We start from the raw sequence: 114,381 nt of genomic DNA, 5'->3' as shown, positions 1-114,381 counted from the left end.
CACCGTCGACGAGGCGCTGCGCTTCACCGCCCAGCTGCGCCTGCCCGAGGACACCGGCGACGCCGAGATCGCGGCGCGGGTCGAGCGGGTGCTGGCCGACGTCGACATCGAAGACCGCCGGACCACGCGCATCAGCCAGCTGTCGGGCGGCCAGCGCAAGCGGGTCTCGATCGCCGCCGAGCTGCTGGCCGACCCGAGCCTGTTCTTCCTCGACGAGCCGACCTCGGGGCTCGACCCCGGGCTCGAGAAGCGGCTGATGTACACGCTGCGCCGGCTGGCCGACGGCGGGCGCACGATCGTGATGGTCACCCACGCGACCGCCAACATCCATCAATGCGATCACATCGCGTTCATGGCCGACGCGCGGCTGGTGTGGTTCGGGCCGCCGGCCGAGGCGCTGCAGCACTTCGGGGTCCGCAGCGGCGACTTCGCCGACATCTACACCAAGGTCGAGGGCGACGCCCACGAGTCGCACCCGCTGGTGCTCGGCGAGCTGCGCAGCGAGTACGCCCGCTGGCGCGAGGCCCACGAGCGCGGCGAGCCGTCGCTGGCCGAGCTGTGGGAGCTGCGGTTCCGCCGCTCGGACGCCCGCACGCGCTACATCGTCGAGCGTCTGGCCGGCGAGGCGCGCGGGCCCGCGGTCAAGCCGAGCAAGCTGCACAGCACGCAGAGCCGGTCGTCGATGACGATGACGGCGATGAAGGTCGGCGGCACCACGCCGGAGGACCGGCCGGAGACGGCGCGGGTGTCGGCGTGGCAGCAGTGGGTGATCCTGGTCCGCCGCAACATTCGGCTGCTGGCGGTCGACCGGCGCAACCTGGCGACCTTGCTGCTGCAGGCCCCGATCATCGGCGCGATCCTGGTGCTCGTGGCTCGCCAGGGCGCGCTGCAGGACCTCCAGAGCTCGCACGGGCGCCTGGTGCTGTTCCTCGTCGCCCTGGTCGCGGTGTGGTGCGGGATCCTGTGCTCGGCGCGCGAGCTGACCAAAGAGCGGGCCATCTACCGCCGCGAGCGGCTGGCGAACCTGCGGATCGGCCCGTACCTGCTGGCCAAGTTCGTGGTGCTGGCGGCGATCTGCCTCGTGCAGTCGATCGTGCTGCTGACGGTGCTGGCGGCCAAGGTCGACTTCTCGGCGGCGGTGACGACCTTCACCGCGAACGGGCCGGTGTCGGTGGTGCGCGGGGTCGCGGGGCTGGGGTTCTTCGGCAGCCTGCTGGTCACCACCTTCTTGAGCTCTCTGTCGGGGCTCGGCATGGGCCTCCTGCTGTCGAGCACCTCGACGACCTCCGACCGGGCGATGAGCGTGGTGCCGCTGGTGCTCGTGCCGCAGCTGCTGCTGGCGATGGCGCTGGTGTCCTTGCCGGCCGGGCTCGCGCCGCTGTCGTACGTCACCAGCGCGCGCTGGGCCATGGAGGCGTTCGGCTCGGTCACCCATTTGCAGCCGCCGCGGGACTTCGCCGCTTGCACGATCCCCGGCAACCCGCTGAGCTGCCCCGTCTACCCGACCGTCGATTACGACCCCTCGACCGCGCACGTGCTCGAGGTCTGGGGCGTGCTGCTGGCGTACACGGCGCTGTGCGTCGGCATCGCGGCGGTGGTGCTGGCGCGGCGCGACCGCGAGCGCTGACGGTCGGCCGCGCGCGGGCCAATGTGCAGACCCGCGCATATGATCAATATGTCCTGATGGACATATGTACATACTGCCGCCCGCCCGCCGCGGGCGGCCCGCCCGGCGCATAATTTCGCGGCAGAGCCTGCTCGACGGCGGCGCGGACCAGGCTCATGGTTCCCGGCACCCGTCGCATTGGACGCGACGGGTGCCACGTTGCGCGTGGATGCGAACATTCGATCGTGAGAGGAGAAGGTGTCATGATGATTTTCAATGCACTGTTCAGTGCGTGGGCCGCTCTTGCGGCGCCCGAGCAGCCGGTCGAGGCGCTGGCCGAAGAGGCGGCGGCCGCCCTGGCCGACGTCTCGATCGACGAGTTCACCGACGAGGTGGACCCGAGCGAGGCCTCGCGGTGGGAGTGTTACGACGACGACGATTTCCACGTGCGCGGCTACTGCCTGGCCCGCTGCGAGCGCGGCAATCGCTATCACCGAGTGACCGACAAGGTCCGTATCCGGGGCAACCGCGACCTCTGCGTCCGGCGCGCGAAGCAGTTCTGTCGCGGCCGCGGCGGGGTCGAGCACCGCTGCTTCGGCGAGCGCGATTGAGGTGAAGGGATGCGGCGGGCGTGACCGAGACGACCAGTGTCACGCTCGCCCGGCAGGTCCGGCGGGGGCGAGCTGCGGCTCGCCCTCGTCGGGCCTGCATTTATTCTTGGGTGCGCGGCGGCGGCGACGAATCGCGCGACCGCCGATCGCGGTGACTGTCACTCGGCCGCTTGCGGGGTGGCTTCGACGGCCATCAGCGTGGCGAGCAGCAGCTGCGCCAGCAGGTCGCGCAGATCTTCGCGGGGGAGGTCGCGGCGAGCCAGCCAGTCGAGGCTCGAGCCCTCGACGCAGCCGACCCACCCGCGCAGGGCCAGGCGCACGCGCGGCGGCATCTCGGACAGGCCGAGGCGGCCGGCCAGGCGGGCGACGAAGCGGGCGCGCGTGTCCTCGACGATCGCCGCGACCTCGGCGTCGTGGCCGACGCCGCTGCGCATCAGGGCCACGTAGGCGCTGGCGTGCTCCTCGGCGAACTGTAGATATTGGTCGAGCGCGGCCAGCAGCGCCTCGGGGTCGGGGCCGTGCCCGGCCGGGTCGGTGCGGGCGAGCAGCGACTCGGCGGCGCTGCGCACGGTCGCGGCGTAGAAATCGCGCTTGCTCGAGAAATAGTGATAGAGCAGCCCCTTGGAGATCCCGGCCGCGCTGGCGATGTCGTCGATCGACAGCTCGTCGTAGCTGCGCTCGCTGAACAGGCGCAGGCCCAGCGCGACGAGCTGGGCCCGACGCTCGTCGACCTGCAGCCGCGCGCGTTCGCGGGTCTCATCCGGTTCGCGGCGGGGCGCCCTGGCCACGGTCCACGGTACCCGAAGACGCGGCCGGCGCGGGCAAGAAGTCGCGCGGCCGATTTCGAAGTTCTCCGACGGATTTAGCGGGCTCTGCGCTGATCCCGAACATCGACACCGTCAGGACGATCATCACGCCCGCGAACACGTGGAGGCCCATGAAGACCCCGATGCCGGCGTGCATCGCCGCGACCGCGGCCACCCACCCGCGGCGCGTGACCGCCGGCCAGACAAACACCGCGTAGCCGATCTCGACGACCAGCACCGACCAGCCGGCCACGGTCGCCAGCCACGGCACGTGGGCCAGCCAGGTGAAGTCCAGCAGCGCGTAGCCCTGGGCCACGAGCGAGCGCCAGATCGCCTCGCCGTCACGCCATTGCTGCCCGAGCGCCTTTTCCAGGCCGGACAGCAGATAGGCGAGACAGAGGTGGAGCTGCATCACGCGGATCGCCAGGCGCGTGCCGGCGGTCGGGAGGTCATGCGCCCGACCGGCCCGCCGGTCGAGCGACAGCGCGGCGCCGCCGGGGGCGACGGTCGAATAGAACAGGAAGATGTTGGCGAAGTCGTCGGCGCCGTAGTTGGTGTGCGGGGCCAGGCGCATGAACACGAAGTGCAGCAGCCAGGCGGCGCAGGTGCTGGCGCGGGTGCGCCAGCCGAGCAGCATGCCGACCAGGCTGGCGACGTAGAGCGCGCCGAGGACCGCCAGGACCTGCGACTCGAACGGCGACGCCAGCAGCTCGCCGAGCCGCGGCAGGTGGCCGGACACGAAGCTGTCCTTGAGCGGGCCGCGCAGCAGGCCGCGGTGGTGATAGAGCGCGTGATAGAGCGGCGCGATCTGCAGCGCCTGGGCCAGCAGGACCGCCGCGAGGCCGATGCGCAGGGCCACCAGCGGGGCCGGGCGCGCGGGCGCGAAGCAGAAGCGATCGACCGCGCGGGCGAGCGCGTGAAGTCGAGCCTTCATGGTTCACCTCCGCCCGGGCGGACCACGCGGGCCCGGTAGACCGAGCGCCAGCGGGTGGGGGCGCCGCGGCTGGCGGCCACCAGCGAGGGCACGCGATGAAAGCCCATGTCGACGGTGACGCTGCGCGCCGACGGGTGGCGCGAGAACAGCTCCGCGGCCCACGAGGCGGCCAGGCGGGCGCGCACGGCCTCGTCGATGCGGCGGTTGTGGAACACCTCGATGAGGTCCTCGACGCGGATGTCGGCCTCGCGGGTGATCCGCGGCGCGAGGCTCTCGAGGCGGGCGCGGCCTTCGTCGTCGACGATCGTCAGCGTCAGGGTCGGCGGGTCGCCGACCGAGGGCGCGTAGAAACCGTAGCCGCTGTCGGCCCCGGTCAGCGCGGCGTAATACGTCAAGAGCGGCCCGAGCGGGCCGGCGCCCCACAGGCAGAAGCCGAGCCCGCCGAGCACGACGAGCGCGAGGTGGAAGGCGGCGGCGCCGAGCAGCAAGATGCGGGTCCGGAGGATCATGCGGTGTCTCCGACGAGGCGACGGCCGGCCGCGCCCGCGATGGAGATCGCGGGCGCGGTCGGCCGCAGCGTTCGTCTAGTGGCGACCCCACCCGTCGCGACCGCCGTGGCGGCGGCGGCCCCAGCCGTCGTCGTCGTGGCGGCGCCGACGGCCCCAGCCGTCGTCGTCGTCGTGGCCGTGACGCCGGCGGCCCCAGCCGTCGTCGTCGTCGTGCCCGCGGCGGCGCTCCTCGTCGGCGCTGACCTCCTCCTCGTCGTCGGTCAGCTCGTCGACCGTCTGGCCGTCGACCTGACCCGCCTCGGGTTCGTCTTCGTCGACCGGCTCGACGGCCAGCGCCTCCTCGTCGATCGCCTCAGTCTCGTCGCACGCGGTCGTCGCGAATGCGGCCGCGAGCGCGAAGATCGTCGTATGAATCCAGGTGTATTCGTTGATTCTCATTCGCATGACAACTCCTCCTCCACCCATTTGCCAGTGGCGGACCGGTAGCTTCTATGCGTCGGGTCGAGGGCGGCATCAAGCGGGCTCAGTCGCGAATCATGGCACCAGGCGAGCGAGCATTCGGCGGACGCTCGCTCGGATGGCGGCCCCGCCGGGCAGCTCGCGCGGGCGCGAAGGCGAGGATGTACGCGCGCGAGGGCGGGCGCGGAGCGGGCGGGCTGCGTCGCCGACGATCGGCGCTATGCCGCCGGCCATGCCCAGGCCCGTCGCCTCGCTGTTGCCGCTCGCCTCGCGCCGGCTGTTCGCCACCGTCGACATCGCCTCGCTGGCGTGCTTCCGGGTGCTGTTCGGCCTCCTGATGTTCGTCGAGGTGTGGCGCGACCTGCCCGACATCGGCCCGCTCTACATCGAGCCGGAGTTCCACTTCACGTTCTTCGCCCTCGACTGGGTGCGGCCGCTCGCCGGCGACGGCATGCACGTGGTGTTCGGGGTGCTCGGGCTGGCGGCGCTGTGCGTGACGATCGGGCTGTGGTACCGCACGGCCGCGGCGGTGTTCTTCGTCGGCATCTCGTACGTGTTCCTGCTCGAGCAGAGCTGTTACCTCAATCACATCTATCTGCTGGCGCTGGTCAGCTTCTTGATGATGTTCGTGCCGGCGCACCGGGCCGCGTCGGTCGACGCCTGGCTGCGGCCGCGGCTGCGCGCCGATACGGCCCCGGCGTGGGCGCTGTGGCTGCTGCGGGCGCAGATCGGGATCCCGTACTTCTACGCCGGGCTGGCCAAGCTGAACCCCGACTGGCTGCGCGGCGAGCCGATGCGCACGTGGCTGGCCGAGAGCGCCGACCTGCCGCTCGCCGGGCCGCTGCTGCGCGAGTGGTGGGCGCCGTACTTCTTCAGCTGGGGCGGGCTCGGGTTCGATCTGCTGGTGGTGCCGGCGCTGCTGTGGCGACCGACGCGCGCGCTCGCCTACGTGCTGGCGCTGAGCTTCCACCTGATCAACGCGGCGGTGTTCTCGATCGGCATCTTCCCGTGGGTGATGATCGCGGCGACCACGATCTTCTTCGAACCGGACTGGCCGCGCCGGCTGTGGAACCGCGTCGCGGCCCGCGTCGGCGCGCCGCCGTCGCCGGCGCCGATCGTCGCCGGTCCGCCGGCTCACCTCGGGCGCGCGCAGCGGGCGACGCTGGTGGCCCTGGGGCTTTATGTCGGCTGGCAGCTGCTGTTCCCGCTGCGCCACTGGCTTTATCCGGGCGACGTGGCGTGGACCGAGGAGGGCCACAAGTTCGCGTGGCGCATGAAGCTGCGCGACAAGAACGGCTACGTCCGCTTCTTCGCCAGTGATCCCGAGCTCGGCGCGTCGTGGAAGATCGACCTGGCCGGACGTCTGCCGGGCTGGCAGCGCCAGGAGATGAGCGGCCGGCCAGAGATGATCCTGCAGTACGCCCGCTTCCTCGCCGACGACCTGCGGGCGCGCGGGCACGCGGCGATCGAGGTCCGCGTGGTCGCGCTGGTGTCGCTCAACGGGCGCAGGCCGCAGTTGATGATCGATCCGTCCGTCGACCTCGCGCGGGTCGAACCGTCGCTCTGGCCGAGCCTGTGGATCGTGCATCCGACCTTCGACGACTGAGGGCGGTTTCGCGCGCTGTGCTGTGACGGGGGCGCTGAGACCCGCCACAGAGGGTTCCGAGCGGCTATTGACTCTGATTCAATAGGCGGTACGCTCGATGCGCACAGGAGGTTCTCGATGCAGCACGCCCCCGCCGACCTGGGACCCATCAAGCCGCGAGCGATGGAATTCGACCTCGACGATCTGCCGCGCCACTGGATGGCCGGGCTGCCGGTGTCGACGGCCATCGGCAACGCGCTGCACCTGATCTTCCCGATGGGCGAGCGCTTCTTCGTGCGGGCCGTCCGCCACTACATGGGCGCGATCGACGACCCGACGCTGCGCGAGCAGATCCGCGGGTTCTTCGGCCAGGAGGGCCGCCACGCGCACGAGCACGAGCGCGTGTTCGAGATCTTGCGCGGCCAGGGCTACGACATCGACACGTTCCTGCGGGTGTACAAGCGCGTGGCGTTCGACTTCATCGAGCGCATCAGCCCGCCGGCGCTGCGCCTGTCGGTGACGGCGGCGCTCGAGCACTACACGGCGATCATGGCCGAGGGGGCGCTGACGGACCAGGGCACGCTGGCGGTGGTGCACCCGAAGATGCAGCGGCTGCTCCGCTGGCACGCGGCCGAGGAGATCGAGCACAAGGCGGTGGCCTTCGACGTGCTGAAGCAGGTGCGCCCGAGCTATGCGCTGCGGATGGCCGGGATGGCGCTGGCGACGACGCTGCTGGGGGCGTTCTGGCTGGCGGGCGCGGTGATGCTGATGCGCCAGGAGAAGGACCTGAGCCTGCGCGAGGCGCTGCGCCAGCTGCGAGCGACGCAGCAGCGCGAGCCGATCATCCGCCGGGTGTTCCTCCGCGGGCTGCGCGAGTACCTGCGCCCGAGCTTCCACCCGTGGGACAACGACAACCTCGAGCTGGCCCGCCGCAACTTCCGCCTGCTGGAAGACGAGGCGGCGTGACGCCGCGGCGGCCTGTCCCGCGGGACAGGTCGTAACTGCGCATCACATGTCCTGCGGGACATGTCGTCGGCGCGCGCTCGTGCGCGTCACGGCGGCCCCGCACGCCGCCGAGCCGCGCGGCGGCGACGGCTCGCGCGCGCCGGGTCGGCGTTCGCCGGGCGCGACGCGAGGCCGGCTTGACGGTCGCGAGGTCCCGGTCCACGAACCGCGACGACCGCAGGGTCGGGAGGGGTTCATGGCGCAGGGCGCATTCGTGGTGGACGCGAGGAAGCACAGCATCTCGGGCGGGGCCGCCCTCGACACCGCGATCGCGCTGTCGCCGGGGCAGCTGCTGGTGATCCACGTCGATCCCGAGGACACGTGGAGCGCCGGCGTGGCCGACCGGACCTCGAACGCGAACGGCCTCGGCAACCCGCTGGGCGGCGACTACGGGCTGTTCGGCCGCGGCGCCCAGGCGTTCTTGTACGGCGCGCTGGTCGGCAGCCTCGACGGCGGCGCCACGTTCTTCGGCGTCGGCACCCACCTGAGCATGACGATCCTGACCGAGGGCACGCTGCTGTTTTATTATTGGGACTCGAACCACGAGGACAACTCGGGGCAGATCCGCGTCAGCGTCCAGGTTTACGACGGGCCGCGGAGCTGAAAGACATGGCCCCGAGGTGGCATGTCCTCGAGGACATGCCCTGAAGGACATGCATCAGCGCTTGCCGCCGAGGCCGATGACGACCACGCCGGACAGGATCACCGCGGTCGCCAGCCAGGTCAGCGGGCCGACCGGCTCGCTGGCCAGAGCGGCGCCGAGCACGATGGCGACCACCGGGTTGACGTAGGCGTAGCTGTTGGCGACGGCGGGCCGGGTCCGGCGCAGCAGGTAGCCGTAGGCGGTGAAGCCGATCAGCGAGCCGCTGACGACCAGGTGGAGCACGGCCGCCATGGACCTGGCCGAAGGGACAGCCGGTGCCTCGCCCAGCAGGGCGGCGATGCCGGCCATCATCACGCCGCCGGCCAGCATCTGGGTGGCGGCGGCCATCGGCCCGGCCGGCAGCGGGCGAGAGCGGCCGAGGACCACGCCGAGGGCCCAGCAGACCGGGGCGAGCAGGACCAGCAGCGCGCCGAGGCCGGCGCCCGCGAGCTCGCCGCCGAGCTGAAGGATGGCGACGCCGGCGAAGCCGAGGCCGAGGCCCAGCCACTCGCGGGTGGTCGGCGGCTGCCCGGCGGCGCGGCCGAACAGGGCGGCCCACAGCGGCATGGTCCCGACCACCAGCGCGACCAGGCCGGAGCTGACCCACTGCTCGCCGAGCACCACGAAGCCGTTGCCGGCCACGAACAGCAGCGCGCCGGTGAGGAACGAGGTGCGCCACTCGGCGGCGGTCGGCTTGGGCGCGCCGAACAGGCGCAGCGCCGCGTAGAGCCCGCCGCCGGCGATCAGGAACCGCATGGCCCCGAGCGAGAACGGCGGGATCGTCTCGAGCGCGACGCGGATCGCCAGGTAGGTCGAGCCCCACAGGAAATACACCGCGAGCATCGCCGCGACGATCATCATCGGCGGCCTCGCGCGCGCCGGGCGGGTCGCGGAGGCGGCGGCCCGGTCCCAGGCGATCCGCACGGGCGGGGCGATCCAGACGCCGGAGGAGGAAGCCATGGCCACAGCATGGGCCGGCGACCCCGACCGTAACAGATGCAGAAGGACCGAGATGGTACCGGTACAGTTGCAGTTCGCTGCAACTGTGCCGGCCGGGCGCCGGCCGGGCTGTGCTGGTCCCACCCGCCGCGGCGAGGTAGGCTGGTGTCGTGGACGCGGGGGCGTTGCTCTACGAGCGGGTGGCGGCCCACGTGGCCGGGCTCATCGAGCGCGGGGCGCTGCGCCCGGGCGACCGCGTGCCGTCGGTGCGGCGCCTGAGCAAGCAGCAGGGCGTCAGCGTGTCGACGGTGATCCAGGCCTACCAGCACCTCGAGGGCAGCGGCCTGATCGAGGCGCGGCCGCAGTCGGGCCACTACGTGCGCCGGCGCTGCGCGACGCTGCCCGAGCCGCGGGCGCCGCGGACCTCGACGACGGCCTCGAAGGTGTCGGTGGCGAGCCTGGTGGCCAAGGTCTACGGGGCCACCCGCGACCCGCACATCGTGCCGTTCGGGGCGGCCACGCCGAGCCCGGAGCTGCTGCCGACCGACCGCCTCAACGCCACCCTGGCGCGGATCGCCCGCGCGTCGGGGGCTGTCGGCGTGTCCTACGATCCGCCGCCCGGCTGCCCGGCGCTGCGGCGACAGATCGCCCGCCGCGCGGTCGAACGCGGCTGCGCCGTCACGGCCGACGACGTGGTCACCACCGTCGGCGCGATGGAGGCGCTGGGCCTGTGCCTGCGCGTGGTGGCCCAGCCGGGCGACACGGTGGCGATCGAGAGCCCGCTGTACTTCGGCCTGCTGCAGCTGATCGAGGGCCTGCGGATCCGCGCGCTCGAGATCCCGTGCCAGCCGGGCACCGGGATGGATCTCGACGCGCTCGAGGAGGCGCTGGCGGCCCACAAGATCAAGGCGGTGCTGTGCTTGCCGGTGGTCAGCCAGCCGCTCGGAGCGTCGATGCGCGACGCGGCCAAGCAGCGGCTGGTCGAGATGCTGGCGCGCCGCGACATCCCGCTGATCGAGGACGACATCTACGGCGAGCTTTACTTCGGCCAGGCGATGCCGCGCCCGGCCAAGGCGTTCGACGAGGCCGGGCTGGTGATGCTGTGCTCGTCGTTCACCAAGACGCTGGCGCCCGGCTACCGGGTCGGCTACGCGATGCCGGGCCGGTTCCGCGAGCAGGTCGAGCAGCTCAAGTTCGCCAACAGCGTGGCGACGCCGACGCTGCCGCAGCTGGCGATCGCCGACTTCGTCGAGAACGGCGGCTACGAGCACCACCTGCGGGCGATGCGGCGCAAGCTGCAGGCCCAGGTCGAGCAGGTCAGCGCGGCGATCGCCGAGCACTTCCCCGCCGGCACCCGGGTGTCGCGCCCGGCCGGCGGCTTCGTGCTGTGGGTCGAGCTGCCGCCGGGCACGCCGGCGCTCGAGCTGCACGCGCGCGCCCTGGCCCACGGCATCAGCGTCGCGCCCGGGCCGATCTTCTCGGCCAAGCCGCGGTTCGCCAACTGCATCCGCATGAGCTGCGGCTACCCGTGGTCCGACCTGCTGGCCCACGCGGTCCGCACCCTCGGCAAGCTGGCCCGCGAGGTCGCCGAACGCCCCGGACCCGAGCTCGGGTAATGATTTGAAGAGTGTCTGTCAGGACATGTTCTCGAAAACATGTCGTAATGACCCTGTCCTTTGGGTCATGTCTTTAAAAACATGTAGAGCGTGCTCGGCGAGGTGCGGCGGGCCACGGCCAGGCGGGCGCCGCCGGCGGTCAGGGCCACCGCGGTGCTGGTGGTCCGGCCCTCCCAGCGGAACGTGAACGGCTCGGCGTCGCCGGCGAGGGCGGCCGCGCTGACGCGCAGGTGGGTGTCGGAGTCGCGGGCGGTGACTGCGACGTGGCTGCCGTCGGGCGAGACGGCCAGGTCCTCGGGGAAGCGGTCGCCCCACAGCGCGCGCAGGCCGAGCGGGCGCGGCTCGGCGGCGCCCCATTCGAGCAGCACGAGGTCGGCGTGCTGGTCGCTCACGGCCACGAGGCCGCCCGGGGCCGCGCGCACGGGGCTGTAGACGAACACCCCGGGCAGCGGCCGGATCGGCGTCGGTCGTAGATCGGAGCCGGCCGGATCGAGGTCGATCGTCTGCAGCTGGAGCGGGCTCGAGACCCGGCTGGTGAACCATAGCTGGCCGCTGTCGGGCCGGAAGCCGAGCTCGACGAGCACGCTGGCGCGCACGCTGGCGCGCCGGGTCGGCTGCGCATCGCCGAGGTACCACAGCTCGAGATCGTCGAGGTGCTTGTGCAGCGCCAGCCAGCGGCCGTCGGGCGAGGCGGCGATCTGCGTGAGGCCCTTCTTGTCGCCGTCGATCGAGAGGGTCGCCTTGCCGACGCCGGCCTCGGCGAGCTCGTGGCGCTGGATGGTCTTACCGGCGACGAACAGCGCGCCGTCGCCGGCGAAGGCGAGGTCGTGACGGAGGAAGCGCGGGGCCCCGAGCGGCGCGAGGTCGCTGCACTGCAGCAGCTGCACGCTGTTCTTCTTGTCGCCGGTCAGCAGCGCCAGGCGCTCGCCGTCGGGCGAGAAGCGCAGCTGCGCGATCGCGGTGTCGATGGGCCGCCGGTGCTCGAGTCGGTAGTGCATCGTCGCGGCGACGACGCTACCACGGGCCGGACGGCCGCGCCGTCGCAGGCCGCGGCAGCAGTCGCTCAGTCGCTTCATGGAAGTCACACCGGAATAGCGACAGCTAACCCGAGGGGCCGCACAGTGTGCGCAGGGCGGCGGGGCCGATCGCGCGGGAGGGCGGCGCGGGAGCGCAGTGGTAGCTGTCCGCAGGGACAGGTCAGCCCGAGGCCGCGAGCGGCGTCACGGGGTCAGGGCGCGGACCCACGCGCGCGCGCCCGGGCGGGCGGCGGCGCGGGCGGCCACGAGGTCGGCCTCGACCTGCGACATGTCCGTCGGGACAGGCAGGCCGGCGAGCGCGGTGACCTCGAGCAGGCGGGCGCGGGCGCGCAGGCCGAGGCCGGCGAGGGCGCCGACGAGGATGTCCCGCGGGACAGCCTGTCCCGAAGGCAAGGCGGGCGCGCCGAGGGCCGCGCGCCGGGCCGGGTCGGCCAGCTCGGCCGTGGCGAAGGCGCACTCGATCCACGCCAGCGCCTCGGCGAGGGCGAACCGCACGCCCTGGTCGTTCCACGCCTTGTGCCCGCGGAGGCCGCGGCCGAGGGCGACGACGGCGTCGGCGAGGGCGACGAAGGCGGTGAAGCCGACGCCGCCGTCGATCGCGTCGAGGGCCCGGGCATGGGCCGAAAGATCGAGGTGACGCACCGGGGCACGCGCGTCGCCGAGCGCCGCGAGCGGACGCGGGGGCGCGGCGAACATCGCGGCGACCCGCGGCAGCGTCGGCTCGACCTCGTCGCGGGCCTTGACGATCTGCGGCAGGCGCAGGCTCAGGTCGGTCAGCATCAGGTGGCTGGTGCCGTCGAACACCCCGTAGAGGGTGACGTCGCGGACGAACTTCTCATAAGGGCGATCGGCCAGCAGCGCGCGACTCGAGACGACGCGGCGGCCCTGCTCGACCGCCTCCTCGGCCAGGGCGCAGCAGGCCAGCTTGGCCGCGGCGGTGTAGATCGCCGCGCCGATGCCGAGCGCGTTGGCGGCCACCGCGGCCTTGACCGCCATCGCCGCGGCGACGAGGTCGAGCTCGGCGTGCACGACGAGGTGATCGGCGATCGCGTCGAGGCCGACGATCGGGGCGCCGTAGACGTCGCGGGTGTGGGCGTAGTGCAGCGCCAGCGCCAGCGCCCCCGAGGCGCAGCCGGACGCGAGCCCGCTGATCCCGCCGCGCGACAGGGTGAGGGTGCGCTGGACCAGGCTGAAGCCGTCGCCGAGCTTGCCGACGAGGCTGTCCTCGGGGACATGTGTGCCGTGGAACCGGACCCCGGCGATGTCGGCCGCGCGCGCCGGCAGGGTCGACCAGCGCGGCAGGGCCTCGACGCTGTCGTCGCGGTCGACGCAGAACACCGAGAAGTCGCCGAACGCGACCGCGCCGCCGCGGGCGGTCCGCATCAACGAGACGAGCACGTCGTGGCGGGTGGCGCCGTTGATGAGGTGCTTCTCGCCGGTCAGGCGGTAGCCGCCCTCGGGGTGCGGCGCGGCGGCGGCCTCGTTGCGCAGCAGGTTGGAGCCGTGATCGAGCTCGGTCAGCAGCATCGCCGCGAACGCGCCGTCGTTGATCTTTTTGAAGGTGCGGGCGCGCAGCTCGGGGCTGGCGCCGAGGTGCACGGGCAACAGCGCGAGGGCGTTGACGCCGAGGGTGATCGCCAGCGAACCGTCGACGGCCGCCGCGATCGCGTTGAGGCCGCAGAGGTGGAACACCTCGGCCTCGTCGGTGAAAAGGCGAGCGACGCCGATCCGCCGCAGCGCGGCGACGACATCGGTGGGGTAGGTGCCCGCGCGCTGACCCTCGTGCAGCGCGGCCTGCACGTCCTGGCCGGCCAGCAGCTCGGCGACGCCGGCGATGACCGGGTGACGCAACACGTCGACAGGGCAGAGGCGGGTCCAGACGGGCAGGCCAGGCACGCGCGGAGCTTCGCACGTCCGCGTCCCCGCGCGTCGTCCCGGCGGGCGTGAGACCACGCGGACCCGGAGGCCGCCCGGGGAATGGCCGCCCCCGCGTCGCGCGTTGCCGGGGGTGCGCGCGCTCGCTCGTCGTCGGTCCTCAGGCGCCGGTCCTCCACGGGGTCGATCGAACATGTCCCTGGGGACATGCCGCGGTGAGCCGCGCAGGTCGGCCGGCCGAGCGCGGCGGCTGGTGAAGGCCCCGGAAATTTCTGCCGGCAGGACCTCCGGGGTCGATCTCCCGCGCAGAGCCGTGGGTGTCCCTTCGGACATGTTCTTTTGTTCGCGCGGCCGGGTGCTGCGGAGGTTGGCGATCGTGATCGCCGTCACCGCGGTCCTGGCCGTGGCGATCGGTTGTCGCATGCCGCTGTGAGCCCCCGGGCCGGGGCTCACGCGCGCGACAATTGTGACCGCGTGCGCGCGCGGTGCTAGGTTGCGCGCGATGCTCCGCCGCGCCGCGCTCCTCCTCCTCGCGCTGATTGCCTGCCATCCGGCAGCCGAGCCGGCCGTGATCCGGGCGCCCGACGCGGGCCCCGGGCTCGACGACGCGGCGATCCGGGCGATCGTCGAGGACCCGGCCCGGCCGCCCGCGGAGCGGGAGCTCGACGCGGGGCGGAGGCCCGAGGAGCTGCTGCGGTTCCTGGCCCTGCGCCCGGGCATGCGGCTCGCCGACCTCGGTGCGGGGCGCGGCTACACCACCTTCTTGCTGGCGCGTGCGGTCGGGCCTGACGGCGTGGTGTATGCGCAGAACAACAAATTCGTGACGACGCGGTTCGTGGAGCCGGCGTGGACCGAGCGGCTGGCGACGCCGGAGCTGCGCAACGTGGTCCGCGTCGACCGCGAGTTCGACGATCCGCTGCCGTCCGAGGCCCGCGAGCTCGACGGCGTGATCAACGTGCTCTTCTATCACGACACCTTCTGGATGGGCACCGACCGCGCGCGCATGAACCAGGCCATCTTCGCCGCGCTGCGCCCCGGCGGGTTCTACGTCATCGTCGATCACAGCGCGCGCGCAGGGGCGGGCGCCGGCGAGGCCGAGTCGCTGCACCGCGTCGAGGAGTCGACGGTCGTCGACGAGGTGCTACAGGCGGGTTTCGAGCGCGCGGGGTCGGCGGAATTTCTCCGCAACCCGGACGACCCGCGCGACTGGAACGCGGCGCCGACGGCCGCGGCGGCGGCGGGGAAGCGCGGCACGGCCGATCGCTTCGTGGTGCGCTTCGTGAAGCCTGCAGCACCCTGAGCCGAAGGCCCACGCGCGCGGCCCGTGCACCCGCATCCAGGTCTGGCCCCAGGCCCGCTCGACCTCACGGTCGTGCAGCCGGTCGCGCCGCCGCTCGAGCGCCTCGCCCAGCGGCGCCACCAGCAGCAGCGGCATCAGCAGCATGGCCAAGAGCGCCTCCATCCCGTTCAGTGTGAAGCCGAGGCCGCCACCGGGCCAGTCGCCCCAGTGACGCGTCCGGCTCGGCGCGGCCACGCGCGGGGCGCTCGTGCTCCTGGATGTCCCAAGAGGCATGTCCGTGAGGACATGTGCAAAGAGACATCCGCGCCGCCGCGCCAGCCGTTCGCGCCACGGTCGCGTCCGCTGGCGGCGCCGGGGCCGCTGCCCGGGCGCTTGACAGCGCGGTGTCGTCGGTCACGGTTGCGTTCGGAGGACCCGCCCATGGCACTATCCAAGCCGCTCATGGACTCGCTCATGTCGCAATACCGCGGCGAGCTGTCCGCGATCGAAGCTTACGACCGCGCGCTGCAGAAGTTCGCCGGTCAAAATGAGGAGGCCGAGCTGGTCCGCCTGCGCGAGGACCACGTCAGCGCGGTCAACCGGCTCGGCGCGATCATCCGCCAGCACGGCGGGCTCGAGCCCGAGAGCTCGGGCGCCTGGGGCTCGCTGACGACCGGCCTCGAGCGCCTGGCCTCGATCGTCAACGACGAGGTCCCGCTGCGCGTGCTGCACCGCGGCGAAGTCGTCGGCTACGAGGGCTACGCCAAGCTGCTGTCGGACCCGCAGCTGGACGCCGACATCCTGCGGGAGATCCAGGGCCTGCTCGACCACTCTCAGGACCACCTGACGCGCCTGGAGCGGATGCTCGAGCAGCTGCCCGCCGCTCCCAACCGGCCGATGATCTGAGCCGCTCGCCCGCGTGAGCACGCAGTCCGTGAATGCGCGGACGGCGGAGTCCGCGTCCTGCGCGGAAGGTGACGCGCTCGGTCGTGCGGTCGAGCCTGGCAGCCGCCATGGGCCTGTCCTTCGGGACAGGCCCAAGCAAATTTCCATAACTCCGTCGGAGGATGTCCCCGGGGACAGGTCGCCTCAGCCGAGGATCACGCGCGCCACGTCCTCGGGGACCGCCATGCGGGCGGCGAGGGCGAGGAACAGCTGGCGGCCGACGGCGCCGTGGTTGCTGCCGCGGATCAGCCGGGCGATCTCCTCGAGCGCCTGGCCGCGGCGGGCCGGGTCGGCCAGCTGCAGCGCGCCGGCGAGTTCGTCGAGCGTCGGCTCCTGATCGATCAGCCGCAGGGCCCGGTTGCGGCGCGACTCGGTGAGCGGCAGCTGGGCCAGCAGCGCGCGGAACTCGGACCGGCCGGCGTCATCGATCGCCTGCCTCGGCTCGCGCGCCGCGTCGGCGCGGCGGTGCAGCATCAGCGCCGCGAACGCGGCCACGTACTGCGCCAGCTCGCTCGCCTCGCCGGTCCACGCCTTGCGCCACGCCGTCAGCTGCTCGCGGTCGACCGCCAGCAGCTCGCCGACGCGGCCCAGCACCTCCGCCTCCTCCGCGCTGCCCTCGCCGTCGACCAGCGCGATCGACCAGGCGCGGCGCAGGATGTCGGGGGCTCGCTCGGCCGGCGGGCGCGGCAACCGGCGCGCGTGATCCCACAGCGCCGTCGCGTCGGCGAGCCGATCGATCCACGCGTCCTGCTCCTCGGCCGCCAGCTGCTCGCTGGCCAGCGCCAGGATCCGCGTCGCCTCGCCGCCCTTGAGCACGCCGTCGGCCAGCGCGACGAGGCCGGCCGAGGTCAGAGTCCACGCTTGTTCGTCGGTGAGCGCCACGGGCCCACGTTACCAGCTTCTCGGCGTCGCTCGCCGCGCGAGCTTCGGCGCGGACCCGTGAGCACGTCGGGCCCCACGCGCGCGACCCACCAACATATCCGACTTCGTGCGCGGATGAAAAGTGGTTTCGCGCACTCGCGGCCTTGGCTGCTGCCCCGGCCGCTTTGGACGTTTTTTGACGCTCGTGTCGGGGAGGCGTCCGGGCCCAAGTCGCGTGCGGCCGAGGCGGGACGCATGGGCACTGGAGGGGACTGAAGAATACGGAAGGGGACTTGTGGGGACATGGCGAGCTCGGGTATGATCGCGTGCAGAGCGAGGCCACGCATGGACTTCAGGCAGCGGACTCGACACGAGATCACCCGCGACGTCCGCATCACCGCCGCGGGGTTTGCCCAGGAGCTGGTCAAGACCGCCGTCGCGTCACTGCAGCGCGCGGCCGTCAGCGAGGGCGACCCCGACGTCGCGCGGCTGTTCGACGAGGTCGACGCGCTCGTCGATCGCTTTCGCAGCCACCACCGCGAGCTGAGCAACGCGCGGGTGCTGCGGCGCGGCAATCGACTGGCGCGGCCCAGCGACCCGGGCGTGCCCGAGCCGGCGCGGCCGTTCTCCTACGTCGGCGCCTACTTCGGGGCCTACAGCGATTTTGCGGCGTTCGCCCGCGGCGCGCTCGGCTTCACCGGGCAGATCCACCCGCGCACCGACCTGGCCGGCATCGGCCTCGACATGCACCTGCAGCGGCACTTCTGGACCGTCGAGCGCGAGGGCACGCTGTACGCCTTCCGCCTCGGCGACGAGGGCGGCGAGGACGAGGCGCAGCAGGCCGAGCACGTGCGCGGGCTCCTGCGGGCGCGCTTCGGCGACAACGGCGTCAACGAGGCGCTCCCGGTCTACGCCGGCAAGTTCGCCAGCCTCCCCGAGTTCGTCCGCGATTTTTTGTGGCGCCTGCCCTTTCCGACATGGCTCTTGATTCATGTCGACGTGACCACTCTCGGCTACGAGTGGAGCGTCGACCGCTCGATCTTCACCGTCGCGGCCGGCGAGGGCGGCATGCACGTGTTCATCCGCCGCGACCCGCTGTCACACTGGCGCTATCAGCTGCCGGTGTGACCCGCGGCGCCGCGGGCGAACGGCGGGCCTGCCGGGCAGGCCCGCGGCGAGCATCAGCGGCGCGCCATCACCACCAGGCCGGCGACGAGCAGGCCGAACGGGATCAGCGAGCCGAGGTCGCCGAGCTCCGCGGTCTCGCCGAAGTTGATCGCGTGCTGCACCGACGGCGCGAGCGCCAGCAGGGCCAGGCCGATGCCGGCGATCGCCCCGCCGGCGATGAGGCCGCTCGACATCAGCACGCCCGGGCTCGACTCGGCCTCGAGCTCGCTCTCGGCGGCCATGCCCGCGGACACGCGCCGGCGCTGGCGGGCGCGGTCGGCGAAGTGACGCACGAGGCCGCCGACGAAGATCGGCGCGCTGGCGGCGATCGGCAGGTACACGCCGACGGCGAACGGCAGCGCGCTGACACCTGCCAGCTCGAGCGTGGCGGCGATCATCACCCCGAGGATGACGAGCACCCACGGCAGCTGCTGGGTCAGGATGCCGTCGGTGATGAGCGCCATCAGGCTCGCCTTGGGCGCGTCGTACTTGACCACCGGCGTGTCGTCGTCGCGCTTCTTGACGCGGCCGTTGATGCCGGGGTCGACCAGGTACTTGATCGCGCCTGTCTCATCGACCAGGTACTTTCCGGCCGGGATGCCGTCGCGCGGCTTGGGCAGCTGCAGCACCCGGTAGCTGGCCGCATCGGCGAGCGCCTCGGGCCCGCGCAGCGGCTCGGCCGGGCCGAGCGGCACGTCGGCCGGCGCGTGCACCCCGGCGGCCTCGTGCTTGAGGGTGTAGACGGTGCTGGCGTTGTTGAGCAGCAGCAGCGTGAAGCCGATCACCAGCGCCGAGGTGGCCGAGCCGATGATCATCGTGATCTGCTGCCGCCGCGGGGTCGCGCCGATCAGCGCGCCGGTCTTCAGCGACTGCGCCGTGGTCCCGCCGACGCTGGCGGCCACGCAGACGACGCCGGCGATGGTGAGCGCGCCGAGGCGGTGCTCGGGCCCGACCCAGTCGGCGGCGAGGAAGATCAGGCAGGTCAGCAGCAGGGTCGCCACCGTCATGCCGGAGATCGGGTTCGACGACGAGCCGATCTCGCCGGTCAGGCGGCCCGACACGGTGACGAACAGGAACGCGAACAGGCCCATCAGCAGCGCGCCGAGGAAGCCGACCGGGAAGAACGGCGACAGGCTGATCGCCGCGATCACCGCGAGTGCGCCGAGCAGCACTGTCTTCATCGACAGCTCGCGCTCGGTGCGGAGCACCTCGGTCTTGCCCTTGCCGCTGCCGAGCGACGACAGGCCGGCGCGCAGCGACGTGAAGATCGTCGGCAGCGAGCGCGCCATGCTGATGATGCCGCCGGCCGCGACCGCGCCGGCGCCGATGTAGAGCACGTAGGCGTTGCGGATGTCGTCGATGCCCATCGACGCGATCGGCTTGGTCGCCGGGAACACCAGCGCGTCGGGGCTGGCGCTGCCGAAGAACTTGATCATCGGGATCAGCACCAGGTACGACAGCACGCCGCCGCCGAGCATGATCCCGCCGACGCGCAGGCCGACGATGTAGCCGACCCCGAGCAGCTCCGGCGAGATCTCGGCGCCCACCGAGCCGCCCGGCAGTACTCCCGGCGTGCTCACCGTGAGGTCGCCCTGCGGCGTGGCGACCGTCTTGATCCCACCCGAGACCCACGTCGGCACCTCTTTCCACAGGTGCGCGCCCGCCATCGCCAGCTTGTAGAACAGGCCGACGAAGAAGCCGCTGAACACGGTGCGGGCGGTCGACCCGCCGCGCTCGCCGACCTTCAGCACCTCGGCGCAGGCGGTGCCCTCGGGGAACGCCAGCGTCTTGTCGGCCATCATCGGCCGGCGCATCGGCGAGAACAGCAGCACGCCGAGGATGCTGCCGAGGATGGCCACCAGCATCACGCGGCCGATGTCCATGTCGTAGCCGAGGATCATCAGCGCCGGCATGGTGACGCCGACGCCGAACGCGATCGACTCGCCGGCCGAGCCGGCCGTCTGCACGGTGTTGTTCTCGAGGATGGTCGAGCGGCGGGTCCCGAGCGCGCGACTGAGGGCGCGCAGGACGGTGATCGCCAGCACCGCGACGGGGATCGACGCCGAGACGGTGAGGCCGACCTTGAGGGTGAGGTAGATCGACGAGGCGCCGAACACGATCCCGAGCAGCACCCCGAGCAGCAGCGGCCCGCGCGTCAATTCGGGCGGGTCGAGTTCGGGCGGGACGGGGATCGGGAGCGCTTCGCCTTCAGCCACGCGGCGACGGTAGCCGATCCGCGCCGGGCGGTCACCTGCACGGCCACGCGCGCGGAGGACGGCGAAATCACCACGCTCGGTCAGCCGCGCCGCGCAGCGCGTTGCGCGTCGCGGGCGCTCGCTTCACGGCCTCACGCGGCCCTGGCGTTGCGCTGCTTCAGCTCGAGCACGAGGCCGAGCAGCAGCGTGAGGCCCGTCAGCGGCAAGGCGACGTAGCGCATCGCCATGCCGTAGGTCGCCAGCGCCTCGTGCTGCTGCGACGCGAGGATCAAGTAGGCCGTGTAGGCGACGTAGTAGAACAGGAACAGCGCGCCCTCCCAGCGGGCCAGGCCGCCGCCGGTGAGGAACAGCGGCAAGCAGGAGATGGCGACCGCGGTCATCACCGGGATGTCGAAGGCCAGCGCGGCCGGGGCCACGGTGACGCCGCCTGGGGCGACCGCGGCGCTGATGCCGAGGACGCAGAAGATGTTGAAGATGCAGCTGCCGACGACGTTGCCGACGGCGATGTCGCGCTGGCCGCGGATCGCCGCCAGCACCGACGTCGCGACCTCGGGCAGCGAGGTCCCGGCGGCGACGATCGTCAGGCCGATGACCAGCTCGCTGACCCCGAACAGGCGGGCGAACGCGACCGCGCCGTCGACCAGCCAGCCCGAGCCGAGCACCAGCATCGCCAGGCCCGCCACCAACATGGCCAATTGGACAGGCACCTTCGCCGTCGCGCTGCCGGGCTTGGCGAGCGGCACCTCCTCCTCGCTGCTGTCGCCGGCGCGGCGGGCGATCCGCAGCAGCATGAAGGTGTAGACCAGCAGGGCGGCGAACAGGAGGATGCCGTCGACGCGGCCGATGTTGCCGTCGAGCGCCATCAGCCAGCACGCGCCGCTGGCGACGATCATCAGCGGCACGTCGAAGCGGACCAGCTGGCGCTGGACCAGCAGCGGCGCGATCAGGGCCGAGACGCCGAGGATGAACAGGACGTTGAAGATATTGCTGCCGACGACGTTGCCGAGCGCCACGTCGGCGCCGTCGGCCGACATCGCGGCGCTGACCGAGACGGCCAGCTCCGGCGCCGAGGTGCCGAAGGCGACCACCGTCAGGCCGATGACCAGCGGCGAGATGCCGAGGCGCGCGGCCAGGCGCGCGGCGCCCCCGACCAGCAGCTCGGCGCCGACGACGAGGAGGACGAGGCCGAGGACGAACAGCGCGATGGTGACGGCGGACATCGGTGGCCGGGAGGATACGCGACCGAACCGCTGTCCGCCGCCCGCAAACGCCTGCGCGCGGACGGGAGGGGCGTGACGGAGAGGGATGGAGGCCGCCCTGGAGAAATCGCGCCAGGGCGCGCGCGGCGGCGCTCGCCCTTACTTCTTCTTCTTCGCGTCCTTGGCCTCGGCGTCGCCCTCACCCTCGCCGTCTTTGAACTTGTTGACCGTGAGGGTCTCGTCCTTCTCGATCTCCTCGAGCGCCTTGTCGAGCCCATCGAGCTCGGTGCGCGCGTTCTTGAGGGCCTCGGTGAACCCGGCCTCGCTGGCGATCGCCGGCCCGAGGTTGTTCGCGACCTCCTCGAGCGGGCGGAACAGCTTGTTGTAGCTGGCCTGGGTGTTGCCGCCCTTGGTGCTGCGCTCGGACAGCTTGTCGATCTGCTTGATCAGCGCCTTGAAGCGGTCCTGCAGCGGCTTGACGCCCTTGTCGGCGGCCTTCTGCGGGTCCTTGGCGGCGGCCCACTTGCCGGCCTCTTTCTCGACGTCGTCGATGAACTTGCGGGTGTCGACGTCGAGCTGCTTGTACTCCTTGATGCGCGTCTTGATCCACTCGCGCTCGGACTTCTCCATCTCCTTGGCGTTCTCGGCCGCCAGCTCGGCGTCGACCTCGGACTTGGTCTTGAAGCCGGCCTCCTTGCGGCGGCGCGCCAGCTCCTCATCCGACACGCCGCTGTCCTGCTTGAGCTCCGACAGCTTCTTGGTCGGCGGACCGATCTGGTCGGCGATCGACTTGCGCTCGCCGCCGTCGCAAGCGGGCGCGGCCAGGAGCGCCCACGGCAGGGCGAACATCAAGCTGCGCGTCACGACATGGCCCGAGAGTACAGAACGTTTGGACATTGAGCAGATCCCCCAGCCGGCACGATACGAGCGCCGGCGCGGCGTTGTCAAATATCGCTCGGCGCCCGCTGCGGCTCGCCGGCTCGCTGCGGATTACTGCGGATCACTCCTTCTTCTTGAGGATGAAACGCAGTTCCCCGGACTGCAGCGTGAGATGAGCGACGGGGGCGCCCGGAGGCCCGAACTCGGCGATCGTGGCCGACGGATCTTTGAAGAAGAACCGGTCGTCGCCCATGAAGTGCATCCATTTGTCGCCGTGCTCCGGCACGTTCATCCACAGGCGGTCGCCGGTGCGGAACACGCGGACCTGCTCGATCGCCAGGAGCTCGCCGTCCTCGACCAAGCCCTTCAGCTGCTTGTGCGACGTCTCGGTCAACGCGAAGGTGCCGACGTAGCGACCGAGCTGCGCGCTCGAAAGCCGGATCTCGTCGTACTCGCGCGGCGGCGCGACGTCGCCGCCGTGGGCGATCTGCGCCACGTCGTAGGCGATCGCGCGGGTGTCGACGGCCTCGGTGTTGGCCAGCACGAACACGGTCACGCCGTCGCCGAGGAAGCGGGCGATCGTGGCGTTGTAACCCTCGACGCCGCCGGGGTGCCAGGCGATAGGTCCGGTGGCGTCGGTGCGCACGAACCAGCCCATGCCGTACTCGTCGCGCACGACGGTCGTCATCTCGTCGAGGCTCTTCTGCGCCAGCACGAGGCCCGGGGTGCGCAGGGCGCGGTCCCAGCGGGCCAGGTCGGCGGCGGTCGAGACCATGCCGGCGGCCGCGCCGTAGGCCGAAGGATGGCGCTGCGCCGCGGGCACGAGCACCTCGTTCTCGTCGAACTCGTGGCCGAGCGCGGTCGCGGCGAGGCCGACCCCGCTGTTCTTCATACCCGCGGGCGCGAGCACGTTCTCCCGCAGGTAGTCGGCGAACGGCTGGCGCGCGACCTGCTCGACCAACAGCCCGAGCATGAAATAACCCGAGTTGCTGAGGTCGAAGTCGGTGCCCGGCGCGAACTCCAGCTCGATGTCCTGGAAGATCGCCCGCACGTCGGCGGCCGCGACGGCGCGCGTGTGCCCGACCGCGAACACGGCCGCGTCGGTGTAGCTGGGGATCCCCGAGGTGTGGGTGAGCAGGTGGCGCACGGTGATCCGGTTGCCGAGCGCCGGATAGTCGGGGATGTACTTGCGGACAGGTGCGTCGAGGTCGACGAGGCCGCGGTCGCGCAGCTGCAGCACCGCCACTGCGGTGAAGGTCTGGGTCAGCGAGCCGATCTTGAACTTCGTGTCGGCGTCGATCGGGCTGTCGCGCTCGATGTCGGCCCGGCCGTAGCCGCGGGTCAGCACCAGCTCGCCGTCCTTGACCACGCCGACCACGCCGTGGAACTTGAAGGCGTCGCCGTAGTTGCGGCCGAACGCGCCGACGTAGGCGTCGACGCGGTCCGCGAGGTCGGCCGGCAGCGCCAGCGCTGGCGTCGGCGGGCCCGGGGGCAGAGCCGCGGTCACCGGGGCGTCGTCGCGCGCGGGCTCGGCGGGCATGACCTCGGGGACATGTCGCGAGAGACCTGTCCATGCGGGCATCCAGCCGGCGGACGCGGCGGCGACCGCAGCGACGGCGACGGCGACGACCCCGGCCGCGGCGACGCCGGCGAGGCGGGGCCAGCCGAGGCCGAACAGGCGGCCGAGCGGGACATGTCCGGGCTCGCGCTGGCCCTCGGCGGCGACGGCCGCGAGCACGCGGTCGGCGAAGTCGGGCGGCGGCTCGGCAGCGGTGAACGCCGCGAGGGCGCGGCGCTCGGCGTCGGTGCGGGGTTCATCGTGCACGGTACACCTCCTCCAGGGCGCGGCGCAGGGCGGCGCGAGCGCGAGACAGTCGAGACTTCACGGTGCCGAGATCGACCTGCAGGTTGTCGGCGATCTCGGAGTATTCGAGCTCGTGGTACTCGCGCAGCATAAAGGCGGCGCGGAACTCGGGGGACAGATCGTCGATCGCGTGCTGCAGGGCAGCGGCCAGACGCACGCGCTCGGCGTCGGCGTCGGCGGCGGCGTGGCCCGCAGGCTCGGCGGACGGATCGATCGGGGCGACCTCGGGCCGGCGCCGCCGCAATTCGTCGATCGCCAGCCGGCTGGCGATCGTCAAGATCCAGGTCGAGAGCCGCGCCGGGCCGCGGCGATCGAAGCCCTCGAGGGCGCGAAACACCCGCAAGAAGGTCTCCTGGGCCAGGTCCTCGACCAGCGGCGCGGCGGCTCGCCCGTGCAGCATGCGCGACAGCAGGGCGAACACCGGCCGCTGGTAGCGCACCACGAGGTCCCTGCGCGCCCTCGCGTCACCCCGCTGCGCGCGGGCCAGGGTGAGTTCGTCGAGCTCGTCGGGCGGTGGTCGGGGCTGCACGGCGTCAGGGTCCCGCGAGGCGAGGGCGGTCACGGGAGGGTGTCACGGGCGGGGCCGCCGCGGGTTCCCGATCGGCGCAAAAAAGCACGAGAAGGGCTGTTTGGCGGGGTTCCAGGGCCATGCGCGCGTGCGCCCGTGGCCCCGAGCCGCTGACGATCTCCGGAGATGCGCGTCGACCCGCGGGTCTCGTAAGTCGCGGGCGTCGGCGGATCGAGGCAGGCGACAAGATCACAGGCCCGGGAACTCCGCGCTCGCGGGCTCGTGAGACGGAGCGAACAGGAGACACGACATCATGCGCAGATTGTTTTCAGCAGGGCTCATCACCACGATCGTGACGGCGACGGGCCCGGCCCAGGCCGGCGGCGTCCCGCTCGACAAGGAGGAGATCCGCGAGGTCGTGCAAACGCACCTCCAGGAGGTCCGCCAATGTTATGACGAGGGCCTGGCGCGCAAACCGACGCTGGCCGGCAAGCTGACGGTGGACTTCGAGATCGTCCCCAGCGGGGAGGTCAGCAGTAGCCAGATCCAGCAAGGCTCGACGATCGCCGACGCGAAGGTCGAGAGCTGCGTGGCGGCGGCCGTGCAGACGTGGAAGTTCCCGGCGTCCAGCGACGGCTGGGTGCAGGTGAGCTACCCGTTCGAGTTCGTGCCCGGCTGAGCGACCGCTCGTCGGTCGAGCGCAAGGAACCCGTGCGAGCTCGGGTGCCGAGCTCGCACGGGTCAGGTCAGATAAGCGATATGTCCTTCAAGCCATGTCTTTAAAAATCAGCCCCACAGCTGGAGGCCGATGGCGATGAGGCCGCCGAGCACGGCGCCCCACAGGCCGCCGAGCACGGCCCCGGCGGCGCCGCCGACGAGGGCGGTGTCGCCGATCGGCGGCTCGTCGGAGGTCCCGGGCGGCTCGCCATGGGGTTCGCTCGCGGCCGGCTTTTTGTCGACGACGACCGCGGGCGCCGGTGCGGAGGTTCGCCTCGGCACGCGCCGTGGGGTCGGCTTCTGCACGCAGCGCAGGCAGCCCGGCAGCAAGGCGGTGACCTTGGGGTGCGGACGGACGGCGTCGATGTCCCAGGCGCCGCGACCGTCGTCGCAACCGAACCGCGAGAACGCGAGCTTGCGGCGGCAACGATGACAGAAGCCCTGAGTGGACGCGTAGATCGAGTTGAGGGTGTCGCTGTCGAAGGCCATGGTGTTCGCCCGGGGTTGCAGGGCTCGTATACGCGAGCTGCGTTATCTGGAGCGGACCATCCGAACCGGCGGGGAGGCGCCCGCCGGGGCCGCTGGAGGGCGTTTTGCGCGAGGTCGTCGCCGCGGGCGCTGGCGCGCGATTGGGCGGGGACGAGGCGCTCGCTTTCATGCCGTCGGCGGCGAGCGGACGCGGCGGTGGGCAGGTCCTCGCGGGGTGGGCCGGTGCCGTTCGCCGAAACATGGGATGGTCGACGGGACATGTCCCATCCGACATTCTCGTCGCCGTGCGCGCCTGCTCGCGGGAGAGGTGCCGAACTAAAACATGTCCCATGAGACATGAAGTTCGACGACCGCGGCGGCGGCTTGAACCGCGGGCCCGGGTCGGCTAGGGTGGACGCGACATGATGATGTTCACGATCGCTTCGGCCTTCTTCCAAGGCGTTTGAAGCCCCTCGCTTCGAACCGGGCGCCCGGCGCCCACGGCTGAACTGCCGGCCCTCACGCGCCCCGCGGCGCGGCGGGTCGGCGCGATCGGAGAGACTTCACATGACTGCCCACGACAATTCCTTCCGCGCGCTCGGCGACGCGGACATCGAGAAATTCATCAGCGACGGCTTCGTCCGCATCGACCACGCCTTCCCGCACGAGCTCGCCGACGAGGCCCGCGCGATCCTCTGGCGCGACACCGGCTGCGACCCCGACGACCCCACGACCTGGTCGCGGCCGGTGATCCGGCTCGGCATGTACGGTCAGCCGCCGTTCGTCGCCGCCGCGAACACGGCGGTGCTGCGCGACGCCTTCGACCGGCTGGTCGGGCGCGGTCGCTGGTCGCCCTGCGGGATGCTCGGCACGTTCCCGGTGCGCTTCCCGTCGCCGACCGATCCAGGCGACGCGGGCTGGCACGTCGACGCCAGCTTCGGCCTCGCGAACCCGGACTTCATGGCCTGGCGCACCAACATCGCCTCGAAGGGGCGCGCGCTGCTGATGTTGTTCCTGTTCTCCGACGTCGGCGAGGACGACGCGCCGACGCGGATCCGGGTCGGCTCGCACCTGGCGATCGCGCAGCAACTGGCGCCGGCCGGCGAGGCGGGGCTGAGCCTGGGCGAGCTCGCGGCCGACGGGTTCGCCGGGTCGGCGCATCTGCCCGAGGCGCTGGCGGTCGGCGCTGCCGGGACGGTGTACCTGTGCCACCCGTTCCTGGTCCACTCGGCGCAGCCTCACCGCGGGGCGCGGCCGCGATTCCTCGCGCAGCCACCCCTGTTGCCGCGCGAGCCGTTCCAGCTCGAGCGGGCGGACGGCGACTACGTGCCGGTCGAGGCGGCGATCCGCCGCGCGCTCGGTCGCGGTTGAGAGGAGCGACGGGCCGTCGCGCGAGGCCTCGCGCGGCGGCTCGTGCGCGACGCGGACGACGCGTTGCAACTCCGGAGAGCGACGAGGAGTCCGCGGCTCGGGGACGCAGACGGTCTCATTCTTTGAGACATGTCACGAGGGACATGTTCTTGAGGATATGCTCTTAGGAGCATGTCTTCGTAGACATGTCACGGCCAGGCTTGCGTCGCCCTTGGATCGGGCGAGGCGGCGAGGCCGTCGCTGGCGCGCTGGACCGCCTCGTGGGTGGTGAAGCTGAAGCGGTCGGGGCCGAGCTCCGCCGTGAGGCCGCTGCGGGCCAGGACGTCGCGCACGGGGCCCTTGAGGTCGGCGAAGTACAGGTCGATGCCGTGCTGGCGCAGCTCGCCGAGGAACTCGCGCAGGTTGGCGAGCGCCGAGACGTCGATGTCGTGCACGCCGCCGGCGTCGATCACCACCGCGCGCGCGCGCTCGGCGGCGATCCGGCGCCGGATCTCGTCGATCAGGTAGGTCGCGTTGGCGAAGTACAGCGGCGCGTCGAGGCGGATGATCACGACCCCGCGCACGGTCTCGGCGTCGGGGAAGCGGAGGACGTTGCGGTAGACCTGCGTGCCCGGCAGGCGGCCGAGCAAGGCGGTGTGCGGGCGGGTGGTGCGGAGCACGAACAGCAGCAGCGAGGCGCCGACGCCGAACGCGAGGCCGAGGCCGACGCCGAGCGCGAGGGTGGTGGCGAAGGTGATCGCCAGCGGCAGGAGCTCGCGGGGGCGAGTGCGCCGGAGCTGACGGACGAACGCGACGTCGACCAGGCGCGCGACGGCGACGACGATGATCGCCGACAGCACGGCGCGCGGCAGCGTGGCGAGCAGCGGGGCGAACAGCGCGAGGGTGAGGGCGACGATCGCGGCCGTGACGACGCCGGCGAGCGGGCTGCGAGCGCCGGCCTGGGCGTTGACGGCGGTGCGCGACAGGCCGCCGGCGATCGGGTAGCCGCGCACGAGGCCGGCGGCGATGTTGGCGAAGCCGAGCGCGAGCAGCTCCTGGTCGGGCTCGACGACCTCGCCGCGGCGCGCGACGGCGAGACCGGACGAGAACGCCTCCATGAACGAGATGAGGGCGATCAGCGCGGCCGCGGGGGCGAGGGCGAGCAGCAACTCGCCGTCGACGGCGGGCCACGTCGGCACGGGCAGGCCCGAGGGCACCGGACCGAGCAGGGCGAGGCCGCGGTCGTCGAGGGCAAACAGGTGCCCGGCGACGGTGGCGAGCACGACCACGAGCAGGGCCTTGCCGCGGAAATTGCCGAGGGCGACGAGGGTGAGCACGGCGCCGAGGCCGAGGGCGACGGTCGGCAGGTGCACGGCCCGCAACTGCTCGGCGAGGGCGACGAGCAGCGGCCACATGGCGGCGCTGCTCGGCAGCCGCAGCCCGAGCAACGAGCCGAGCTGGCTGGCGATGATGAGGATCGCGGCGGCCGAGGTGAAGCCGCGCAGCACCGGCAGCGAGAGGAAGTTGACGACGAAGCCGAGGCGCAGGGCGCCGGTCAGCGCCTGGAAGCTGCCAGCGAGGATCGCCAGGGCGGCGGCCGCGGCCACGTAGGTGCCGAGGTCGCCGCCAGCCAGCGGAGCAAGAGCGGCGGCGGTGAGCAGCGAGTCGAGCGCGACGGGGCCGACCGCGAGCCGCCGCGAGGTGCCGAGCACGGCGTAGACGAGCGGCGGGGCGAGGGCGGCGTAGAGGCCAGCGATCGGCGGCAGGCCGGCGAGCATGGCGTAAGCCATCGCCTGCGGCACGAGCAGCACCGCCGTGGTCGCGCCCGCCAGCAGGTCGGCGGTGAAGTCAGGGCGCGTGTAGCCGACGGTCCAGCGCAGGAGCGCGCGGCGCTTGGGCTCGAGGGGCGACATGCGGGCGCGGGCGAGTGTGGCACGTTGTCGCGCCGGCTACAGCGGGCGGCCGGCGAACCCCGTCCGCGGGGCCGCCGGGGCCAGCGCAGGGCCGCAGCGGCCTGCCGAGCACGCCGGGGCTCTCGGGGGCGAGCCGCGGCGACTCGAATAAAAGTGTCCCGAGGGACATGCGGCGGATGGCGCGGCTGGTGATGTCTCGAAGGACAGGTCGCCCGCGCGGCGGCGCCTGTCCCTCGGGACATATATTGGCCTGGATGACCGAGCTTACTGCGCGGCGGCCTGCAGCGCCGCTGCGATCGCGGGCTCCTGCGCGTCCATCGTCGTGAGCAGCGAGTTGCAGGGGACGTAGTCGTCGACGGTGATCTGCGACTCGGGCCACTCGCGGAAGCCGACGGTGTCGGCGCGGAGCTGGACCTTGCCGACCCAGGGGACGATCTTGGTCGGCGACACACCGGGGCGGGAGATCAGGGCGATGACCAGGCAGCCCTGGCCCTGGCGCGAGAGCAGCAGACCGACCGACACGCCGGCGCAGCCATCCTTGGGGCACACGCGCTCGGGCTCGGGGCGGAAATCGATCGGGCGGCCCGGCAGGTGCTTCTCGACGATGCGCTGCATCTGCTGCTGCAGCGCCGAGGCGAGGCCGCGGTTGTCGTCGACGATCTCCCGCGGGATGATGCGCGGCCACAGCACGGTCACGCCGCCGGCCGTGCCCGCCGACGTGGAGACGTTGCGCTCTTCGAGCGAAGCCGGCGCGGGCTGTGGGGCCGGCGCCGGCGTGGTCGGAGGCGGGGCCGAGGTCGCGGGCAAGCCCGGCGCGGGCGGTTGGCTGGGCGGCGCGTCGGCCGTTACGGGCGTGCAAGCGAGCAGGGCTGCGAGCATGGAGGCGAAGCGCGTGCGCATGTCGCGAGTGTATCAAAGCCGGCGCGCGCTCGCGCTCGCGCGCGTGAGGCTTCGGCGGGTGCAGGCGGCCCGCGAAGTCGGGGTTCCAGCTAGAGTGCTCGGCGATGCGAAGGGTCGGAGTCCTGGTGGTCGCGCTCGCGGGCTGCACGTTCGATGCCTCGGGGCTGGGCGAGACGCCGGAGACGAGCGGCGGGGCCGGACCGACCTCCTCGGGGACGACGACCGGGCCGGCGCCGACGAGCGAGGACGGGCCGACGGACACGAGCGAGACGACGCTCGGCGTGTCGGGCTCGGAGTCGATGAGCGAGGGCACCGGCGATCCGAGCGGCGATCCGACATCGATGCCGGCGACGACGACGACGGCGACGACCTCGACGACCGAGCCCGACACCACGACGGAGCCGGTGAGCAGCACGACCGGGCCAGGCACGACCGGCTGCCCGCTGGTGATGGCCTACAAGGACTTCGACAACGACAACTACGGCGACCCGAACATGCCGATGCTGGTCTGCGAGGGCGAGCAAGGCTGGGTGCCGGACAACACCGATTGCAATGACATGTCGGCCAACGCGCATCCGGGGATCGAGGAGATGTGCGACGGGATCGACAACGATTGCGACGGGTCGTTCGACGAGTTCGAGCCCGAGCACAACAACAACGAGTGCAAGAAGTGTCGCTTCCGCGTGCGTGAAGATCGGCTCTATTACTTCTGCACCGAGGGGAAAAATTGGCTGGACGCCGAAGCGTTCTGCGTGGCGGACGGGCTGCACCTGGCCAAGGACGACGGCGGGGCCGAGCACGACTTCTTCCTGCAGGAGATGGGCAACACCAATCAGTGGTGGCTCGGCGGCAACGATCGCGAGACCGAGGGCACCTTCAAGTGGGTGTCCGACGGCACCGCCGTGGCCGGCGACGGGTGGGGCAACAACGAGCCCAACAATCAAGAGTGGCTGCTGTGGGAGAACGCGGACTGCATGCTGGTGCTCGACAGCGACGGCGTGTTCGGTTACCCCGGTGAGAAGGGCAAGTGGGCCGATCACATGTGCGACCACAGCTTCAAGTTCATCTGCGAGGGGCCGCTGCCGTGATGCTCGCGCCGGTGGCACGCTGCCGCTGGCTCGCATGTTGACGCAGCGGATTCGGGGCGCGGTGGGACGGCATGTCCCAAGGGACATGATCTCCGACGCGCCAAGAGCGTGACCGCTCACCCGCCTGCGGGTGACGATCGGCCTGCAGGGCTGGTGTCGCTGTCGCGATGCTGCTCGAGCTGACGAAGATGCCGCCGCTTGGACGGTTTACATGTCTTTGAGGACATGTTTAAATCGTGAAGTAGTGAAGATCGGGTGCTGTCCTTTCCGCCAGGTCGATCTCCGAACCGGGCGGAGCGGGGCGCAATCGCCCATGAACATGTCTTGAAGGACATGTGATGCGCACGGTCGCGCCGGGCGAATGTGCGCCGCGCGGAAGGGCGCGTGGCGGGCCGGCGAGGGCTGGGGCATAGAGGGGACGTGAAGGCCGTGAGTGCGGGGACGGGGCCGAGCCGGTGGGCTCGGCAGGCGGCGACGCTGCTGGCGCAGGTGCGGGACGACGCGACGCGCGACGACCTGCGGCTGCGCTTCGACGAGCGCGCTGCCATCTGCGAGGTCGACGGCGAGCTGTCGCGGACGGAGGCCGAGCGGGTGGCGTTCGAGTCGCTGGTCCAGGCGCTCGAGCGCCTGCGCAGCCGCAGCTAGCGGAGGGGCTGCGCGATCGGCCAGGGAGCTGACGAGGACGCCGCGCTCTCACGCGGCATGCCCATCCGAAAATTCAGGCGGAAGGGACAGGTTCTTGCGGCCATGTCCCTTGGAGCAGGTGGATGACCAGGCCGACGTGGGACAGCGGGCGGCTGAGGTCGTCGGGGTCGGGGTTGGTCTCGTAGTCGAGCAGGACGACCGGGCCCTCGGCGCCGAGGCGGCGCAGTTCGGCGAGCTCGGCGCCGAGGTGATGGTCCAGGACCCAGCGGTAGGTGGGCAGGTAGATCTGCCGGCGCGCCTCGCCGTACGCCAGCAGGCGCGCGCCGCCGAGGCCGTCGCGGTGGCCGAGGCAGGCGCCCAGGCGCCGCACGGTGCGCTTGAGGCCCTTCATGGCGGTGACGTCGAGCTTGCTCGGGTCGACGTCCTCGGTGGCGAACACCTTGAGCGCCTGCCACACGCCCTCGACCGAGGCGGCGGTGCGGCCAGGGGTGAACGGCAAGGGGATGGCGCCGTGCGGGTAGAAGGGGCTGAACCTGACCCATGGGTCAGGTCCGCGCGAGGTCAGGTCGAGGACGGTGGCGCCGGGGAAGCGCTTGCCGACGTGGGCCTGGGCGTGTCGGTTGTAGAGGTGGAAGCTCATGGCGCGTGCACGGCGGCCAGCGCGTCGAGGTCGAAGCCGCCGCTGCGACCGGTGCATCACTGGCCGGCTGGATCGTACACGTCGCCGACTTCGATGTGGCGGACGTGGCGAGCGCGAGGCCGAGCGCGGGGTGGCGATCGAGGCCGTCGTCGCCAGCGAGGCGCAGGCGAGCAGCGGCGCGCGGCGGCTCAGGGGTCTGGCCGGGTGGCCGCGGCGATGGCGTCGCGCAGGGTGCTGTCCATCGCCCGGCCCTGGTGGACCCAGCGGATCTGCCCGAGCGCGTCGACCAGCACGAGGTGGGGGTAGACGGACAGGCGGAAGGCGCGGGCCAGCGCGCCGCGGTCGAGCACGATGCGGAAGGGCAACTGCTTGTCGTCGCGGTAACGGGCGGCGATCGCCCGCTGGTCGCCCTCGCGGTCGCAGTTGACGCCGACGACCTCGAAGCCGCTGCTCGCGAGGTCCTGATGAAGCGCGACATACTTGCTCATCTCGTCGTTGCAGACGCCGCACCAGCTGGTGAAGAAGACCAGCAGGCGCGCCCCGCCGCGCAGGTCGGCGGTGGTGAAGTCGGCGCCTTCGAGGTCCTCGGCATGGAAATCGGGCACGGCCTCGCCGACGGCCACGGGGGCGAGGGTCTGCCAGTGGGCGGCGAGGTCGGCGGCGTCGCGGCCGGCGCTGATGAGCGGCAGCAGCAGGACGAGGGCGCCGACGAGGGCGGAGGCAGGGCGGCGGGGCGCGGGGGCGGCTGTCTCCGGGGACAGGCACACGGCGGGCCGGACCCACAGCGCGAGGCCGGCGGCCAGCACGGCGCCGGCGATCTCGAGGCTGTACTTGGGGACAGGTAGCGGGTGGCCGAGGCCGGCGGCGAGGCGCGCGAACACGACCGCGAGCAGCATCGGCAGCATGCAGAGGGCGGCCCGGAAGGACCGCAGGGGGCCGAGGATGGCCTCGACGGCGAGGGTGGTGACGAGCCAGGGGATGAGGACGGTGAAGCCCGCCAGCAAGGCGGGGAGGGCGGCGAAGCTGGCCATGGCGGAGAAGTCGGCCACGGCGTCGCCGAGCGGCAAGAGGTGGGCGCCGACGGCCAGGAGCAGGATGAAGACGAGGCCGTCCCGCGCGCCGTCGTCGGGCGAGAGGGCGGCGACGGTGGCCCGCGGACGCAGCAACATGCCGCCCCAGCGCGCGAGGGCGATGCGGAGGCGATTCATGGGCAAGGCCTCCCGGGGCGGGCAGCGCGAGAGGAGAGCGACGAGCGGAGCATGCGGGACGGGTGAGTCATGATGGGCCGAGCCTCCGGCGGGCGGCGGCGACGAGCGGGCGGGGGAGGCGGCGGGCGTCGGCGACGCGGCGCAGGTCGGGCCGACGCAGGCGCCACAGCAGGCTCATCGCCAGCGGCAGCGGGGTCGTGGGATCGAGGACGCAGGCGACGCCGGCGGCGGGCGGTGGGAGCGATCTGGCGGGCGCAAGCGGCAGAGGGGCGAGCGCGGGCGCGAGCGGGACCGGCAGGTCGTCGACGGGCGGATCGGGCGGCAGCGGCGGGGCCGGGTCGAGGTCGTCGCCGGCGCGCGAGCGGAGGGCGGCGAGCTGGCGCGCGGCGTGATCGTCGGACCTGTCGTGAGGGACATGTCCCGAGAGCAAGGCTTGCAGCAGGCCGCGCAGGCCGGGGGCGCGCTCGCGGGCGCCGAGCTCGACGGCCGCGTGGAGGATGGCGCCCGGGCAGCGCGGGTTGCGGGCGAGGGCGGCGAGGATGGCGGGGGCGGCGAGCATGCGCGCGTGCGCGAGGGCGATCGCCTCGCAGGCGCGCGGGGGGCCGCAGCGGGCGACCAGCGCGAGGGTGTCGGCGTCGACCTGCGGGTGGCGCACGAGCACGGCGAGCTCGTCGGCGTGGGTGAGCCGGCGGCGGGCCATGAAGTCGAGCGCGGGGGCGGGCAGCAGCGGGTCGGCCAGGGCGGCGAAGATGGCAGGGCCCGGGAGCTCGACGGCGGTGCGACCGGCGATGTCGGCGTGCGGCGCGTGCCCGAGCGCCCACAGGTGATAGAGCGCGAGCCAGGTGTCGCTGCCGGAGGCAGGCACGAGGGCGCGGGCGGCGAGCTCGCGCTGCGCGGGGCCGGCGTCGGGGCCGACCAGCCGGTGCACGCGGGCGCCGAGGCGGGCGTCGCTGAGGGGCGGGTGCAACATGGCCGAAGGGTCAGGTCGGCGGCCGCGGGAAGAACAGCCGACCGACCGGCAGCTCGATGGCCTCGAACGGCGGGACGCGGGCGACCTCGGTGTCGTCCCAGGCGCCGGCGCGCAGCCACTGGCTGTCCCGAAGGACATAAGCCTCGAGGGTCCGCTCGGCCGGGTCGATCAGCCAGTAATAAGGGACGCCGTGCTCGGCGTACAGCCGGGCCTTGAACACGCGGTCGTGGCGGGCGTTGGAGGGCGAGAGGACCTCGCAGATCCAGTCGGGGACGACGTCGATCGGGCGCATGCCGGCGGGAGCGGGCAGCCGGGAGCGGCGCCAGCCGACCAGGTCCGGGCGGGTGACGTCGTGGCGCGTGAAGCGGACGTCCATCTCGAGGAAGATCCACCAACCGTCCGGGCCGTCGGTGTCGTCGTCGAAAGGGCCGCCGATGAAGCGGCTCATGCTGCGCTGCACGCGGCTGTGATCGGACAGGCCGCCGGGCTGGGCGATGATCTCGCCGGCGAGCAGCTCGGCGCGCACCTCTTCGGGGATCGCCAGCAGATCCTCGTAGGTCTTGAGCTTGCGCGCGGCCTCCACGGCTCGAACCGTACCACATGCGGGTGGCAGGGGCCCGCGGCGGGGGCGCCGTCAGGCGGCGGGCGGGCGATGGAGGCCGTGGACGATGCGCAGGCCCTCGAGCACGAGGGCGTCGTCGACGACGTCGATCACGTCGGTCTCGCGGGCGACGTCGGGGGCGAAGCCGCCGGTGGCGACGACGGTGACGGGGTGATCGAGCTCGCCGCGGATCCGGCGGATCATGCCCTCGACCAGGCCGACGTAGCCGTACAGGAGTCCGGACTGCACGGCCATGATCGTGTTGGTGCCGATGACGCGGGCGGGGCGGGTGATGTCGACGCGCGGGAGCTTGGCGGCGCGGGCGAACAGGGCGTCGGCGCTGATGCCGATCCCCGGGGCGATGACGCCGCCGAGGTACTCGGGCGCGGGGGTGACGACGTCGAAGGTCGTGGCGGTGCCGAAATCGACGACGAGGACCCCGCACGGCGGCTCGGAAGCGCCCGCCGTGCCGCGCGCGCCGTAGCGGCTGTGGGCCGCCACGGCCGCGACGATCCGGTCGGCGCCGACCTCGTGCGGCGGGTCGTAAAGGATCGGCATGCCGGTCGGCAGGCCCGGCTCGACGACCAGGGCCTCGAGCCCCGCGTAGTGCGACAGGGCCCGCAGGAGCGGGCCGACCACCGGCGGGACCACGCTGGCGACCACGGCGTCGCGCAGGTCGGCGAAGCGGATGCCGACGAGCGCAAGCACGCGCTCGACGGCGACCGCGAGCTCGTCGCGGGTCCAGTTGCGCTGGGTGGCGAGGCGCAGCTCGCATCGCAGCTCGGCCCCCGCGAACACCCCGATGGATGTGTTGGAATTGCCCACGTCGATGGCCAGCAGCATGGCCGGGGCACTCTAACCCCAGCGGCTCGACCTCTGCTACCGTGGCGCCCGTGGACGACGAGCCGAAGGCAGCGCAGGGGCCGCAGCCGCCGCCGCAGCGACCGCAGGAGCCGAGCGTGTCGCCGACCGCGGTCACGCGCGAGGAGAAGCTCGACGACACGCTCCACGCCAGCCGGTCGATGATCCTCCGCCGGCTGCCGGTCGACGGCCAGCCGCGCGAGGCGGAGATCCGGCGCCGGCAGCAGGCCCGCGGGCAGTACCGCCTGGCCCTCAAGACGTGGTCGGTGCCGCTGGTGATGATCGGCGCCGTGGTGGTGGTGTTCTACCTGCTGTCGTTCTGGCTCAACGTGCTGTCGTACACCGGCGCCGACGAGCTGAGCCTGGTCGACCGGCTGATCCACCAGGACCTCGAGAAGGCGCAGAACACCGTCGGCGGGCTCGGCGAGGTGATGGCGGCGGTCCTCGGGCTGGCGCTCACCGTCTCGAGCATCATCGTCCAGCTGGCGGCGACCCGGTTCACGCCGCACATCACGGTGCTGTTCTTCCGCGCGCGCACCAACATGCTGGTGCTCGGGTTCTTCGTCGTCTCGACGCTGTTCGTGGTGTGGGTGAACTTCTCGCTCGACGGGGCCGACTACGCCGGCCCGCGCTGGGACGTGATGTTCTCCATGGTGCTGATGACGGCCAGCCTGCTGCTGCTGTTCCCGTACTTCGCGTACGTGTTCGACTTCCTCGACCCGAACAAGATCATCGGCCGCATCAAGACCAACGGGCTCGACGCCTGCACCACCAAGCTCGGCCGTCAGTCGATCACCATCGAGCAGCGCCAGCGCAGCGCGGTCGAGGCGGTCGAGCACCTGACCAACATCGGCCTCAACGCGCTGCAGCAGAAGGACAAGAACATCGTCTCGACGACGATCGACGCGCTGCGCGAGTTCTGCGTCGAGTACGGCGAGATGAAGAACGGCATGGTGCTCGAGTGGTTCAAGATCCCCGACCGCCAGAGCCCTGACTTCGTGTCGCTGTCGCCAGAGGCGATCACCGACCTCCGCCACCGCCGGACCTGGCTCGAGTGGAAGGTGCTGCGCCAGTACCAGATGCTGTTCACCGAGGGGCAGAGCCAGATCAAGGACATCTGCTACCTGCTCGCCATCAACACCCGCCGCCTCGGCGAGGCCGCCTCGGTCTACGGCGACCTGCGCGCGCTCGACCTGACGATCAAGTTCTTCAACACGTACCTGCGCGCGACCCTCAACGCGTCGGACATCCGCACCGCGTACAACATCCTCCACCAGTACCGCCAGCTCGGCGAGACGGTGCTCGAGATCGGCAAGCGGTCGAAGCCGACGGTGATCGACCGCGACAAGACGCTGGCCGACCGCGCCATCGAGATCGCGCACCGCATGCGCTACTACTCGGGGGTGGCGTTCCAGCGCAACATGGCGTTCGTGGCCGAGGTGATCGCCCACGACATCGGCACGATGTGCCAGCGGGCGTTCCAGCTCAGCAGCGAGTGCCACGACGATCTGCTCAAGATCTTCCTCGCGGTCGACGACGCGACCGAGTCGTCCGACAAGGCCAAGGCGCTGCGCGGGGTGCGAAAGGCCCAGATCAAGCTGGCGACGCACTACCTGGTCTACGGCGCGTCGTCGCTGGCGCGCCGGATCGCCGAAGACATGCGCCTGGAAGACCCCCGCCGCCTGCGCTCGATGTGGATCGAGCTGGCCAACCTCGATACGCCCGAGTTCTGGGAGGTCAACGACCGCGGGTCCAACTTCGACTACCTGACGCCAGACCAAAAGGCGATGCTGCCGAAGTTCTTCCAGTGGTTCGAGGGCCTGCAAGCCGACACCCCGGCGCTCTACGACTCGCTGGTGACGCGCAGGGTGTGATGATTCGGGACATGCCCGAAGGGGCATGTCCCGTCGGGCATGTCCGAACGGCTAGGGGATGTCCTGCAGCGAGACCAGGCGCAGCGGCACGGCCTCGTCGGCGGTGAGCTCGAATCCGGCGGCGAAGGGGGTGCTGGCGGCGAGCCGGCTCAGGACCTCGGCGCACAGCGCCGGGGCGCAGTCGACCTCGGTGTCGATCATGCGCAGCCGCTCGCCCGAGGCCACGAACCAGCCGCTGTCCGGCGCGCTCTCATGGAAATTGAAGTCGTACCGGGTGCCGACGGGGTCCTGCGCTTCGCTGACGATCTCGTCGGCGATCCAGTGCTCGCTCGGAGCGTCGGCGTCGGGTTTTTCGACGGCCTCGACGTGGTAGCGCAGGCGCGTCTCGACGCCCCAGCGGTGGGTGAAGTCCTGGATGCCGGAATAGTGGGACTTCAACTCGCCGCCGTCCTCGGCGTAGCGGAGGCAGAGCATCGGCTCGAGGCCGACACAGGGGCGACGCACCGAGGACACCACCATCTCCTCCAGGGCCTCCTCGGGGTCGCAGGCAGGGGCGAGGGCGGCGAGGGAAAGGGCGAGCAGGTGGCGGGATCGAAGCTTGAACTGCGGCATCGATGGCGTGCGGTGCAACAATCGCACCGCGGCGCGGGTACAGGGTTTTCTCGCCCCCGCGGACCCTCGAACGCCGGACGCGGCGCCGACGTCACGACATCGGCGCCAGCCTTCGAGGCAGACACGGGACGGCCGCGTCCGCTGCGAGGCGGCGTTCGGGGCTTCTCGCGGCGGGCGCGGTCGTGGCACCCTCGCGCGCCCATGAAACAAGCCCCCAGGTCCCTCGCGCTGCTGTTCGGGTCGTTCGCGCTGGCCTGCGGCGAGACCACGAGCCCGCCGCTCGTCGCCAGGCCGGAGCTGCAGGTGAGCAAGACGACGCCGCCGCCAGCGCCGGAGGCGAAGCTCGAGGCGAAGGACGAGACGAAGGACGCGACGAAGGCCGAGCCGCCGGCGGAGCCGGGCGAGCCGGCGGCGACGCCGACACCGACGTCGCCGCCGGCGCCGCAGGTGCCGGGGCCGGCGTTCTTCGCCATCGACAAGAAGGGGATCGTGCGGCTCGATCAGGGCAAGTTCACGCCGCTGGCGAACGGGCCGGACAGGCTGATCAAGAACCTCCACGTCGCCGACGACGGGGCGCTGTGGGTGGTCGGGTTCGAGACGATCTACAAGCTGCCGACGCTCGCCGCCGACGAGTTCAAGGAGGTCGCGCGCGGCGACTTCAAGGAGACCGGGACGATCGACGAGCTGTTCGTGACCGCCGACGACGACCTGTGGGTGGCGGGCTTCGGCGGGGTGTCGCACTGGGACGGCAAGGCGTGGACGCGCGAGGAGAAGGCGACGATCGGGGCCGGCGACGACATGGTCAAGGCGATCGCGGTCGACCGCGCGGGCAAGGTGTGGGTCGCTTCGTCGAACGGGATCCACGTCAAGGACAGGGGGACGTGGAGCACGCTCGACCTGGGGAAGATCAAGGACCGGCTGTTCATGGAGGGGATCGAGCGCGCGGCCGACGGGACGGTCTATGCGCTGGCGTCGGCGACGCTGATCAAGCTGGGGCCGGGGCCGGCCGACGCGGTGGCGGTCAAGCTCGGCGGCGGCAGCATCCCGTCGTACAGCGACCTGGCTCTCGGGACAGATGGCACGATCGCGGCGCGCAACCTGTTCGACCTCGTGATCTCGACGCCGACGACCACGAAGGTGTGGCGGAAGAAGGACTACATGTCCGAGGGCGTGCGAGCGCTGGCGGTCGACGCGGCGGGGCGGGTGTGGGTCGGGAGCGAGATCGGGGTGACGATCCTCGGGCCGGGTGACGCGAAGATCGAATGGCGGTCAGGCGCGGTGCCGGAGCTGTCGGGCGAGGTGGTCGGCGTGGCCGTGGCCGGCGCGGGCCCGGCCGAGCTGCCGACAGCCGGACCGATCCAGACGGGCGGGCTCAAGGGCAAGCTGCTGCGCGGCGGGCAGCCGGTGGTCGGGATCGAGGTCGAGCTGTGCCCGAGCCCGAGCATGATGTTCACCAAGTCACCGTGCGCCGACAGCTCGGTCAAGTTCGCCGGCAGGACCGACAGCAACGGCGAGTGGACGTTCGCGGAGGTGCCGCTCGGCGCGTACGGGATCGCCATCAACTCCGAGGGCAAGTGGCGGATCACGATGGGCTCGGACCTGGGGGTCGAGATGAAGCCCGGTGAAGTGTTCGATGTCGGCTCCGTGTCGCTCGACAAGAAATAGCAGCGAGGGGCCGCCACAGGACCGTTGGCGGTGCGCGGCCGGCTCCGGCGGCGAGCTCGCCCGCGGCGCCGCGGCAACGATCCCGCGGGGTTAGCCGCGAGCGACGAATCGCCGTTTGTAAAGCGAGGTGCCCGATCGCCGAGGTCGTCGCCGATGTAGGCGATTGCGGCAGCGTGCGCTTCGGGTCGCGATTGTGGAGACCCGCACGGGCGGCCCAGCCGCCGTCCGGAGCGCGCCGCGCTCGGCGATAACGGTGTTCCTCGGGCGATGGGCAGGCTTTCGCGGGCTTCTGGGGGGCGCGGGCGTCGCCCCGGGGTTGCGCATCTCCACACCGTCTCGTGGCAGTCGCGGACGAGGGGCGAAATATTCGGACCATGCGTCCCGGCGAATGGCCGGCGACCGAAGGAGCGACGAGATGCTGCGATTTGTCATGGTGTCAGCGACTACTTTTGGGTTCGCATTGCCGTTCGTGCTGTCCCAGGTGACCGCGGCGCGGCCGGCGACGGCGGAGCTACCGGAGGCCGAATTTTGCGGGGCCGACGATTGCAGCGACGACGAGCCGCCCGGGCTCGACCTCGCGCGGTGCGCGGGGCTGCAGTTCGGGTTCGAGGCCCGCGCGTGCGAGGTGCGGAAGGGGCCGGCGTGCCTGGTCTCCTGCACGTTCGACGCGGTCGGCCAGGGGTGCCTGAACGAGGTGGGCGACCGGGCGACGCCCCGCGACCTCGCGGCCTGTCAGACCGAGACCGTGGCGGTATGCCGCAGCCAGTGCGAGGTCGCCGGGGCCGCGTTCTGCGAGCGCGAGCGACCGAGCCAGGCATTCGCCGGTTGCGAGGAGGGGGACGAGGACTGCGTCGATTCGTACGCCGGCGGTGATTCGGCGGTGTTCGTCGATCTACTCGCGTGCATCGGCCCCGGCATCGAGGCCGGTTAATCGCCCCGGGACCGGCGCGCGCGCGTGACGGGTCCGCGTCCTGCACGCGGACGACGGGCCCGTCGCGGGCGGCTCCGGGGCCAGCGCGACCTGACGTCCTGGGGAGTGCGGACAGGTCGGGGGCCTCGGCGTCCGCCCGGGCGCGCGGCGGAGCGGGGGCCCACCCCCGCGTTTCGAGGCGAATCATCGCGGCCGCAGGGCGCTGCGGACGGAGTCGGCCGGGGGCGTCGGAATGACGCCCCCGGCGGCGCCGTCTTCGGCGCTCGCGGACTTTGGCTGAATGTCGAAAGTCGTGTGACGACTATGATCATTCGTGCGGGTCGCTACAGGCCGCGGTTGCGCGGCGAGGTCGTCGGCGTAGGATTCGGGGCGGCTCCGGAATGCACACCGGCGCCGCTGCGAAAGGACTCACCATGATGCGTAAGATGATGATGCTCGCCCCGCTCCTCGCGTTCGCCCTCCCGTTCGCGATCTCCGCGGAGGGCGAGGCGCGCCCGCTGGCCACGCCGGCGCCGGCGACCGAGTTCTGCTGGGGCGACGGCTGCGACGACGATTCGTTCGAGCTGCTGATCTGCGTCGCGGTCCAGCTGGCGGTCGACCGCGACTATGATTGCGAGATCCACCAGGGCCCGCAGTGCCTGGCGAGCTGCACGGCGGAGGCGATGACGCCGCTGTGTCTCGACGCGCTCGGCGACCGCGCGCGCTCGGCCTCGGCGCTGGGGGCCTGTCAGGCCGAGCGGGCGGCGACCTGCCGCAGCCAGTGCGAAGGCGACGGGGCGGCGTTCTGCACCGCGGGGGCGCGCTGGGACGACCACCACGACGATGACGACGACGGTCAGGGCAGCACGCCGATCTTCATCGACATCGAAGTGTGTATGTGGCTCGGCCTGCACGACTGACCGCCGCCGCCGACCGCCCGCACAGCCGCGCTCGCGCCAGGGAGCGAGCCGCGCGCCCGTCGGTCGGTCTTCCAGGGGCCCGGGGCGCGCAGGCGCTCCGGGTCGTTCGCGTCGCGCGAGAGGGAGATCCGAGATGGCGAAGAAGACATGCTTAAAAAAATGGCAGGCGACGCTGCGGCAGCGGGGGGAGCGGCCGCGACGGGCCCGGTGGGAGCGGCGCGGAGGGCCGGCGGAGGCGGTGACGGCGGAGCGCCGGACGCCGGGGCGGCGCCATCGACATGTCCCCGGGGCCATGTTCGATCGACGTCGGGGCGTCGGGGGCAGGACCCCGTGGGATGTCCCGAAGGACATGGAGGCCGAGGACGCCGTCGAGCAGCGGCGGCGATGCGTCGGGGCGCGGGTCCGCTGGTCTGTCCCGAAGGACATAGAGGCCGAGGACGCCGTCGAGCAGCGGCGGCGATGCGTCGGGGCGCGGGTCCGCTGGTCTGTCCCGAAGGACATAGAGGCCGAGGACGCCGGCGAGGCCGTCGCGGACGACCGCCGCGAGCGCCGGCGTCCCGCCGCAGCGGAGAGCGGCGGTCTTGGCCGGGCGGGCGGGCGAGGGTGGGGCGGCGCGCGGGTCCGCGGCGAGCGCCGGCCTGCTCTTTCGGCCAGGTCGAGGATCCGCGGCCTCCGCGGCGGCGCCCAGGCGCTGCGACTTCGAGCCCGACCACGGGACGCCCGGCGGCGGGCGGAAGCCGTTCGTCCCGTGCGTCGCCCTCGCGGGCGGGCAGCGCGGCGACGGCGGGCGGGTGGCGAGCGGACGGGCGGTGACGACCCCGGCGATGGTGACCGCGGGCCGCCGCGGGATCGCGGGTCCGCGGCTCGAGCCGCGCGCGCCGAGGGCTGGCGCGCGGCGCAGCGGCGGCGGCGGCGGGGCACCGGCGCGAGAGGTCGAGGCGCGCATCGCTCACGGGCGGCGATGGTGCGGCGAGCAGGTGTCCGCGAGGTAATCCGGGCTGTGGTTCGGAATTGCAGCGAGCGGGGCGGCGGGCCCCGTCGGGCGAAAGCGCGCATTGTGCGGAGGACGCTTCCCGCTGGCATCGCGCGGGCGAACTGCATAACGTCGGCCGACGAGCATGCAGGGTCGACGACAACCGCACGAGTCGACGCTGTCGGAGACGGCGGAGATCGTCTACGACCGCGACTTCACGGCGCCGCAGCGGTTCGCGCCGGCGCTGGTGGTGTTGTGGTCGCACGACGAGCCGGAGCGGGTCGGCGAGGTCGTGGTGCTGCCGCCGACGGCGCGGGGCATGAGCTTCACGCTCGGGCGGGCGATCGAGAGCTACGAGGACGGCTCGCTGCCGCTGACGCTGCGGCGGCTGCGGCCGTTCTCGAGCGAGGAGCGCGGGCCGTTCCAGGCGGCCCGGGTGTCGCGCTGGCAGATCCGCATCACGCTCGAGCAGGGCGACGAGCTGGCGGTCGAGGGCATCGGCAAGGGCGAGCTGCGGATCAACGACCAGCCGACCCGCGAGGCCGCGGTCGCGCCCGGCGACACGATCGAGGCGGTCGGTCGGTTCGTGCTGCTGGTGACGCGGCGGCCGCTCGACTGGCCGCGGCCGGGCGGCTGGCCCGACGTGTTCCCGTTCGGCACGGTCGACCGGTTCGGGCTGGTCGGCGAGTCGCCGGCGGCGTGGCTGCTGCGCCAGCAGATCCTGTTCCTGGCCCAGCGCGACGGGCACGTGCTGGTCGAGGGGCCGAGCGGGGCCGGCAAGGAGCTGGTGGTGCGGGCGATCCACGCCGCCTCGAGCCGCGGCGCGCGGCCGCTGATCGCCCGCAACGCGGCGACGATCCCCGAGCGGCTGATCGACCCCGAGCTGTTCGGCAACCTCAAGGACTATCCGAGCCCGGGCACGCCCGATCGCAGCGGGCTGTTCGGCGACGCCGACCGCTCGTCGCTGTTCCTCGACGAGATCGGCGAGCTGTCGGAGACGCTGCAGGCGAGCCTGCTGCGGGTGATGGACAGCGGCGAGTACCAGCGCCTCGGCGACTCGTCGATGCGCGCCGCCGACGTGCGCGTGCTGGCGGCCACCAACCGCCAGCCCGGCGAGCTCAAGCACGACTTCCTGGCCCGCTTCGCCCACCGCGTCGGCGTGCCCGGCTTCGGCGAGCGACCGGAGGACGTGGTGCTGGTGGCGCGGCACCTGCTGCGCGGGTTCGCGGCCCGCGACCCGGCGATCGCCGAGCGCTTCTTCGTCGGCGGCGAGCCGGTGCTCGGTGCCCGCCTGGTGGTGGCGCTGGCGCACCATCGCTTCAGCGCCCACACCCGCGAGCTGACCGAGCTGCTGTGGCGGGCGATCGCCACCAGCTCGGGCTCGCTGCTCGACCTGCCGGCCGATTTTGTGGTCCGCCCGGCTACCCCGCCGCCGACCGCCGCCAGCGCCGATTCGACCGACCCGCGCGAGCTGTCGCGCGAGCAGATCGTCGCCGCGCTGGCCCGCGTCGGCGGGGTGCGCGACCGGGCCTGGCGCGAGCTCGGGCTGCGCAGCCGCGACCAGCTCAAGCGGCTGCTGAAGAAGCACGACATCTCCTGAGCCCGCCTGTCCCGAGGGGCAGGCGGACAGGGCGCGAAGGACATGTCCATGGAGACATGTCACGAGCCGGGCCCGCTGGAATCTGTCATATGTCTCTCGGGACATATCGTCGCTCGCCCGGTCGTCTTGGCCGGCTGCGAGCAATTCCTACCGGCGGCGGGGCCGGCCCGCGCAAGCGCTGCGGGTGGTCGTCGCCGGCTCGCGGGCTACGCTTGGCGGCAGGAGGTCGTATGTCGAACTTCGGCGGGCTGATGGGTTGCACGATCGCGGGGCTGCTGATGACGGGCGGGTGCGCTCCGCCGACGGAGCCGGCCCCGGGGGGCGAGCCGGACATGTCGGTCCAGTACGTGGTCGCGGGGCGGCCGATCGAGACCGACGAGGGGCTCTACGTGCTCGAGTTCTCGCCGTTCCCCAACAGCAACTTCGCCTGGCCGTCGGTGCCGGGGCGGACGCGGGTCGCCCTCGACGTGCGCACGGGGCCGGACTTCATGGACGACGACGACGAGTCCACGATGGAGACGCCGACCTACCCGCTGATGCTGACGTTCGAGGCCGTCGACCCGCCGACCGGGGCGACCGCCTCGGCGTTCTTCCCCGAGGGCTGGCCGACCAACTCCGAGGGGACGCAGTGGACCCTCGCGCTCGATCTCTCCGAGCCGGGCGACTGGGTCCTGCCGATCTCCGTGGCCGACGGCGACGGCCACATCGACCGCGTGCGCGTCACGTTCCGCGTGGTCGCGCCGACGCCCCCGGACGGCCGGCCCGCGCGCGTGCCGGGCTAGGCGGGCGAGGGTGGGTCATGTCCGATCGAGCATGTCCGAACGGGCAGGCTCGATCGGGCATGTCCAAAGGTGCAGGTGCGCCGGGGCTCAGAAGTTGGCGTTGTCGGCGGTGACCAGGGCGTTGATCTTGTTGCGGGCGGTGTCGCCGGCGGTCTTGCCGAGGGACACCGTCTCCTCGTAGTTGTCGTTCTTGCCGGTCTGCCACTCGTCGCTGGGGATGAAGTAGCCGAGGGCGTCGCCGGTGTTGCCGAGGATCAGCTTGTGCGGGGCCTTCATGGTCTCCTTGATCGCCAGGCCGTTGCGGGTCAGCGACTCGCCGGGGAAGGCCACGCCCTGGATCTGGGTGCCGAGGCGGAAGTAGGTGCTCTGGGTGGTGACGACCTGCGACAGGCCCATCGACTCGAAGTCGAACTGGAGGATCCCGAGCCCGGCGGCCAGCTGGAACAGCAGGTTGTCGACGCCCTGCTCCCACTCGGTGTGCGACCACACCAGCGAGCCCTCGACCGGCTCGGCGGTCTCGACGGCGGCGATGGCGAGGTCGGCGAGCAGCTCGCCGTAGGCCTGGGCGCGGGCGAAATCGTCGGGGTACTCGCCGGCGGGGACCTTGGGCGTGGCGTCGCCGAGGGCGCCGTTGAACAGGCTGGCGGGCGCGCCGAGGGCCGCCTCGATCTTCTGGACCGAGTAGCCGACGTAGTCGCACGAGATCTCCTTGTTGCCCTCGCCGAGGATCACCGGGTGGGCGGCGAAGTTGACGAGCGTGCCGATGCGCTCGCCGTCGAGGTCCTTGGCGTCGAGGATCGTCATGTCGTCGTCGGTGAAGCCCCAGCCGCGGCGGTTGTTGTTGGGCGCCTTGACGGTGGCGACCGCCAGCGTGGCCGGGACGCGGGCGTCCCACGCGGCGGCCATGCTGTGGGCGATCTCGTCGTTGATGTAGTCGCGGTAGTCGCCGGGCACGCCGCCCCACAGGCCCATGAGGTCGGGCGCGGAGTGGCTGTGGGTGGTGCCGACGAGGATCTGGCCCTCGTCGAGGCCGGTGAGCTCGGCGACCTTCTGGCGCACGGCGCGGGTGTTCTGGTTGCCCATGCCGGGCAGGTCGACGATCGACATGATCACGCCGCCGCCGTCGCCCTCGATGGCGAAGCTGCGGGCGAAGATGGCGTCGTGCACGCCCTGGGCCGGGCCGCGCGTGAACGGGGCCCCGTAGGCGCCCATGTAGACGTTCTTGTTGAGGTGCGCGTCGGTCGGCGAGACGTCGGCCGTGTGCACGCCGATGAGGAAGCCGTCGATCACGCCGCCGGTGGTGGTGTCGGGATCGCCGGTGGTGGTGGTCGTGTCGGGCCCGTCGGTGGTGCTCGTCGTCGTCGAGGTGACGGGGCTCGAGGTCGTGGTCGTGTCGTCACCGGTGGTGGTGGTGGTGCCGGTGGGGCTGCCGGTCGTCGAATTCGAGGTGGTCGGGTCGACGCTGGTGCTGGTCGGGCCGGGGTTGGCGGTGGTGCCGGTCGAATTGCCGGGGCCGGTCGAGGTCGAATCGTCGGTGCCGGTGCTGGCGCCCGGGTCGCTGCCGCCGCAGGCGAGGGAGAGGAGGAGCGGGACGAACAGCAGACAGCGGGTCGACATGGGAGTGGACGGTCACCATAGCGGAAGCCCGCCGGCGCTCGCCAGGGGTCGGCGCGTCGCCGGGCTCACGCGGGCGTGCGGACACGCGGGGCCGTCGATGCACGCGAACCTCGAGGCGCGCTGGCGTCGTGCAGCGGCTCACATGTCATCGAGAGCGGCGCGTGGCGAGGGCGAAGCCGACCGTGAGACGCACGGTGGATTGCGAGCCGTGATGCGCCCGGCCGGCGACAGCTCGCGGCGGCTCCGCGCTCGCGGAAGTGAGCCGGGGTCGGCCGCCTGGCGCCATCCTCGTGCTCGGGTCGCAGGTGGGCGGTATTTATGCAATCGGGTTGCAAGTGGATTCGGATTGCATTACGCCTGAGGCATGCGCCTCGATCGCAGCGAAGACCGGCCCGTGTTCGTCCGGCACCACCAGGTGGGCCGCTGCGTCGGCCCGCAGCGGCCGGTGGTGCACGGCTTCGCGGCGGTGGTGTTCTACGTCGACGGCCGCGCCGAGGTCGAGCAGCGCGGACGCGTGCGGGTCGAGGCCGGGGACGTGCAGCTCGTGCCGGCCGGCGAGGCGCACCGGACGATCTGCGGCGGCGGGGCCGAGGCGTGGGGCGTCGGCTTCGACCCGGTCTACCTGGCGGCCTCCGAGCACGCGGCGCTGCTCGAGCCGTTCGAGCGCGTGCGGGCCGGCGCGGCCGCGGTGCTGCCGATCCCGGGCCCGCGTCAGGAGCACCTGCGGCGGGTGATCGCCGAGCTGCGCGAGGAGTCGTCGCAGGCGCCGACGGCCCTGCAGGCGCAGGTGCAGCGCAGCCTGTTGACGCTGGTGCTGGCCGAGGTCGTGCGCGCGGCGCCGGCGGGGGACCCGTCGTCGGCGGCGCCGGTGGTGGCGCAGGCGCTGCGGTTCATCGAGCGCCGCTGCCTCGCGCCGATCTCGCTGCGCGACGTCGCGGCGGCGCTGGGCCGCTCGCCGGCGTACGTGACGACGGCGCTGCGGCGGGCCACGGGCCGCACTGCCCACCAGTGGATCGCCGCCGGGCGGCTGGCAGAGGCCCGCCGGCGCCTGCTCACCAGCGACGAGACGGTCGAGGCGATCGCAGGGCGGGTCGGCGACCTCGACCCCACGCACTTCATCCGTCTGTTCCGCCGCGAGCACGGCTGCACGCCGGCGGCCTGGCGCGCGGAGCAGCGGCGCGCGCGGGCCGAGTGATTTTTTTGTTGATGTCCTTGAGGACATTTGCTCGAGGACATGGCCTCAAGAGCATGTCCTCGAGGACATGAGGCGCGGTCACTCGAGCTCGCCGCGCAGCGCCAGCTCGGTCGTCAGGCCGTGGTTGATCGCGGCACCGGCGAGGTAGCCGGCGGCGGCGGAGAAGATGGCGCCCTGCAGGCCGGTCGTGAGGTCGCCGGCGGCGTAGATGCCCGGGCGCGAGGTCTGCTTAAAATCGTCGACCTTGACGAAGCCGTGCTCGTCGAGCGTGAGCCCGAGGCCGGCGACGATCGGGACCTGATGCTGCTTCGGCCGCACGAACAGGCCCTCGATGGCGATCCGGTCGCCGTCTGTCAGCTCGGCCGCGGTCAGCGTGCCGGCGCCGACCAGCCGCTTCAGCTTGCGCGGCTCGATCGCCACGCCGGCCTGCTGCAGGTGCGCGCGCGTGTCGGCGGGCACGGCGAAGGCGTCGTCGGTGAACACCACGACCGTGGGCGACCAGCCGCGCAGCAGCAGCGCCCACTCGAGCATCGCCGGGTCCGGGCACAGGTAGCCGAGCGGCCGCTCGCGCAGCTCCCAGCCGTGGCAGTAGGGGCACAAATGCACGCTGGTGGCCCAGAACTCGGCGATGCCGGGCAGCGGCGGCAGCTCGTCGACGAGGCCGGTGCACAGCAGCACGCGGCGCGCGGTCACGCGGGCGTCGCCGGCGAGGGTGACGGCGAAGGCGTCGGGGGCCTGCGCGGCGATGTCGAGCACCCGGGTGTCGCGCACGACGACGCCCGGATAGGCGGTCAGCTCGGCGCGGGCGATCCGGCGGAACTCCGCGGGCGGCGTGCCGTCGCGGGTGACGAAGCCCTGGATGTGGGCGGCGGCGAGGTTGCGCGGCGCGCCGGCGTCGCACACGAGCACGCGCTTGCGGGCGCGCCCGAGCGCGAGGGCGGCGCTGAGGCCGGCCGGTCCGCCGCCGACGATGACGATGTCGAAATCCATGGTCGAGCCCTCCTGCGGGGGCGCGACGGGCGAGCGGCGCGAGCACCCCAGCAGGCCGGTCAGCCCGGCCCATCCGAGCAACCGCCGCCGCGTGAGGCCTCCGCGTCGAGTCCGTCGCGTTCGCATGCCGCCAATGTCGGCCTGGCGTCGCATCGGCGCCAGGGCGCGGGTTTGCCTGCGATCGGTCGATCTTTGCCCGGTCGTCGCGGTCGGCCGCGGGGGAATGACATGGCGACATGAACATGTCGCAATGGACATGTCATTTCAGCGGTCCGCGCGGCGCCAGATCTCCACCTTGCCGAAGCGCAGGCCGTAGTCGCGGACGTAGTGCGCGGCGAGGAAGCGGCGCAGGGCCGGGAATTCGTGCTTCGGGGCCGTGCCGCCGATCGCCACGAACGCCGGCGGAGCGGCGGCCAGGTCGCGCAGGAGCTGCTGCGCCCACGGGCCGTCGGCCAGCATCTGCGGCGGGCCGGCGGGGGTGCGCCAGGTGTCGTCGGGCGTGGTGGTCAGCAGGCCGAGGGTCTTGTAGACGCGGCTGGCCGACAGCCGGCCGCTGTAGGCGTGCACGCCCCACAGGTGCCAGCCCCACACCCAGATGGTGTCGTCCGGGCCGGTGCGGTCGCCGAGCCAGCGACCGATCGCGCGGGCGCCCTCGTCGTGCGGGCGGGCGCGGTCGTCTCGCGTCAGGCGCACGGCCCAGGCGGCGCGCACGGTCAGGGCGAGGATCAGCGGGGCGAGCACGAGGCGCGGCCAGCCGCGTCGCCACGGGGCAGCGGCGCAGACGCCCCACGGCGCGGCGGCGAGGAGGCACAGCGGCGGCAGGACGCCGAGCCAGTAGCCCTTGTAGAAGCGCAGGCCGGTGGCGGCGGCGGCCACGGCGGCGGCGGTCCAGGCGAGCAGGAAGCGGGTGGCGCCGGGGACCTCGCGGCTGTCCTTCGAGACATGGGATGGAGTACCTTGGGACATGTCCTTCGCGGCATGTCCTCGAGGACGGGCGGTCAGGGCCAACAGCGCCAGCGCCAGCGGCAGGGCCAGGAAGTGGACCGCCGCCGCGAGCAGCTCCCAGGCGGCCCGCGCCGGCGCGGTGGCGGCCGTGTTGCGGGCGATGTACTCGAAGCCCCACGGGTTCCACACGTAGCCGCCGAGCAGCGCGCCGAGGTGGCCGCGGGCGAGGTAGTGCAGGCCGACCGGCAGGTGCGCGAGCAGGAAGCCGGCGAGCACGGCGAGACCGGCCCGGAGGTCGCGGCGCCCCGGCGGGCACACGGCCCAGAACAACACCGGCAGGAGCACGACGCCGGAGGGCTGCTTGCACAGCGCGGCCAGGCCGCACATCACCCCGCCCAGGAGCCATGTCCCGAAGGACCTGCGCGAAGAGACAGGTTCTTCGCGCCAGGCGGCCGCCCGCGCCGCGCACAGCCCGGCGGCGATCGCCGGCAGCTGGGCCCAGGTGACGTAGTTGGCGTCCATGCTGTCGAGGTGGGCGTCGTGCAGGGCGTACAGCGCGGCGGCGACGACGGCCGCGCGGGCGCCCCACAGCCGCCAGGCGAGCACGGCGAGCACCAACAAGGAGGCGAGGGCGACCAGGTTGGCGGCGATCTGGAAGGCGGCGATGTCACGCCCGTCGGGGCCGGCGAGCACGGTGGCGAGGTAGAAGGTGCCCGGGGCCTTGAGCTCGATCGCGTCGACGTAGGGCAGGCCGCCGGCGCGCAGGAGCATTGCCTCGTAGAGGATCCCGCCGACGTCGTGGGAGGCGAACCCGCCCTCGCGGAAGCCGGGCAGGCGGACCAGGCACGACAGGCCGGCGATGCCGGCGAGCGCCAGGGCGGTGCCGATTTCGCGGCGGGCGAACACGGGCGGCGATGATGCCCGAAGCGCGGGCGTGCGGGCTGCTGGCCGCTCGCGCGCTAACGCTCGCGAGCGTCGGCCGCGCTGCGGCGCATATGGGGCGGCGACTCGCAGTGGGGCCGCGGGCCCGCGCCGCGGAGGGGTTGTATGCGTGCGCCGATCTGCAGGAGATTGGAGCGATGCGATTGTCCTCGAGCTTGACGGGTGCGAGCGGCCTGTTGCTGACCCTCGCCGGCTGTCCGACGCCGATCGTCGCGGCGCCGGCGACGACCACCGACGGCAGCAGCAGCAGCACCAGCGAGGGCGGCGAGGGGCCGACGACCGACGCGACACCGACGACGGGGCCGAGCGAGGAGCCGACGACCGGCGAGCCGGAGGAGGTGTTCGCCGGCGTGATCGCCTCGGCGGTGCGCACGTATCGGCCGCGTGACGCGGCCGAGGTCGTGGTGACCCGCGATCCGCTGCTCGATCACGCATCGATGGCGATCGTCGCGGTCGGGCAGACCTATCCGGCGCTGTTCTCCGAGGAGAAGGCGCGGCTCGAGTTCGCGGGCGTGCCGGAGGCGGTGTATCAGCTGCGCACGCGCAGGCCGGCGGAGCCGGAGCTGCCGGACGCGCCGGGGCAGCAGCTCGTGTTCGTCGCGCAGGCGCGCAAGCTCGGCAACTACGCGGGGATCTTCGCCGGGCGGCCGGACGTCGCGGCGACGGGGGAGGCGGCGACGGGGCTGACGCTTTCGGTCGGCGATCTGGCGCCGCTCGGGCCGGAGGATCAGTTCGAGCTCTACTCGCACGACGCCGACGCGCTGATGCTGCAGTTCCCCGTGCTCGATGCGGAGGACACGTCGGGCTCGCCGCAATTGGGGGCGACGGAGATCGATGCATGGACGATCGCGTGGCGGCCCGACACGGGCCGCGGCGGCTGGCCGCTGGTCGATGCCACCAAGGGCGACGATCTTTGGCTCGGTCACCTGGTCGCGGGGCCGCTGGTGGCGGCGCCGACCGGGGCCGAATTGCAGGACCCGTGGTCGTTCGCCCAGCGCTACGTGCTGGCGGAGGCGGCCGAGCTGTCGTTGCCGGCGATGCTGCCGGGGGCGACGACGGCGGCGACCGGCTCGTTCGCGCCGGTCGCCAGCGAGGTGGTCAGCGTCGACTTTCGCGCCAGCGAGTTCATGGCCGAGCTGCAGATCTACGACGCCGACCTCAAGTCGGTCGGCTGCTCCGTGGCGGCCGTGCTCGAGCCGGGCACGGAGCACCCGATCACCGGCATGACGCCCAACCTCGGCGGCTTCAACGTGTACGGGCTCGACGCGCCGACCGATCCGGCGTGCATGGGCGAGGACTGCGCTACGATGTTCGTCACCCCGGGCGACCGCGTGCTCGAGCTCGAGTTCGGCGACCGAAAGATCGACGGCACGCCGACGCTGGTGGTGCAGTGCACGCGCTACGTGTTCGTCAAGGACCCGGGCGGCGGCGGGGTCTACGACTACGTGGCGGCCGACCTGAGCGTGCAGGGCCGACTCGACGAATTGACGCAGGCGCCGATCGTGCCGAAGCTCGGGCTGGTCCGCGACCTCGCGGTCAACGGCACGGCGGTGGCGCCCGATGCTTCGCTGGCGGGGGTCGGCGTCAATCCGACGATCAGCTTCAAGCCGCCGAAATTCGGGGCGCCCGATGTCTACACGATCACGATTCGGACGATCGACGACATCGAGGGGATCGACGGGCCGATCCTGCGCCGCTCGCTCGGCAGCATCCGCACCGAGTTCACCGAGGTGACGATCCCCGACGGGTTCCTCGAGCCGGGCGGGCATTATTATGTGCAGGTCACCGCGGAGCGCGGCCGCGGCATCAGCGAGGCCCACGCCGATTCGCATGACATCTGGCGCTCGCGGGCGATGACCGGGGTGCTCACGCCGTGAGAGCCGCAGCTACCGGGCTGGACCGTCCGCGGTGAGCGTGCGCGGCGGCGGGCGGGCGCGTACACTCGCGGGCCCGTGAGCCCCAAGGACCCGCTCTCGCTGTTTCATCCGCCGACGCGGCGGTGGTTCGCGGACGCGTTCGGGGCGCCCACTTCGGCGCAGGCGGCGGCGTGGCCGGAGATCGCGGCGGGGCGGTCGACGCTGCTGCTGGCGCCGACCGGCTCGGGCAAGACGCTGGCGGCGTTCCTGGCGGCCATCGATCGCCTGATGTTCGCGCCCGAGCCGCCGCCGGAGCGGCGCTGTCGCGTGATTTACGTGTCGCCGCTCAAGGCGCTGGCGGCCGACGTCGAGCGCAATTTGCAGCGGCCGCTGGTGGGCATCGCCGAGGTGGCAGCAGCGACGGGCGCGGCGTTCCATCGGCCGACGATCGGGGTGCGCTCGGGCGACACGACCCAGGCCGAGCGCGGGCAGCTGCGGCGAACCCCGCCCGACATCTACATCACCACGCCGGAGTCGCTGTACCTGCTGCTGACCTCGAACGCGCGCGACGGGCTGCACGCGGTCGAGGCGGTGATCGTCGACGAGATCCACGCGGTCGCGGCGACCAAGCGCGGGGCCCACCTGTTCCTGACGCTCGAGCGGCTCGATGCGCTGCGCCGCCGCCACGATCCGGCCGCGCCGCCGCTGCAGCGCATCGGGCTGTCGGCGACGCAGCGGCCGCTCGAGGAGGTGGCGCGCCTGCTGGGCGGCGGGACAGTCGACGCCGCCGGCGAGTGGCAGCCGCGGCCGGTGACGATCGCGGCGCCGCCGGGCAAGAAGGCGTGGGCGCTGACGATCGAGGTGCCGGTCGAGGCCGAGGCGGGCGCAGCAGGGCCGGCCGGCGAGCAGGGACATGGGGCCGCGGCGGGGGAGACAGGGTCGAAGGGACATGCTCCGAAGGGCATGCTCAAGGAGACAGCTCCCGAAGGACATGTCCGAGAGGGCATGTCGGAAGAGACATCACCACGCAAGCGCGGCCGCGCCGCGGCGGCGCGGCCGGGCAAGCGCAGGCCGGCGGGCGGGGGGCTCGCAGGCGCGGGGAAGTCGATCTGGCCGTCGATCGTGCCGCGCCTGGTCGAGCGGATCCGGGCCCACCGCTCGACGATGATCTTTTGTAACAACCGCCGCCTGGCCGAGCGGCTGGCGGCGGCCATCAACGACCACGCGAAGGAGGAGATCGCGCTGGCGCACCACGGGGCGGTGGCGCGCGACCGCCGGCAGATCCTCGAGGCGCGGCTCAAGGCGGGCGAGCTGCCGGCGATCGTGGCGACTTCGTCGCTCGAGCTGGGGATCGACGTGGGGGCGGTGGAGCTGGTGATCCAGATCGAGTCGCCGCCGTCGGTGTCGGCGGGGATCCAGCGGATCGGTCGCGCGGGCCATCAGGTCGGGGCGGTGTCCCGCGGGGTGCTGGTGCCGAAGTTCCGCGGCGACCTGCTGGCGTGCGCGGCCGCGGCCCCGCGGATCGTCGCCGGCGAGGTCGAGCCGATCGCCTACCCGCGCAGCCCGCTCGACGTGCTGGCCCAGCAGGTGGTCGCCAGCGTGGCGATGGACGCGACCACGGTCGAGGCGCTGCACGCCGAGGTCCGCGGGGCGGCGCCGTTCGCTGACCTGTCCCGAGAGACATTCGAGGGGGTGCTCGACATGCTGTCGGGCCGCTACCCGTCCGACGAGTTCGCGGAGCTGAAGCCGCGCATCACCTGGGACCGCGACTCGGGGGGGCTCACCGCGCGCGCCGGCTCGCGCACGCTGGCGGTCGTCAGCGGCGGCACGATCCCCGACCGCGGGCTCTACGGGGTGTTCCTGCGCGGCGAGCCGGGCGCGACGGCGCGGCGGGTCGGCGAGCTCGACGAGGAGATGGTGTTCGAGTCGCGCGTCGGTGACGTGTTTCTGCTCGGGGCGTCGTCGTGGCGCATCGAGGAGATCACGCCCGATCGGGTGATCGTCAGCCCGGCGCCGGGACAGCCGGGCAAGATGCCGTTCTGGCGCGGCGACGCGGTCGGCAGGCCGGCCGAGTTCGGGCGCGCGATCGGCCGACTGACGCGCGAGCTGGCGGCGGCGACCCCGGCGGCGGCCCGGCGCAAGCTGACCCGCGAGCATTTCCTCGACGACAGGGCGACCGAGGACCTGCTCGACTATGTGCAGGCGCAGACGGCGGCGACCGGCGAGGTGCCGAGCGACGAGGCGATCGTGGTCGAGCGCTGGCGCGACGACGTCGGCGACTGGCGGGTGTGCGTGCTGTCGCCGTTCGGGGCCCGCGTGCACGCGCCGTGGGCCACGGCGGCGCTGGCCCGCATGCGCGAGGCGAGCGGCGAGCAGGTCGAGGGGCTGTGGGCCGACGACGGGCTGGTGTTCCGCTTCCCCGACGCGGAGGCGGCCCCGGACATGTCGGCGCTGCTGCTGGCGCCGGAGGTGATCGAGGATCTGGTGGTGCAGCAGCTCGGGCAGACGGCTGTCTTTGCGGCCAGGTTCCGCGAGAACGCGGCGCGGGCGCTGCTGCTGCCGCGGCGGTTCCCGGGCCGCAGGGCGCCGCTGTGGGCCCAGCGCAAGCGGGCGGCCGATCTGCTGAGCGTGGCCGGGCGGTTCGGCTCGTTCCCGATCGTGCTCGAGACGTTCCGCGAGTGCCTGCGCGAGGTGTTCGACCTGCCGGCGCTGCGCGAGCTGCTGCGCCAGGTGCAGTCCCGCGAGCTGCGGGTGGTGATGGTCGACAGCGAGCGGCCGTCGCCGTTCGCGGGGTCGCTGCTGTTCGGCTACGTCGGCAACTTCATGTACGAGGGCGACGCGCCGCTGGCCGAGCGCCGGGCCCAGGCGCTGGCGATCGACACCGGGCAGCTGCGGGCGCTGCTGGGCGAGTCGTCGCTGCGGGAGCTGCTCGACGCCGAGGCGATCGCGGAGGTCGAGGCGGGGCTGCAGCGATTGACGCGGCCGGCGACGTCGGCCGACGGGCTGCACGACCTGTTGATCGCGCTCGGAGAGCTTTCACGCGCAGAGGTGGTGGACCGCTGCGCGCCGCCGGAGTCGGCGGGGGCGTGGTTGGGCGAGCTGGTGGCGGCCCGCCGGGTGTTCGTGGCCGAGAAGCTGGCCGATGGGACAGGTCGATTCGCGGCGGTCGAGGACGCGGCCCGGCTCGAGGGGGCGCTGGGCGTGGCGCTGCCGGCGACGGTGCCGAAGGCGCTGCGGACCCCGGTCGCCGACCCGCTCGGCGACCTGGTCCGCCGGTTCGCGCGCACGCACGGGCCGTTCACGGCGGCGGCGGTGGCGAGTCGCCTGGGCCTCGGGACAGGTCTCATCGAACATGTCCTCAAGAACATGGCGGCGGAGGGCCGGGCGATCGCCGGCGAGTTCACGCCGGGCGGCACGGGGGCGGAGTGGTGCGACCCGGAGGTGCTGCGGCAGATCAAGCGGCGCAGCCTGGCGCGGCTGCGCAAGGCGGTCGAGCCGGCGCCGCAGGCGGCCTATGCCCGCTTCCTGACCCGCTGGCAGCATTTGCAGCCGCGCCTGCGCGGGCGCGAGGCGCTGCTGCAGGTGGTGGGGCAGCTGCAAGGGACGCCGCTGCTGGCGTCGGCGCTCGAGACGGAGGTGCTGCCGGCCCGACTGGTCGACTACCGCGTGGGCGACCTCGACGGGCTGTGCGCGGCGGGCGAGGTCGGCTGGCTCGGGCTGGCGCCGGTGGGCAGCGGCGACGGCCGGATCGCGCTGTACCTGGCGGACCAATTGGACATGCTCCGAAGGCCAGGTACGGCGGTGGAGGGCGAGCTGCCGGCGAAGATCCGCGCGGTGCTGAGCGAGCGCGGGGCGCTGTTCTTCAGCGACCTGGCGCCGCTGGTCGGCGGCTTCGAGCCCGACCTGCTGCAGGCGCTGTGGGACATGGTGTGGGCCGGCGAGCTCAGCAACGATACGCTGGTGGCGCTGCGCAAGCTGGTGTTCGGCTCGGCCAGCGACCGCCGCCGCGGGGCGCCGCCGCCGAGCCCGTTCCGCGCCCGCCGGCTGGGGCCGCCGGGCTCGGAGGGCCGCTGGTCGTTGATCTGGCCGCCACGACATGTCCTTTCGGATATGTCTGAAGGGTCAGCCGGCGTGAGCGCGCTCGAGACGCGGCGCCGCCACGCGCTGGCGCAGTCGCTGCTCGAGCGCCACGGGATCGTGACGCGCGAGGCGGTCCAGGCCGAGGAGATCGCGGGCGGGTTCTCGGCGGTCTACGAGGTGCTCAAGGCGATGGAGGAGGCGGGCAAGGTCCGCCGCGGTTACTTCGTCGACGGGCTGGGCGCGGCGCAATTCGCCGTACCTGGCGCAGAGGACAGGTTGAGGGCGCTGCGCGATCCGCCGGCCGAGCCGGAGGCGATCGTGCTGGCGAGCACGGACCCGGCCAATCCGTACGGGGCGGCGCTGGCGTGGCCGGAGCACCCGGGGGCGCGGGTTGCTCGCGCGGCCGGGACGTCGGTGGTGCTGGTCGACGGGCTGCTGGCCGCCCACGTCGGCCGGGACGCCCGCAGCGTGGTGCTGTTCACCCCGGCCGAGGAGCCGGAGCGCTCGCGGGTGGCGGAGGCGGCCGCGCGAGCGCTGACAGGGCTGCTGTCGCCGAGCCGCCGGACGTTGCTCATCGGCCAGGTCGACGGGACGCCGGCGCAGGAGTCACCGTGGCTGCCGCTGTTCGAGCGCGCCGGGTTCGCGGCGACGAGCCAGGGGCTGTTCGCCCGCTTCGCCGGCGAGCAGCTTTGAGTCACGCGACCAATGTCCTCGCGGACACGCGTGGGCGGAGCTTGCGAAGGGTCGCGGCGAGTGCCGAATCTTCCGGCGCGGGGAGAGTGACTCGCCGGATGTCCTCGGGGACAGGTCGAGAGCCACGCGCAGCGCTTGCGTGTGCGAGCGGTCAGGTCGCCGCGGGTGCCGGGTTTTCCGGCTCGGGCAGGAAGAGGTGACCGACCGGCAGCTCGATAGCCTCGAACGGGGCGATGCGGACGCGGGCGGTCTCGTCGTAAACGCCGATGCTCTTCCACCCGCCGCCGACGAGCGCATAGGCTTCGAGCAGGCGCGCCTCGGGATCGACGAGCCAGTAGTGAGGGACGCCGTGGCGGGCGTAGAGCTGAAATTTGTGCAGGCGGTCGCGCTTGGTCGAGGAGGGGGATAGGACCTCGCAGATCCAGTCGGGGACCACGTCGATCGGGAGCGAATCGTACCGACCGTCGAGGCGAGGGCGGAGCCAGCCGATGCCGTCGGCCCGGACGATGTCGTGGTCCGTGAAGCGGACGTCGAGGTCGGTGGTGACGATGTACCAGCCTCCCGGACCGTCGTCGTCGAAGTCGAAAGGTCCGCCGAGCAGTCGACCGAGCCCGCTCCGCACGTAACAGTGACCAAAGGTCGCGCTCGGCTGGGTCACGAGCTCGCCACCGAGGACCTCTGACTTGACGTCGTCGGGGTGGGCGACGAGGTCGGCATAGGTGGCGGCGGTCACGAAGTGAGGATACCACGGGTGCCGCGGGCGTGTTCCGGCGGCCTGCGGCGATACACTCGCGCAGCGGCATGAGCGAGCAGGACAGGGTGATCGTGATCGGTTCGGGGCTCGGGGGGCTGGCGGCGGCGATCCGCCTGCGGGCCCGCGGCCACGAGGTCCTGGTGCTCGAGGCGATGGACCAGCCGGGCGGGCGCGCCGCGGTGTTCGAGCAGGACGGGTTCTCGTTCGACGCCGGGCCGACGGTGGTCACCGCGAGTCACCTCTTCGACGAGCTGTTCGCGCTGGTCGGGCGCGAGCGGCGGGACTACGTGCAATTCGTCCCGGTCGATCCGTTCTATCGCGTGCTGTTCCCCGATGGTTCGGCGTTCGACTACGTGGGCGACGAGGCGCGGCTGCTGGCGCAGATCGAGCAATTCTCGCCGCGCGACGTCGACGGCTATCGCCGGCTCGCCGCCCAGGCCCGCGAGATCTTCGACATCGGCTACACCGAGCTGGTCGACCGGCCCTTCGATCGCTTCGGCGACATGCTGAAGATCGTGCCTGACCTGGCCCGGCTCGGCTGCTGGCGCTCGATGTACGAGTGGGTCAGCCGGTCGATCGCCGACGAGCGGCTGCGGCAGGTGTTCACGTTCCAGCCGCTGCTGATCGGCGGCAACCCGTTCCGCGCGCCGGCGATCTACGCGCTGATCCACTGGCTCGAGCGCAAGTGGGGCGTCGAGTTCGCGCTCGGTGGGACGACGGCGATCGTCAAGGCGATGGTGCGCCTGTTGGACGAGCTCGGGGTCGAGGTGCGGCTCGGCGCGTCGGTGGCGGAGATCGAGGTCGAGGGCGGGCGGGCGACGGCGGTGCGCACGGCGGCGGGCGAGCGGATCGCCTGCGGAGCGGTCGTCAGCAACGCCGACCCGGCGACCGTCTACACCCGGCTCGTGGCCCCGCGGCACCGTCGGTGGAACAACGACTTCCTGGTCAAGCGCAAGAAGCTTTCGATGGGGCTGTTCGTCGGCTACTTCGGCACCGACCGCACCTGGCCCGAGCTGGCGCACCACACCATCATCCTCGGGCCGCGCTACCGCGAGCTGCTCGAGGACATCTTCGAGCGCAAGATCCTGGCCGAGGACTTCTCGCTGTACCTGCACGCGCCGACGCGGACCGACCCCAACCTCGCGCCGCCCGGCTGCGAGGCGTTCTACGTGCTTTCGCCGGTGCCGAACACCCAGGCCGAGGGGCTCGACTGGGACCGGCTCGGCGCGGACTACTTCGGCAAGATCGTCGATTTCCTGTCCGAGCAGCACGTGCCGGGCCTGCGCGAGCACATCGTCACCCGCAAGCACGTGACGCCGCGCTACTTCGAGACGACGCTGCAGTCGTACGGCGGGGCGGCGTTCGGGCCTGAGCCGCGGCTGACCCAGTCGGCCTACTTCCGCTATCACAACACCTCCGAGGACGTGCGCGGGCTGTATTTCGTCGGCGCCGGGACCCACCCGGGGGCGGGCATGCCGGGGGTGCTGTGCTCGGCCAAGGTGCTCGAGCGGGTGATGCCGGAGCCAGGTCGCAAGGGACATGTCGCAAGAGACATGCGAGGAGCGGGCCGATGAGCTACGACCGCGCGCGGGTGGTGGCCGAGAGCCGGGCGACGCTGGCCCGGCACGCGCGGACGTTCGACCTGGCGGGCTGGTTCCTGCCGGCGGAGCGGCTCGACGAGGCGGCGGTGGTGTACGCGTTCTGCCGGCTGGTCGACGACGTGGTCGACGAGGCGCAGGCGCCGGGCGAGGGGCTGGCGGACGTCGGGGCGATCGAGGCCGAGCTCTCGGGGGCCGCGCCGGCGCGGCCGCTCGTCGCGTGCTACCGCGATCTGCTGGCCGGCTGGGGCGTGCCGCTGCGCGTGGCCCACGAGCTGATCGCGGGCGTGCGCGCCGACGCCGGGCCGGTGGCGCTGCCCGACGACGCGGCGCTGCTGCGCTACTGCTACCAGGTCGCGGGGACCGTCGGGCTGATGATGTGCGGGGTGATCGGCGCCCGCGATCCGCAGGCCACGCCGTTCGCGCTCGACCTCGGGATCGCCATGCAGCTGACCAACATCGCCCGCGACGTCGCCGAGGACGCCGGGCGCGGGCGGGTGTACCTGCCGGAGACGCGGCTCGATTTCGCCGGCACCAGCCCGGCGGCGCTGCTGGACGGGACGGCCGGGCGCGAGGCGGTGGCCTCGGTGGTGCTCGACGTGCTGGCGCTGGCCGAGCGCTACTATGCCAGCGCCGACGCGGGGCTGCGGTTCATCCCGTGGCGCACGCGGCTGGCGATCGTGGTGGCCAGCCGGGTGTACCGGGCGATCGGGCTGCGGCTGCGGCGTCACGGCGGCGACGCGCTGGCCGGGCGCACGGTGGTGCCGGCGCTCGAGAAGGTCGTGTGGACGGGCGCGGCGCTGCTGGCGTTCGTCCGCGGGGCGCTGCGTCCGCAGGGCGAGGCCCACGATCCGGGGCTGCACCGCCTGATCGCCGACCTGCCGGGCACCGACGCGGGCGCGCGCACGCCGGCGCGCGCGAGCCGCGGCGGGCGCGTGCTCCAGCTGGTGCGCGAGGTGTTCTGATGGCTGGCGCGGCTGGTCGAGAGGGCATGTCCTTCGGGACCTGCGCGAAAGGACCGGTGCGTAAGAGCATGTCCTCGGGGACAGATTGCGGCGAACGACGAGCGGCCGCGGTCTCCTCGAGAGGGTGTCCCGGAGGACAGGTCCTCGGGGGCATGAGCGGGCGGGCGAGGGGGCATCATGGCGAGTGACGGTGCGATCGCCGGGGTCGTGTTCGACCTCGACGGCACGCTCTACGACAAGCGGCCGGTCGAGCGGTTCGTGATGACGCGCATGCTGCCGGCGCTGCCGCGGCTGTGGCGGTACACGCGGGTGCGCACAGGGCTCGCGGGGGTCGACTTCGACGACGCCGGGACGCTGGCGCGCGAGACGTTGCAGCGGCTCGCGGGCGACCCGGGCAAGCAGGACGTCTGGCGCCGGTGGATCGCCGACAGCTACGAGCCGCAGGTGCTGCGGGCCGTCGAGCGGGCCGGGCGGGCCTACCCCGGCGCGGCCGAGCTGCTGCTGCGGCTGCGCGCCGGCGGCCTGCGGCTCGGGCTCGTCAGCGACTATCGCGGCGCTCACGACCGTCTGCGCGCGCTCGGCATCGATCCGTCGCTGTTCCACTTCTCGCTGGTGACCGAGGAGCACGGGGCGATGAAGCCGGCGGCGCGGATGGCGGCGCGCACCCTGGCGGGCATGGGGCTGGCGGGCGAGCGCATGGTCATGGTCGGCGACCGGGCGTTCGCCGACCAGAAGTTCGCCGAGACCTGCGGCATGCGCTTCTTCGGCGTCCTGGCCGGCGGCGACCCGCCCGACCCGGCGTGGACGCCGTGGCCCGGGGTGCGCGCCCGGCTTTCCGCGCTGCTGCGCTGAGGGTATGGTCGGGCATGCGAACCGCCGTGATCGCCGCGATCGCCGGGGCCCTGGTCGGGTGCGGGAAGCCGCCCGCCGGGTCCCCGGGACAGGACCCGAAGAACATGTCCGAGAAGGCAGGTCCTGAGGGACATGACCACGAGGCCAGCAAGGAGCGGGCCTTCCACGCCCAGGAGCACGAGGAGGAGGCGCAGGCCTACTCCGACCACCGCGGGCGCGGGCACCACAAGGGCCATCGCTTCACCGATCCGGCCGAGTGGACGGCCCAGTTCGACAGCCCCGAGCGCGCGGCCTGGCAGAAGCCGGACGAGGTGGTCGCGGCGCTGCAGTTGACGCCGGCGATGACGGTGGCCGACCTCGGCGCGGGCACCGGTTACTTCACGGTGCGGCTGGCCGCGGCGGTGCCCCAGGGGCGTGTGATCGCCAACGACCTCGAGCCCGGCATGGTGCGATGGATCGGCGAGCGCGCGGCCAAGGAGGGGCTCGCCAACGTGACCACGGCCCAGGGCGACGTGGCCGATCCGAAGCTGCCTGCCGGCCTCGACGTGGCGCTGATGGTCGACACCTATCATCACATCGACGAGCCGACGCGCTTCTTCGGCAAGGTCCGCGAGGCGCTGAAGCCCGGCGGGCTGTTGGTGGTCGTCGATTTCAAGAAAGACGCGCCGGATGACGCCCCGGGGCCGCCGGCGGCGATGCGGGTCGACGACACTCTGGTGGCGGCGCACCTGACCAAGCTCGGGCTCACCCACGAGCGGACCGACCGCGAGCTTTTGCCGTACCAATACCTGGTGTTCATGCGCAAGCCGGGCTGAGGCCTGCTAGGCTGCGCGGCATGAAGCGCGCGTGGTTTCTGGGGGTGTCGCTGCTGGTCGGCTGCGGGAACGAGTTCGAGCCGCGCGACGGGCGGTGGAACTTCCTCCCCGGCGAGACGATCGACGAGAGCTGCGGGTCGATCACCGACATGCTGTCCGGCGACTTCGTGCTCACCAACGAGAACGGCGGCACGTTCACCATCCTCGCGGACAACACCACGGGGGTGTTCGCGTGCGAGCTGTCGGGCAAGGAGTTCGACTGCCCGGAGCACCTGCTGCGGGCGAAGATCAGCATGACCGACGTGACCCTCGACGTGACGACGACCGAGGTCGGCAGCTTCACGTCGGAGACCGTCGGCAGCGGGCGACGCGACGCGCGGGTGGTCTGCAACGGCTCGCAGTGCTCGCTGGTGGCGGCCGTGGCGAAGGTGAAGTTCCCGTGCACGGCGGCGTTCGAGTTCATGGTCGAGCACGCCGATTGACGCGGCGCGCATGACCTTCGGGGCATGTTCTCGGGGACATGCCCCCGGGGACATGCTCGCAAGCGCCTCACTGCGGCGGGGCGGCGGCCTGCTCGACGCGGCCGAGCACGTGGACCGCGGCGACGACCGCGGCCGGACGGAAAACCAGGGCGACGAACGGCACGGCGATCATGGCGGCGACGCCGAGGCCGAGGCCGAGCGCGAGCTCGGGGTAGCGGGCGACGAGCTCGAGCTCGCGCCGCCAGGGCCGACTGAGCCGGCGCAGCAGGCCGGAGCAGCGGCGCAGCAGCGGGAACTGCCACAGGCGCACGAACCACGGGTCGACGGGCACCAGCGCCGTCTCCTTGGCGGCGGCGGGGTCGACGGTGTGGCCGTTGTCGAGCGCCTCGACGACGATCCAGTGCAGGGCCCAGAAGCCGCCGACGGCCCAGGCGATCCACACGAAGCCGTCCGCGGCGTCGGGCCAGAACGCCTGCACGAGCTCGAAGGCGAGCCAGACGGGGACGAGGCCGATGGCGAGCAGGACGGCCTGGCGGGCGGCGTCGCCGATGGCGGTCCACAGCCGTGGCATCTCGGCTGTCCTAGGGGACAGGCCGAGCGGGACGCGGGCGGCGGCGGCGAGGCGGCGGTAGGTCTTGCCGAACAGGATGACCGGAGCCGGGGCGAGGGTGACGAGGGTGGTGAGGAAGACCTCGAGCCGTCCGGCGGCGTCGTCCTCGGCGATGAAGGCGACGAGCACGCAGAAGCCGGCGAACAGCAGCACGGGCCTGGCGGCGGCGCGCAGCAGGGCCGGCTCGCGCACGACGACGCGCAGGCCGATCAGCGGCTGCGCGAGGCCCCAGGCGAGCAAGGCGAGGCCGCGGCGGGCCGGGAGCGGGCCGGGGGCGAGCCAGGCGGTCGAGGCGAGGGCCGGCGGCGCTTCGGTCGGGGCGGTCACGGCGGCGGCGAGCCTAACACGCGCGGCGCGAGGGTCCGAGGGGGCGTTTGCGGGCAGAGAGCAGGGTGAGGCCGGGAGGACTCGCAGGTCAGCGAGATGTCCTGAAGGACAGGGAGTGCGAGGCGGCGGGGCTTCGGGGGCGGAGATGTGGATGAGGATGTCTCTTGAGACAGGTGGTGGTGGGCGCGGAGGATCGGGTGATGCGGAAGCTTTCCGCGCGCCGGGGGCGCGAGTGATGCGTGGGGGCGGGGGAGCGCCGGAGGGGTGGGATGGAAGATCGCGGGAGCACTGGGCGCGCGGGACCTGTCACAGCGCTGCGTCGCCGTCGCGACCGACGGCCTCGCGCGTGACCCGGAGGTCGCGAGCTCGCGAACAATTGTTCGATCGCTTGAACCGGCCGCGGCGCTCGCCACACTGGGGGCGCTTTCGAGGTCGGGCCGCTTGTCCCACGCATCATCGTCGTTGCTGTCGCGCCTGTTACCGTCGAACCCGGCCGCGTCCGCGCGGGCGTACGACCGCGTCGCGTGGGTGTGGCTCGCGGGCACGCTGGTCACGGTGCTGGCGACGTTCCGCCAGTACGGGGTCACGTGGGACGAGGCGTGGCACCTCGCGTACGGGTCGCGGATCGCCCAGTGGTACACGTCGGGTTTCAACGACACCGGCGCGCTGACGTACCGCATCAACTATCTCTACGGCGGCGGCTACGACCTGCTGGGGGCGATGTTCCGCGCGATCGCGGCGCCGATGGAGGGTTTCACCGCGATCCACCTGCTCGGCGGGCTCGTCGGCGTGCTCGGGCTGATGGGCGCGTGGAAGCTCGGGCGTGCGCTCGGGGGCCCGCGCGTGGGCCTGCTGACGCTGGTGATGTTGACGCTCCACCCGGTGTGGTGGGGCCACATGTTCAACAACCCGAAGGACAGCCCGTTCGCGGTCGCCTACGCGTGGAGCCTTTATTATATGGTGGTGACGATCGCCGAGCTGCCGCGGCCGTCACGGGCGACGCTGGCCAAGCTGGCGGTGGCGATCGGCCTGGCGCTCAGCGTGCGGATCGCCGGGCTGATCCTGTTCTGCTTCCTCGCGCTGGCGCTGGGTCTGTTCGCCGCGCACACGGCGTGGCTGCGGCGCAGCTGGGCGGCGCTGGCGGCCCACGTGCGACGCGTCGCGGCGATCGGCGTGGGCGTGACCGCGGGGGCGTGGGCGGTGATGCTGATCGGCTGGCCGTGGGCGCAGCTGGACCCGCTGACGCGGCCGTTCGTGGCGCTGCGGCGCATGAGCAGCTTCGACGCGCACCAGCGCAAGATGCCGTTCGCCGACGGTTACGTGTGGAACTACGAGATCGGCTGGGAGTACCTGCCGCATTACTTCGGGTTTCAGACGCCGGAGCTGGTGCTGGGGATGCTGGCGATCGGTACGCTGTGGGGTGTGGTGGCGCTGATGCGCCGCGGCGCACGGCCCGAGCACGTGCGACCGGCGCTGGCGCTGCTGGTGGTGGGGATGGCGATCTTCGTGCCGCCGATCTACGCGGTGTACAAGGGCTCGCCGCTGTACGACGGCTATCGCCACTTCCTGTTCGTGGTCCCGCCGATGGTGGCGCTGGCGGCGGTGACGACCGAGGCGCTGATCGTGCAGCTGCGTCGATCCTGGGCGCGGGCGGTCGCGTGGGCGCTGACAGGCGCGCTGCTGGCCGATCTGCTGGCGCAGTCGATCCGGCTGCACCCGCATCAGGTGGTCTACTTCAATCGCCTGATCGGCGGGGTGGCCGGGGCGATCGGTCACTACGACACCGACTATTACGGCAACACCAACCCCGAGGCGATGGTGAAGCTGCAGCGGTGGCTGTGGGACCACGAGCGCGCGACGTACCTCGACTCGGTGTACTACTTTACGGGCTGTCTCTCGGGCAAGGCGATGCGGCTGCACGTGCCGGCCAACTTCCGCTCGTTCAGGACCCGGCCCGGCGGGGAGTACTCCGACTTCAGCGTCGGCTACCTGCGCGACCGCTGTGACACGCGCTTCCCCGACGCGCCGCAGCTGTTCGCGGTCGAGCGCGAGGGCGGGGCGCTCAATGTGGTGAAGGACCTGCGCGACCGGCCGATCTCGCACCGCACCGAGAAGGGGGCGCGCCGGCGACTGCCCGCGCGTCAGGCCGCGCCGAGGACCAGCGAGAAGGATCAGGAGGTGAGCGGATGATGAACGAGACCGAGCGTGCTCTGACCGTGGCAGAGGCGGCCCACCGGGCCGCGCGCGCGGTGACCGTCGACCCGTCGTGCGAGCCGCGCAGCGCGGCGCACCACCTCGTCGGCGCCTGGGAGGCGCTGGCGCGCGGCGTCTGTCCCGAGGGACATGTTCCTGCGGACATCGCCGATCTGCCCGGGTGGTTGCCGGCGCGGCTGCAGGCGGGCGTCGGTCCGCGAGCGGTGACGGAGCTGGGGCGGGTTTTGCCGGCGCTGCAGGCCGAGCGGGCGCGGCCGTCGTGGGAGCCGCGCGAGTTCCCGCTGGGGCGGGCGGAGGTCGAGGCGCACACGTGGCGGCTCGGGCGGCTGATCGCGCTGGCCCGCGGCGAGGGGGCGCGGCGGCCCGGCTGGACCAGGAAGGCCGCGATCGCGGCGGCGGCGGCGGTGGTGCTGCTGATCGCGGTGCGGCCGTGGTGGACGCTGACGCTGCAGCCGTGGCGCGGGACCTACTACGCCCGCGCCGACCACAGCGGGAAGTGGCAGATCCGCTACGACCGCGCGGTCGATTTCGACTGGGGCCGCGACGCGCCGATGGCCGAGGTGCCGGCCGATCAGTTCTCGGTCCGCTGGGACAGCTGCCTGCACCTCGACGCGCCGACGAAGGCGATCTTCCAGTCGATCTCCGACGACGGCTCGCGGGTCTACGTCGACGGCGACCTGATCGTGCTCAACCGCACCCGCGGCAAGACGCAGTCGCGCGGCGGCGAGGCCCAGCTCGCGGCCGGGGTCCATCATGTGCGCGTCGACTACAGCGAGTTCTCCGGCGACGCCCATGTCCAGGTGCTGGCCAGCTTCGACGCCGACGATCCGCCGAAGCCGATCCCGTCGTCGATGCTGCACGCGCCGCGCGGGCCGGCCGGTGAAGAAGACCCGTGCGAGTGAGCGCCCGGCAAGGCGACAGGCCCGTGAGACCAGGACGGAGTCGCTCGTCGCTGGCTCGTCGGTCAGATCATCAACATGCTCGTCAAGACATGTCGATAAGGGCATGTCGTATGGGGCATGTCCTCAAGAGCATGCTGTTAGGGGCATGTCTTAAAGCGCGGCTGCCAGGGCCTCGTGCAGCTCGGTGTCGGTGAGGTCGAGCGGGTTGGCCTTCATGCTGCTGGCCTGGCGGGCGCGCTCGACGAGCGCGGGCAGGTCGGCGGCGCGCAGGCCGAACGCGGCGAGCGGGCGGATCTGCAGCGACGCGACCAGGGCGCGCAGGTGGTCGACCGCGTGGTCGAGCGTGGCGGCGGGGTCGCCGGTGACGAGGCGGGCGACCTCGTCGAAGCGGGCCAGGGCCGGGCTCGTGGGCTCGCGGGCTCGCAGGGCGCGGGCGTTGATCCGCAGCGCCTCGGGCAGCAGGCGGGCGCACACGGCCCCGTGCGGGGCGTCGGGGAAGGCGCCGCCGATCGGGCCGGCGAAGCCGTGCACGGCCCCGAGGCCGGCGTTGGCGAGGGCGAGGCCGCCGAGCAGGCTGGCGAGGGCCATGTCGCTGCGGGCTTCGAGGTCGCTGCCGTCGGCGAACGCACGCGGCAGGGCCCGGGCGGCCCGAGCGATGCCGTCGCGGCACAGGGCGTCGGTGATCGGGTTGGCCCTGCGCGACAAGAACGGCTCGATCAACTGGGTGAGGGCGTCGAGGCCGCAATCGGCGGTCACGGCCGGCGGCAGCGACAGCGTCAGCGCGGGGTCGACGATCGCGGCGCGCGGCAGCATCTTCGGGCTGCGCAGGCTGACCTTGACGCGCTGGTCCTCGGCCGCGAGCACGGCGTTGCGCGTGACCTCGGAGCCGGTGCCGGCGGTGGTCGGCACGGCGACGAAGGGCACCGGGTCGTGGACGAGCGGGCGGCCGCGGCCGACGACCTCGAGGTAGTCGAGCGGCGGGCCGGGGTTGCGCACGAGGGCGGCGATCGCCTTGCCGGCGTCGAGCGGGCTGCCGCCGCCGATCGCCACCACCACGTCGCAGGCGCAGGCGCGGGCGGCGACGACCCCGCGCTCGGCGTCGGCGACCGTCGGCTCGCCGGCGACGGTGAACACGGACAGCTCGAGGCCGGCGGCGTGCATGGCCTCGAGGACAGGTTCGGCGCGGGCCGGGTCGCGGCCGGTGACGACGAGGGCGCGGCGCCCGTGCTCGGCGGCGATCGGGCCGACCTGGGCGGCGACGCCGACGCCGAACACGATGCGCGCGGCGGTCGCGAGCTCGAACGGGATCACCACGCGTCGTCCGCCGGGAAGGTGTTGGCGAAGCGGACGCTGGTGCGCGGGCTGGCCATCATCGGCGCGACGGCGTCGCGCCAGGTCTGGTAGTGCGCGGTCTCCTTGTGGCGCGCGGGCGCGGCCTCGTCGCGGTAGACCTCGACGAGGACGAAGCGGGTCGCGTCGCCCTCCTGCTGCAGGACGTCGAAGCGGGCGATGCCGGGCTCGCGCACGCTCTCGCGCGCGTTGGCGACGGTGGCGGCCCGGAACGCCTCGACCTGGTCGGGCACGACGTGGACGTGGACATGGACGACGAGCACGCCCCACCATAGCAGAGGATGTCGCGGGCCGGCGGCGCCGGTCAGGGGACGGCGCAGCGGCGGTCCGCGAGAGCCGGGCGGCGGGCGGCCGGCGCGGTCGCCTGGCTTCGGAGACATGTCTTCAGGGGCATGTCACCGCCTGATGCACCGAGTCACGACATGTCTGGGGGGACATGTCGGATGTCTTTGCGGACAGCCGCGCGTCAGCGGGCGCGCGGGCGGCGGACGATCTCGATCGCGTTCAGCAGCTCGGGGTCGCGCGGCTTGTCGTTGGCGTCGCGCGGGACCAGGGCGATGTCGTCGGCCAGGCGCATGGCGGCGTCGTTGCAGTGGCCGAACACGGTGTGCTTGCCGTCGAGGTGCGGGGTCGGGTTGAGGGTGATGAAGAACTGGGCGCTGCCGGTGTTGGGGCCGCGGTTGGCCATGCTGAGCACGCCGGGCGCGTCGTGGATCAGCTCCGGATCGATCTCGTCCTCGATCAGGTAGCCGGGGTTGCCGAGGCCGGTGCCGGTCGGGTCGCCGGCCTGGACCATGAAGCCGGGGATCACGCGGTGGAAGGTCGAGTTGTCGTAGTAGGGCCGCTTGACCCACGCGTCCGAGGCCTTGTCGTACCAGGGGCGCAGACCGCGGGCGAGGCCGACGAAGTTGGCGATGGTCTTCGGCGTGGTCTCGACGTGCAGCTCACACTCGAGGACGCCGCGCGGGGTCTTGAGGAGGGCCCACAGCGCGTCGTCGGGGCGGCCGGGCAGGCCGGCGAGGGCCTCTTCGAGGGTGAACTCGCCGGATTCCGGGTCGCCCTGGGCGACGTTGTAGGCCCGCAGCTGCGCCGGCGAGAGGCCCTCGGGGGCCGGGTCGCCCTTCTTGAAGGCGATCTCGGCGCCGCCGCCTCCTTCGCCCTCGGTCTCCCCCGGCGCCGACGGGCGGCCCGACTTGCGGGCGGCCTTGGCGGCCTCCATCGCAGCGATCTCCTCCGGCAGCGGCGGGGGCGGGACGAACACGCAGCCGACCAAAAAGGCGGCGAGCAGGCTCCACGGGCGCAGCGAAGGGCAGGTCGGCATGGCTGTGAGGGTCTACACGCGTCGGGACGCCCGTGCACGAGCAAAACTCGGGCTCAAAGGCACGGAGGACCCGCACACCGCGGCGCGTGCGGCCTACAGTGGCAGCCGGTCGTCGCCTTGACAAGGGCCGCGCCCCCGGTCCATAAGCTCCCTCCCCTCCAGGAAGACCAGAGCCGTGGCGAATCACAAGTCGGCAGAGAAGCGCAACCGTCAACGTCTCAAGCGGCGCGAGCGTAATGTATTTCACCTGTCCACCATGCGGACGTACATGAAGCGGCTGCGCAAGGCCCTCGAGGGTGGTGACCTCGAAGGCGCCCAGGAGAACCTGCCGCTCGCGCTGCAGGCGATCGGCAAGGCCGCCAGCAAGGGCGTGATCCACCGCAACACCGCGTCGCGCTACGCGTCGCGCGTGCGTCTCGCGTTCAACAAGAAGAACGCTCCGGCGGCCTGAGCCTCCGGCTGCCCCAGCAGCAAGCGTGAGTCGAGCGCGCCAGACTTCGGTCCGGCGCGCTCCTCGTATTGGGTCGGCGCCGCGGCTCGCAACGCCCTTGCCCCAGCCCCGGGCATCGGCGACCCTAACCGCCATGTCTGACGTCGTCCGCACGGTCATCTCCACCCCCGACGCACCGGCCGCGATCGGCCCGTACAGCCAGGGGATCGTCGTCAGCGGCGGTCGCACGCTCTACACCGCCGGCCAGATCCCGCTCGACCCGCAGACGATGCAGATCGTCGACGGCGACATCAAGGCGCAGACCGAGCGGGTGATGCTGAACCTCGCCGCGATCCTCCGCGCCGCGGGCATGGACTTCGCCAGCGTCGTGCGCTGCGGGATCTTCCTCAAGGACATGAAGGACTTCGCGGCGGTCAACGAGATCTACGGGCGCCACTTCGGCGACCACCGCCCGGCCCGCTCGACCGTGGCGGTGGCGACGCTGCCGAAGGACGTGCTGGTCGAGATCGACGCGATCGCCGTCGGCTGATGCAGCGACGAACCCAGGCGCTGCTCGTCGGCCTGGTCGTCGCCCTCGCGGCCACCGGCGGGCTGCTCCTGCGCGGCTGCGGGCGCGAGGCGGGGCAGGTCGGCGAGGTCGCGGGCGGGACGGGCGAGCCGCCCGCCGAGGCGACCGCGGCGCCGGACGAGACCGCCCCGCCGGCGCGCGTGCGCGGCAAGGTGATGGTCGAGGTCGGGGTGGCCTCGCCGGCGCCGGTCGAAGCTCCTGGCGCGAAGGACATGTCCGATGAGACCGGTCCTGAAGGCTATGACCCAAGCGCCCTGGACAAAGAGCCAGGCGCCGAGGGGCCGCCGGTGCCGCTGGCGCCGCCGCGCGAGTGCAAGGCGCGGGCGTGGCGCGGCGGGTTCCTGCTGGCCGAGGCGCGCTGCGACGCCGAGGGCCAGTTCGCGCTCGACCTGGCGCTGCCGGCCGGACCGGCGGCGGCGGTGACGATCGAGGTGCTGGTGCCAGGCCACCTGCGCGGGGTGCTGACGGCGCCGGCGCAGGCGGGCACGGAGGCGGTGCTGCCGACGCTGGCGCTCGGGCCGGCTTCCTGGCTCAAGGGACAGGTGATCGATCGGCGCGGCGAGCCGGTGGTCGGGGTGCGCATCGAGGCGACGCCGCTGCCGGGCCTCGGCGAGCCGGAGCCGTGGCGGATCGACAGCGACGCGGCCGGGGCGTTCGTGCTCGACACGGTGCCGGCCGGGCCGCTGCGCCTGCGCGCGACCGGGCAAGGGTTCGCGCTGTCGGTGATCGAGGCGTTCGCGCCCGAGGCCGGGGTGGTGATCGTGGTCGACTCGCTGCAGGACCTCGGCGGGGCGGTGGTCGGCGACCCGGCGCTGGTGAGCCGCGCGCAGGTGCGGCTCGAGGGCTCGTCGCTGTGGCCGCCGCTCGTGCAGCCGGCCGGCGCGGGCGGCGAGTTTTTGTTCGGCGACCTGGTCGACGGGGTCTACGGGCTGGTCGCGCAGGTGCGGGCCGAGCGGCCCGGCGAGCAGGAGTACGCCTCGATCCCGCTCGAGAACCTGAGCCCCGGCGCGCACGTCAGCCTGGCGCTGATCGCCGCCCAGCGCGTGCCGGTGGAGGTCGTCAGCCCCGACGGCTCGCCGGTGCCGCGCGCCCGCGTGACCCTCGGCTACGCCAGCGTCGGTCTGTTGCAGCAGATCGCCGAGGCCGACGACCGCGGGCAGGCCGACCTCGGTCCGGTGGTGCCCGGCCCCTACGTGGTGCGCGCCGACGCCGACGGTTACTTGCCCTCGGAGTCACTGTCCGTCGACGTCGGCAAGGAGGCGCCGGCGCGGCAGACGTTGACGCTGGTGCGCCCGGGCCGGATCGCCGGCACGGTGATCGACGACGACGGGCGACCTGTCCCCGAGGCCAGGATCTTCGTCGACGCCGACACGCTCTACAGCCCCGGCGAGGCGATGATCCGCGCGCGCACGTTCACCGCGCTGCAGCGGGGCGGCAGCCTCGGGGTCACGCGCGGGGCGGTGCCCCCGATCCCGCTGGTCGGCGACGACGAGACGGTCGGCACCTGGGCCGAGACCGACGAGCGCGGCGACTTCTCGCTCGAGACGTTGATGCCCGGGCGCTACCGCCTGCGCGCGGTCCATGGCGACCACGCGGGCTCGGCGACGGTGGTCGTCGACCTCACGCCGGGCGAGCGCGAGGACGGGGTGGTGCTGACGCTGGGCCAGGGCGTGCCGCTCGGCGGGCGCGTGCTCGACGGCAACCGCCAGCCGATCGCCGGCGCGCGCATCGAGCTGGCCGACGGCTCGGTGGTGACGAGCGACGGCTTCGGCGTGTGGAGCGCGGGCCATCGCCGCGGCAAGCAGCGGATCATCATCCGCGCGGCGGGCATGGTGCCGGCGGTGCTCGAGGTCGATCTCGAGGGGCGAGCGACGGCGATCGAGCAGGTCCTGCAACCGGCCGAGGGCGGGCTCGAGGGCCGGGTTCGCGATGGCAACGACCAGCCGATCGCCGGCGTGCGGGTGACGCTGCTGCCCGCGGGCGAGCTGGCCCCGACCGAGGTGACGTGGACCGACGCGCGCGGGCTGTTCGAGCTGGCGCACCTGGTCCCGGGGACAGCCACGCTCGAGCTCGACCACCCCGAATACGCGCCCGCCAGCAAGCGCCTGAAGATCGCCAAGGCCAGCCGCGGCGACGCGCCGGTCGAGCTCACGCTCGCGCGCGGCTGGTCGCTCGAGGTCGTCGTGCGCGCCGCCGGCAGCGGCGACCCGATCGCCGGCGCGCGCGTCGAGGTCGACGGCCAGGTGTGGGCCGCCGACGAGGCCGGCGAGGTGCGGGCCGCCCGGCTGGCGCGCGAGCGGGTGCGCGTGCGCGTCGAGGCGCCCGGCTGGGTCGGCGTGGGCAACTCGGTCGCGCGGCCTGCGGGCGGCGCCCCGGCCACGCTGGTGGTCGACCTCGACGAGGCTGCGGGCCTCGACGGCGAGGTCACCGACGAGCGCGGCGAGCCGGTCGCCGGCGCGCGCCTCTCGGTGCGCACGCGCGACGGCAACACCGTGCTGGCCGAGACCACCAGCGACACCGAAGGGCGCTGGTCGGTGGAGGGCTTGCCGGAGGGCGACGTCACGGTCGAGGCGATCCCACCGCCGGGGCTCGCGGAGCTGCTCGCACCCGTGACTTTACAGACCGACGTCCGCCGCGGCCACGTGACCCGCGAGGTTGACCTGCGCTTCGATCGGCTATGATTCGCGCGCCATGACCATTCGTTCGCCGCGTTACGCGCTGCTGGTGCTCGGTCTCGCTGCCGCCTGCGGAGGCGACCAGAAGAAGCCGGCGACCCCTGAAGCCAAGAGCCCGGAGACCAAGCCGGTCGCCGAGGCCCCGAAGCCGGCCGACACCGCCGATGCCACCCCGCCTGGCGACAAGGTCAAGCTCGTCGACGGTCCCGGCGACGACCGCTTCGCCCTCCGCATCACCCCGCCGGCCGACGCCGCCGTCGGCCGCGAGGGCGTGATCACCGTCGCGGCCGTGCCGCAGGGCCCCTGGCACATCAACCTCGACTTCCCGACCAAGCTCGCGCTGTCGGCGCCCGACGGCGTCACGCTGCCCAAGCCCGAGCTGGCCAAGGCCGACGCCGCCAAGCTCGACGAGAAGAGCGCGGAATTCGCCGTGAAGTTCACCCCGACTTCCGCCGGGGACAAGGCGTTCACGGGCGAGTTCAAGTTCGCCGTGTGCCAGGACGAGGCCTGCTCGCCGGTCACGCAGAAGGTCGACTTCAAGGTCGCCGTGAAGTAGCGCGGGCCTCGCGAACAACGTTCGCGAGGTCGGCCTCGCGCCCCGGGCCGCCTGGCTTTTTGCCGAGCGCGGCGAGCTCGATTACCATGGAGCTTCTCGTCACCGCGAAGTGACGCGAACGGAGGCAGCGATGGACGAGCCAGTGAGCGCCAAGACGAGGATCGAGGCGCTGGCGGCCGCGGTCGCCCAGGAGTTCGAGAGCACCCGTCGGGTGCTCAGCTTCGAGGAGTGGTTCGAGCTGCTGTGCGATCAGCCGCACGTCCACGCCCGCAACGCCGCGCAGTACCTGCGCGACTGCTTCGAGTTCTACGGCCGCCGCGATGTCCGGATCCCCAGCGGCAAGGTCGCGCGGTTCAAGCTGTTCGACTGCGAGTTCGACGGCGGCACCGGCCGCCTGGTCGGCCAGGAGCCGGCCCAGAACGCCTTTTACGAGGCCCTCGACGGCTTCGTCCGGATCGGCCGCGTCAACAAGCTGTTGCTGCTGCACGGGCCCAACGGCTCGGCCAAGACGACCTTCCTCGACGCGGCGATGCGCGGGCTCGAGGCCTACTCCGAGACCGACGGCGGGGCGCTCTATCGCTTCTCGTGGGTGTTCCCGAGCAAGAGCTCGAAGAGCGGCGGCATCGGCTTCGGCAGCGGGTCGTGGAGCGATTCGATCGGCGAGGCGACGTTCGCCAAGCTCGGGGCCGAGGCGATCGACGCCAAGCTGAGCGACGAGAACAAGGACCCGCCGCTCTACCTGATCCCGGTGCCCGAGCGGGCGGCGCTGCTGCAGTCGCAGCTGCGGGGGGCGCAGGCCCGTGACCCGAAGAACAGCGGGCTCGAGCACTTCGTCATCAGCGAGGCGGCGCTGCGCGGCGACCTGTCGCAGCGCAACCGCCGGATCTTCGACGCCCTGCTCAACATCTACCAGGGCGACCTGCGCAAGGTGTACCAGCACGTGCAGGTCGAGCGGCTGTTCCTCAGCCGGCAGTACCGCAGCGGGCTCGTCACCGTCGAGCCCAAGCAGACCGCCGACGCGCGCAGCTTCCCCGTCACCGGCGACCGCGCCTACGCCAGCTTGCCGCCGGCCATCGGCGGCCAGGTGCTGTTCGCCTGCCAGGGCGACCTGGTCGACGCCAACCGCGGGCTCATCAACTTCAGCGACCTGCTGAAGCGGCCGTACGAGCATTACAAGTACCTGCTGACGGCCACCGAGTCGGGCCAGGTCGCGCTCGAGCACGTGGTGCTGGCGCTCGACGTGGTGTTCGCCGGCTCGGCCAACGACCTCAACCTGCTCGAGTTCCGCGCCCTGCGATCGGGCGAGTACCAGAGCCTGCGCGGGCGCCTCGAGCTGATCCCGGTGCCGTACCTGCTCGACTACCGGGTCGAGCGCAAGGTCTACCAGGAGCAGGTCGGCGACGTGCTGCGGGGCATCCACATCGCCCCGCACGTGCCGCGGATCCTCGCGCTGTGGGGCGTGATGACGCGGCTGCGCCCGCCCAACCCGGCCGACTACTCGCCCAAGCTGCAGGCGGTGCTGTCGCGCCTCGGACCGCTCGACAAGGCCGACCTCTACGCCTACGGCCGCGTGCCCGCCGGCCTGACCAGCGACGAGGCCCGCGAGCTGCTGCTGGCGGTCCCGCAGATGCACCTCGAGCGGTTCCCCCAGGCGGTCGTGCGCGCCGAGGGGGCCGAGCACCTGCTCGGCGATTACGAGGGCAGCTTCGGCGCCTCGGTCCGCGACCTCAAGCGCGTGCTGCTGGCGGCCGCCAGCGAGCCGGGCACCACCTGCGTGACCGTGCCGCGGCTGTTCAAGGAGCTGCGCAAGTTCATGGCCGACGCGCTCAACCACCGCTGGATGCTGCTGCCCAAGGCGGCGAGCGGGTTCCACCTGCTCGACGGCGAGGGCAGCATCACCGCGGCGGCCTGGAACTACTGGCTCAGCGCGTCCGACTGGGAGGTCCGCGAGGCGATGGGCCTGGTCGACGAGGCCCGCTACCTCGAGGTGTTCAAGAAATACGTGGTCCACGTCAAGCACGCGGTCAAGCGCGAGAAGATGTTCGACCCCGTCACCGGCAACCTGCGCGACCCCGACGAGAAGTTCATGCAGGGCCTCGAGAAGACGATGGACCCCAAGGCGGGCCCGCACTTCCGCACCGACCTGCTGTCGCGGATCGGCGCCTGGGCGCTCAGCCACCCCGACGAGGAGCCGGCCTACGCCGAGATCTTCGCCGACTACTTCTACCGCCTGCGCGACGACTACTACCGCCAGCAAAAGGGCGTGGTGGCCCGCGGGATCCAGCGCATGCTCGAGCTCCTCGCCGACGACCGCCGCGCCGACAACCCGCTCGTCCCGCAAGAAGAGCAGGTCGCCCGCCGGGCGCTCGAGATCTTGCTCGGCAGCCACGACGGCGGGTTCAGGCGCGAACGCCACACCCGCGAGACGCTGCGCGAGACGCTCGTGCAGCTGTCCAAGGCGCGCTACTGACGGACCGGCAGGTCGCGGCCCGCGCCGACGCGAACGACCATTCGCGTGAGCGCGGGCCTCGCAGCGCGCAGCGAAGCCGTGAATCGCAGCACGCGCACGACCGCGTGTTATGTCGCAGTGGGCATGGATCCCACCATTGGTGCGCCGGCCGAGCGCGGACTCACTGAGATGGCCAAATAAGGCGCGTCACGAGGGGAACTCCTGCGATTCTTGCGGCGGTGCGCGAGCGTTGACTCCAGCAGAACAGCGTGGCAGCGTGGCCTCGGGCACCCGCGGATGAACGTCCAGCGCTTTTTCAACGAGGACCTGCCGGCGGCCCTCCGCCGTAATCCGGCGGGCGCGGCCGAGATCGGCGGGACCTATCAATTCCGCATCTCCGGACCCGGCGGGGGCGAATGGTGGGTCGAGGTCACCCGGGCCAAGACGGGCGTGTGGGCCGGCTATTGGCCGGGCGCCCAGTGCGAGCTGGCGATCGACAGCGCCGACTTCAAGAGCCTCGTCACCGGCGATCCGAGCAGCGCCGAGGCGCTGGCCTCCGCGGGCCGCCTGGTGGTGATGGGCAGCTCGTCGCTGGTGGCTCGCGTCAATCAGCTGTCGCGCCTGTGACCGCGCGCTGATCCGGCGCCGGCCGGTAGCGACGGGGCATGAATCCGGCGTGCGGTGATTCGTCCGCGCGGAGCGGTGGTCATCACAATGACCGAAAGGTCATGTCGTCCGGGCCAGGTCCGAGAGCGCAGGTCCGGTGAGGCGGAAGATGGTCCAGTCGGCCACCGCGCGGGCGCCGAGCGCCTCGTAGAACGCGATCGCCGGGGCGTTCCAGTCGAGCACGGCCCAGTCCATGCGGGCGCAGCCGCGCTCGACGGCGAGCTGGGCCAGGCGCACGAGCAGCTGCTTGCCGATCCCGCGGCCGCGCCGCGTGGGATCGACGAACAGGTCCTCGAGGTAGAGGCCGGGGCGGCCGCGCCAGGTCGAGTAGTTGTGGAAGAACAGGGCGAAGCCGACCACCGCCTCGTCGTCGTCCTCGGCGAGGATGCACTCGAAGGGCGGACGCTCGGCGGCGAGCTGGTCCCGCAGCCCGTCGACGGTGACGACCACGGCGTCCGGCTCGCGCTCGTAGGTGGCGAGGTCGACGATCAGGCGGTGAATGTCGGCGGCGTCGGACGGACCGGCGGTGCGCAGGCGGGCGGGCATGGCCGCGAGGATACGCGGGGGCCGGCCGGCGAGCGAGCGCGCTCAGAACTGCAGCGCGAGGCCGCCCGCGTTGACGCCGAAGGCGGTGCGGCGCTGCTTGCCAGGCTTCTTGTCGTCGTGCTTGACGAGGCGGCGCGTGAACATCACCGCGGGGATGATCGCGGCGATGGTGAGCACGCCGAGGATCGGGGCCATGATGCCGGCGGTGCGGCGCTGCTGGCTGCAGTCGATCATGGCCCCGGCGTCGGAGGCCTGGTTGCAGCGATTGAGCATGCCCAGCGGGACGGCCAGGCCGATCGTGCCGAGGCCCGCGAGGGCCCACGAGGCGCCCGTGCCGGCCTGCAAGAAGCGCTGCTCGGTCTGCCAGTCGCGCTTGTAGTCGGGCGGGACGAGGTCGGGCTCGCGGCCAGGAGGGATCAGCGGCGCCGGCTGGTTCGCGGGCTCCACATTGCGCGCCGCCAACGGGCGCAGAGGGCCCTGCGCGGCCGCGACCTGCGCGGGCTCCTTCGCCGCCGCGAGGGTCGAGGTGCAGCAGAGCAGCAAGGTCAGACATGAACGTGCGAGCATGGCGAATCTCCTTGAACCTGGCGCCGCGCCGGCCGGTCCGGGGCGCGCCGAGGGGTCGCTGGGCTTATGGCCCGGAGCCACGACTGGCACCAATGCAGCGGACCCGAGCGTGATGGCGCCGACGGCCCGAATTTCCCCACCGGCGGCCCTTCGCAGGCGAAACCGGCCCCGCTCCGGTCGCCGCGCCGCGGGCCGCGATTGTCTGCAGTCCGCCGGTGGCGCCGACCCGGCGGGCTCGAGCCGCCGGCTATGCACATACGTCAGGAGCGCCAGATCGGGCGACCCGGCGAGCGCGCGAGCCGTCGGCGAGGATGGCGGGGCGAGCAGGCGATCGCGCGCGGACAAAGGCCGAGCCCGGCGCGTCGGGCGGACCCGCGGCGGCGAGACCGGGCGCATAATAAACTGTCTGAAGGGACAGGTCGATGGATTGGCCGCGAACGGGTCGCCGGACACGTCGAGCTCGGGCTCGAGGGGATGAGCGGCGGCGTCGTTGCCGAGCACGAACGGCCCTTTCTTATCGCACGAGCGGCGCTCGCCGAGGCGAACCTCCGCACCGGCGGCGCCGTGTCCGGCCGCGGGCCTCAGCCGCGGGCGCGGTAGGCCACGGGCACGCTCAGGGGGCCGTACACGGCCTCGGTGGGCGGCAGCCAGGGGATCGGGCCGTCGGGGTGGAGCTCGCCGAGGCGGGTGGCCAGCATCGGCAGGGTGACCTGCAATTGGGTGCGGGCCAGCGCGGCGCCGAGGCAGTAGTGGATCCCGCCGCCGAAGGTGAGGTGGACGTCGCGCTGGCGGGTGATGTCGAAGCGGTCGGGGTCGGTGAAGACCCGCGGGTCGCGGTTGGCCGCGCCAGTGAGCGGGAGGATGAAGCTGCCGCGCGGGAACACGTGGCCGGCGACCTCGACGTCGGCGGTGGCGATGCGCGGCACCCCGAGCAGCGCGGCCGGCGAGAAGCGGACCACCTCCTCGGCGGCGTTGGCCGCCAGCGACGGGTCCGCGGCGAGCAGGCGCCACTGGTCCGGGTGCTCGACGAAGGCCGCGAAGGCGTGGCCGAGCTGGTTCAGCACCGTGTCGCTGCCGGCCGACATGAAGGTGACGATCATCGCCCGCAGCTCGGTGTCGGTCAGCATGTCGCCGTTGGCCTCGGCCGCGACCAGTTCGCTGAGCAGGTCGTCGACCGGGTCGCGCCGGCGCAGCGCGATCAGCCCGTCGATGAACCCGCGCAGCTCGATCATCGAGGCCTCGATCTGGGCCCGGTGCTTGGCGACGCTGAGGCCGAACATCAGCCCGAGGTCGGCGGTCCAGCGGCGCACGCGGGCCTGGGCGTCGGCGGGGATGCCGACGAACGCACACAGCACGCGGCGCGCGAACGGGTCGGCGAACTCGGCCACGAGGTCGCAGCGATCCTTGGCGACCAGAGCGTCGGCGAGCTCGCCGGCGATGGCGACGATCTGCGGGCGCACGGCCTCGACCCGGCGCACGGTGAACGAGCGACTGATGAGCCGGCGCAGCCGATCGTGCACGGGGCCGTCGGTGTTGAGCAAGAAGCCCGACATGATCTCGACCAGCGGGCCGTCGTGGATGCCCTGCATGGCCAAAAAGTCAGGTCCGGGGGTCCGCAGCGAGCGCTGGGCCAGCGCGGCCTGGACCTCGCGGTAGCGCAGGATCGCCGGACCCATCACCGTGTCCGCGCACCAGCTCTGCTCGCGCGCGGCCCGGATCGCCCCGTGCGGGTCACGCGAGTATTCGGCTCCGTGGAGGTCGAGGAAGGGACGGACGTCGTGGCTCGCAGTCATCCAGCTATTGCCCACGGTAGCAGCGTCGCGAGCTTTGCGCCTGCGATGACGGTGGAGCCAACACGAGACGTCTTTCGGCCTCGCTGTCCGGTCGACCGTCCGGTCACGTGATCGCGTGACGCAATGGTTTCGACCGCGTCGGCGCGCGTCAGTGAAAACCCTCGTGAGAGCGCCACGAGAACAGCCAGGAGGCAGGGCGGCGGGCCTTGCGAGGTCGGCGAGAGCGGATCGGGGAGGGCTTGACCGCTGCGTGAACCGAGGTCGTTGCAACAGCATATGCCTGATCGTGGAGGCTGACGCGAAAGGCGGGGAGGTCGGGCCCCGAGCCCTGGGGCCTCGCGGGTCACCCGGATCCCGCGCCTGTGCAGCCTCACGGTGAGACGGAACAGGCGTGAAGCGGCCAGGCGGGCCGCGGTGGAGGGGAGCGAAGGGACGAGCGACGAGCGAAGGCGACGGCAGAGCAGGGGGAAGTGACGCGGAGCGACGGAGCAGAACGAGATGCGGCGGGAAGAGAGGCAACGGTCGCGTCGAAGCAGAGAGCGATGCGACGGGGCGAAGCGGAAGTGTCGGAGCCGAAGGACGCGAACGAGGTGACGCTGCCGAGCGAGACGAGGCGAAGGAAAGACGGGGCGGTGAGGCGCGGCGACAGAGCGACCCACGTGAACGGACGCGACGGAAGGACGGGGCGACGAACGAGGCGACGAGGCGACGAGGCGTGGCGACAGAGCGACCCACGTGAAACGGACGCGACGGACGGACGGGGCGAGACGAAGGGGCAAGGACGCGAAACGGACGCGACGGAAGGACGGGGCGACGAAGGAGAGACGAGGCGACGGGGCAACGACGTGAAACGGACGCGACGAAGGGCGAGGAGGCGCGACGACGGAGCGTCTACGCGAGGCGGATGCGAGGAGCGAGGAGGCGACGAGCGACGGGTCAACCGACGCGAGACGGACACGACGGAGAACGAGGAGACCAGGCGACCGAGCAACCGGCGCGAGACGAGGCGAGGCGGAGGTGATGCGGGTGAGCCAGCGAGACGGGAGTCGCGCAGCGGGATCGATCGGGACCGAACCGGCCGGACGCGCGGCCGCCGGGGCGAGCTCTGCGCTGCAGCGCGGGCGAGCGCCGCGAGGGCGCGACCGCGTCGGCGTCGCGCGGCGGGCGGGCAATGTTCGTACATGTCCTAAAGAACATGTCGCGGGCGAATGTGCGCCCCCCGGCGCCCTTGAGTTCGCGCCCGGCGTCGATCATCTTTTAAAAGGCATGAGCTGGGCGATCACCGTCGGCGCAGGGGTCACGGCCGCGGCAGCGGCGCGCTGGTGGTCGCGGGAGCGCGAGCGGGACGCCCGGCTGCGCGAGCTGCTGGCCCTCAGCGACGGCGACGACGATCCGAGCACGGCCCACCTGAGCCGCGGGCTCGGCGAGCTGGCCCGCCAGGCGCGCGTCGTGCGGCACGCGCTGGCGACCCCGCTGGCCGACTGGGACAACCCGCTGGCCCCGGAGACGCCGTGGGGTCGGCGGGCCCGCTGCGACGCCTACGACCGCGCGATCGGCGAGGCCCGGCGCGCGCTGTGGGAGTGGCTGCTGCTGTTCCGCCGGCTCGACGAGCGCGATCGCCTGGTCCTGCTCGGGCTCGGGCTCGGGCCGGCCCCCTTCTACGCGGCGCTGTTCCGCCGCGGGGTGTTCGACCGCAGCGACGACCTGTGGGAAGAGGTGCTGTACCCGGACGGCCCCGACCTGGCGCACGTGTTCGCCGAGCTGCGGCGGACGATGCTCGCGCTGCGCACCTTCGAGGCGACCCTGCTGGCCCGCGTCGCCGACCCGTACCGGCGCTGACGGACATGTCCTCGCGGGAATGTCCCGAAGAGCATGTCCGAGAGGGCATGTCTCCGAGGGCATGTTGGAAAGCGCATGTCGCTTCGACCATGCAAGAGAACGGCCGCGTGCGGCGCTCGTGAGCCGCGGACGGCGAGTCCAGGGGGGCTCTTACGCCCCGGCGCCGTGCGTCGGCCCCGCGCTCAGACCGGGCCGCCGGGGCGCACGGCTTCGAGGTCGAGGCTGAACAGGTGGTCGTCGACGGCGAACACCCAGCGCTGGCTGCGGTTCTCGAGCTCGGAGGCCACGCCGCCGGCGACGAACACCGGGCGCTCGGGGTGGCCGCGCCAGCCGGCGCGCTCGCTGTGGACCTCGAGCGTGTGCTCGAGCGTGGTCGCGCCGCCGGGGCCCAGCCGCGGGGTCGCGCGCAGGCCGAGGCGGACCTGCAGGTCGCCGCCCTCGAGGCCGACCTTCTGGTCGACAGCGGCCTCGGTGCCGACCACGGCGGTGACGAGCGGCGAGGACAGCACGTCGCCGCGGTCGTCGAGGGCGTGGTCGTCGGCCTTGACCGGCAGCTTGGGGTCGTCGTAGCGGCGCAGGACCAGGCGCAGCTGCATGACCCGGGGGTTGCGCAGCTCGGGCGAGAACTCCTGGACCTCGACCGGCCCGCCGGCGCCACCGTGCGCGGACGGGTCGGGGCGGACGAGCGGCGGCGGGGCGAAGTCGACGGTGCGGGTGAGCACGAGCAGCGCGCCGGCCGCCAGGGCGACGTAGGCGTGCCGACCGAGGAAGGCCCGAACGGCGGTCCAGCGCGGAGATCCGGGGCTCACGGGGCGAGGGAAACACGGCCCGCGCGGGCGGGGCAAATTTCCCGCCACAATGCCGCCGCGGGCCGCCGTTTGACCCTGCGGGCCCATCTGGAGTACGGATCGGGTCGCCATGACCAGCGAGAGCCAGCCGCCCGTCGACGATGGACCTTCGAACTTCATCCGCGAGCGGATCGCCCAGGACCTGGCCCAGGGCCGGCGCGATGGACGCGTGTTCACCCGCTTCCCGCCCGAGCCCAACGGCTACCTCCACATCGGCCACGCCAAGTCGATCTGCCTCAACTTCGGCATGGCCGCCGAGTTCGGCGGGCGCTGCCACCTCCGCTTCGACGACACCAACCCGGTCACCGAAGACGTCGAGTTCGTCGAGTCGATCCAGGAGGACATCCGCTGGCTCGGCTTCGACTGGGGCGAGCACAAGTACTTCGCGTCGGACTACTTCCAGAAGCTGTACGACTTCGCCGAGGACCTGATCCGCGCCGGCAAGGCGTTCGTCGACAGCCTCACGGCGGACGAGATCAAGGCCTACCGCGGCAACTTCTACAAGAAGGGCACCGCGAGCCCGTACCGCGACCGCAGCGTCGACGAGAACCTCGACCTGTTCCGCCGCATGCGCGCCGGCGAGTTCGAGGAGGGCGAGCACGTGCTGCGCGCCAAGATCGACGTCGAGCACGGCAACATCAACATGCGCGACCCGCCGATCTACCGCATCAAGAAGGCGCATCACCACCGCACGGGCGACGCGTGGTGCGTCTACCCGATGTACGACTACGCGCACTGCATCTCGGACGCGCTCGAGCGGATCACCCACTCGCTGTGCACGCTCGAGTTCGAGGATCACCGCCCGCTCTACGACTGGATCCTGGCCCAGCTGACGGTCCCGGGCGACCCGGAGCAGATCGAGTTCGCCAAGCTGAACCTCAGCTACACGCTGCTGGGCAAGCGCAAGCTCAAGCAGATGGTGCTGGACGGGGTCGTCTCGGGCTGGGACGACCCGCGCATGCCGACGCTCGCGGGCCTGCGCCGCCGCGGCTACACGCCCGAAGCGATCCGCAACCTGTGCGAGCGCGTCGGGGTGTCGAAGCGCAACGGGCTCATCGACGTGACGCTGCTCGAGCACGCGCTGCGCGAGCACCTCAACGCGACCAGCCCGCGGGTGATGGGCGTGCTGTACCCGCTCAAGGTGACGCTGACCAACTGGGCGGCGGGCGAAGTCGAGTGGATCGACGCGCCGTACTTCGCCGACGACCCGGCGCGCGGGACCCGGCGGGTGCCGATCGGCCGCGAGCTGTTCATCGAGCGCGAGGACTTCAAGGAGCAGGCGGTCAAGGGCTGGTTCCGCCTGAGCCCGGGCGCCGAGGTGCGGCTGCGCCACGTCGGCATCATCCGCTGCGACGAGGTCGTCCGCGACGCGCAGGGCGAGATCATCGAGCTGCGCTGCTCGCTCGACACGGCGTCGCGCCCCGGCGGGCCGAACGCCGGCCGCAAGATCAAGGGCACGATCCACTGGGTGTCGGCCGCGCACGCGCTGGCGGTCGAGGCGCGCCTCTACGACCGCCTTTTCATGACCGAGGACCCGAACGAGGCGCCCGAGGGCAAGACGTTCCTCGACAACCTCAACCCGAAGTCGCTCGAGGTGGTCCAGGGCGCCAAGGTCGAGCCCAGCATGGCCGCCGCGCCGACCGGCACGCGGGTCCAGTTCGAGCGCCTGGCCTACTTCTGCGTCGACCGCGACAGCGACGACGAGCGCCTGGTGGTCAACCGCACCATCGGCCTGCGCGACTCGTGGGCCAAGCTCGAGGCCAAGGAGGACAAGCGATGAACCAGGACGATCGTGTCAACCTCGGCAAGGCCGCGCCGGAGCTCTACCGGGCGGTGGTGGCCCTCGACGCGCAGGTGACCCAGCGGGCCAAGGCCGCCGGCCTGGCCGACGGCTTCGTCCACCTGCTGCGCCTGCGGGCGTCGCAGCTCAACCACTGCGCCTTTTGCGTGCGCATGCACAGCCGCGACGCGCTGGCCACCGGCGAGACCAGCGACCGCCTCAGCGTGCTGCCGGCCTGGCGCGAGACCCAGTACTTCACCGACAAGGAGCGCGCGGCACTCGAGCTGACCGAGGCGGTCACGCTCGTCGCCCACGACCAGATCCCCGAGACGATCTACGCCGAGGCCGCCGAGGTGCTGTCTTCGGAGGAGATCGCGGCGGTCGAGTGGCTGGCGATCCAGATGAACCTGTGGAACCGGATCGCCGTCGCCAGCCGCTATCCCGTCGGGCCCTGAGGCGAGCCTGTCCTGCGGGACATGTCCTCTGGGACCGGTGGTAGCGACGGCGCGGCGGCGCGCCGGAAATGACGAGCGCGGAGTCGTGAGTCACGGCTCCGCGGCGAGGGGGCCTGCGGGACAACTCGAGCCTCGCGGGGTCGGCGAGGCGAGCTGTCCCGCGGGACAGGTTGAACAGTCGCGCTCGAATCAGCGGCGCATCACGAAGGTGACGACGGCGAGGATGAGGCCGATGAACGCCAGGATCTTGGCGATGTAGGCGGTCTCGGCGGCCAGGCCACCGAAGCCGAAGATGGCGGCGACGAGGGCGACGATGAAGAAGACGATGGACCAGTAAAGCACGGTGGACCTCCATTCGGGGCCTTGCGGCTCCCAACGGAACCGTGATCGAGGTGCGGACCGTGTCAAGCGACGAGGTCGATTCGCGATGAAAACTGCCGCGCATCTTCCGCCAAGCAGGCTTCTTATGGGATCTTGAGGCCACGACGCGCGCTCGCTGGTGACGGCCGGATCGGGCGCTCGCGGCCCGCTTTCCGGGGTTTCGCCGGGCGTGGCCTCGGGCCTGCAGCGGGTCCGATGCATCGGGCGCTGGCTCGCGACGCGAAGCTGTCCATGGCTCTCGCATGCGACCCATCAACCTGCGCGGCGTCTCTCTGATCGCTCTCCTGGTCTCCGCGGCTCCCGGCTGTATCACCGCCGAAGGAGTGGTCCGCACGGCAGTACCGGCGACGCTGGACGAGACAGTGGGGTTCCTCGAGGACCCGGACTCGCAGGCGCGGATCCAGAAGCTGCTGAAGGACCCGCAGCTCCAGGCCGCGAGCCGCGAGCTGACGGCGACGCTGGTCGGTGGGGCGCTGGACGGGCTCACCGACGAGCAGCGGCAGGCGGCGCTGCGCCAGGCGAGCAGCCGCTACCTCGACGCGATGGCCAAGGCCGCGAGCACCAGCCTGCGCGAGCAGATCAGCCCGGCGCTGGCGGCGACGATCCGCGAGAACATCGACACCGCGCTGTCGCCGAAGACGCGCCAGGAGGCGAGCGCGATGGTCGACGCGTTGACGCGCTCGACGGTCACGGCGCTGACGCAGTCGGCTGGCAAGGGCCTGTCGGACGACCTCGGCCCGGCGCTGCGCAAGGTGATGGAGCAGGACCTGGGCCCGGGCATGGCGAAGATGGTGCGCGCGGACCTGGCCCCGGCCCTGCGCGCGGCGCTGCGCGACGAGCTGGTGCCGGTGGTGAGCATCGTGTCGCGTGAGGCGAGCAAGCAGCTCGTGCTCGGCGCCGCCGACGCGCTGTCCGAGCTCCAGGTCCGGCGCGATCTCGGTCAGTTCGAGGATTCGCTGTGGAACCGGCTCGAGCACACGCTGCACAAGGGCATCCAGATCAGCCAGATCATCGCCTGGGTGCTGGGCTTCGCGCTGGCGATCGTGATCGCCCTGGTGGTCCGCTCGTCGGTGCTGCGGCGCCGGATCGAGGCCGACCGCGCCCGCTCCGAGCGGCTCTTGCTCAGCCTGGTCGACGAGCTCCACCGCGGCAGCGACAAGCCCGACGTCGAGGAGCTGATGTCGCAGATCCGCACGCGCGTGCCGGACCTCGACGATGTCGGCTTCATGGACGAGCTGGCTCGTCGCGCCTCCGGGCCGCGGCTGCGCAAGGATCGTCCGCGTCGCCGGCTGTGATCGCGGCGGGGCGCAGAGAAACGTCGCATACGGTCCGACGATTGGCCGCGAATGCACGGGGGTGACCCGGGCTTCGCGGCCTTCGCGTGCGGCGGGCCAGGCGCGACGCGTCACACCGGTGCTCCGGCGTGCGCGACTCGCACCGGGCAGGAGCGGCGTGCGAACGGCGATCGCCGGCGAACGGCCGCGGGCGGCCGCGATCGCGGGCGCGCCGGGTCGCGCGAACGCGCTGATTGCTCATTGCTCGCACCGGGAAATGGATCATTGCATGGACATGCAGCCCGCGCGGGACAGTCGTCCGCGGACCGGAGAGGAAGCAGCGATGGAACCGATGCACCGCCAACCCCCCATGCGACGCGAACGCACCCCTTCGGCGCCGATCTTGCTACGCCGGCTGGCCCAGCAGGACAGCGATTTCGAGGTGCCGATCGATGTCGAGGTCGTGACACCGCCGCCGGCCGACGCCCCGGTCGATTTCCGTGAGCGGCTGGCGCTGGCGCTCGGGACCACCGAGGCGCGCCTGCTCGACGCCGCCGAGCGCGGTTACAAGGGCATCTGGTCGAGCGTGCGCGCCTATCTGGTCGACCGCCTCAGCAAGGCCGCCGAGCCCAGCCTGGCCGACCTGGCCGGCAGCCGCCACGAGGAGCTGCTCCGCGCCTATTGCGGGGACGAGCGCCTGGTGTGGTCGATCGCGGTCAGCGAGGCCGAGGTGATGGTGTTCGACCTGCCGCGCGAGTCGTCGCGGGCCGCCGCCATCGCCGCGCGCCTGTTCCCCGACGACCCAGATCTGCTGGTGTAAAGATAGGTCCTTCGGGACAGGTCCTACCATTGTAAAAATTACATCAAGATCTCACCGCGGGGCTGCAGCAGCGGCGGGATGTCCTTCTGACCCAGCATCTCGCGCAGGTCGACCTCGATGGCGCGGGCGATGGCGGTGATCGGGACATCGTTGGGGCCGCCCTCGAACGGGTTCTCCGAGCTCTCGCCGATCTTGTCCATGGTGTGGAACACCCACGCGACGACGACGCCGGCCGGGATCGTCAGCCACACGAATTCGTCGCCGAGCTTCTGGAACTCCTGCAGCAGGCCGAGCGGGACCAGGATGATGAACAGCCACACGAACAGCAGGTTCAGGGTGGCGAACTGGCGCGGGTATGGGAAGTTCTTGATCCGCTCGCACTTGCCCTGGTGCTCGTAGAGCTCGACCAGCGCCTCGGTGAGGGCGACGTGGCGGTAGTCGGACAGGAGGCCGCGCTCGCGCAGGGCCCGGAGCGCGTGCGACTGCTGCGCCAGCAGCTGCGCGGCCGGGTTCTTGGTCCCGAGGATCGCGGCGCAGTCGGTCGGGGTCAGCAGCTTGCCGAGCTCGATGCCGAGGTAGTCGCTGTCGCGCTCGGGGATCTGGTAGTGCCGACGGTACTCGGCGTTGTGGATCAGGCCGATGTTCTCCCATGCCCGCGGCTCGCGCAGCTGAAACCGCAGGGCGGTCAGCCAGGCGATGTGGCGGGCGACGAGGCCGTCGCGCACGGCCCGGAGGTCGAGGGAGGGATCTGCATCACCTGGCTCTTGGAGCAGGTAGTCGCAGGCCATGATGGTGAACGAGCGGCTGGTGTTGACGATGCCGCCCCAGATCTGCCGGGCCTCCCACAGCCGCCCGTAAGAGGCGTTGTTCTTGAAGCCGGTGATGAAGGCGACGGCGGTGCCGATGAGGGCGATCGGCAGCCAGGGGATGGTGAGCCAGTGCCAGCCGGCGCTGTAGAAGATGGTCGGTACGGTGGCGATGACGGCGAAGGCGAAGGTCTCGCGCCGGGTCCACAGGAGGACGTGTTTGAGGGGATAATGACGGCCCGCGTGCATCGATCGGCGTGGAGGCGGGACGGTATCACGGGGCCGGACATTGCAAGCCGGCGACGCGGACGACGACGGCGCCGCCGTCGAGGTAGGTGACGCCGGTGATCCCCGAGGGCGCGACCGCGAGGCCGATCGCGGGCGGGCCGCCGGTCTCAGCGGTGTGCACGGCGGTCACCGCGGTGTGCGGGGTGAGGTCGGCGCGGAACCATCGCAGCCGCAGATCGGAGGCGAGGCCGCTGCAGTCCTCCGCGGCAGGCGCTTCGGCGTCGCCGCACTCGGCCCAGGCGACGGCGAGGTTGCCCGACGCGTCGCTGCCGAGGTCGATGAACGGGGCGTGCATCCGCGGCGTGTCGGCGACCGGGACGATCGCGCCGGGGACGTCGGCGAGGTCGAAGGTCTGCAAGGAGACGCGAGCGTCGACGCCGACACCGCCGATCACGATCTGCAGATCGGGTGTCACCGCGAGGCCGCTCCACGGGCTGGCGCTGCCCGCGAGGGCGATCCCGCCGGTCCGGAGGTCGCTGGCGACGACGGGGCCAGAGGTGCCGTCGACGGCGAAGCGGCGGTAGACGATGGCGCCGCCGGGATCGCCCCAGGCGACCACGAAGCCGCCGTCGGGCCAGGCGGCGACGCTGGGCGCCCCGGGGACGCCGAGCGCGTGCTCGCTGATCGGAAGCTCGGGCGGGGCGGTGGGATCGAAGTTGGCGAGCCGGCGCACGAAGATGTGGGCGAGGTCGGACTCGAATTCGTCGACGTAGGCGAGGGTCAGCCGGCCGACGTCGTCGAGGGCGATCGCCGGCGACACCTGCGCCGGGCCGGTGACGTCGAGCGCGTTGAGGCCGGGCTCGGCGACGCCGGCGACGACGCCGCGCACGAGGATGTCGCCCGCGTTGGCGCCGATCTCCCACGCGAGCGCCAGATCGCCGCCCGGGGCCACGGCGATCACCGGATCGCGGACGAGCTGGGTCGGCGGATCGGCGAGGTCGAGCGGCTCGCCGACGAGGCTGCCGTCGGCGCCGACGGTCTGGACGTCGAGGCGATCGATCGGCCCTTCGACGCGCCACGCGACCGAGAAGGTGCCGCCGGCGTCGACGCCGATGGCCCGCGGGGCGTCGTCGCTCTGGGCGACGCTACCTTCGCTGGCGGCGATCACCGGCGGGCCGAGCGGGCCGACGTACAGCGCCCCGTCGCCGCAGGCGGGCTTGTGACAGTCGGGTCGACAGGCGTCCGGCTCGCCCGGGTGGTTGTCGGGCCCGTCGTCGCACTGCTCGACGCCGCGCTGGACCACGCCGTCGCCGCAAGCGGCGAGGGTGCAGTCGTTGCGGCAGGCGTCGCCGTCGTCGCGGTTACCGTCGTCGCACGGCTCGCCCGGATCGAGCTGGCCGTCGCCGCAGATGGGCAGGGGCTCGCCGGTGGAAGTCGTGGTCGTGGTGCTCGAGGTGGGCTCGTCCGCGGTGGTGGCGGTCGAGGTGCTCGAGGTCGAGGTCGTCGACGGGGAGCCGCTGGTGTGCAGGCCGCCGTCGCTGAAGCAGGCCGCGGCGGCGCAGGCGAGGACCAGCGCTCCAGCTCCGGCGATCGCCCGGGTCGACATGCGAATCAGTCTACCGCGGTCCGCCCCGCGTGTCTGCGGGCGCGCACGTGTGGCGAGAGGGACATGTTCTTTGGGGCATGTGGGCCGCAGGCTCGGCGGCTCGTGAGGTCAGGCGGGGCCGTGGGGCGTCGAAGTCAGCAGCGAGCGCCACGTTATGCCCTTTAAGACATGTCTATCGGCGCATGTTCCATGCGACATGTCCACGAGAACATGTCATGGAGGACATTGCACCGGGGACATGTTGAGGAGGACCTTGTTGTCCTCGACGCGGGCGACCGCGGCGGCGCCGGTGGCGGCGACGGCGAGCGACAGCGGGTGGGGCATGCCCTCGCGGGTGGTGACCACGGCGGCCGGGCCCTGCGGGGTCAGGTCGGCGTAGAACCACCGGAACGAGGACACCGAGGCCAGGTCGGCGCAATTCGGCTCGACCTCCTCGGGCCCGCCGCAGGTCGACCAGGCGACGGCGAGGTTGCCCCACGGGTCGCTGGCGACGTCGACGAAGGGGATGTACAAAGCGTCCAGGTCGTCGACCTGGACGCGGCCGCGGGCGAGGTCGCCGGGGTCGAACTGCTGCAGCACGAGCCTGTCGTCGGGGTCGCGGCCGGCGATCACGGCGGTCCCGGTGGTCGGCTGGAAGGCGGCGCCGATCCACGGCAGGGCGCTGTTGCTGGTGCCGCCGCCGACGTGGAGGCCGGTGGGGACCAGCGGCCCGGCGACCAGGTCGGGGGTGAAGCGGCGATAGACGATCGCGCCCTCGGGGTCGCTCCAGGCCACCAGGAAGCTGCCGTCGGGGTGGACCGCGATCGTCGGCGAGCCGGCGGCGCCCGCGGTGTGCTCGCTGATCGCCTGCTCGTCCGGGCTCCCGGACTCGGTGAACAGCGGGAAGCGGCGCAGGTAGATCTGGGTCGTCTGCTTGGTGCCGCCGGCGCGGTAGGCCGCGATCAGGGCGCCGGACGGATCGAGGGCGAGCGCGGGCGAGGCGGCGACGCGGTTGGTGAGCTTGAAGGCGGGCGCGAGCTCGTCGGCCGCGACGCCGCGGACCAGCAGCTGCGGATCCTCGAACTGCGACTGCCAGGCGACCGCGAAGTCGCCGTTCGGCAGGGCCGCGACGACGGGGTCGCGGACCTGCAGGAACGGCTGCTCGACCAGCTCGATCACCTCGCCGAGCGGCTCGCCGGACGGATCGACGCGGCGGGCCTGGACCCTGGCGACGATGTTGGTGACGCGCCAGGCGACGACGAAGCTGCCGTCGGCGGCGGCGCCGAGGATCCGCGGGGCGTCGTCGCCGTCGCCGATCGCCTCCTCGCCGGTGGGCACCTCGATGTCGGGGCCGAGCGGGCCGACGTAGAGGCCGCCGTCGCCGCACGCGGGCAGCTCGCAGGTCGGCCTGCAGGTGTCGGGCGCGGTCGGATGGTTGGCCGCGCCCTGGTCGCAGGCCTCGACGCCGAGCCACACCTCGCCGTCGCCGCAGCCGGCCGCGACGCAGGTCGCGAGGCAGGCGTCGCCGTCGTCGCGATTGCCGTCGTCGCAGTCCTCGTCGGGGTCGACGACGCCGTCGCCGCACACCGGCGCCGGCTCGCCGGTGGTGCTGGTGGTGGTCGCGGGCGGCTCGGGGCCGGTGGTGCCGGTGGTGGTCGTGGTGCTGGTGGCGTCGGCGTCGGTGGTGAGCGCGGTGGCGCCGGCCGGGTGGTAGCCGTCGTCGCTGAAGCAGGCGGGCGCGAGCGCGAGGGCGGCCAGCAAGACGGCCGGCGAGCTGCTCGGTGGGCTCGCTCGCCGGCGCGGCCGCGTGCGCGTGCGGGGCAGGGCGGGCTGCGGGGCGCCCGGCGGGTCGGCTTCACGGCGCGACGGGGGCGCTGCGGCGGACTGCGGCGCGCACGGCCGGGCGGCGACGATACGGGCGCTCATCCCGGCACTTTACTCCGAGCCGCGCGCGGGCTGGCGTGCGACTCGCGTGTGGTCGCGCGCGTTCACCGACGCGGGTCGGGCGACCGCCCACGCCGCGAGCGAGCGGCATGACATGTTTGAATGGACATGTCCAAAGCGACATGTCTGAAGTGCCACATAAAAAAGCCCGCGGCGCGGCCGCGGGCTGCGAGGTCGATCGCCGCCCGCGGGCGGGTGGCGGCCGGCGAGCCGGGCGAGCGCTCAGGAAGCCGAGCCTGCGCCGATCTGCGAGACGGCGGCCTTGACCTCGTCGTAGTTGGGCTCGACGCCGGGGTTGGGGGCGACCCACGCGTAGCGGACCACGCCCTCGGGGTCGATCACGAACACCGAGCGCTTGGCGGCGGTGTAGCCGGGCATGCCGGCGAAGTCGTCGTGGGCGACGCCGAAGGCGCGCACGGCCTCGCGGGCGTAGTCGGACAGCAGCGGGAAGTTGAGGCCGTTGCGCTCGGCGAACGCCTTGTTGGAGAACGGCGCGTCGACCGAGACGCCGAACACGGCGGCGTTGAGGTCGTTGAGGGCGGTCAGCGAGTCACGGAAGGAGCACAGCTCCTTCTCGCAGACGGCGGTGAAGGCGGCCGGGAAGAACGCGAGCACGACGGTCTTGCCGCGCTGGGCGGCGAGGGTGACGCGCTGCTTGGCGTTGTCGAAGAGATCGAAGGTGGGGGCGGGGCTGCCGACGGCGACGGTCATGGGGACGCTCCTTGGAGTCAAGGCTAGTACCCGCGGGCGGGGCCGCCCGCAAGGGCCGGTCGGAACCCGGACGTCGGCGCGCGGGCGCGGACGATGTTGCAGTGATATGCTGGCGCCCATGTTCGCAGGTTCGACCGCGGCGCTGGTCTCCGTCCTGTGCGGACTGCCGCTCGGCGCGGGGGCGCCGCGGCCGGTGCCGATCGTCGGCGGCGAGGAGGTGCCGGTCGACGAGTGGACGTCGGTGGTGGCGATCCTCAGCCAGGACACGATCACGACCGCGAGCCTGTGCACCGGCACGCTGGTGGCCCCGCGGGTGGTGCTGACGGCGGCTCACTGCCTCACCCACGAGCCGAAGCTCGAGGAGATGGCGGTGGTCTTCGGCGACTCGATCTACACCCAGGACGAGCGGCGCATCGCCGGGGTCGAGCGCTACGGCACCTACCCGACGGCCTGCGTCGAGAACTGCAAGTCGGACGCGTGGGACTTCGGCTACGTGATCCTGGCCCAGGACGTGTATGGGGTCCCCCTGGTGCCGCCGCTCACCACGCAAGAGGAGTGGGACGAGACGATGCACGTCGGCGACGAGATCCACGTCGTCGGCTTCGGGGTCGTGCGCGACGCCGAGGACGACCCGCTGCAGACCACCGCCGACGTCGGTCACAAGCGGATCATGACCACGCCGATCGACACGTTCAGCAAGAGCCGGCGCGAGTTCCGGGCCGGCGGCGAGGGCCAGGACGCGTGCGGCGGCGACTCGGGCGGGCCGGCGTTCGTGCGCCTGGCGAGCGGCGCGTACCGGCTGGCGGGCGTGACGTCCCGCGGGGTCCGCCCGTGCGGCACCGGCGACAGCGTGTACGGGGTGCCGTACCCGATCCTGACCTGGCTGCGCGAAGAGACAGGTGCCGACCTGCTGCCGAGCGACTGCCCCGACGGTGACTGTCTGGTGATGTCCGAGCCCGCCGAGGGCTGTGCGATCTCGCGCGAGGGCCAGGGCGAGGCGCTGGCGTGGGCGCTGCCGCTGCTGGTGTTCGCGCGGCGCAGGCGGCAGACTCGGTCTCCTCGCCGATGAAGCCCGAGCCGTCCCGCGCCGTGGAGAATGCCGCCGAGCGGCGGCGGTTCGAGGAGCAAGTGGCGTGGAAAGAGGTCGACCAACTGCACGCGGCGACGCTGCAGTTCGCCGGCAAGTGCCTCGAGCTGAAGAAGCTGTGCGTGGCCCTGTGCGCGGCGCTGGTGGTGTGGCTGGCCGACAAGGACCTGCGCTTCATCGAGTGCGCGGTGCTGGGCCTGGCGCTGCTGGCGTTCTTCTGGCTGGCCGACGCGCAGAACTACTACTACCAGCGCAAGACCCGGCGCGGGATCGCGGCGGCGCTCGTCAGGGCCCGGCTGGCGCGCGGGCTCGGCAACTCGGTGTCGCCGCTCGGCATCGAGAAGGACGCCGTCGGCTCGGTGCTGTCGAGCCTGCTCAACACGTCGCAGCTGTTCTACTTCTACATCGGCGTGGCCGTGCTCGTGGCCCTGGCGCTGACGCACCATGCTTAACCCGCTCCGCCGGTTCGACCGCCGGCGCACGTTCATCAGCTACGCGGTCCGCGACCTGCCGCTGTCGCTAGCGCACCTCGAGCGGCTGCGCGCGTGCGACGAATTCGTGTTCCTCGACTATCCGCAGCGGTGGTCGACCTCGGCGCAGCGCACGATCGCCGAATGGGTCCGCTCGGCCGACCGCCTGCTCTACGTGGCCACGCCGCACAGCCGACTGTCACGATGGGTGCGGCTCGAGGTGGCGACGGCGCGCCGCTGCGGCGTGCCGGTCGAGCGGTTGGCGCTGCTGTGAGCGCGCCTCAGGACTTGCGGAGGTGGCTCTCGAGGTCGCCGAGGTAGCGCCGGGTCGCGCCCTCGAAGCCGAACAGGGTGCCGACGACGAAGCGCAGGGCCGGGTTGGGCACGTCGCCGACTTCGGTGAGGGTGAGGCGCGTGCCGCCGCCCTCGGCCGGGGCGAACTGGAAGATCCACCGGCCCGAGAAGGCGCGGCCGACGTCGGCGATCACGATGCTGATGCGCTCGTCGGCGATGTCCTCGGCGACCTCGAAGGTGTTCACGCCGTCGTCGCCGATCTCGCGGTAGACGCGGTTGTCACCCTGGTCGGGCAGGAGCTCGACGCGCTGGAGGTCGGAGCGCCAGCTCGGCTGCGACTCGATGTCGCGCACCGCGGCGTAGACGACCGCGGGCGCGGCCGGCAGCACCACGGTCTCCATGGCGATGTGCTCGCGCGGCGTGAACGAGCCGCAGAAGGGGACGAGCACCAGCACGCCGAGGACGCAGAGGACGACGGTGAGGGCGCGGCGGGACATCGACCCCGGCAATAGCCCGCGGTCCGGGCGGCCGTCAAGACGTGGCGTTTGAGACAGGTCTGCGCCCTCAGTTGGGCTTGGGCGCGTCGACCGGCAGCTTGGGCGGCGGGGGCCGGATCTGGCTGCTGATGTCGCCGAGGTCGATCTCGACGGCGCCGAGGCCGTCGAGCGCGATCTTGAAGCTCATGCCGGCGTCGCCATCGAACAGCAGGCGAGCGCCGAGCTGCGCGGTGGCGACGAGCGGGACCGGGTGGCCGGCGCTGCTGAGCAGGTGGCGGCCGCTGGTGGCTGTGACCCGGACGGTGCGGGCCGGGCTCGGCGAGCCGGGCTCGATCGCCAGGTCGAGCCCGCGGGCCTGCCAGGCGATCCATGTCTCTCGGGACAGGTTGATGCGGCCGCCGGTGACGCGCTGGCCGACGCACTCGAACACCGGGGAGCTGCCGCTGGCGCCATAACGCACGGTGAGGAGGCCGTCCGGCAGCGTCACGGGGACGAACGACGCGATCAGCGGACGGGTGCTGCGGACGAGGTTCAATCGGGTCGACATCGGCGCATATGGGTGGCGCGACGAGGTCGATCGGATCATGCAGATCCGACATCGGCGGGTTTATTTTCGCCGCGCGGGGCCGGCGGCTCGGATCCGTACGAGCAGCTGGCGCAGCTCGCGGGCCATCGGGTCGTCGTCGCGCAGCAGCGCGAGCGCGCGGCGACAGTGGGCCTCGGCCTCGCGCCTGGCGCCGCGCCCGAGATCGAGCTCGGCGGCGGTGCCATGGGCGTAAGCGGCGACGTCCGCGGCGACGCCCGCGAGGTCGGCGAGCGCGTGCCGCATGGCGTCGAGGGCGCCCGGCAGGTCGCCGAGCTGACGGCGCGCGGCCGCGAGCCCGACGCGCATGGCGACCGCGTTGTCGCGCGTCTCCGGCAGCGCGGGGCCGGCGGCGACCAGCGCGAGGCCGACCTCGTAGTGACGCACGGCGGCGCGATCGTCTGTCCCGAGGGACAGGTCACCGCGGAGCTTGGCGAGCGCGATCCGGTCGGCGCGACCGGCCAGCGGATCGACGACCTCGGCGAAGGCCGAGGCGGCGCGATCGGCGGCCGCGCGCGCGGCGGCGAGGTCGTCGCGGGTGTAGTGGACGACGGCGAGGTCGAGCTCGAGGCTGGCGCGCTCGCGGGCGTCGGGGTCGTCGGCGGCGACGGCCAGGGCGGCGCGCAGGTTGGCTTCGGCCTCGGCGTACTGACCGGCGGCGAGCTGATAGCGGGCCAGGCTCTGGCGGGTGTCGGCGACGCCGCGCGAGTCCGGGCCCTCGCGGCGCAGCTGCAGGCTCAGCGCCTGGCGGGCCAGATCGACGGCCGGCAGCGACTGCCCGCGCTGGTGGGCCTGCTCTGCGTGGTGTCGCAAGATCCGTGCGGCCAGCGCCTCGTCGGCCTTGCCTTGTTGCAGCGCGCGGGCCAGGCGGGCGTGGGCTGCGTCGAGGTCGCCGCGGCGCAGCTCGGCCCACGCCGCCGACAGCTGCAGGTCGATCATGCGCGGCCCGGTCGCCTGGCCGATGCGGTAGAGCGCGCTCTCGGCGTGCGGCAGCAGCAGCAGCGCGTGCTCGGGGTCGGGGTCGCGGGCCGCGTCGACGAACACCAGCCAGCGCCAGGCGTCGGCGGCCAGGAAATCGTCGCCCACGGCCCCGGCGTCGCTGGCCGCGGTCTCGAAGCGGCGGCGCGCGCCGGTCTCGTCGCCGCGGTGCATGGCGGCGACGCCGAGCGCGAGGTCGGCCCGGGCCTGGCGCCAGCGATCACCGGCCTGCTCGGCGCGCACGCGGGCCGGGTGCAGGCGCGCCGCCGCGGCCGCCGGGTCGCCCGCGAGCGCGAGCGCGGCGCCCAGGTGCAGCTGTTCTTCGAGCCATGTCGTTTCGGACAGGTCGACATGGACCGGCGGATCGACGGTGAAGGCCAGGCGGCGCGGGTCGACGCAGTCGGCGGCCGGCGGCAGCGCGCGGTCCCACAGGGCCAGGCGGCCGTCCCAGCCGGGCTTCGGTGCGCCCTCGGGGCCCGCGGGCGCGGCCACCAGCGCGGACGCGACCGCGCGCAGCGCCTGCTCGCGCTCGTCGAGGCAGGTCGCCGCGCGGGCGCGGGCGAGCTCGTCGCGGGTCCGGCAGGCCTGGGCGCTGGCGTCGGCCCACTCGAGGACATGTTCCGAGAACCATGTCTCTACGGACATGACCGAATGGCCAGACTCTCGCAGGGCCGCGCGCTGGTCGGCCGGCCACAGCGCGTCGGCGAGGGCGGCCGGTTCGGCGCAGGCCTCGGCCGGGCCGAGGGTCTGGAGCGCCGCGCCGAGCCCGGCCCCGACGGTCGCGGCGAGGGCCACGAGCGCCAGCGGCCGGCGGCGGCGCGGCTGCAGGCCGGCGGTCAGCTCGGCCAGCAGCGCGTCCATGGTCGGGAACCGGCCCTCGCGGTCGAGCGCCAGGCCGCGGCGGAGCAGCGCGAGCAGCCACGGCGGCACCGTCTTCGGCTGCGGGGCCGAGCGGCGCCAGTCGGGCAGCTCGCCGAACAGGGCCTCCCACAGCGCGACGCAGAACGAGTACTGGTCGCTGCGCGCGTCGACCGTCGCGCCGGTGTCGTAGACCTCGGGCGCCATGTAGCGCGGCGTGCCGGCGCGGCTCGTCAGCACGAACTCGGGGCCCGAGGGCTCGTCGCCGTCGACCGTCGCCGCGATGTCGCGGCTCGAGTCGCGCATGCGCGCGAGGCCGAAGTCGATCAGGCGCACGCGACCCTCGCCGTCGACCAGGATGTTGCTCGGCTTGAAGTCGCGGTGCAGCAGCCCCTGGTGATGCGCCGCCGCCAGCCCGTGGCCGGCCTGCAGGTACATCTGGACGATCTCCCGCCAGCCGCGCGGCGCCTCCGTCAGCCATCTGCGGAGGGTGACGCCCTCCACCAGCTCCATGGCGATGAAGAGGTTCTCGCCCTCCTCGCCGATCTCGTACACGCGGACCACGTGGGGGTGGTCGACCTGGGCCAGGCTCTGGGCCTCGCGGACGATGCGGGCGCGCGCGACCTCGTCGAGGCTGCGGGTCGGGATCTTGATGGCGACCCGGCGGGCCAGCTTGTGGCTCCACGCGGCGAACACCACGCCCATGCCGCCCTCGCCGAGGCGCCGCTCGAGCGTGAAGTCGCCGATCTCGTCGCCGGTGGCGGGGCCGCGGCTGCGCCGGGTGCCGCCGGGCTCGCCCGCGGCCTCGGTGCTAAGGAACGAGCCACCGTCGGTCTCGCGCGTCGGGTCGGGCGGCGACGGCGCGGACAACCGGTCGGCGCCGAGAGTGTCGGCGTCGCCGTCGATCCCGGGCTGGACGGGCATGACCCTCATGAGCGACCGCGAGGGGGCTCGCGGATCACCGGCGCGTCACGCGGGCCTGCGGGCGGGCGAGGGCGCGCACGCGTGGGCGGCGCTGCGGGCGCTGTGAGATGTCCCGGAGGACAGGTTGTGGCCGCGCGCCGCAGCGTCCGCGTCTGCCTGTCCCGGAGGACAGGTCAGGTGTGCTCGCGGGTCGAGCTGAAGCGGAGGTCGGGGAAGCGCTCCTCGACCTTGGCCAGGTTCCACTTGTTGGGCGCGAGGTAGGCCAGGTCGCCGTGGCTGTCGTGGGCCAGGTTGCCCTGGTTCTTGTGCAGGAAGCCCTCGAGCAGCTTCTGCACCTCGATCTTGCTCTTCGTGGTCGGCTTCGGCGTGACCCACCGGGCGGTCGTGTAATCGACGCTCTCGTAGTCGGCGTCGACGTCGTACTCGCTCTTGAGGCGGTGCTTCATCACCTCGAGCTGGAGCTGGCCGACGGCGCCGACGACGAACATGCTGCCGACGAGCGGCTTGAACACCTGGATCGCGCCCTCCTCGGCGAGCTGGTGCAGGCCCTTGGCCAGGGCCTTGGCCTTGAGCGGGCTCTTGAGCAGGACGCGGCGGAACAGCTCGGGGGCGAAGCTGGGGATGCCGGTGAAGCGCAGCTGCTCGCCGGCGGTGAAGGTGTCGCCGATCTTGATGGTGCCGTGGTTGGGCAGGCCGATGATGTCGCCGGCGTAGGCGGCCTCGACGATCTCGCGGTCGCGGGCCATGAACATGGTCGCGTTGCCGAGCCCGACCTCGCGGCCGAGGCGGCAGTGGAAGGCCCGCATGCCGCGCTCGAACACGCCGGAGCAGACGCGCAGGAAGGCCATGCGGTCGCGGTGGTTCGGGTCCATGTTCGCCTGGATCTTGAACACGAAGCCGGAGAACGGCGCCTCCGTGGGCTCGACCGCGCGGGTCGGCACCGACTCGCCGGGCGCGGGCGCGGTGGCGGCGGCCGGGCCGGTGACCGCCTCGCGCGACAGCGGGCCGGGGGCGAGGCGGATGTACGCCTCGAGCAGCTCGCGCACGCCGAAGTTGTTCATCGCCGAGCCGAACAGCAGCGGGGTCTGCTTGCCGGCGAGGAAGGCGTCGCGGTCGAGCGGCGCGCCGGCCTCGACCAGCAGCTCGGCGGCCTGGCGCAGCTCCTCGACCTGGTCGCCGAGCAGCTCGTCGAGCCGCGGGTCGTGAAGACCCTCGACCAGGATGCCCTGCTGGATCTTGTCGTGGCCCTGGGCGTGGAACAGGTGCAGGCGGTTGTGGATCAGGTCGTAGACGCCCTTGAAGCGCTTGCCCATGCCGATCGGCCAGGTCAGCGGGGCGCACGCCATGCCGAGCTTCTTCTCGACGTCGTTCATCAGATCGAGCGGGTCGAGGCACTCGCGGTCGAGCTTGTTGATGAAGGTGACGACCGGGGTGTCGCGCAGGCGGCAGATCTCGATCAGCTTCTCGGTCCGCTCCTCGACGCCCTTGGCGCCGTCGATCACCATCAGCGCGGCGTCGACGGCCGTGAGCACGCGGTAGGTGTCCTCGCCGAAGTCGGCGTGGCCGGGCGTGTCGAGCAGGTTGACCTGCACCGGCGGCGCGTCGGCCGGCAGCTCGGGGTGCGGGTACTCGAAGCTCATCACCGAGGTGGTGACGGAGATCCCGCGCTCGCGCTCCATCTCCATCCAGTCGGAGGTGGTGGCCCGCCCGGCCTTCTTGGCCCGCACGGCGCCCGCCAGCTGGATCGCGCCCGAGTACAGCAGGAGCTTCTCGGTCAGCGTGGTCTTGCCGGCGTCCGGGTGGCTGATGATCGCAAAGGTCCGACGACGGGCGACTTCGGCGGCGAGCTCGTTCACGGTCCGCGGGGAGGTAGCAGAGGTGAAGCATCACCGCCAGCCCCGCAGCGAGCGAGGTCGCGCACGGGGCGCGCCCGCACCGTCACCGCGGCGCTGCAGCGTGGAGCGCAGGCCCGAGGCGGTGCGCCTGCGCACCGCGGCGCGCGCGAGGCGTGGTCAGCTCAGGAGCGACAGGCCGCCCGAAGCGGCGGCCCGGCGGGGAGCGGTGAGGAATTGCGCGCCGGAAGTTCGCAGTGCGGCCCGGCGCGCGCGCGTTGAGGAAGTGGGCGCCGGAGGCTCTCGAAGCGCGGCTCGGCGGTGAAGAAGTGCGGGCCGGAGGCTCTCGAAGCGCGGCTCCTCGCGCGCGAGGGGATGCTCGCAGCGGCGGCCGGGCTGGACGCTCGAGGTGCCGCGTCGACGGAGCGAGCCGACGATGCGGGAGAACGCGCTCGCAGGGGCCGCTCTGCAGGACGCTCACTGCCGACGCTGTGAATGACTGTCCGATCGGACATGCCTTCAAAGACATGTAAGAAAGGGCATGTCGGAGAGGACATGTCCCGAGAGCTATTTCGACGGGATCGGGGCGGCGTACAGGCCGGGCGCGTCGCTGCGACTGACGGCGTAGATGAGGCCCTGGTCCGGGAAGTAGTGGTAGTTGTCGATGTCCTTGGCGAGGGTGGTGTAGAGCCCGGAGTCGGGGTCGAAGAGGACGATATCGGCGGGGCGGTAGTATTTTGAGGTGGAGAGGAAGGTGAGGTAGCGGTCGTCGTCGAGGCGGATGGCAGGGCCCATGCGTGGGGCGATCAGGGTGGCCTGGCCGGTGCGGTGGTCGAAGCGCCACAGCGTGCCCGCGTTGCCGTCCGGGTCGAGGACGAGGTAGTCGATGAAGTCGTCTTCGAGCGCGAAGGCCACCGGCAGCGGGGCGCCCGAGGGCCCGCGGTACCACTCGCGCAGGGCGCCGACGTCCGGGTTCCAGCGCGCCAGCGCGGCCTCGTCGCCGTCGTCGAACAGCAGGCTGAACTCGTCGGCGGGGGCGCCGAGCAGCCGCGAGTCGGCGGGCGGCTCGACCGCGGCGCCGTCAGCGGTGCGGACGACGGCGGCGACGAAGCGCTCGGGGCCGAAGAGCGCGGCGTGGCTGCCCGAGGCGTTGAACAGCCAGTTGCCGGTCGCGCCCTGATCCGGCAGCTCCAGGCGGTTCCACGACAGCTGGGCGAAGGTATTGACGGCGATCGGTAGATCCTCGCCACCCGCGAGGTCGCGGAGGAACACGGGCTCGCTGATGTCGTCGCCGATCTGCTGCCAGATCAGCCGGCGGGTGGCGGCGTGGAACCAGTGGCGGCGGACGCCGCCGAGCAGCAGCGCGGACTCGCCGATGCGGTCGTCGACGCGACGCAGGCTGCCGTCGTCGGAGAGGACGAGGATGTGATCGTCGGCGTACTGGGGGTTGACGATGGTCTTGCCGAGCTCGACGGCGGGGACGTCCGGGTCGCCGTGGTGGATGTACATCTCGTAGGTCCGGCCGCCGAGGCCGGCGACCCCGGAGAGGTTGGAGAGGCCTTCGGAGTCGCTGGTAAAGATCAGGCGGCGCGCGTCGCCCCATCCATGAAGCCGAATGTCGGGGAGGCCGAGGACGGGGCGCGGTTCGTCGAAGCCGGGGACGTCCAGGCGGTCGAGGACGAAGTAGCGTTCGTCCCGCTCGGCGTAGAGCACCCAGCCGGCGTCGGTCTCGATGCCGGTGAATCGGGACGCGGGTCCGTCGAGGAGGCTGAACCGCTCGGGCACGCCGCCGCAGCGGTCGAGCAAGAAATAGCTCCGGTCGGGGTCGTCGTAGGCGTCGAAGGTGTAGAGCAGGCGATCGCCGAAGGCCGAGAACGAGACGCGAGAGCCCGCTTCGAGGTTCCAGTCGCGCCCGGGGGCGGCCATGCGCGTCACCTGTTCGACGGGACAGGTCGAGGCCGGGGCCGGCTCGTCGGGGTCGCAGGCGAGCAGGCCGGCGACGGCGAGGATGAGGTGTCTATCGAGACATGTTTTTAAGGACATGACGGAAAGAGCATGTCAGTTCGTGGTCAGCGGCGCGGCCCACAGCCCGGGCTGGTCGCCGCGGCTGTCGAGGTAGAGGACGCCCTGGTCGGGCACGTGGACGAAGTCGTCGACGCGCTCGGCGACGGTGGTGTAGACGCGGGTGTCGGCGTCGAACACCAGCAGGTCCCAGGTCCACTTGATGTCGGCGCCGGCCTGCACCGGCTCGGCGTGCACGGCGGTGAAGTAGCGGCGGGCGTCGAGCTGCTGGTACTCGTGACCGATCCGCGGGGCCACTTCGGTCAGCTCGCCGGTGCCGAGGTCGACGCGCAGGAGGCTGCCGATCGCGGGGTCGGTCGGGTCGGCGAGGAAGAACTCGAGCGCATCGCCGACGCGCGCGCGCGCCTCGACGGTGGCGTCGGCCGGGCCGCGGTACCACACGCGCAGGTCGCCGTCCTGCGGGCGCCACAGCGCGAGCGCGAGGGTGTCGGTGTCGGGCATGACGAGCACGAGGTCGTCGCCGAGGGCGCCGCGCTGCTGGCGGTGCTCGGGCAGGGCGAGCGGCTCGCCGGTGTCGCTGCGCACGGCGGCGACGAAGGTGTCGTCGGGGCCGACGAGGGCGGCGGTCTGGCTGTCGGCGGTCCAGATCCATCGACCGACGGCGAGGCCCTGCTCGGGCATGCGGTTCCACGAGCGGGCGGCGAAGTCGTTGACGGCGATCTCGCGATCGACGCCGGGATCGACGACGGCCAGGCGGGCGCTGGCCTCGAGGTCGCGGAGGAACACCGGCTCGATAGCGTCGTCGCCGAGGGCCTGCCAGATCAGGTGGCGGCCGTCGGCGGCGAGGGTGAAGTAGCGGACCCCGGCCTGCAGCGGCTCGCTCTCGCGAGTGAACGGATCGACGCGGCGCAGCTCGCCGGCGTCGTCGAGGACCAGCAGCTGGCCGCCGTGCTGGGCGAGGCTGACGATGTCGTCGCCGAGGTGCAGCGCGGGCGCGTCGGGATCGCCGTCGTGGGTGTGCACGACGGCGGTGCCGCCGGCGACGCCGGCGGCCTGACGACCGGCGCCGGTGGGGCGATTGACGCGGGCGAACAGGGCGTAGCCGGCCTCGTGCGGGACGCCGCCGGGGGCGTCGTAGCCGGGCAGGTCGGCGATCGGGCGCGGGTCGTCGAAGCCGGGCACGTCGAGGCGATCGAGCAGGACGTGGCGGCCCTGCGCATCGACGGCGTAGACGAGGGCGCCGTCGGCCGTGTCGAGCGCGAACGGCAGGACGGTGCCGGGGGTGAAGGTGGTGAACCGCTGCGGGGCGCCGCCGCAGCGGTGCACGAGCCAGTAGCCGGGGTCGATGTCGCCGGCGCCGTCGAAGCTGTAGAGCAGGTGATCGCCGAGCTGCTTGAACGGGTAGACCCGCGCGGGCCCGGGCTGCCAGCCGTCGGGTGGAGCGGCCAGGCGCACCGGCTCGCGCAAGGGGCAGGCGGCGGCGAAGCTCTCCGGCGCGACCGCATCCTCGCCGCAGGCTGCGAGCAGCAGCGAGAGAGCGGCGAGGTGAGCGGGTCGGAGCGGCATGGCCTTGAAGCGTGGTGGGGGAGTGACTCTCGGGTCGTGACTCGAAAGAGGGCGACGGATCAGTTCCACGCGATCGGGTGGACCCACACGCCCGGTTCGGGGCCTTGCGGGGCGAAGTAGACGAGGCCGTCGTCGGCGAGGGACGCGTAAGCGGTGACGTCGTCGGCGATCGTGGTGTAGAGGCCGGTCGCGGGATCGACGAGCTTGAGGTCGCGGGCGGCCGCGCCGAGGTAGCTCGAGCCGGACAGCGGCGGGCCGGCGAGTTGACGGCGCTCGAAGGCGAGGAAGTAGCGGCCGTCGGCGAGCGCGGCGGGGGCGGCGGTCGAGCGGGTCAGCAGCCGCTCGCGCGCGCCGGTGGTCAGGTCGACGCGCCAGAGCGTGCCGACGGCGGAGCCGCCGGGGTCGGCCTCGAAGTACTCGACCTGATCGCCGTCGACGCGGCGCAGGGCGACGGTGACCTGCGGGCCGCGGTACCACTCGCGCAAGCGGCCGCCGATCGGGTCCCACAGCGCCAGGACGCGCTCGGGCGCTTCTTCGGTGAGGAGGATGACCTGGAGGTCGCGGAAGCCGAGGAACCGGCGGTGCTCGGGGATGGTGAAGGCCTCGGCGTCGGCGGTGCGCACCAGGGCGACGAGGACGCGGCCGGGGCCCGGCAGGGCGAGCAGGCTGCCGTCGGCGCTGGGCTGGACGCCGCCGAGGTCGCCCTCCTCCGGGTCGCGCCACCACGACTTTTGCGTGAAGTCGTTGACGGCGAGCGCGAGGTCGTCGCCGGTGGCGAAGTCGTGGACGTAGATCGTCTCGGCGAGGTCGTCGCCGAGCTCCTGCCAGATCATCCTGTCGGGCTGCGCGAGCGGGTGGAAGTGACGGACGCCGGTGAGAAGGCGCTCGCTGTCGCCAGTGAGGAGGTCGAGGCGGTGCAGCTCGCCGTCGTCGCGCAGGACGTGGCGCCGGGTGTCGTCGCCGTCGATGCGAACCTGCTGGACGAACTCGCCGAGCGCGACGGCGGGGACGTCGGGGTCGCCGTCGTGGCGGTAGAGGGTGTGGGTGGCGCCGCCGATGCCGGCCGCGTAGGCGCCGTGCTCGCTGGCGTGGCGCTCGACGTGGAGGACGAACGGCAGCTCGCTGAGGCCCCACTGCAGGCCGCCGAGCTGCTCGGGCAGGCCCGGCACGGGCCGGGGCTCGTCGTCGCCGGCGATGTCGAGACGGTCGACGAGGTAGTGAGTGCCGAGCGCGTCGTTGGCGTAGGCGATGCGCCCGGCGTCGGTGGTGATCGCGTAGGGGTTGTGGAGGCCGGGCGCGAGCGAGGGGAACGGGGCGAGCTCGCCGGTGCAGCGATCGAGGCGCCAGTAGGTGCGCCGGGGATCGTCGAGGCGATCGAAGGTGAAGAGGAGGTCGTCGCCGAGGACGTGGAGGCCGTACCAGGCGTCGGGGGCGGCGACGAAGCCGGGCGGGGCGGCGACGATGCGCGCGGGCTCGGTGACGCTGCAGGCTTGGGCCAGCACCTCGGGGTCGTGGCTCGTGGGCTCGCGGCAGGCGAGCAGCGCGAGCGCGGCGATGGCAGACCCAAGGGACATGGTCGAACGGACAGATGAGTGCGCGGGCTGGGACGTGGGCCTACACGTCGGTCGCGCGGCGGCGATCGTCGGGCCCGATCGGGGCATGATCGCGGTCGGGCCGACGGGCCAGTCCGGGCTCACGCGGCCGGCAGATCGGCGGCCGCGGACCGCGGCGGCCGCCGCACGCTCGTCGGATGGAGACGCCGCGCGACGCAGGCCAGGCGGAGGTGTCGACGAGCGCACACCTCGAGGGTGACCCGCGTGCGCCCGCGGAGCAAGCCGCGCGCGAACGCCCGAGCTGGCGCCAAGTGCAAGGAATGGCCGCAGAAACGACGACGGCCCGCCCCTTGCGGGTGCGGGCCGGGCGGCGAAATCGACGGGCGAAGGCTAGCGATCGCGGTCGGTGGCGCCCATGCCCATCTCGGTGATGTCGACCTTCATGCCGCCGGAGGGCTTGCTGAGCCACGAGCCGACCGACTTGTAGTGGACGCCGAAGGCCGCGCAAGCCGCGAGGAAGATGAAGAGGAAGTAGGCGATCGAGGCCGGGTTGGCGACGACGTGGACGAAGCGCAGCTGGAGGTTGATCGGCAGGTTGCTGGCGCCGCTGGCGAGGCCGAACACCAGGACCAGCGCACCAAAGGCGATCATCATCAGGCTGTAGATGTTGGTGTGCGTCCAGCGACCGACCTGGCCGCGGTCGTCCTGGCGGAACCGCTCGAGCGCGAAGCGGATGATCGGGTGGGTGATGAGGTAGAGCGCGGCGAACATGCCGTCGAACACCTTCACCGGCAGGAGCGCGTAGAAGATCGTGAACTGGATCAGGTGGGCCGTCAGCGCGTAGAGCTGGGTCGGGTGGATCTTCACGCCCTGCAGCTCGGGGCGGAAGCGCAGGACCTTGGAGTGCGGGCTGGTGTAGGCGACGCCGAACCGGCTCTCGGTCGGGCGGCCCCAGCAGCAGCCGTAGACGTAGCAGCCGAGCCGGGCGATCGCCTCGCCGAGCGGCATGCAGAAGCCGGCGGCGTCGAGCAGGGCGAGCAGGCTGATGTTGTTGAACAGCGAGTAGCCCGCGAACGCCATCATGCCGCCGAAGATGCCGCCGTGCAGCATGTAGCCCGGCTTGAGCAGGGTCTGCAGCGGCTTGCGGAACAGCTCGCGCCACTCGAGCAGGATGCTCGTGAGCCGCGAGACCATGAGGATCGAGGGGATGGCGAAGAACAGGTAGAACGCGGCGATCTGGGCCGTGTCGGCCCCGACCATGCCCATGTACCAGGTCGCCGTGGCGACGCCGACGAGGAAGGCGAGGCCGGCGATCATGCCGTAGGTGACGAAGATCCAGTCACCGGCGCGGAACAAGATCGTCTTGTTGTGGAAGTCGCGGAGGAAGGCGAGAAGCCCAGTCCGCGGAGCCTCGAGCTCGACGCTTGCGTGGCGGGTGGTTCCGGACATGATTCGCGGCAAGGTACCCGCAGGCGCACCAAGGCTCAAGTCCACGGCCGAAGCGCTCCTTCGTCGGGGGATCCCCTGAGGGCCAGGATCCACGGTCGGCCTTTATTCCCGCGACGTCGCCCGCGTAGCCCCGAATTCGTCACCGAAGCGTCACGCGGACGCAGCCACACGAGTGACCTCGGTCACCGCCTGCGGTTGTTACACGCCTGTCCAATAAGCCTGGTCGCGCGGCCACGCCCGGGGTCAAAATGGCGCGGGCTGAGCTGTCCCTCGGGACATGTGATGCGGCGGCGACCGCGGGGAGCCGAGAACCGGGAGAAAAATGATGTGTCCTCGGGGACAGATGAAATGGGAGACGGATCGCGGCGCGCGCGGCGGTGGAGCCGAGGACGGCTGCAGAGGCCGGTGAGGGGGGAATAGATGAGATGTCCGAAGGGACAGGTGATTCGGAGGCGATCTGGGCTGTCCTTGTAGACAGGCGGAAAAGTCGCGGGCGAGCGCCCAGTCGCGGACGACACAGATGCGGAAGGGTGAGCTGGCCTCGAGGACAGGTAGCGAAGCGAGGCCCACCCGTGGGGGGCGAAGGAGACAGAGCGCGAGCGGCGTTGCGAGCCCAGCCGAGACCCATGCGGCCTCGAGGACAGCGAGGCGAGCCGTTGGGCCGGAGCACGCAGAGCGACAGGGCTCGTCGCGGAGCGGCGGATGTCCGCGGGGACAGGTGAGGCGAGCGCGGGCGTGAGGCTCGTGCTCGTCATGCTGTCCTTCGGGACAGGCGGCGAGGTGCGCTGCTACGGGGCCGTGCCGGTGGAGGCGCGGCGCGTGACAGCGTCGAGCTCGCCGAGGCGGCGCTCGAGCCGGGCGCTGAGCGGCAGGCTGGGGTCGCTGCGGGCGGCCTGGAGCTCGCGCCAGATCTTGCGGGCGTCGGTGAGGAAGCTGATCGAGGCGTCGAGGTCGCCGGAGGCGAAGGTGGCGGACGCGGCGGCGGCGAGGGCCTCGGCGTGGGCGAGGGTGTCGGGGCCGACGTCGGCGATCGCGTCGTCGTAGAGCTTGCCGGCGGCGATGACGGCCTCGATCGGCTGGTCGACGGCGATCAGGATGTCGACGGCGAGCACGCCGTCCTCGAACACGGCGAGGCTGTCCTTGTGGACAGCCATGGCGCGGCGCACCGACTCGAGCGCCTTGTCGGGCTGACCGAGGCCGAGCTGCTGGCGGGCGAGGCCGCGGAAGGCGTCGCCGGCGAGGCCGGGATCGCGCGTGAGATCGAGGGCGCCGAGGGCCTCGAGGTTCTGCCCGCGCGCCTCGGCGTAGCGCTGCTGGGCGCTCAGCAGGGCGCCGTGGAGGATGTGCCAGCGGGCTCGCTCGGCCCCGCTGGCGCTCGGGCCGAGGCGGTCGAGGTCGCGGGCCAGCCGCTGCAGTTGCTCGAGCGCGGCGGGCTGGTCGTCCTGTCGCAGCGCGAGCTCGATGGCGAGGGCGCGGAGGGCGTCGCGCCCGGGATCGGGGCCGGCGTCGGCGGCCTCGGCGAGGCGCGGCACGAGCTCGGCGCGCACGACGTCGACCAGGCCCATCGCCGCCTTCTGCCGCAAGATCGGCAGGTCACTGATCGCCGTGGGCTCGGAGCCCGAAGGGTCGAGCACCACGGCAGGCGCCGCGCCGGCGCGCGCCCCGGCCTTGCAACCGGCGAGGCCGGCGGCGAGGACGAGGACGGTGGCGAGGCGAGCGAGCACGAGGGAGCGGGCGGGCGTCATTCGGAGTAGTACGCGCGGCCGTGATCGAGGCTGTAGCCGACGGTGGCGAGGCGCAAGCTGCCCTGGTCGAGGGTGAAGGGGTAGGTGCGGCTGACGCTCGGGGTCCACACGGTGAGCTGGCCGGTGACGGGGCCCTGGCCGGAGATCCGCGAGACCTCGATGGCGAGGGTCTTGCGCACGGTGCGGTAGTGCAGCTCCTCGGCGCCCGGACCCTCGCCGACGAGGATGTCGGCGGGGCGGAGGGCGCTGAGGCGGCGGCCGGCGGCGTCGACGACGGCGATGTCGACGTCGCCGGCGCCGGTGAACGTGAGGGTGGCCCGCAGGTCGCCGCCGCCCGGCAGGTCGGGCGCGTGCGGCCGCAGGGTCCCGAGGTCGAGGTCGCGCAGGGCGCGGGTGAGGTCGGTCGAGCGCGCGGTGGCGGCGTTGAGTGTCTCTCGGGCCATGTCCGTTTGACCCTGTCCCGAGAGGCAGCGTGCGAGCTCGACGCGGTAGGTCGAGCGCGCCGGGTCGATGCTGACGAGGGCGCGGCGGTGGGCGCAGCTGCGGGCGAGGTCGCCCTTGCTGGCGAAGGCCTGGGCGAGCTGCTGGTGGATGGTGCGGTCGAACGGCTTGACCTCGGCGGCGGAGGCGTAGGCGCGGGCGGCCGCGGGGTCGGAGCGAGCGGCCAGCAGGTCGGCGACGGCCATCAGCGCGGGCGCGTGGTCGGGGTCGGACTCGGCCCAGGCGCGGGCGTAGGTGAAGGCGTCGGTGGCCCCGGCGCGGATGGCCGCCTGGACCAACTTGCGGTGAGCGGAGCGGCTGGTCGGGTCGGCGTCGACGCTGCGGCGCAAGGCGTCGATCTTGGCGAGGGTGGCGGCGGTGGGCGCGACGCCGGGGCTGACCTTCCAGACAGGTTTGGGCGCACGCGGGCGCGGGCCGTAACCCTTGCCGCTACCGAGGGCGCCGCCGGCGATCATGTCGCCGTCCCAGCTGTCGGCGGCGTCGCCCTTGGTCTTGGCGGCCTCCTTCTTGGCGGGGGAGGGGGCGGGGGCCGGAGGCCTGGTGGAGGCGGCCTTCTCGGTGGCGGGAGCGTCCTCTTCGAGATCGATCGGGGCCTCGGCCTCGCTGACCTGGCTCTCGGCGTTGTCGCGGGTGCGGCGGCTCTCGCCGGCGTCGGCCAGAGCGTCGTCGAGAGCCTCCTCGGCGGCCTTGCCCCGGCCGGGGCGCGAGGCGGCGGCGGTGTCAGGCGTCGGCGAGGGGGCCGGCGGCGGGGCGGGCTCGGCTGCGGGCGGGGCCTCGGCGCGCGAGCTGTCCTTCGGAGCAGGTTGCACGGGGGCGGGGGCGGGCGCGGTGGTCACCGGGACGCCGCCGGCCGGAGCCTTGGGGTCGGCCTTGCCAGGCTCGATCGCGCCGTTCCAGCCGGTGGTGCGCCCGGACTGACGCACGACGTTGAACTCGCGGAACATGGCGTCGTTCTCGAGCACGAGCAGCGCGGTGTAGCGCGACAGCACGGTGTACTGGCGCGAGAGGTCGATGATCTCGGCCCGCGCGGCGTGACCGCGATCGGCGGTGAGGGCCTCGATCTCCTCGCGCGCCCAGGTGCGCGGGAGGTGGGCCCGGCGCGAGGCGTCGGGGCCCGGCACGGCCTCGAGGTCGACCTGGATGCTGTCCGAAACGACATGTCCGTCGGGACCGGTGGCCTGGATCGTCAGCGGGCCGTGGACGGGCTGGCTGAGCTTGCCGACGAGGGTGATGGTCTCACCGGGGCGGATGCCGGCGATCTGCTCGGGGTGGGCGTAGACCATGCCCTGCGGCAGAGAGAGGTCGACGTTGCGGGCGACCGGGAGGGCCGCGCGCACGCCGAGCTCGCGCGCGAGGCCGCGGAGGTCGTCCTTGGCGTCGGCGCGCAGGAGGTCGCCGCCGGTCTTGCGCGCGAGCGCGGCCAGGACGGTGAGGTCGGAGCGGGCGCCGAGCGCGACGGCCTGGACGCGGGTGCCCTGCAGCGGGCGCTCGACGTCGCGGAGCAGCTCGTCGGGGGCGAGGGCGCCGGCGCTGGGGCTGCCGTCGCCGAGGTAGATGATGACGCGCTCGGCCTGGCTGGCCCTTGGGTCAGCCGAGGCGGAGCCGAGGGCCCCGGCGGCGGCGCGCATCATGCCGCCGATGTCGCTGGCGCCGGCGAGGGTCTGGGTGTCGAGGAAGCGCTCGGCGTCGGCGAGGTGAGCGCCAGTCGCCGGGCCGAGGCCGCCGGGGGCGACGTCGCAGGCGGCGTCGCAGGCGAGCACGGTCATGCGGTCGCCGTCGCGCAAGGTGGCGGCGGTCGACTGCACGAGGCTGCGCGCGACGGTCCACAGGTCGGGGGTGGTGCTGTGGCTGCGGTCGAGGACGAAGGCGACGTGGCGCGGGCGATCGCTGGCGGCGAGCTTGAGGTCGGGCTTGAAGGCCAGCATGAAGTAGGCCTGGCCGTCGCGGTCGAGGTGGGTCTCGGTGTGGACGCGACGCTCGCCCGCGGGCAGCGGGATGTCGACGCCGAGGTCGTGGACGGGGCGGAACCGCTGCGACTTGGTGGTCAGCTCGACGCGATCGCCGAGGTCGCGCCGCTGCAGCGCGGCCATCGGCGTGACGAGCTCGCCGGTGGCGGGCAGCTCGGACTTGTCGACGGCGATCGAGAAGGCGAAGTTCTCGATCTCGGTGCCGCTGGCGCCGCTGCTGGCGCCGGTCATCGGGTAGCGGTAGCGCAGGTCGTCGCCGACGACCGGGAGCACCTGGGTGTAGCTGAGACGGATCTTGCGCTCGCCACGGCCGGGGATCGGGAAGATCTTGAGCTTGAAGATGTTGCCGCGCTCCCACTCGAGCAGGGCCGGGTCGCGCGGGATGGTGGCGTCGACGATCTGGCGGAAGATCTCGCGGGCGCGCTCCTTCTCCAGCATCTCGGCGGTCATCCAGGTGTTGCCGACGAGCAACTGGAGGCCGGAGATCGAGGCGTCGGCCGGCAGCGGGAACCGGTAGGTGCCCTCGAGCACCTCCGCGGCCTCGTTGTAAAACGTCTGCTCGATCTCGGTGCGGGCGATCCGGCCGGAGATGGCGACGTTCACCTTTTGATCGACGAGCGCGAGCTTGTAAAGCTCGGTCTGGGTGCCGGCCCGGCGCGCGGTCAAGCTGCCGACGCCGGCGGGCACGGAGTCGGCCATGCGCGCGGCGACCTCGAAGGCGCGCGACCAGGCGGTGTCCTCGAGCGGGCGCATGCTGATCTCGGGCTGGACCGGCTGCTGCGGGGCGAGCGGGGTGTCGACGTGGGCGCCAGGGCCGAGCGGGACGTCCTGGCCGGCGGTGCGCAGGCGGGCGGACCCATAGACCACGTCGTAGCTGTGATGGTCGCCGCGGGCGAGCACGCGGGCCTCGCCGGACGAGACGTCGAGGGTGTCGGCGCCGGCGCGCAGGGCCAGCGGGGGCTGGTCGGCGGCGACGATGGCGACGAGCTCGCCGCGGTCGAGGCTGACGGCGCGGGCGTGGGGGCCGTCGGGGAGGGTGAGGCGCGTGTCCTCGTTGATCCGCAGCACAGTGCCGCCGTCGAGGCGGAGCTCGACGATGGTGCCGCGCGGGACGACGAGGACCTGGCCGGCGCGCAGCTTGGCGCCGGGGCCGAGGAATGTCCCTTCGGGCAGGTCCTCGGTGCGGGCGCCGGTCGGTCCGGAGACGTTGACGAGCTCGGCGACGGGCTCGCCCTTGGGGTCTGCCGGGGCGACGGGGGTACCTCCGGGGCCGACAGGGCCCTCGGTGGCGGCTGGCGCCGGCGGGTTGCAGGCGGTGACGAGCGCGAGGGACAGGGTCGAACAGAGGAGGCGTCGCGCGTGCGGCATTGGGTGGCTCCGGCGGGGCGGGGAACGTCCCTGGGGTGGGGGTGGTCTCGCCCGGCGCTGGCCCCGGAAACGCAGGGCAGCGCGGCATCCTTACACAGTCGGAAGCGCCGCGGGAGGCGCCCGGGCCGGGCGAGCCCGCGCGCGGACGCCCGCAACATCGTCAGCCCGTGATCCGTGCCGGATCTCGCCAAGTAATAGCCAGGCGGGGCGATGTTGCTTACTGTTAGCGCCCCATGGCTCCTGCGAAGGAAGTCTTCCTCGCGCACGCGGACAATCCGGCGTACGACCCCACTGTGGCGGAGCTCCGCCGCAGCTTGACCGCGGCCAAGCAGGAGGCGCTGGAGAAGGCGCGCACGGTCGCGCAGGACGAGCTCAAGCAGGTGATGCCGATCCTGTACGAGCGGATCGTGGTGACGACGATCCAGATCGCGGCCCACGTCGGCCTCGGCGTCGGGCTGGCGCTCGAGGCGATCGACGAGGCCCGCAGCCACACCTCGCTGTCGCTGTTCTCGCGGGAGATCCGCGAGATGATGACGGAGACCGGCGTGTCGCTGAAGCGGCGCCACTCGAACCGCATCGCCAAGCTGGTGGCCGAGATCGAGGCGCAGCGGCTGGCGTGGCGCCACAACCACGAGTTCCTGTCGTGGCTGGCGTTCCGCCGCGACGACCCGCGCTACCCGCCGCACGACCGCCGCGAGCGGCTCGAGGCGTTCAAGCTGCAGCACCGGCTGCTGACCAGCCGCGACGCGGTGATCGCCAAGCTCGGCGGGCCGCTGGCCGCGGCGCTCGAGGGCCACGACCGCTTCATGCTGGCCAACCGCTGGCGGCTGTCGCCCAACGCCGAGCACTCGGTCGAGCGCTACTCGTGGCCGCTGCTGTCCCTTCAGCCAGGTCCGGTGGTGATGCTGGAGTTCGCCCGCGTGGAGTACGACGCGTTCATCGACGCCGGCGGCAACAAGGATCAGGCGCAGGCGCTGCTCAAGAAGATCGCGGCGGCGGTGCACGAGCAGCTGTCGTCGGCGCTCGAGCACCTGCCCGAAGACGCGCGCTCGGGCCTCATCGCCTGAGCCGCGGGCGAGCCGAGCCTGTCCTTCGCAGCATGTTCATCGGGACATGCGCGCTGGGGCATGTCCGTTCGAGCATGTTCGTTCGGGCACGCCCGCCGGCGGTCCTCACCCGCGGGTGTCGGGGCAGCCGGGCGGCAGCGACACGCAGGGCTCGCGCGGGTCGTCGGCCGGGCAGGCCTCGTCGAGGGCGGCCCAGAAGGTCTCGTCCTCGTCCCAGCCGTCCTCGCGGGCGACGTCGCCGAGGCACAGGTCGATCATCTCGAAGCGGCGCGGCAGCTCGTTGACCGGATAGGCGGCGAGGTTGGTGCTCTGACAGTAGCCGGCGCGGCACTCGAACGCGTCGGGCTCGACGAAGAAGTTGAGCTGCGGACAGTCGGTGTCGGCCTCGCACACGATCATGCGGCTCCACTCGTCGACGAACTCCTACGCGCCGTAGCCGCCCGGGATCACGCAGGCGCCGTCGATCGAGATGAAGCGCGACCACGAGTAGCCGTACCAGGGATCGTAGTCGCGGTCGCAAGCGGGCAAGGGGGCGGAGCCGGAGATCCGCCGCACCTCGCAGCCGGTGTATTGCGTGCAGTCCCAGCCGAACACGGCGCCGCTCTGATCGGTGAGCCGCTTCGGGTTGAGCTCCTCGACCGGATCTTCGCCGATGATGCAGGCGGCCGCGAGCAGCGGGAGGACCGCGAGACGTCGCATGGCCGCATCCTAACACGGGCGCGGCGAGGTGCAGGCGGGCGCCGGGGCGCCGGGAATCAGCGGGCGAGCGCCTTCAGCCCCGTGGGTCGCGGCAGCCCGCGGGCAGGCTGAGGCACGGGTCGTCGGACCCGCCAGGGCAGGCCTCGTCGATCGCGGCGGCGAGCTCGGGCGAGGCCTCGTAGGGCTCGTAACGCGGGGTGTCGCCGAGGCAGATCTGCTCCATCGCCCAGC

General features: G+C 72.5%; 96 protein-coding genes (2 of these 96 running past the window's edge). 44 read left to right on the top strand and 52 right to left on the bottom strand.

What is annotated here, in order from left to right:
* Both POL25_RS10395 and POL25_RS10390 read left to right on the top strand, forming a co-directional pair.
* A protein-coding gene (locus POL25_RS10395) for an ATP-binding cassette domain-containing protein (RefSeq protein WP_272085789.1) crosses the window boundary here: on the top strand, positions 1-1,627 show its 3' portion. 953 nt of this gene lie to the left of the window's left edge; the window shows 1,627 of its 2,580 coding nt (coding positions 954-2,580); its start codon lies off the left edge, out of view; the stop codon is at positions 1,625-1,627.
* 242 nt (positions 1,628-1,869) lie between these two features.
* Entirely contained in the window at positions 1,870-2,217 is a 348-nt protein-coding gene (locus tag POL25_RS10390; RefSeq protein ID WP_272085788.1) for a hypothetical protein, read from the top strand.
* A gap of 158 nt (positions 2,218-2,375) precedes the next feature.
* On the opposite strand, the gene POL25_RS10385 is transcribed toward POL25_RS10390, so the two are convergent.
* The 4 genes from POL25_RS10385 to POL25_RS10370 all read right to left on the bottom strand — a co-directional run bounded on the left by POL25_RS10385 (position 2,376) and on the right by POL25_RS10370 (position 4,910).
* Positions 2,376-3,005, bottom strand: coding sequence for a TetR/AcrR family transcriptional regulator (locus tag POL25_RS10385; RefSeq protein WP_272085787.1), 630 nt, complete (start codon positions 3,003-3,005; stop codon positions 2,376-2,378).
* Positions 2,974-3,957: an HTTM domain-containing protein gene (locus tag POL25_RS10380; protein WP_272085786.1), complete on the bottom strand. Its 984-nt coding sequence runs from the start codon at positions 3,955-3,957 to the stop codon at positions 2,974-2,976. The genes POL25_RS10385 and POL25_RS10380 overlap by 32 nt, the downstream gene beginning before the upstream one ends.
* The gene (locus tag POL25_RS10375) at positions 3,954-4,466 is read right to left on the bottom strand and encodes a hypothetical protein (RefSeq protein WP_272085785.1); all 513 of its coding nucleotides are present in this window, start codon (positions 4,464-4,466) and stop codon (positions 3,954-3,956) included. Before POL25_RS10375 ends, POL25_RS10380 begins: the two co-directional genes overlap by 4 nt.
* A gap of 75 nt (positions 4,467-4,541) precedes the next feature.
* Complete coding sequence (locus POL25_RS10370) at positions 4,542-4,910, bottom strand: hypothetical protein (RefSeq protein ID WP_272085784.1); 369 nt, start codon at positions 4,908-4,910, stop codon at positions 4,542-4,544.
* Between the two features lie 247 nt (positions 4,911-5,157).
* Here POL25_RS10370 and POL25_RS10365 point away from each other — a divergent pair, with 247 nt between their 5' ends.
* From POL25_RS10365 to POL25_RS10355, 3 genes are all read left to right on the top strand, one after another.
* Positions 5,158-6,531: an HTTM domain-containing protein gene (locus POL25_RS10365; RefSeq protein ID WP_272085783.1), complete on the top strand. Its 1,374-nt coding sequence runs from the start codon at positions 5,158-5,160 to the stop codon at positions 6,529-6,531.
* Positions 6,532-6,648: 117 nt separating this feature from the next.
* On the top strand, positions 6,649-7,476 hold the full coding sequence (locus POL25_RS10360; RefSeq protein WP_272085782.1) for a metal-dependent hydrolase: 828 nt from the start codon (positions 6,649-6,651) through the stop codon (positions 7,474-7,476).
* Between the two features lie 235 nt (positions 7,477-7,711).
* Entirely contained in the window at positions 7,712-8,119 is a 408-nt protein-coding gene (locus POL25_RS10355; RefSeq protein WP_272085781.1) for a hypothetical protein, read from the top strand.
* 54 nt (positions 8,120-8,173) lie between these two features.
* Here the strand turns inward: POL25_RS10355 and yedA are convergent, their stop codons facing one another.
* Positions 8,174-9,118: a drug/metabolite exporter YedA gene (gene yedA / locus POL25_RS10350; RefSeq protein WP_272085780.1), complete on the bottom strand. Its 945-nt coding sequence runs from the start codon at positions 9,116-9,118 to the stop codon at positions 8,174-8,176.
* Between the two features lie 149 nt (positions 9,119-9,267).
* On the opposite strand from yedA, the gene POL25_RS10345 reads away from it, so the two are divergent.
* On the top strand, positions 9,268-10,713 hold the full coding sequence (locus tag POL25_RS10345) for an aminotransferase-like domain-containing protein (RefSeq protein ID WP_272085779.1): 1,446 nt from the start codon (positions 9,268-9,270) through the stop codon (positions 10,711-10,713).
* Positions 10,714-10,778: 65 nt separating this feature from the next.
* Here POL25_RS10345 and POL25_RS10340 read toward each other — a convergent pair whose 3' ends face one another.
* Complete coding sequence (locus POL25_RS10340; protein WP_272085778.1) at positions 10,779-11,789, bottom strand: WD40 repeat domain-containing protein; 1,011 nt, start codon at positions 11,787-11,789, stop codon at positions 10,779-10,781.
* Between the two features lie 144 nt (positions 11,790-11,933).
* Positions 11,934-13,646: an acyl-CoA dehydrogenase family protein gene (locus tag POL25_RS10335; RefSeq protein WP_272085777.1), complete on the bottom strand. Its 1,713-nt coding sequence runs from the start codon at positions 13,644-13,646 to the stop codon at positions 11,934-11,936.
* Positions 13,647-14,127: 481 nt separating this feature from the next.
* Between POL25_RS10335 and POL25_RS10330 the strand changes: the two genes are divergently transcribed.
* Positions 14,128-14,925, top strand: a complete 798-nt coding sequence (locus POL25_RS10330) for a class I SAM-dependent methyltransferase (protein ID WP_272085776.1) — start codon at positions 14,128-14,130, stop codon at positions 14,923-14,925.
* Positions 14,926-15,345: 420 nt separating this feature from the next.
* On the top strand, positions 15,346-15,810 hold the full coding sequence (locus POL25_RS10325; protein ID WP_272085775.1) for a ferritin-like domain-containing protein: 465 nt from the start codon (positions 15,346-15,348) through the stop codon (positions 15,808-15,810).
* Between the two features lie 183 nt (positions 15,811-15,993).
* Here the strand turns inward: POL25_RS10325 and POL25_RS10320 are convergent, their stop codons facing one another.
* Positions 15,994-16,731 (bottom strand): TerB family tellurite resistance protein, encoded by a 738-nt coding sequence (locus tag POL25_RS10320; RefSeq protein ID WP_272085774.1) that lies wholly within the window; start codon positions 16,729-16,731, stop codon positions 15,994-15,996.
* Positions 16,732-17,055: 324 nt separating this feature from the next.
* Between POL25_RS10320 and POL25_RS10315 the strand changes: the two genes are divergently transcribed.
* Complete coding sequence (locus POL25_RS10315; protein WP_272085773.1) at positions 17,056-17,838, top strand: hypothetical protein; 783 nt, start codon at positions 17,056-17,058, stop codon at positions 17,836-17,838.
* A gap of 53 nt (positions 17,839-17,891) precedes the next feature.
* Here POL25_RS10315 and POL25_RS10310 read toward each other — a convergent pair whose 3' ends face one another.
* The 5 genes from POL25_RS10310 to POL25_RS10290 all read right to left on the bottom strand — a co-directional run bounded on the left by POL25_RS10310 (position 17,892) and on the right by POL25_RS10290 (position 24,564).
* Entirely contained in the window at positions 17,892-20,093 is a 2,202-nt protein-coding gene (locus tag POL25_RS10310; protein WP_272085772.1) for an OPT family oligopeptide transporter, read from the bottom strand.
* 131 nt (positions 20,094-20,224) lie between these two features.
* Entirely contained in the window at positions 20,225-21,313 is a 1,089-nt protein-coding gene (locus POL25_RS10305) for a calcium/sodium antiporter (protein ID WP_272085771.1), read from the bottom strand.
* 138 nt (positions 21,314-21,451) lie between these two features.
* Positions 21,452-22,156, bottom strand: coding sequence for a hypothetical protein (locus POL25_RS10300; protein ID WP_272085770.1), 705 nt, complete (start codon positions 22,154-22,156; stop codon positions 21,452-21,454).
* Between the two features lie 136 nt (positions 22,157-22,292).
* Complete coding sequence (locus tag POL25_RS10295; RefSeq protein WP_272085769.1) at positions 22,293-23,996, bottom strand: serine hydrolase domain-containing protein; 1,704 nt, start codon at positions 23,994-23,996, stop codon at positions 22,293-22,295.
* Entirely contained in the window at positions 23,986-24,564 is a 579-nt protein-coding gene (locus tag POL25_RS10290) for an RNA polymerase sigma factor (protein ID WP_272085768.1), read from the bottom strand. Before POL25_RS10290 ends, POL25_RS10295 begins: the two co-directional genes overlap by 11 nt.
* 292 nt (positions 24,565-24,856) lie before the next feature.
* On the opposite strand from POL25_RS10290, the gene POL25_RS10285 reads away from it, so the two are divergent.
* Positions 24,857-25,222: an AgmX/PglI C-terminal domain-containing protein gene (locus POL25_RS10285; protein ID WP_272085767.1), complete on the top strand. Its 366-nt coding sequence runs from the start codon at positions 24,857-24,859 to the stop codon at positions 25,220-25,222.
* 107 nt (positions 25,223-25,329) lie between these two features.
* Here POL25_RS10285 and POL25_RS10280 read toward each other — a convergent pair whose 3' ends face one another.
* Positions 25,330-25,749, bottom strand: a complete 420-nt coding sequence (locus POL25_RS10280) for a hypothetical protein (RefSeq protein ID WP_272085766.1) — start codon at positions 25,747-25,749, stop codon at positions 25,330-25,332.
* A gap of 546 nt (positions 25,750-26,295) precedes the next feature.
* Here POL25_RS10280 and POL25_RS10275 point away from each other — a divergent pair.
* Positions 26,296-27,099: a phytanoyl-CoA dioxygenase family protein gene (locus tag POL25_RS10275; RefSeq protein ID WP_272085765.1), complete on the top strand. Its 804-nt coding sequence runs from the start codon at positions 26,296-26,298 to the stop codon at positions 27,097-27,099.
* A 188-nt stretch (positions 27,100-27,287) separates the two neighbouring features.
* Here POL25_RS10275 and POL25_RS10270 read toward each other — a convergent pair whose 3' ends face one another.
* A complete protein-coding gene (locus tag POL25_RS10270; RefSeq protein ID WP_272085764.1) occupies positions 27,288-28,991 on the bottom strand; it encodes a SulP family inorganic anion transporter in 1,704 nt (567 codons plus the stop codon).
* 264 nt (positions 28,992-29,255) lie between these two features.
* Positions 29,256-29,891 carry a hypothetical protein gene (locus POL25_RS10265; protein ID WP_272085763.1) on the bottom strand — a complete coding sequence of 212 codons (636 nt, stop codon included), beginning with the start codon at positions 29,889-29,891 and terminating at the stop codon, positions 29,256-29,258.
* A 104-nt stretch (positions 29,892-29,995) separates the two neighbouring features.
* Between POL25_RS10265 and POL25_RS10260 the strand changes: the two genes are divergently transcribed.
* Both POL25_RS10260 and POL25_RS10255 read left to right on the top strand, forming a co-directional pair.
* Positions 29,996-30,979 (top strand): lectin-like protein, encoded by a 984-nt coding sequence (locus tag POL25_RS10260; RefSeq protein WP_272085762.1) that lies wholly within the window; start codon positions 29,996-29,998, stop codon positions 30,977-30,979.
* Positions 30,980-31,399: 420 nt separating this feature from the next.
* Positions 31,400-31,624, top strand: coding sequence for a hypothetical protein (locus POL25_RS10255; RefSeq protein WP_272085761.1), 225 nt, complete (start codon positions 31,400-31,402; stop codon positions 31,622-31,624).
* A 73-nt stretch (positions 31,625-31,697) separates the two neighbouring features.
* Here POL25_RS10255 and POL25_RS10250 read toward each other — a convergent pair whose 3' ends face one another.
* From POL25_RS10250 to POL25_RS10230, 5 genes are all read right to left on the bottom strand, one after another.
* A complete protein-coding gene (locus POL25_RS10250) occupies positions 31,698-32,264 on the bottom strand; it encodes a DUF6939 family protein (RefSeq protein ID WP_272085760.1) in 567 nt (188 codons plus the stop codon).
* A 188-nt stretch (positions 32,265-32,452) separates the two neighbouring features.
* The gene (locus POL25_RS10245; protein WP_272085759.1) at positions 32,453-33,472 is read right to left on the bottom strand and encodes a TlpA family protein disulfide reductase; all 1,020 of its coding nucleotides are present in this window, start codon (positions 33,470-33,472) and stop codon (positions 32,453-32,455) included.
* Between the two features lie 67 nt (positions 33,473-33,539).
* Complete coding sequence (locus POL25_RS10240) at positions 33,540-34,442, bottom strand: hypothetical protein (protein ID WP_272085758.1); 903 nt, start codon at positions 34,440-34,442, stop codon at positions 33,540-33,542.
* 10 nt (positions 34,443-34,452) lie between these two features.
* Positions 34,453-35,025: a Uma2 family endonuclease gene (locus POL25_RS10235; protein WP_272085757.1), complete on the bottom strand. Its 573-nt coding sequence runs from the start codon at positions 35,023-35,025 to the stop codon at positions 34,453-34,455.
* A gap of 51 nt (positions 35,026-35,076) precedes the next feature.
* Positions 35,077-35,886: a type III pantothenate kinase gene (locus POL25_RS10230; protein ID WP_272085756.1), complete on the bottom strand. Its 810-nt coding sequence runs from the start codon at positions 35,884-35,886 to the stop codon at positions 35,077-35,079.
* A gap of 50 nt (positions 35,887-35,936) precedes the next feature.
* Here POL25_RS10230 and POL25_RS10225 point away from each other — a divergent pair, with 50 nt between their 5' ends.
* Complete coding sequence (locus tag POL25_RS10225) at positions 35,937-37,778, top strand: DUF2254 family protein (protein ID WP_272085755.1); 1,842 nt, start codon at positions 35,937-35,939, stop codon at positions 37,776-37,778.
* A gap of 51 nt (positions 37,779-37,829) precedes the next feature.
* Here POL25_RS10225 and POL25_RS10220 read toward each other — a convergent pair whose 3' ends face one another.
* Positions 37,830-38,390 carry a DUF4377 domain-containing protein gene (locus POL25_RS10220; protein ID WP_272085754.1) on the bottom strand — a complete coding sequence of 187 codons (561 nt, stop codon included), beginning with the start codon at positions 38,388-38,390 and terminating at the stop codon, positions 37,830-37,832.
* A gap of 201 nt (positions 38,391-38,591) precedes the next feature.
* Here POL25_RS10220 and POL25_RS10215 point away from each other — a divergent pair, with 201 nt between their 5' ends.
* The 5 genes from POL25_RS10215 (at position 38,592) to POL25_RS10195 (ending at position 45,240) form a co-directional block, all read left to right on the top strand.
* Positions 38,592-40,055: a ligand-binding sensor domain-containing protein gene (locus POL25_RS10215; RefSeq protein ID WP_272085753.1), complete on the top strand. Its 1,464-nt coding sequence runs from the start codon at positions 38,592-38,594 to the stop codon at positions 40,053-40,055.
* A 430-nt stretch (positions 40,056-40,485) separates the two neighbouring features.
* Positions 40,486-40,986 (top strand): hypothetical protein, encoded by a 501-nt coding sequence (locus POL25_RS10210; RefSeq protein WP_272085752.1) that lies wholly within the window; start codon positions 40,486-40,488, stop codon positions 40,984-40,986.
* 413 nt (positions 40,987-41,399) lie between these two features.
* Positions 41,400-41,885 (top strand): hypothetical protein, encoded by a 486-nt coding sequence (locus POL25_RS10205; RefSeq protein WP_272085751.1) that lies wholly within the window; start codon positions 41,400-41,402, stop codon positions 41,883-41,885.
* A 1,118-nt stretch (positions 41,886-43,003) separates the two neighbouring features.
* Positions 43,004-44,458 (top strand): sigma-54-dependent transcriptional regulator, encoded by a 1,455-nt coding sequence (locus POL25_RS10200; RefSeq protein WP_272085750.1) that lies wholly within the window; start codon positions 43,004-43,006, stop codon positions 44,456-44,458.
* A 230-nt stretch (positions 44,459-44,688) separates the two neighbouring features.
* Positions 44,689-45,240, top strand: a complete 552-nt coding sequence (locus POL25_RS10195) for a hypothetical protein (RefSeq protein WP_272085749.1) — start codon at positions 44,689-44,691, stop codon at positions 45,238-45,240.
* An 87-nt stretch (positions 45,241-45,327) separates the two neighbouring features.
* Here POL25_RS10195 and POL25_RS10190 read toward each other — a convergent pair whose 3' ends face one another.
* Positions 45,328-46,857 carry a hypothetical protein gene (locus tag POL25_RS10190; protein WP_272085748.1) on the bottom strand — a complete coding sequence of 510 codons (1,530 nt, stop codon included), beginning with the start codon at positions 46,855-46,857 and terminating at the stop codon, positions 45,328-45,330.
* Positions 46,858-47,221: 364 nt separating this feature from the next.
* On the opposite strand from POL25_RS10190, the gene POL25_RS10185 reads away from it, so the two are divergent.
* A complete protein-coding gene (locus POL25_RS10185; protein ID WP_272085747.1) occupies positions 47,222-48,052 on the top strand; it encodes an AraC family transcriptional regulator in 831 nt (276 codons plus the stop codon).
* A 78-nt stretch (positions 48,053-48,130) separates the two neighbouring features.
* Here POL25_RS10185 and POL25_RS10180 read toward each other — a convergent pair whose 3' ends face one another.
* On the bottom strand, positions 48,131-49,042 hold the full coding sequence (locus POL25_RS10180) for an NAD(P)/FAD-dependent oxidoreductase (protein ID WP_272085746.1): 912 nt from the start codon (positions 49,040-49,042) through the stop codon (positions 48,131-48,133).
* Between the two features lie 264 nt (positions 49,043-49,306).
* Positions 49,307-50,893: a glycosyltransferase family 39 protein gene (locus POL25_RS10175; protein ID WP_272085745.1), complete on the bottom strand. Its 1,587-nt coding sequence runs from the start codon at positions 50,891-50,893 to the stop codon at positions 49,307-49,309.
* A gap of 173 nt (positions 50,894-51,066) precedes the next feature.
* Here POL25_RS10175 and POL25_RS10170 point away from each other — a divergent pair, with 173 nt between their 5' ends.
* Complete coding sequence (locus tag POL25_RS10170) at positions 51,067-52,806, top strand: fibronectin type III domain-containing protein (RefSeq protein ID WP_272085744.1); 1,740 nt, start codon at positions 51,067-51,069, stop codon at positions 52,804-52,806.
* Positions 52,807-52,881: 75 nt separating this feature from the next.
* Positions 52,882-57,558: an Lhr family helicase gene (locus POL25_RS10165; protein WP_272085743.1), complete on the top strand. Its 4,677-nt coding sequence runs from the start codon at positions 52,882-52,884 to the stop codon at positions 57,556-57,558.
* Between the two features lie 151 nt (positions 57,559-57,709).
* Here POL25_RS10165 and POL25_RS10160 read toward each other — a convergent pair whose 3' ends face one another.
* The gene (locus POL25_RS10160; protein ID WP_272085742.1) at positions 57,710-58,291 is read right to left on the bottom strand and encodes a Uma2 family endonuclease; all 582 of its coding nucleotides are present in this window, start codon (positions 58,289-58,291) and stop codon (positions 57,710-57,712) included.
* A gap of 68 nt (positions 58,292-58,359) precedes the next feature.
* On the opposite strand from POL25_RS10160, the gene POL25_RS10155 reads away from it, so the two are divergent.
* From POL25_RS10155 to POL25_RS10135, 5 genes are all read left to right on the top strand, one after another.
* Positions 58,360-59,886: a phytoene desaturase gene (locus tag POL25_RS10155; protein WP_272085741.1), complete on the top strand. Its 1,527-nt coding sequence runs from the start codon at positions 58,360-58,362 to the stop codon at positions 59,884-59,886.
* Entirely contained in the window at positions 59,883-60,875 is a 993-nt protein-coding gene (locus POL25_RS10150) for a phytoene/squalene synthase family protein (RefSeq protein WP_272085740.1), read from the top strand. The genes POL25_RS10155 and POL25_RS10150 overlap by 4 nt, the downstream gene beginning before the upstream one ends.
* A 177-nt stretch (positions 60,876-61,052) precedes the next feature.
* Positions 61,053-61,727, top strand: coding sequence for an HAD family hydrolase (locus POL25_RS10145; RefSeq protein ID WP_272085739.1), 675 nt, complete (start codon positions 61,053-61,055; stop codon positions 61,725-61,727).
* Between the two features lie 14 nt (positions 61,728-61,741).
* Positions 61,742-62,542: a class I SAM-dependent methyltransferase gene (locus tag POL25_RS10140; protein WP_272085738.1), complete on the top strand. Its 801-nt coding sequence runs from the start codon at positions 61,742-61,744 to the stop codon at positions 62,540-62,542.
* Positions 62,543-62,562: 20 nt separating this feature from the next.
* Positions 62,563-63,024 carry a hypothetical protein gene (locus tag POL25_RS10135; RefSeq protein ID WP_272085737.1) on the top strand — a complete coding sequence of 154 codons (462 nt, stop codon included), beginning with the start codon at positions 62,563-62,565 and terminating at the stop codon, positions 63,022-63,024.
* A 67-nt stretch (positions 63,025-63,091) separates the two neighbouring features.
* On the opposite strand, the gene POL25_RS10130 is transcribed toward POL25_RS10135, so the two are convergent.
* On the bottom strand, positions 63,092-63,961 hold the full coding sequence (locus tag POL25_RS10130; protein WP_272085736.1) for a hypothetical protein: 870 nt from the start codon (positions 63,959-63,961) through the stop codon (positions 63,092-63,094).
* Positions 63,962-64,402: 441 nt separating this feature from the next.
* Between POL25_RS10130 and POL25_RS10125 the strand changes: the two genes are divergently transcribed.
* Both POL25_RS10125 and POL25_RS10120 read left to right on the top strand, forming a co-directional pair.
* Positions 64,403-66,151 (top strand): glycosyltransferase family 39 protein, encoded by a 1,749-nt coding sequence (locus POL25_RS10125; RefSeq protein WP_272085735.1) that lies wholly within the window; start codon positions 64,403-64,405, stop codon positions 66,149-66,151.
* Complete coding sequence (locus POL25_RS10120) at positions 66,148-67,077, top strand: PA14 domain-containing protein (RefSeq protein WP_272085734.1); 930 nt, start codon at positions 66,148-66,150, stop codon at positions 67,075-67,077. Before POL25_RS10125 ends, POL25_RS10120 begins: the two co-directional genes overlap by 4 nt.
* 150 nt (positions 67,078-67,227) lie before the next feature.
* Here the strand turns inward: POL25_RS10120 and POL25_RS10115 are convergent, their stop codons facing one another.
* The 3 genes from POL25_RS10115 to POL25_RS10105 all read right to left on the bottom strand — a co-directional run bounded on the left by POL25_RS10115 (position 67,228) and on the right by POL25_RS10105 (position 69,748).
* On the bottom strand, positions 67,228-68,388 hold the full coding sequence (locus POL25_RS10115; protein WP_373372087.1) for an iron-containing alcohol dehydrogenase: 1,161 nt from the start codon (positions 68,386-68,388) through the stop codon (positions 67,228-67,230).
* Entirely contained in the window at positions 68,385-68,690 is a 306-nt protein-coding gene (locus POL25_RS10110; protein WP_272085732.1) for an antibiotic biosynthesis monooxygenase, read from the bottom strand. Before POL25_RS10110 ends, POL25_RS10115 begins: the two co-directional genes overlap by 4 nt.
* Before the next feature lie 203 nt (positions 68,691-68,893).
* Positions 68,894-69,748, bottom strand: coding sequence for a peptidylprolyl isomerase (locus tag POL25_RS10105; RefSeq protein WP_272085731.1), 855 nt, complete (start codon positions 69,746-69,748; stop codon positions 68,894-68,896).
* 175 nt (positions 69,749-69,923) lie between these two features.
* Between POL25_RS10105 and rpsT the strand changes: the two genes are divergently transcribed.
* The 6 genes from rpsT (at position 69,924) to POL25_RS10075 (ending at position 77,074) form a co-directional block, all read left to right on the top strand.
* The gene (gene rpsT / locus POL25_RS10100; protein WP_272085730.1) at positions 69,924-70,199 is read left to right on the top strand and encodes a 30S ribosomal protein S20; all 276 of its coding nucleotides are present in this window, start codon (positions 69,924-69,926) and stop codon (positions 70,197-70,199) included.
* A gap of 133 nt (positions 70,200-70,332) precedes the next feature.
* Complete coding sequence (locus POL25_RS10095; protein ID WP_272085729.1) at positions 70,333-70,728, top strand: RidA family protein; 396 nt, start codon at positions 70,333-70,335, stop codon at positions 70,726-70,728.
* Positions 70,728-73,448: a carboxypeptidase-like regulatory domain-containing protein gene (locus POL25_RS10090; RefSeq protein WP_272085728.1), complete on the top strand. Its 2,721-nt coding sequence runs from the start codon at positions 70,728-70,730 to the stop codon at positions 73,446-73,448. Before POL25_RS10095 ends, POL25_RS10090 begins: the two co-directional genes overlap by 1 nt.
* Before the next feature lie 10 nt (positions 73,449-73,458).
* Positions 73,459-73,998 (top strand): hypothetical protein, encoded by a 540-nt coding sequence (locus POL25_RS10085; protein WP_272085727.1) that lies wholly within the window; start codon positions 73,459-73,461, stop codon positions 73,996-73,998.
* A gap of 130 nt (positions 73,999-74,128) precedes the next feature.
* On the top strand, positions 74,129-76,468 hold the full coding sequence (locus tag POL25_RS10080; RefSeq protein ID WP_272085726.1) for a serine protein kinase PrkA: 2,340 nt from the start codon (positions 74,129-74,131) through the stop codon (positions 76,466-76,468).
* Between the two features lie 276 nt (positions 76,469-76,744).
* On the top strand, positions 76,745-77,074 hold the full coding sequence (locus POL25_RS10075) for an SCP2 sterol-binding domain-containing protein (RefSeq protein ID WP_272085725.1): 330 nt from the start codon (positions 76,745-76,747) through the stop codon (positions 77,072-77,074).
* 99 nt (positions 77,075-77,173) lie between these two features.
* Here POL25_RS10075 and POL25_RS10070 read toward each other — a convergent pair whose 3' ends face one another.
* The 3 genes from POL25_RS10070 to POL25_RS10060 all read right to left on the bottom strand — a co-directional run bounded on the left by POL25_RS10070 (position 77,174) and on the right by POL25_RS10060 (position 80,019).
* Positions 77,174-77,659 (bottom strand): GNAT family N-acetyltransferase, encoded by a 486-nt coding sequence (locus POL25_RS10070; protein ID WP_272085724.1) that lies wholly within the window; start codon positions 77,657-77,659, stop codon positions 77,174-77,176.
* Between the two features lie 42 nt (positions 77,660-77,701).
* Positions 77,702-78,226: a hypothetical protein gene (locus POL25_RS10065; protein WP_272085723.1), complete on the bottom strand. Its 525-nt coding sequence runs from the start codon at positions 78,224-78,226 to the stop codon at positions 77,702-77,704.
* Positions 78,227-78,807: 581 nt separating this feature from the next.
* On the bottom strand, positions 78,808-80,019 hold the full coding sequence (locus POL25_RS10060; RefSeq protein WP_272085722.1) for a cytochrome P450: 1,212 nt from the start codon (positions 80,017-80,019) through the stop codon (positions 78,808-78,810).
* A 1,266-nt stretch (positions 80,020-81,285) separates the two neighbouring features.
* Here POL25_RS10060 and POL25_RS10055 point away from each other — a divergent pair.
* Positions 81,286-81,858: a hypothetical protein gene (locus tag POL25_RS10055; RefSeq protein WP_272085721.1), complete on the top strand. Its 573-nt coding sequence runs from the start codon at positions 81,286-81,288 to the stop codon at positions 81,856-81,858.
* A 182-nt stretch (positions 81,859-82,040) separates the two neighbouring features.
* Here the strand turns inward: POL25_RS10055 and POL25_RS10050 are convergent, their stop codons facing one another.
* On the bottom strand, positions 82,041-82,667 hold the full coding sequence (locus POL25_RS10050; RefSeq protein ID WP_272085720.1) for a hypothetical protein: 627 nt from the start codon (positions 82,665-82,667) through the stop codon (positions 82,041-82,043).
* A 109-nt stretch (positions 82,668-82,776) separates the two neighbouring features.
* Here POL25_RS10050 and POL25_RS10045 point away from each other — a divergent pair, with 109 nt between their 5' ends.
* Positions 82,777-84,486: a glutamine--tRNA ligase/YqeY domain fusion protein gene (locus tag POL25_RS10045; protein ID WP_272085719.1), complete on the top strand. Its 1,710-nt coding sequence runs from the start codon at positions 82,777-82,779 to the stop codon at positions 84,484-84,486.
* On the top strand, positions 84,483-84,941 hold the full coding sequence (locus POL25_RS10040; protein ID WP_272085718.1) for a carboxymuconolactone decarboxylase family protein: 459 nt from the start codon (positions 84,483-84,485) through the stop codon (positions 84,939-84,941). Before POL25_RS10045 ends, POL25_RS10040 begins: the two co-directional genes overlap by 4 nt.
* 189 nt (positions 84,942-85,130) lie before the next feature.
* Here POL25_RS10040 and POL25_RS44195 read toward each other — a convergent pair whose 3' ends face one another.
* Positions 85,131-85,283, bottom strand: a complete 153-nt coding sequence (locus POL25_RS44195) for a DUF1328 domain-containing protein (protein ID WP_272085717.1) — start codon at positions 85,281-85,283, stop codon at positions 85,131-85,133.
* Between the two features lie 281 nt (positions 85,284-85,564).
* Between POL25_RS44195 and POL25_RS10030 the strand changes: the two genes are divergently transcribed.
* Both POL25_RS10030 and POL25_RS10025 read left to right on the top strand, forming a co-directional pair.
* A complete protein-coding gene (locus tag POL25_RS10030) occupies positions 85,565-86,617 on the top strand; it encodes a hypothetical protein (RefSeq protein WP_272085716.1) in 1,053 nt (350 codons plus the stop codon).
* Positions 86,618-86,966: 349 nt separating this feature from the next.
* A complete protein-coding gene (locus tag POL25_RS10025) occupies positions 86,967-87,416 on the top strand; it encodes a hypothetical protein (RefSeq protein ID WP_272085715.1) in 450 nt (149 codons plus the stop codon).
* Between the two features lie 38 nt (positions 87,417-87,454).
* On the opposite strand, the gene POL25_RS10020 is transcribed toward POL25_RS10025, so the two are convergent.
* From POL25_RS10020 to POL25_RS10005, 4 genes are all read right to left on the bottom strand, one after another.
* Positions 87,455-88,471, bottom strand: a complete 1,017-nt coding sequence (locus POL25_RS10020) for a bestrophin family protein (RefSeq protein WP_272085714.1) — start codon at positions 88,469-88,471, stop codon at positions 87,455-87,457.
* Between the two features lie 25 nt (positions 88,472-88,496).
* Positions 88,497-90,056: a DUF4215 domain-containing protein gene (locus POL25_RS10015; protein ID WP_272085713.1), complete on the bottom strand. Its 1,560-nt coding sequence runs from the start codon at positions 90,054-90,056 to the stop codon at positions 88,497-88,499.
* 213 nt (positions 90,057-90,269) lie between these two features.
* Positions 90,270-91,961 (bottom strand): hypothetical protein, encoded by a 1,692-nt coding sequence (locus POL25_RS10010; RefSeq protein ID WP_272085712.1) that lies wholly within the window; start codon positions 91,959-91,961, stop codon positions 90,270-90,272.
* 240 nt (positions 91,962-92,201) lie between these two features.
* Positions 92,202-92,690, bottom strand: coding sequence for a redoxin domain-containing protein (locus tag POL25_RS10005; RefSeq protein ID WP_272085711.1), 489 nt, complete (start codon positions 92,688-92,690; stop codon positions 92,202-92,204).
* Positions 92,691-92,808: 118 nt separating this feature from the next.
* Here POL25_RS10005 and POL25_RS10000 point away from each other — a divergent pair, with 118 nt between their 5' ends.
* Genes POL25_RS10000 through POL25_RS09990 form a run of 3 tightly spaced genes read left to right on the top strand, consistent with a single transcriptional unit; the run spans position 92,809 to position 94,521 of the window.
* Positions 92,809-93,759 carry a S1 family peptidase gene (locus POL25_RS10000; protein WP_272085710.1) on the top strand — a complete coding sequence of 317 codons (951 nt, stop codon included), beginning with the start codon at positions 92,809-92,811 and terminating at the stop codon, positions 93,757-93,759.
* A gap of 20 nt (positions 93,760-93,779) precedes the next feature.
* A complete protein-coding gene (locus tag POL25_RS09995) occupies positions 93,780-94,229 on the top strand; it encodes a hypothetical protein (RefSeq protein ID WP_272085709.1) in 450 nt (149 codons plus the stop codon).
* Entirely contained in the window at positions 94,222-94,521 is a 300-nt protein-coding gene (locus tag POL25_RS09990) for a TIR domain-containing protein (RefSeq protein ID WP_272085707.1), read from the top strand. The genes POL25_RS09995 and POL25_RS09990 overlap by 8 nt, the downstream gene beginning before the upstream one ends.
* A 7-nt stretch (positions 94,522-94,528) precedes the next feature.
* Here the strand turns inward: POL25_RS09990 and POL25_RS09985 are convergent, their stop codons facing one another.
* The 10 genes from POL25_RS09985 to POL25_RS09940 form a co-directional block, all read right to left on the bottom strand.
* A complete protein-coding gene (locus tag POL25_RS09985) occupies positions 94,529-95,038 on the bottom strand; it encodes an SRPBCC family protein (protein WP_272085706.1) in 510 nt (169 codons plus the stop codon).
* Between the two features lie 67 nt (positions 95,039-95,105).
* Positions 95,106-95,585: a hypothetical protein gene (locus POL25_RS09980; protein ID WP_272085705.1), complete on the bottom strand. Its 480-nt coding sequence runs from the start codon at positions 95,583-95,585 to the stop codon at positions 95,106-95,108.
* A gap of 60 nt (positions 95,586-95,645) precedes the next feature.
* A complete protein-coding gene (locus POL25_RS09975; protein ID WP_272085704.1) occupies positions 95,646-98,381 on the bottom strand; it encodes a serine/threonine-protein kinase in 2,736 nt (911 codons plus the stop codon).
* 173 nt (positions 98,382-98,554) lie between these two features.
* Positions 98,555-100,237, bottom strand: a complete 1,683-nt coding sequence (locus POL25_RS09970) for a peptide chain release factor 3 (protein ID WP_272085703.1) — start codon at positions 100,235-100,237, stop codon at positions 98,555-98,557.
* Between the two features lie 543 nt (positions 100,238-100,780).
* Entirely contained in the window at positions 100,781-102,256 is a 1,476-nt protein-coding gene (locus tag POL25_RS09965; protein ID WP_272085702.1) for an SMP-30/gluconolactonase/LRE family protein, read from the bottom strand.
* Positions 102,257-102,271: 15 nt separating this feature from the next.
* The gene (locus POL25_RS09960) at positions 102,272-103,801 is read right to left on the bottom strand and encodes a hypothetical protein (protein WP_272085701.1); all 1,530 of its coding nucleotides are present in this window, start codon (positions 103,799-103,801) and stop codon (positions 102,272-102,274) included.
* Between the two features lie 59 nt (positions 103,802-103,860).
* Complete coding sequence (locus tag POL25_RS09955; protein WP_272085700.1) at positions 103,861-105,375, bottom strand: hypothetical protein; 1,515 nt, start codon at positions 105,373-105,375, stop codon at positions 103,861-103,863.
* Positions 105,376-105,744: 369 nt separating this feature from the next.
* Complete coding sequence (locus POL25_RS09950; protein WP_272085699.1) at positions 105,745-106,803, bottom strand: prolipoprotein diacylglyceryl transferase; 1,059 nt, start codon at positions 106,801-106,803, stop codon at positions 105,745-105,747.
* A gap of 788 nt (positions 106,804-107,591) precedes the next feature.
* Positions 107,592-108,548, bottom strand: a complete 957-nt coding sequence (locus POL25_RS09945; protein WP_272085698.1) for a tetratricopeptide repeat protein — start codon at positions 108,546-108,548, stop codon at positions 107,592-107,594.
* Positions 108,545-112,384, bottom strand: coding sequence for a VIT domain-containing protein (locus POL25_RS09940; protein ID WP_272085697.1), 3,840 nt, complete (start codon positions 112,382-112,384; stop codon positions 108,545-108,547). Before POL25_RS09940 ends, POL25_RS09945 begins: the two co-directional genes overlap by 4 nt.
* A 233-nt stretch (positions 112,385-112,617) precedes the next feature.
* Here POL25_RS09940 and POL25_RS09935 point away from each other — a divergent pair, with 233 nt between their 5' ends.
* A complete protein-coding gene (locus POL25_RS09935) occupies positions 112,618-113,451 on the top strand; it encodes a hypothetical protein (RefSeq protein WP_272085696.1) in 834 nt (277 codons plus the stop codon).
* Positions 113,452-113,556: 105 nt separating this feature from the next.
* On the opposite strand, the gene POL25_RS09930 is transcribed toward POL25_RS09935, so the two are convergent.
* The 3 genes from POL25_RS09930 to POL25_RS09920 form a co-directional block, all read right to left on the bottom strand.
* Positions 113,557-113,850: a hypothetical protein gene (locus POL25_RS09930; RefSeq protein ID WP_272085695.1), complete on the bottom strand. Its 294-nt coding sequence runs from the start codon at positions 113,848-113,850 to the stop codon at positions 113,557-113,559.
* A 24-nt stretch (positions 113,851-113,874) separates the two neighbouring features.
* The gene (locus POL25_RS09925) at positions 113,875-114,150 is read right to left on the bottom strand and encodes a hypothetical protein (RefSeq protein ID WP_272085694.1); all 276 of its coding nucleotides are present in this window, start codon (positions 114,148-114,150) and stop codon (positions 113,875-113,877) included.
* 73 nt (positions 114,151-114,223) lie between these two features.
* Positions 114,224-114,381, bottom strand: partial view of a hypothetical protein gene (locus tag POL25_RS09920; protein WP_272085693.1) — the end only. It continues 418 nt past the right edge of the window; 158 of the gene's 576 nt are visible here — the last part of the coding sequence; the start codon falls outside the window, past its right edge; the stop codon is at positions 114,224-114,226.

The organism is Nannocystis bainbridge (assembly GCF_028368995.1).
Classification (GTDB): domain Bacteria; phylum Myxococcota_A; class Polyangia; order Nannocystales; family Nannocystaceae; genus Nannocystis; species Nannocystis bainbridge.
The sequence above is the reverse complement of the archived record's forward strand: the minus strand, read 5'-3'. Positions and strand labels throughout refer to the sequence as shown.

What these genes read in the sequence shown, in the direction of transcription:
- POL25_RS10190 (WP_272085748.1), bottom strand. Translation starts at nt 46,857, where the DNA reads ATGTCGACCCGCTGTCTGCTGTTCGTCCCGCTCCTCCTCTCCCTCGCC.
- POL25_RS10285 (WP_272085767.1), top strand. Translation starts at nt 24,857, where the DNA reads ATGCGCAGATTGTTTTCAGCAGGGCTCATCACCACGATCGTGACGGCG.
- POL25_RS10365 (WP_272085783.1), top strand. Translation starts at nt 5,158, where the DNA reads ATGCCCAGGCCCGTCGCCTCGCTGTTGCCGCTCGCCTCGCGCCGGCTG.
- POL25_RS10155 (WP_272085741.1), top strand. Translation starts at nt 58,360, where the DNA reads ATGAGCGAGCAGGACAGGGTGATCGTGATCGGTTCGGGGCTCGGGGGG.
- POL25_RS10260 (WP_272085762.1), top strand. Translation starts at nt 29,996, where the DNA reads ATGCGAAGGGTCGGAGTCCTGGTGGTCGCGCTCGCGGGCTGCACGTTC.
- POL25_RS10375 (WP_272085785.1), bottom strand. Translation starts at nt 4,466, where the DNA reads ATGATCCTCCGGACCCGCATCTTGCTGCTCGGCGCCGCCGCCTTCCAC.
- POL25_RS10210 (WP_272085752.1), top strand. Translation starts at nt 40,486, where the DNA reads ATGGTGTCAGCGACTACTTTTGGGTTCGCATTGCCGTTCGTGCTGTCC.
- POL25_RS10170 (WP_272085744.1), top strand. Translation starts at nt 51,067, where the DNA reads ATGCGATTGTCCTCGAGCTTGACGGGTGCGAGCGGCCTGTTGCTGACC.
- POL25_RS10095 (WP_272085729.1), top strand. Translation starts at nt 70,333, where the DNA reads ATGTCTGACGTCGTCCGCACGGTCATCTCCACCCCCGACGCACCGGCC.
- POL25_RS10240 (WP_272085758.1), bottom strand. Translation starts at nt 34,442, where the DNA reads ATGTTGCACCCGCCCCTCAGCGACGCCCGCCTCGGCGCCCGCGTGCAC.
- POL25_RS10200 (WP_272085750.1), top strand. Translation starts at nt 43,004, where the DNA reads ATGCAGGGTCGACGACAACCGCACGAGTCGACGCTGTCGGAGACGGCG.
- POL25_RS10010 (WP_272085712.1), bottom strand. Translation starts at nt 91,961, where the DNA reads ATGAGCGCCCGTATCGTCGCCGCCCGGCCGTGCGCGCCGCAGTCCGCC.
- POL25_RS09935 (WP_272085696.1), top strand. Translation starts at nt 112,618, where the DNA reads ATGGCTCCTGCGAAGGAAGTCTTCCTCGCGCACGCGGACAATCCGGCG.
- POL25_RS09950 (WP_272085699.1), bottom strand. Translation starts at nt 106,803, where the DNA reads ATGTCCGGAACCACCCGCCACGCAAGCGTCGAGCTCGAGGCTCCGCGG.
- POL25_RS09930 (WP_272085695.1), bottom strand. Translation starts at nt 113,850, where the DNA reads ATGATCGTGTGCGAGGCCGACACCGACTGTCCGCAGCTCAACTTCTTC.
- POL25_RS10145 (WP_272085739.1), top strand. Translation starts at nt 61,053, where the DNA reads ATGGCGAGTGACGGTGCGATCGCCGGGGTCGTGTTCGACCTCGACGGC.
- POL25_RS10390 (WP_272085788.1), top strand. Translation starts at nt 1,870, where the DNA reads ATGATGATTTTCAATGCACTGTTCAGTGCGTGGGCCGCTCTTGCGGCG.
- POL25_RS10380 (WP_272085786.1), bottom strand. Translation starts at nt 3,957, where the DNA reads ATGAAGGCTCGACTTCACGCGCTCGCCCGCGCGGTCGATCGCTTCTGC.
- POL25_RS10220 (WP_272085754.1), bottom strand. Translation starts at nt 38,390, where the DNA reads ATGCCGCAGTTCAAGCTTCGATCCCGCCACCTGCTCGCCCTTTCCCTC.
- POL25_RS10275 (WP_272085765.1), top strand. Translation starts at nt 26,296, where the DNA reads ATGACTGCCCACGACAATTCCTTCCGCGCGCTCGGCGACGCGGACATC.
- POL25_RS10135 (WP_272085737.1), top strand. Translation starts at nt 62,563, where the DNA reads ATGAAGCGCGCGTGGTTTCTGGGGGTGTCGCTGCTGGTCGGCTGCGGG.
- POL25_RS10315 (WP_272085773.1), top strand. Translation starts at nt 17,056, where the DNA reads ATGGACTTCAGGCAGCGGACTCGACACGAGATCACCCGCGACGTCCGC.
- POL25_RS10195 (WP_272085749.1), top strand. Translation starts at nt 44,689, where the DNA reads ATGTCGAACTTCGGCGGGCTGATGGGTTGCACGATCGCGGGGCTGCTG.
- POL25_RS10185 (WP_272085747.1), top strand. Translation starts at nt 47,222, where the DNA reads ATGCGCCTCGATCGCAGCGAAGACCGGCCCGTGTTCGTCCGGCACCAC.
- POL25_RS10085 (WP_272085727.1), top strand. Translation starts at nt 73,459, where the DNA reads ATGACCATTCGTTCGCCGCGTTACGCGCTGCTGGTGCTCGGTCTCGCT.
- POL25_RS10015 (WP_272085713.1), bottom strand. Translation starts at nt 90,056, where the DNA reads ATGTCGACCCGGGCGATCGCCGGAGCTGGAGCGCTGGTCCTCGCCTGC.
- POL25_RS10250 (WP_272085760.1), bottom strand. Translation starts at nt 32,264, where the DNA reads ATGAGCTTCCACCTCTACAACCGACACGCCCAGGCCCACGTCGGCAAG.
- POL25_RS10020 (WP_272085714.1), bottom strand. Translation starts at nt 88,471, where the DNA reads ATGCACGCGGGCCGTCATTATCCCCTCAAACACGTCCTCCTGTGGACC.
- POL25_RS10360 (WP_272085782.1), top strand. Translation starts at nt 6,649, where the DNA reads ATGCAGCACGCCCCCGCCGACCTGGGACCCATCAAGCCGCGAGCGATG.
- POL25_RS10215 (WP_272085753.1), top strand. Translation starts at nt 38,592, where the DNA reads ATGAAACAAGCCCCCAGGTCCCTCGCGCTGCTGTTCGGGTCGTTCGCG.
- POL25_RS09975 (WP_272085704.1), bottom strand. Translation starts at nt 98,381, where the DNA reads ATGCCCGTCCAGCCCGGGATCGACGGCGACGCCGACACTCTCGGCGCC.
- POL25_RS10060 (WP_272085722.1), bottom strand. Translation starts at nt 80,019, where the DNA reads ATGACTGCGAGCCACGACGTCCGTCCCTTCCTCGACCTCCACGGAGCC.
- POL25_RS10230 (WP_272085756.1), bottom strand. Translation starts at nt 35,886, where the DNA reads ATGCTGCTGGCCATCGACGTGGGCAATTCCAACACATCCATCGGGGTG.
- POL25_RS10150 (WP_272085740.1), top strand. Translation starts at nt 59,883, where the DNA reads ATGAGCTACGACCGCGCGCGGGTGGTGGCCGAGAGCCGGGCGACGCTG.
- POL25_RS10270 (WP_272085764.1), bottom strand. Translation starts at nt 28,991, where the DNA reads ATGTCGCCCCTCGAGCCCAAGCGCCGCGCGCTCCTGCGCTGGACCGTC.
- POL25_RS10025 (WP_272085715.1), top strand. Translation starts at nt 86,967, where the DNA reads ATGCGACGCGAACGCACCCCTTCGGCGCCGATCTTGCTACGCCGGCTG.
- POL25_RS09965 (WP_272085702.1), bottom strand. Translation starts at nt 102,256, where the DNA reads ATGTCCTTAAAAACATGTCTCGATAGACACCTCATCCTCGCCGTCGCC.
- POL25_RS10305 (WP_272085771.1), bottom strand. Translation starts at nt 21,313, where the DNA reads ATGTCCGCCGTCACCATCGCGCTGTTCGTCCTCGGCCTCGTCCTCCTC.
- POL25_RS10325 (WP_272085775.1), top strand. Translation starts at nt 15,346, where the DNA reads ATGGCACTATCCAAGCCGCTCATGGACTCGCTCATGTCGCAATACCGC.
- POL25_RS10030 (WP_272085716.1), top strand. Translation starts at nt 85,565, where the DNA reads ATGCGACCCATCAACCTGCGCGGCGTCTCTCTGATCGCTCTCCTGGTC.
- POL25_RS09985 (WP_272085706.1), bottom strand. Translation starts at nt 95,038, where the DNA reads ATGTCCCGCCGCGCCCTCACCGTCGTCCTCTGCGTCCTCGGCGTGCTG.
- POL25_RS10070 (WP_272085724.1), bottom strand. Translation starts at nt 77,659, where the DNA reads ATGCCCGCCCGCCTGCGCACCGCCGGTCCGTCCGACGCCGCCGACATT.
- POL25_RS10065 (WP_272085723.1), bottom strand. Translation starts at nt 78,226, where the DNA reads ATGCTCGCACGTTCATGTCTGACCTTGCTGCTCTGCTGCACCTCGACC.
- POL25_RS10355 (WP_272085781.1), top strand. Translation starts at nt 7,712, where the DNA reads ATGGCGCAGGGCGCATTCGTGGTGGACGCGAGGAAGCACAGCATCTCG.
- POL25_RS10280 (WP_272085766.1), bottom strand. Translation starts at nt 25,749, where the DNA reads ATGGCCTTCGACAGCGACACCCTCAACTCGATCTACGCGTCCACTCAG.
- POL25_RS10040 (WP_272085718.1), top strand. Translation starts at nt 84,483, where the DNA reads ATGAACCAGGACGATCGTGTCAACCTCGGCAAGGCCGCGCCGGAGCTC.
- POL25_RS10080 (WP_272085726.1), top strand. Translation starts at nt 74,129, where the DNA reads ATGGACGAGCCAGTGAGCGCCAAGACGAGGATCGAGGCGCTGGCGGCC.
- POL25_RS10075 (WP_272085725.1), top strand. Translation starts at nt 76,745, where the DNA reads ATGAACGTCCAGCGCTTTTTCAACGAGGACCTGCCGGCGGCCCTCCGC.
- POL25_RS10140 (WP_272085738.1), top strand. Translation starts at nt 61,742, where the DNA reads ATGCGAACCGCCGTGATCGCCGCGATCGCCGGGGCCCTGGTCGGGTGC.
- POL25_RS10370 (WP_272085784.1), bottom strand. Translation starts at nt 4,910, where the DNA reads ATGCGAATGAGAATCAACGAATACACCTGGATTCATACGACGATCTTC.
- POL25_RS10055 (WP_272085721.1), top strand. Translation starts at nt 81,286, where the DNA reads ATGAGCTGGGCGATCACCGTCGGCGCAGGGGTCACGGCCGCGGCAGCG.
- POL25_RS10045 (WP_272085719.1), top strand. Translation starts at nt 82,777, where the DNA reads ATGACCAGCGAGAGCCAGCCGCCCGTCGACGATGGACCTTCGAACTTC.
- POL25_RS09945 (WP_272085698.1), bottom strand. Translation starts at nt 108,548, where the DNA reads ATGACGCCCGCCCGCTCCCTCGTGCTCGCTCGCCTCGCCACCGTCCTC.
- POL25_RS10265 (WP_272085763.1), bottom strand. Translation starts at nt 29,891, where the DNA reads ATGCGCACGCGCTTCGCCTCCATGCTCGCAGCCCTGCTCGCTTGCACG.
- POL25_RS10180 (WP_272085746.1), bottom strand. Translation starts at nt 49,042, where the DNA reads ATGGATTTCGACATCGTCATCGTCGGCGGCGGACCGGCCGGCCTCAGC.
- POL25_RS10000 (WP_272085710.1), top strand. Translation starts at nt 92,809, where the DNA reads ATGTTCGCAGGTTCGACCGCGGCGCTGGTCTCCGTCCTGTGCGGACTG.
- POL25_RS09960 (WP_272085701.1), bottom strand. Translation starts at nt 103,801, where the DNA reads ATGCCGCTCCGACCCGCTCACCTCGCCGCTCTCTCGCTGCTGCTCGCA.
- POL25_RS10245 (WP_272085759.1), bottom strand. Translation starts at nt 33,472, where the DNA reads ATGAATCGCCTCCGCATCGCCCTCGCGCGCTGGGGCGGCATGTTGCTG.
- POL25_RS10340 (WP_272085778.1), bottom strand. Translation starts at nt 11,789, where the DNA reads ATGAAGCGACTGAGCGACTGCTGCCGCGGCCTGCGACGGCGCGGCCGT.
- POL25_RS09955 (WP_272085700.1), bottom strand. Translation starts at nt 105,375, where the DNA reads ATGTCCCTTGGGTCTGCCATCGCCGCGCTCGCGCTGCTCGCCTGCCGC.
- POL25_RS09980 (WP_272085705.1), bottom strand. Translation starts at nt 95,585, where the DNA reads ATGTCGACCCGATTGAACCTCGTCCGCAGCACCCGTCCGCTGATCGCG.
- POL25_RS10330 (WP_272085776.1), top strand. Translation starts at nt 14,128, where the DNA reads ATGCTCCGCCGCGCCGCGCTCCTCCTCCTCGCGCTGATTGCCTGCCAT.
- POL25_RS09940 (WP_272085697.1), bottom strand. Translation starts at nt 112,384, where the DNA reads ATGCCGCACGCGCGACGCCTCCTCTGTTCGACCCTGTCCCTCGCGCTC.
- POL25_RS10120 (WP_272085734.1), top strand. Translation starts at nt 66,148, where the DNA reads ATGATGAACGAGACCGAGCGTGCTCTGACCGTGGCAGAGGCGGCCCAC.
- POL25_RS10090 (WP_272085728.1), top strand. Translation starts at nt 70,728, where the DNA reads ATGCAGCGACGAACCCAGGCGCTGCTCGTCGGCCTGGTCGTCGCCCTC.
- POL25_RS09925 (WP_272085694.1), bottom strand. Translation starts at nt 114,150, where the DNA reads ATGCGACGTCTCGCGGTCCTCCCGCTGCTCGCGGCCGCCTGCATCATC.
- POL25_RS10005 (WP_272085711.1), bottom strand. Translation starts at nt 92,690, where the DNA reads ATGACCGTCGCCGTCGGCAGCCCCGCCCCCACCTTCGATCTCTTCGAC.
- POL25_RS09990 (WP_272085707.1), top strand. Translation starts at nt 94,222, where the DNA reads ATGCTTAACCCGCTCCGCCGGTTCGACCGCCGGCGCACGTTCATCAGC.
- yedA (WP_272085780.1), bottom strand. Translation starts at nt 9,118, where the DNA reads ATGGCTTCCTCCTCCGGCGTCTGGATCGCCCCGCCCGTGCGGATCGCC.
- POL25_RS10105 (WP_272085731.1), bottom strand. Translation starts at nt 69,748, where the DNA reads ATGCCGACCTGCCCTTCGCTGCGCCCGTGGAGCCTGCTCGCCGCCTTT.
- POL25_RS10205 (WP_272085751.1), top strand. Translation starts at nt 41,400, where the DNA reads ATGATGCGTAAGATGATGATGCTCGCCCCGCTCCTCGCGTTCGCCCTC.